Here is a 115343-nt window from a genome sequence, read left to right as displayed (position 1 = left end):
GTAATGCTTCCCTATCCATCTACTCATAAAGCTTCATGCTTAGCTGATAAGTTAATTATAGAGAAATTGCCAAGCGCGAGTAGGTCAAAATCGTGCTTAAAATAGCGGTCATTTTATTGTCATTTTAATTAAATTGTTTATTTTCAGTTTGTTATGGGTTTTTATGTGGTTTTTGCTGTCTGCTTTTACTCAATAGCTGCCATGTAGGTAAGATATCTCTCACAAGTAACTTCCTAAATGGCAGCTAACATGATTGTTTTATGACTATTAACAGGTGCACTTTGCCTTAAGTGTAGGTAAAATATTTTGAGAATTGTTTTTATTTAGGTGTTAAATAATGAAAAAAACAGCGTTAGTCTTATTCACGGCTTTACTAAGCACACCTGCACTTTCAGCGGATGTCGTTAATATATATTCATTCCGACAACCTTTTTTAATTCAACCAATTTTAGATGATTTCACTCAGCAAACGGGCATAAAAACCAATGTTGTTTTTGCTAAAAAGGGCCTGATTGAACGCGTAAAGCGCGAAGGTAAGCATAGCAAGGCTGATCTCGTTTTGACGTCAAATTTTAGTGCGCTTGTACAGTTAGAAGAGCTTGGTTTAACGCAATCAATTAACAGTGATATTGTTAATGCAAATGTCCCCAGTACTTTTCGTGATGAACAAGGGCAGTGGATTGCACTTACTAAACGAGTGCGCAATGTCTACTCAGCAAAAGAGCGAGTTGGCGCGTTACCCACACTGAGTTATGAAGACTTAGCCGATCCAAAATACAAAGGGAAATTATGTACGCGCCCTGGTAAGCACCCTTATAACTTAGGCCTAGTAGCGTCTATGGTGGCGCATCACGGTGAAGTAAAAACAAAAGAATGGCTTGAAGGCGTAAAATCAAATTTAGCTCGTAAACCACAAGGTAACGACCGTGCACAAGTTAAAGCGGTAAAAGAAGGGCTGTGTGATATTGCCTTAGGTAATAGTTATTACTTTGGTAAAATGTTGCAGGATGAGCAGCAAAAGTCATGGGCTGAAGCGGTGCATATTAACTTCCCTAATCAAACAAACCGAGGCTCACATATTAATGTATCGGGGGTGGTGATGACGAAATATGCCAAAAACCCTGAAAATGCCTTGAAACTGATTGAGTATATGACCGACAATAAAGCGCAAAATATGTATGCCTCAGTCAATATGGAGTACCCAGTAAAACAAGGGGTTGCTTTATCTGATATGGTGGCATCATGGGGCAAATTTAAAGAAGATACTTTGTCGCTTGATGAAATTAGCAAATATCGCCCTGTGGCACTTAAGCTAATTGATGAAGTGAAGTTTGATTTATAACGCACAAAGCGTTATTCCAGCTTAAAAATTTGAAAAAGCTGTTTAAGCGGCATTGCTTAAACAGCTTTTGTTTTATATCGCCCTGTTATTAATGAAGGAATAACAGCCTCGTATGCATGTGAAGTTTTCGTTGTCTCGCTGGCAGTTAATAGCTTGGTTTATCGGGTTATTGCTTGTAACACCTCTTGGCTTTTTATTAGTGGAGTCTCTGCAAGGAGGCTCTGATGTGTTTCAGCACTTGTTTGATACTGTGTTGTGGGATTACACCCGCAATACTCTATTCTTGATTGCTGGAGTCGGGCTTTTAAGTTGCCTCATCGCGCTGCCATTAGCGTGGTTGACTGCGTATTGTGAGTTTCCGGGGCGAAAGCAATTTGAGTGGGCGCTCATGCTGCCACTTGCCATGCCGACCTACTTAATTGCTTATGTTTACACGGACTTACTCGATTATGCAGGTCCCGTACAAATTGCGCTACGTGATTGGTTTGGTTGGCAATCGCCGGATGACTATTGGTTTTTCGATATTCGTACCTTAACAGGAGCAATAGTGATGATTGCCCTTGTGTTGTATCCCTACTTGTATTTAATTTTCAAAACAGCACTGAGAGAGCAATCATTTAAACTTGTGCAAGCCAGCCAGTTAATGGGGCTGTCACCTTTGCAAAGCTTCTTACGTGTAAGCTTGCCACTTGGCCGCGGCGCTATTGTGGCGGGTATTACCTTAATTAGCATGGAGGCGATGGCTGACTTTGCAACAGTGAACTATTTTGCTGTGAGTACATTGACGACCGCCGTTTACGATACCTGGTTGGGGTATTACTCTCTCACTGCGGCTGCAAAAATTTCTGGTATTATGCTGCTCATTTTATTCTTAACCCTGATGCTTGAGCGCTACAGCCGAAGAAACCAAGCCGTGTATGAGCGCCAATCAAGTGTTAATAGTGCGACGTTATACAGCTTAAAAGGCAGCGCAGCCTGGGGGGCAACAATAGCCTGTAGCCTTACTTTGGTGCTGGCGTTTTTATTACCCGTGGCAGTGCTTGTGAAGTACGCTATTGTGTATGCGGAAGATGCGTGGAATGGTGCATTTTTTAATTATGCATGGCAAAGCCTCAAGGTTGCTGTCGTCGTGAGTCTGGCGACTATTATACTGAGCTTATGTGTGCTGTTTTATCAACGCATAAGTAAAGACCGTTACCCCCTTATTCCTGGACGTCTAGCGAGTACAGGGTACGCACTACCAGGCACGGTGCTTGCTATCGCCGTTTTACTGCCTTTAACGCAGCTTGATGACTTACTGAATGCATGGTTAGAGCCGCACGGTTTTTCGTTAGGCCTAGTATTAAGTGGTACTCTATTTGCGATGGTTTTTGCTTATATAGTGCGTTTCTATGCAATTGCGCATGGGGCGCTTGAAAGTAGTTTCTTACGTATCAGCCCCTCACTCGATATGGCGAGTCAATCAATGGGCAAAGGGCCTTTTACAACCCTGTATAAAGTTCATTTACCCTTGCTAAAACGCGGTATATTAACCGCAGGATTATTAGTATTTATTGAATGTATGAAAGAGCTACCCGCCGCATTGCTCTTGCGTCCATTTAACTTTGAAACTTTGGCCACGCATGTTTTTCAGTATGTCAGTGATGAACAATTAGAGTTAGCGTCTATTTCGGCCTTGTTTATTGTTTTAGTAGGACTAATTCCTTTGTATTTCGTTAATCGTTCGATGGAGCACAATCACTCATGAGTCATTTGATAATTAAAGACTTAGCCTACCAATATAATGGCACTAAGGTATTGAGTGAGCTTACTCTAAATGTGAAGCAAGACGAAATAGTCTGTTTATTAGGCGCCAGTGGGTGTGGTAAAACCACCACGTTAAAAGCAATTGCAGGTATTTTACAGCCATCGCAAGGATACATGAGTATCGACTCACAGGTGGTCAATGACAATCATCACTTTATTGCGCCAGAAAAACGAAATATCGGCATGATGTTTCAAGATTACGCTTTGTTTCCGCATCTAACAGTAAGCGATAACATTGCCTTTGGTTTGAGCAATATGAGTAAAGCACAAAAACGTGAGCGCGTGAGTGAAATGCTCAGGTTGGTTAAACTAGATGGCTGTGCAAAACGATATCCACATCAACTCTCCGGTGGGCAGCAACAACGTGTCGCAATAGCGAGAGCTTTGGCATATAAACCCAGTTTATTACTACTTGATGAGCCATTTTCGAACATTGATACCCAAGTGCGTTTTGAACTAATTGCTGATATTCGCCGGATTATAAAAGACCAACAAGTTTCCGCTGTTTTTGTGACGCACTCAAAAGAAGAAGCGTTTGCCTTTGCTGATACGCTTGCGGTGATGCACGGTGGAAAAATAGCGCAACAAGGCACTCCCGAGCAGTTATTTAGCCAACCTAACTCAAAGGAGGTTGCAGAGTTTCTTGGTACGGGCATATACTTAACGGCAAAAGTCTTAACGCCAACTGAATATGAAACGACGTATGGTGTCATACATTCGCTAACCGAAAGCAAGCATCAAGGTCAACACGGTGTGGTGTATGTACGACCTCATCATATTAAGTTATGTGAGGCAGAGCACGGCGATGTAAGTAGTCAAGCCATACTCAACAGACGTTTTATCGGTACGCGTTATGTGTATAAGGTACGTATTGCTGGGCAGGAGCTAGAAGTTGCTGCCGAAAATGATCGTGTACTAGCGGTCGAGCAACCAGTAAAAATAAAAATAATGCCACATACGGTCAATTTTTTCGAAGATTAAACAGAACGTTATAATCCTGAATTCCTTGTCTGTATGTTTGATAACGAGTAGCTAAGGATTCATTATGGCGCAAGCGCAATCTGGGATTTGTGCTGAAGCAAACTTACACGGTTTGCACCTGTTTTTTAATGTTTATGATGGTCACGATGAGTCATTACGCAAAAAACTTAAACGCGTAAGCGTCATTCAAGACGAGTTTGCAGACCAATTCTCTGAAGCCATGTTGTCATGTGTGGTTGCGCTTGGTGCGCAGTACTGGCCGCATATACTGCCAGAGTTTATTCCAAGCCAATTACAAAGCTTTCCAAATGTGACGCACAGTGAGCACGTCATGAGTGCGCAGCCATTCGATTTGTTTGTGCAAATTCGCTCTGATCGTGAAGATGTAAATCACCTTTTTGCTCTACAAATCATTAAATTATTTACACCTGATGTTGAGTTGGTGGAACAAGTTCGTAACTTTCGCTTTTTAGATGGCCGTGATTTTAATGGCTTTATTTATGCGGGAGACACTCCGCATGGGCGACAAAAGCGAAGCACCGCACTGATTGATAAGCCGGGTCATTTTGAAGATCAGGGAAGTTATATTCATGTGCAGCGTTTTGTGCATGACCTAAGCGTGTGGCAACATTTGTCGTTATCTGAGCAAGAGCAAATCATGGGGCGTACACGTCTTGATAACACGTTAATAATGCCAGCTGTTGAAACGAGTCATGCAGTACGAAATGAATTAAAAGATGAAAAGGGTCAGCCTCTCATACTCAATCAAAGCATGCCGTTTGGTGACGTTCATAAACAGGGCATTTTAATGGTGTCGTGTGCAGCGCAAGGTGATGCGTTTGAACAGGTACTCAAAAGCCGATTAGGGCAGGGCGAATGTTATGACCATTGGCTCGATTTTACACAAGCCGACATGGGGTCTGCATTTTTCGCCCCGTCAGTAAACTTTTTGAAGCAGCTTTAACGTTAAACTGTATCGAATAATGTTCTAACGCGGTCTAGCGTGACATCGATTTCAGAAATTTTTGCAGGGGCGATAAAAATAGTGTCGTCGCCTGCAATTGTACCCAGTACACCGTCTGCCTTACCTAATGAATCCAGTAATCGGGCAATCAACTGTGCAGCCCCTGGGCTGGTACGAATAATAATCATCATTTCGTTGTGCATGATGTCGATAACAAGCTGACGAAGAGGGCTCTTTGCGGTTGGCACACCCATTTCGGCAGGTAAACAATACACCATCTCTTGTTTTGCATTGCGTGTGCGTACAGCACCAAATTTACTCAACATGCGTGAGACTTTACTTTGGCTAATATTATCAAAGCCTTGGTCTTTTAATGCTTCGACAATCTCACCTTGTGAGCCAAAGTTTTCTTCTTTTAATAACGATTTAAACGCTTTGATCAGTGCTTCTTGTTTGTCTTGTGGTTGCATGTTGTCGTTTCTTTTATTCATCAAATATGAAGTAATTCTACACAATTCTGCATAGTTATGCAGTATTTGTTTGCATTTGTCGTCCAAATACCGTCACGTTACAGCTAAGTTTACAACTATGGTCGAAATTATACGCGAAATAAGCAGGATAAATTTGTTTTTAGTCGCTAATTTCATTATCTTTAGGGCCACAAATATTTCCTACCTCAAATTACGGAGAATTCCAATGAAAGTTGCTGTTTTAGGCGCAGCTGGCGGTATCGGCCAAGCATTGTCTTTATTATTAAAAACAAGTTTACCTGCAGGTTCTGAATTATCGTTATACGATGTTGCCCCTGTTGTTCCTGGTGTAGCGGTTGATCTTTCTCACATCCCAACTGACGTTAAAGTTGAAGGCTTTGGTGCAGACAGCTTGGACGCTGCATTAGTAGGTTGTGATATCGTTCTTATTCCAGCGGGTATGCCACGTAAGCCGGGCATGGACCGTGCGGACCTTTTCAACGTAAACGCAGGTATCATCAAAACATTAGCTGAAGGCATCGTTAAAAACTGCCCTAAAGCGTTAGTAGGTATCATCACTAACCCAGTAAATGGCACTGTGCCAATCGTTGCTGAGGTATTCAAAAAAGCGGGTACTTACGATGCTAACCGTGTATTCGGTATTACGACTCTTGACGTGATCCGTTCTGAAGCGTTTGTAGCTGAGCTTAAAGGCTTAAGCGCAACTGACGTTAAAGTCCCTGTTATTGGTGGTCACTCTGGTACAACAATTCTGCCACTTCTTTCACAAGTTGAAGGCGTTACTTTCACTGATGAAGAAGTTGCAGCACTTACTCCACGTATCCAAAATGCAGGTACTGAAGTTGTTAACGCTAAAGCTGGTGGCGGTTCAGCAACACTTTCAATGGGTGCCGCAGCGGCTCGTTTTTGTATGTCTTTAGTGAAAGGCTTACAAGGTGAAGACGTGGTAGATTACGCATACGTTGCTGTTGAAAATGGTGATGCTGCTTACTTCGCACACCCAGTACGTTTAGGTAAGAACGGTGTTGAAGAAATTCTTTCTTACGGTGAGTTAAGTGCATTCGAAGAGCAAGCTAAGAACGACATGCTAGCGACACTTAACAAAGACATCCAAGAAGGTGTTGATTTCATCAACGGTTAATCTCGATTGATGCTAAGCGCTTCACATGCATGTTGAAGCGCTTAAAACAAAAAAGCCTGCAATTGCAGGCTTTTTTAATGGCTCGAATAAAGTTTCGCTTAGTGATCGCGGGCGACCGCAATCCGCGCTAAGCTTTCTAACGCTTGTTTGTATGGCGTGTCGGGTAAAAAAGCAATGCATGCAATGGCTTTATCAGCTTCTTGCTCTGCTTTTTGCATTGTAAACTCAAGGGCTTTGGTATCAGCGAGCGTCGCTAGAATGCTGTCTAAGTGATCCATACCATTGCCTAGCTCAATGGCTTCACGAACTAGTTTTACTTGCGCTGGTGTGCCTTTTTGTATCGCGTAAATAAGCGGTAAAGTAGGTTTACCTTCAGCTAAGTCATCACCAATATTTTTGCCAAGTTGCTGTGCATCAGCATTGTAATCAAGTACATCATCTACTAGTTGAAAAGCAGTCCCTAAATGCATGCCGTATAGGTTTAATGCGTCGAGGACTTTTTCGTCTTGCTCGGTAATGATAGCGGCAAGACCCGTTGCGGCTTCGAAAAGCTTGGCGGTTTTGCTGTAAATAACCTGCATATAGCTTTGTTCGGTGGTGTTAGGGTCATTACAGTTCATAAGCTGCAACACTTCACCTTCAGCAATGACATTGGTCGCATCAGCTAAAATTTGCATGATCGGCATTTTGCCAAGCCCAACCATAAGCTGGAATGAGCGAGTGTAAATAAAATCACCCACGAGCACACTGGCTGCATTGCCAAACTCTGCGTTTGCGGTAGGTGTACCTCGACGCAAATTAGACTCATCAACCACGTCATCATGCAGCAAAGTTGCTGTGTGAATAAACTCAATGATGGTTGCTAGGGTAATGTGATCTTTACCCTCATAGCCTAAAGCTTTAGCTGCTAAAATAGCCAACATGGGGCGAACACGCTTGCCACCACTGTTAACTATGTATAAACCAAGTTGATTAACCAACGCGACATCTGAGCGCATTTGGGCATGTATAAGTTGATTGACGTCATCCATTTCATTTTCGATTAACGCCTGGATAGCTTTTATATCCATTGATCTCCGAGCCAATTTTTATGGGTATACGAGGCTGATTGTACATCAAAAATTGCGCTTGCTCGATATTTTGTGATGATTCAATAAAAAAACACGTTAAAGTTTCTGTTTTCGGCTCAATTATAGCGACTTAATTTTATCTACTTGTTTAATAAGTGAACATTCTAGACTGATTTATTAGCTATATTTGCCTCGGTCATTTAATTGTCACAAGATCGCAAAAACCGCTTGGCAAGCGGTGTTTTTAGGATAAAATAAGGGAAAATATTGAATTGCCCTTAATGCAGCTATTTTTTATTCATTTTATCTAAAAAGAGGCTTGCTAGTTTTTGCGCATTAGCGTAAACTTCGCGCCCTATTGAAGAATATTTTAGTTGCGTCGATTTGAGGGCGCACAGACGGAGTTAATTATGTACGCGGTTTTCCAAAGTGGTGGTAAACAGCACCGTGTGACTGAAGGTCAAACAATTCGTCTTGAGAAATTAGACGTTGAAACTGGTGCAGCAGTTGAATTTGATTCAGTACTTTTAGTTGCTGATGGTGAGAAAATCGAGATCGGTGTACCGTTCGTAAACGGTGGTAAAGTGACAGCTGAGGTTGTTTCACACGGTCGCGGTGAGAAAGTGAAGATTGTTAAATTTAGACGTCGTAAGCATTCTCGTAAGCAAATGGGCCATCGTCAATGGTTCACTGAAGTTAAAATCACTGGCATTAGCGCTTAATTAGAGGTACTTAGAAATGGCACATAAAAAAGCAGCTGGTAGTACTCGTAACGGTCGCGATTCAGAAAGCAAACGCCTAGGTGTTAAGCGTTTTGGTGGCGAATCAGTTCTAGCGGGTAGCATCATTGTTCGTCAACGTGGTACTAAGTTCCACGCTGGTGCAAACGTAGGTATCGGTAAAGACCACACTATCTTCGCAAAAGCAGATGGTAAAGTTCAATTCGAACAGAAAGGTCCTTTAAACCGTAAATACGTAAATATCGTAGCTGAGTAATCATCTCGATATTTGAAAAACCCCGCCTTTGCGGGGTTTTTTGTTTTAAGGCACTCGATTATATAGCTAAGCATCTTCGGCACTGTACGAAGATGCTTAGCTATATAATTAGGTGTATAATACAGTTATTAACAAGCCAATCTTAAAGTGAGTAATCATGAAGTTTGTAGATGAAGTGGAAATTCGTTGTGACGCGGGTGATGGCGGCAGCGGTGTCGTATCTTTCCGACGTGAAAAATATGTGCCGGATGGCGGTCCTGATGGCGGCGATGGCGGCGATGGTGGCAGTGTCTATCTACAGGCCGATGAAAACTTAAATACCTTAATTGATTATCAGTTTGAGCGTTTTCATAAAGCAGAGCGTGGCACCAATGGTCACGGTCGCAATATGACCGGTAAGAAGGGCAATGATTTAGTCCTTAAAGTACCTGTTGGAACCCGTATTACAGATGTTGATACTGAAGAGTCATTAGGTGATTTAACGATGCATGGCCAGAAACTGGTTGTTGCAAAAGGAGGCTTCCATGGCTTGGGGAATGCACGCTTTAAATCAAGTACGAACCGTGCTCCGCGCCAAAAAACATTAGGTACGCCTGGCGAAGTAAGAAATTTACGTTTAGAACTGATGTTGCTTGCTGATGTTGGCTTACTGGGGTTACCTAATGCGGGCAAATCAACATTTATTCGCAGTGTATCTGCGGCTAAACCTAAAGTTGCTGACTATCCATTTACAACGCTTATTCCTAATTTAGGGGTTGTGCGTCCTGATGCTAATAAGTCATTTGTCATAGCCGATATTCCAGGATTAATCGAAGGTGCCTCTGATGGAGCGGGTCTTGGTATTCGCTTCTTAAAACACTTAGAGCGTTGTCGTGTGCTGTTACATATCATCGATATTATGCCTGTCGATGGCACTAACCCAGTGGACAATGCGTTTGCGATTGTTAATGAGCTTCATCAGTACAGCCCTAAACTTGCTGATAAGCCGCGTTGGTTAGTGTTTAATAAAATAGATTTGCTGCCAGAAGACGAAGCTGAAGCACTTTGCCAACAAATAGCTGAAGAGCTGGGTGAAGAAACCAATGTTTACCGAATTTCTGCCGCAAACAAGCAAAATACCCAAGCACTTTGCCACGATATCATGGCGTTGCTTGATAGTATGCCGAAAGAAAAATTCGCTGAAGAAGAGAAAGAAGAAGTTGAATTTAAATGGGATACATACCATCAAAAAGCAACGTCGAAAGATGACGACGACGATTGGGATGATTGGGACGATGATGACTACGATGTTGAAGTTATCTACCAACGTTAAAGTTTAAAACGGAAAAGGAGCCTCGTGCTCCTTTTTTATTAATAAGAAAAAAGTATTAAAGGTGTAGTGTGAAAATTTCAATGATTGCTGCAATGGCAAATAATCGTATTATTGGTCAAGACAATCAAATGCCTTGGCATTTGCCTGCCGACTTACAGCACTTTAAACAGGTTACTATGGCTAAACCTGTGATTATGGGACGTAAAACCTTTGAGTCTATAGGTCGACCATTACCAGGGCGTCAAAACATAATTATTAGCCGTAATGCTGATTATAAAGCGGAAGGGATTGAGGTTGTAACGTCGCCAGATGCGGCGCTAGCCCTAGTAAAAGAGGCAGATGAAGTGATGATCATCGGTGGAGGAAATATTTATCAGCAGTTTCTTCCTCACGCAGAGCGACTTTATTTAACCTTCATTGATCTTGATGTAGAGGGAGATACGCAGTTCCCAGATTACGAAAGTGTTGCTAACTGGACAGTTGTCGAGCAGGAAGAGAAACTGCCAGATAACAACAATCCACACCCGTATACTTTTGTTACTTTGTATAAAAAACCTTAACAATATTGCGATAAAATGGTTTGATTGGTACAATAATAGTCAAGCTTGGTAAGCTAAAAGTATTACATAAGGGCAAAATATGATGAAGTTACCAAATATGTTATTAGCCGCAGCAGTTGTTACGGCTTCAGTTGCGTACACAGCACCTGTTAAAGCCGACGATCAACAGTTGGCGCTTTCACTTTGTGAGTACATTGCTGCAGATGATAAGAATCGTTTACGTGATAAACTAAAAAGTTCACGCGTAAAGATCCGTAATATCATCGACGCTTTTAAGTGCAATGACAACAACATGCTTCGTCATGCAATTGTGAGTGGTGCAAACGATACGGGTGAGTATATTGTTAAGCGTTTACCATCTTCTTCATTTGAAGACGGTGCAGACATCGCATGGGCTGAAGCCAATGGCTTTGGTGGCTCGCCAGTTGTTGCTGCTATTAAAGAGCGCGCAGGTCTTTAATAGTAAAGCCAAACAGATTTATAAAAACCGCACTCGTTGCGGTTTTTTTATGTCTGTGAATAATACCAATTCAAAATCATACTAATACCTATCTGCAATAATTCTTACTTATTTTGAGTGATTAAACCAGTCGCTAGCTGCGTTAAAAATGTCTGATTTACGACTGCATGGATGCCGGAGGGAGAGTAATACCATTTTGCAAAAATACTTAATCATTTTGAGTGATTAAACCAGTCGCTACCTGCGTTAAAAATTTCTGATTTAGAACAACTAAATAACTAAATTTTTGCCTTGTTATCAACGCGGTTTTATTGCCTCAAAATAGACCACTTAATTAAGCGTAATGGTATAATGCAGGAGCAATTGCCGAGCACAACTCAATAACGAAATTTTTGTCTTGTTATCAACACGGTTTTATTGCCTCAAAATAGACCTCTTAATTAAGCGCAGTGGTATGAATGGGGATCATTGAATGAGCTGAAGGGGGAATAAAAAAACCGTGTTTGCGATGCTAAACACGGTTTTTGTATTTAGGTATAGCGAAGGCTATTTAAACTTTAAAGGCATCCACCGACAGTCGTAACTCTTCAGCTAATTTGGCGACTTCTGAGCTTGAAATGTTCGTCTGGTTAGCCCCTTCAGCTGTTTGTTCAGCAATAGCAACGATTGACTCTAAGCGCTCGCTGATCTCTTGCGAGACTTGTTGTTGTTCGTGCGCAGCTGTCGATATTTCTTCACTTACGTTATGTGCTTGGGCAACGGCTGCGGTGATTGAGTCAAGTGCAGTGTTGGCTTGGTCTGATTGCTCAACACATGATTCAGCTTGTTGCTTACCTTTAGACATTGCGGCAACAGCGGCTTCAGCACCAATTTGCAGTGATTCAATCATTGCTTGGATTTCCTGCGTAGACTCTTGAGTTTTGCTCGCAAGAGAGCGTACTTCGTCTGCTACAACAGCAAAGCCACGGCCTTGTTCACCTGCGCGTGCTGCCTCAATAGCGGCATTAAGTGCAAGAAGGTTTGTTTGCTCTGCAATGCCACGTATCACATCTAAGATACCGCCAATTGATGCACTGTCTTTATGCAGCTTATTAATGACTTGAGACGCGTCATCGACTTCACGAGCAAGCTGTTCAATCGTCGCTTTGTTTTGCGATGAGATACCTTTAACACGCTCGGCTTCTTTATCTGCGTTTTTAATTTCACTCAGCGCTTGTTGAGCACTGCTGCTAACCGCTTGAGAGGTACTGCTCATTTCTGTCGTCGCCGTTGCTGCTTGTTCTACTTGTGCTTGCTGGTTACGAATGGCTTGGCTTGACTCTTCGGTAATCGCCGATGTTTCCTCAGACGCAGCGGCAAGTTGCGTAGAACGAGAAATAATACCTTGGATTAGCGTACGTAAGCTTTCTATTAATGTATTACAGCTACGTGAAAGCTCACCAAATTCATCTTTTGCAGTGTCATCTAAACGTTGCGTCATATCACCACTGGCAACGATATCTAGAATACGGTTTACTTCAGAAAGTGGCTTAGTGATACGGTTTACAGTCATGGCTGCAACAACGATTGCAATGAGCGTTGCAATAATCATAGCGACCCAAGTCCAAAGTGTCGCTGTCGTCACGTTACCACTGACGTCTTGCTGTAAATCAAAGGCAAGCACTGTGGCATGATCAACGAGTTCACGCAGTTGTGTTAATGCTTCTGTTGTCGAGTTTTCGGCATTAGCAAGCTCCGCTTCAGTTTGAGCAATGGCATCAATTAAACGTTTTTTGTTGGCCGACAAGCTATTTGAACCTTTTACATTGTTGGCAAGTGTTTCAAAGTAGCCGTTTAAATCATTGTATAGGCTTGCATTCGACTCAATAACAGCGGGGCGAATTAAGCTTAAGCTGCGCTCAATTTCTTCAAGGTAATATATTTGCTCTTTTTTAATGATTTCTAGCGTATTCAGTGTTTTCACTGTGAGCATATCAGTGCTGTTAGTCACTAATGATTGAAAATGATTTTCTAAGTTATTTGCCGCTTGATAAGCACGTGAGTGATTCTCTTCTAAGCCATCAATATCAATAATATCGAGTACCACAGAGTTTGCATCTTCAGCGCTAAGCTCAATACTTTCAAGTTGAGTACTGAGAGTTTTGTTAAGTTCAAGCTGCGTTTTTTTATCTTTAAACAGGTTATCAACCGATTTAGCAAAACGTTTATAGGTTTGTTCTACTTGTTGACTACTTTGTTTTAGTTTTGGGTCATCACTAACCACGTTTTGTAAATCTTGATAAGAATTATCATAACGTTTTTTCTGTTCATTAAAGCTGCTACGTGTCGCTGCTAGCTCATCTTGTGATGCTGTGTAAAAGCTCGCTTGTGCGGATTTACTCATTAGGATGAATTCGACCTGTAGCTCATAGCTTTTATCGAGAGCAGGGAGTGACAGCTGATTAACTCGCTGTGTAGATTGATCAATATTGGTAATTCTGATCAATGAGTTACCACCAATAAATAGCAAGAGTAGGGTAATGACAATAAAGCCGCCCCAAATACGCTGTCTAACGGTCAAGTTCATATGTAATTCCACTAATAGTACTAATCAGTATTTATCGGCAGGGTTGCTGATAAGTTAAGTATTTAAATTAAATTGGCTTTTATTTAAATTTACTTTAATTGATATAAATCTAACAGATGTTCAGTTATTTTTCAGTTAATTTAGATAAAAGAGTGAGAACTTTCGACAAAACGCTCTTTTTTACTGAGTTCCATGAGAGTCATTTCTCCTCCCCACACACAGCCTGTATCAAGGCCATGTATATTTGCTCGTTGGGTTTTTCCTTCAATTGCCGCCCAGTGACCAAAAACAATCTGCTGCGTTAATTGCGTTATATTCGGGTGTTCAAACCACGGTATTGTTGAGCTATTTGCACTGGTACTGGTTTTGTTTGTGAGGTCTAAATGGGCCTCTTTGTCTACAAAACGCATGCGTGTGAAGTAATTTACAATGTAGCGAAACTTAGCTTCATTACTGAGTGTTGACTGCCATTTAGGCGGATGAGTATCGTACATATGGCTAAAAAAATGTCGAGCATCAGCACCTTGATAGCAATTCTTTGCAAAGCGAGCGCGTTTCAATGCTTTCTTAATCGACCAATTGGGGTTTAAACCGGCATGACTTATGAACATGTCATACTTTTCAAGCCATAGAGCAAGTGGTTGTTGCTGTAAAAATTGAATATAGTCAGTGAGTTTAGAGCTGCTAAAAACAGCACTGAGCTTATCTTTTGGGTTGTGTGGTTTATTTAAATGATAACACGCGATCATGTGCAGGTCATGATTGCCAAGCGTAATGCTGACACTGCCTTGCATTGCATAGAGTCGCTCAAGGCACCCAAGGGAATCTGGGCCTCGAGCAACTATGTCACCAACTAGGTATAGGTGGTCTTTGCTAGGATTAAAATTAACGCGCTTGAGTAGTGCGTCAAATTCACTGTAGCACCCTTGCAAATCCCCTATCGCGTAGTCAGCCATCGATACTTAATGCAGTATGTTAGGGCGTGCTAGACGAAACACGTCAATCGGGGCTTCAAATTCAGTGCCGAATTCGTTACGCATGGTGTAATAACCTTGCATTGTCCCTACAGGGGTGTCGAGCACTGCGCCACTGGTGTATTTATAACTTTCACCAGGGGCAATTGTGGGGGTTTCACCAACGACACCTTCGCCTTGAACTTCGACTTCCTTGCCATTGGCATCGGTAATTAACCAGTAGCGACTTAATAGCTTAGCACTGCACAAACTATGATTTTTAATCGTGATAGAGTAAGCAAAAACGTATTTATCTTGTTCAGGCTCCGATTGACCTTCAACGTAGAAGGTCTCAACAGAGACCTTAATTGGCGAACCTAAATTACTGCTTGTTGTCATAAATCCAATTAGCTATATCAATAAATTGTTGTAAAGACAGACTTTCTGCACGAAGTGTAATATCAATACCAATGCCTGTAAGCTCTTCAGCAGTCAGTAGGTTTGATAAACTGTTGCGCAGTGTTTTACGACGTTGGTTAAACGCTTCTAAGCACACAGTGTTTAAAAGCTTGGTACATTTAGCTGTACGTTGCTCAGGCTTCTTAGGGATCAAACGAATGACCGCTGAATCAACTTTAGGTGCAGGTTTAAAGCACTCTGGGGGCACATCAATCACTGGCATTGCATGGCAGTAATACTGTGTCATGACAGTTAAGCGGCCAAAAGCTTTGCTACCAGGGCTTGCTACCATGCGCTTAACAACCTCTTTTTGAAGCATAAAGTGCATATGCTCAACGTTGTCAGCAAATTCAAATAAATGAAACAGCAGAGGAGTCGAAACATTGTATGGCAAGTTACCAAAAATCTTTAGTTTTTCGTCTTCTTTAATCAGGGTGCTAAAATCAAACTTCATTGCATCACCTTGATGCACTGTTAGTTTTGGCCCTAAAAAAGGATGACTTACTAAACGCTCTGCTAAGTCTTTATCTAGCTCAACAACGGTTAGATGGCCACTTAAGTCTGCAACGGGTTCGGTGATAGCACCAAGACCTGGGCCGATTTCTACTAAATTGTCTTCGGGTTTAGGATCGATAGCCGTCACAATTTTATCGATGATCATGTCATCATTTAAAAAGTTTTGGCCAAAACGCTTTCTGGCGCGGTGTCCTAAATGTACTTTATCAGTCATTAATTTTGTGCTTTTTCATGGGCGAGCTTAATTGCTTCGCGGATCGCTAATTCAAAACTACCCACATCGGCGGTCCCTGTGCCGGCTAAATCAAGCGCCGTACCGTGATCCACTGATGTGCGAATAAATGGCAAGCCAAGGGTGATGTTCACCGAGTTGCCGAAACCTTTGTATTTTAGCACAGGTAATCCCTGATCGTGATACATAGCAAGCACGGCGTCGGCCTGTGACAGGTATTTATCTTGAAATAATGTATCAGCGGGCAGCGGACCAATTAAATTCATACCCTGATTATTTAATAATTCGAGGGTGGGGGCTATCGTATCTATTTCTTCGCGGCCTAGATGACCATCTTCACCAGCATGTGGGTTTAAACCACACACCAAAATACGGGGTTTTTCGATACCAAATTTAGTCTGTAGATCGTGGTTTAAAATCGTTGCCACCTTGCTTAGGCGCTCAACGGTGATAGCACGTGACACATAAGCTAATGGAATATGTGTAGTGACAAGGGCAACACGTAATCCCTCGGTTGCAAGCAGCATCACTACATCTGCTGTATTAGATTGCTGCGCAAAGTACTCGGTATGACCGCTAAACGAAATACCCGCTTTGTTGATAATGCCTTTGTGCACTGGGCCTGTGACTACTGCCGCAAAGGTACCATCCATATTTTTTTCACTGGCGATACGAAGCGTATCTAAGACATATTGACCGTTTGCATCATTTAAGACACCTACTTCAACTTCTTCAGCTAGGTCAACCTGATGCAAATAGACACTGCCTGCCGGTGCAATTGCTGGAGCTTGGTCTTCATCAAGTTTGATCAGGTCGATGTTTAAACCAAGCTGTTTGGCGCGTTGTTTTAATAACGCACCATCAGCAATTACGACAAGTTGGGCATCCCACGCGTGTTGCGCTAACTTAATTAATAAATCAGGGCCTATACCTGCGGGTTCACCTGGGGTGATTGCTACTCTTATTGTCATAATGATTATTCTACAGGGAAGATATCAACATGAGCTTGCTCACGCATTTCTTGCTGCCAGTTGAAGCTTTCTTCTTTAAACTTACGATTAAACAGCAGTTGATGCGCACGGTTACGTTTAGCAAGTTCAGTCTTATCTGCGACGCGTTTATCAAGCAACTGCACAATATGCCAGCCAAATTGCGTTCTGAATGGCTCACTGATCTCGTTTTTATCAAGTGACAACAAGGTGTTTTTGAACTCAGGCACATAGGTGCTTGGGTCTGTCCAATCGTATTCGCCGCCTTTTAGCGCAGAACCTGGATCTTCAGAGTACTCTTTTGCAAGTTCAGCAAAGTCGGCGTTACCTTCACGCAAGTCTTTCGCAAAGCCTTTAAGCATCTCGCGCGCTTTTTCTTCGCTTAAAATGATAGACGGTTTAATAAGGATGTGACGAGAGCGAACTTCTGTGGTTTCAACTACTTGGCGACCACGTACATCTTGTACTTTAATAATGTGGAAACCTGCGCCTGAGCGAAGTGGACCAACGATATCGTCTTTTTTCTGACCTTTTACAGCCTCTGCAAAGAGTGAAGGCATTTCATTAATACCCATCCAGCCTAACTGACCACCTTCAAGCGCTTTTGAGCCACTTGATGATGAAATTGCAATGCGCTTGAACTCTTTACCTTCTTTTAAAAATTCAATGACTTTGTCAGCACGTGTTTTAGCGCTGGCAATTTCATCGGGTGTTGCATCACTTGGAATATCAATCAAGATGTGGCCGATATTGTACTCTTCGGCATTTTTACCTTGTGTTTCCATTATTTTTAAAAGGTTATCAATTTCTTGTGGGCTGATGTAAATACGGCGATCGACGTTAGCACGTGTAACTTGCTGGGTGGTGATCTCTTTACGTATTTCTTCGCGGTAAGCGGGAAAACTTTCACCAGCCGCTTCAATCGTGCGACGCAAATCAGCAATCGTGCCACCTTGCTCGCGCGCCATGTTTTCTAGCGTTTGGTCAAGCTGTGAATCCGAAATCTCAAGGCCCATACGCTCTGCAAGTTGCATCATAAGAGTTTGGCTTACAAGTCGTTCAATCGCTTGAATGCGCAACGTATCATCCGATGGGAGCTCTTGGCCTTGCTCGGCTGCTTGTGCTTTTACGCGATTAATAATTGTGTCGACTTCGCTTTGTAAGATAACACCTTGGTTAACGATGCCGACGACTTTGTCTATTTCGACAGGTTTTGCGAAAACGCTTTGGCATAAGCCAACTGTTAATAATGCTGATGCAAATAATTTTTTTAAATTCATACTTTTTCTAATACTCTTGCTAATAGTACTGCGGTACTAGTTATTAAGAAAATACGGTCTACGATAGCCAAAAATACCTTGTTGTAATAATTTTTGTGCATCATAACGGCTTTTACTACCAAGTCCTTTTAACACGATATTGAAGCCAATACTGGTATCAAAAGTGGCTTGCTCTTGGCCAATCGCTTGATTCAAATCGGTTTCGATTTGACGACGGCCAGTGATTTGAAACGCCCAGCAGCACGATTCATACTGCAGGCCGCTGAAAACCTCAATGCTACGACCACTTTCTAAATCGCGGTGATAGCTGCCAACAAACTGCCAATCATGTGTTAGCGGAATGCTGGTAAATAGACCAACTTGCTCGATTGTATTGCCTGAGACATCATTTGCATAGCGATGGTTCAATTGTACGAGCTGTTTATCGTCACCTTTATAATCTAAAGTGATATTTGACTGGATTATTTCTTTACCATCGGTGTCATATTGAATCCCCCCAGATAAATACCAGCGACGGTGCCAATGTAACATGGTTTGCGCGGCAAACAAGGCATTGTAGTTTGTATCAGACTGAATCCCTTGCGAAGTCGGTTTGGCATCATCGCTTAAATAAAAGATTTGCCCAGCACTGAAATTAAACACTTCTTCATTGTCGCTGCTAAATAAGCGCGTTGTTGCACCTAAAGTAAATTGGTTTGCGGTTGCTATGCGGTCGATGCTCGAAAAGCGACGATCTCTAAACAAACCAAAAAAGTCATCTTGTAACTTGGTGGTATCGTAAAGGCCAATATTCGACTGGTCTTTATTGGGTGTATACAAATACTGAATTTGAGGTTCTAACGTTTGAATGCCTTCTTTGAAGAAAAAAGCGGTTTCACGTTCAAAGTTTAGTTGGCTGTATAAACGTACTTTTGGCAGTGTACGTGTGACTTTTTCTTCAAAGTCAGTGCCTGTTAGATCACCGTGTTGATTATAAGTGGTGTGTAATAGGCTTACTTCAGATAAAAAAGACCACGCATACTCTTGATACCCCAAACTGGCTTTTGGTTCAATGTGAAGGCGGCTTGCTTCATCAATCACTGCATTGTTATTGGTAAAGTAGCTAAGTTCACCGTCGAGTGTTAAATCGACACCATAAAAGTCGTATGGGTTAGTTTGTGAAAAACTAATTTGTGGTAATGCTGCATAAGATTCACGGTGATCACCGAGCACTTCAAAGCTTTGAAGTTTGATGTCGGTACGCCACGTATCACCTAAATGCGTTAGTGAGCCTGTACGATATAACTGGGTATCTGTGCGAGTGGCATAACTCGAGTTTAAATCGGTTAAGTAGTTATCATCACTCACATTGGTAATATCAATGTTGCCGCGCCAGTTCTCACCAAAATAACTTTGCTGTTGCCAGTGAAATAAATAGCGCGAGTCAACACTTGGCTCTTCGTCGTCTTTATCAAGGTACTCTACAGCGATTAAACCGTTATTTTGCTCTGTTAAATAACGAAACTCACCAATCATTTGTAAGCCACGCTTAGACATATAGCGTGGCGTAATTGTTGCGTCGTAATTTGGCGCTATATTCCAATAATACGGCGTGATAGTTTCAAGACCGTAGCGACCAGAGCTTGAGAAATTAGGTGTTAATAATCCTGACTTACGGCGGTCATCTAATGGAAAAGTGAAATAAGGGATATACAACACGGGCGTATCGAATACGCGTAATACGGTATTGTGAGTTTCACCCCAGCCATCTTCACTCGATAAATCAATTTCATCTGCTTCAATTGCCCATACCGGTGTTTCGCCCGGACAGGTAGTAAAGCTTGCGTTCATAAGGTTTAGGCCAGACTCATTGACTGTCAGTTTTTCTGCGCCACCATGACCGAGTTGGTCGGTGAGCTTATAGTCAGCGCCAAGTAGGCTTAATTCAGAGTTATTTAAATCTGCGTTGAGCCCAGAGCTATTAATTTGGCTAACTTTATCGCGATAAACGATAGGGCCGGTTGCATTAAGTAGACCACGTTGTTTGTCAATCAGTGCACTTTGTGCGGACAAATTCATCGTTAGGGTGTTAATATCTACATTACCGGTAAATTCTGCGCTTTGGGTACCCAATAGTTCAATATCATCGGATTTGATATCGATCATATTAAGTTCAAGGCCAGGGAGCGGTTGCCAAGCTCTGGTTTGCATTGAAGTGCCACAAAAGTTGTGTGCCAGTTCAGTTTCGGCGAACGATGGTGCGCTAAGTACGCTTAGCATCATTATGCCCCAGGTTTTGCTCATTTAATGACCTTAATGCTCTTTGGTTGGATATAAGCTAGACATAATAAAGGAAAACAATGGCAAATACAGTAATTGACTTAGTGAAAAATAGATATCTTACTAAATGAATCGTTATAAAAGTTTACAGCAGTTTTTAAATCCTCATTTTAAGGAGGATGAATATCAATTAGCAGCCATCACTGGCGATGCGAGTTTTCGTCGGTATTTTCGTATTAATACCGCAGAACAAAGCTTCATTGTGATGGATTCTGATCCTGATAAATTAGATAACACGCCCTATATTGAACTAAACAAAGTGTTCTCTAAACATGGTTTTAAATTACCAAAAATTCTTCAGGCTGATGAAAAGCAAGGCTTCTTTTTACTGAGTGATTTAGGCAATACACATTTAGCTGACTTACTTGGCGATGAAGACCGCACGCTACATTATAAGCATCTCATAAAGCTCAGTGCACAATGGGCGCAAACACCGCCTGCTCAATATATGAAAGTGTTTGATGATGACTTTTTGCAATTTGAATTGAGCATTTTTAGCGAATGGCTTGTCGATGCGTTTATTGATTGTTCGTTGTCGGATGAGCAAACACAGATGTGGCAAGATGCCTGTCAACTGCTGGTCAATAATGCGCTGGCGCAACCTATAGTGACCGTACACCGTGATTTTCATAGTAGAAATATTATGCGTACAGGACAGCAGTGGGCGATTATTGACTACCAAGATGCAGTGCAGGGGCCTGTGTGTTATGACTTAGTGTCGTTACTTCGAGATTGCTACTTTCAACTTCCCGAACATGAACTCGACTATTTACTGCATTTTGCCTATGACGAATTTACCAAGCAGCAGTTAATTCACGGAATTACGTTTGAGGTGTTCAAACGGTGGTTTGATTTAACAGGAATACAGCGTCACTTGAAAGCGGCCGGTATTTTTTGTCGTTTAAAATTACGCGATGGAAAATCTGGCTATTTAAATAATGTGCTGCCAACGCTTCAGTATATTAGTAATGTAAGTAAAGATTACCCAGAGTTAAGTGCACTCAGTGAGTGGATTGAACACACTATCATTGTGCAGACTAAAAAGCGGTTAGACAAAGAGATTAAATGAAAGCAATGATTTTAGCGGCAGGCCGTGGAAAACGCATGATGCCGTTGACTAGTACGCTGCCTAAACCGATGTTAAAAGTGGCAGGTAAACCATTATTAGCACACCACATTATTAACTTACGCCAAGCAGGCATTGTTGATATTGTCATAAACCTTGCATGGCAAGGAGATAAAATAAAGCAGTATTTTGGCAATGGCGAAGCGTTTGGCGTCACCATACAGTACAGCCAAGAGTGCGAAGGTGGGCTTGAAACAGCCGGTGGCATACTTCACGCTTTGCCCTTGCTTGGCGAGCACTTTGTGGTGATTAACGGGGATGTATTTACTGATTACGATATGACGTCACTCACACAACTGCATTTAGAACCCGGCGAAGCGCACCTTGTTTTGGTTGAAAACCCGGCCCACAATCCTGACGGTGATTTTGCGTTACGCCATTTAGGTCCCGATAGTCAAAAGTACACGTTTTCAGGTATCAGCCGTTTTCATGCTGACTTTTTTAAAGGCCTAACACCGGGTGTGCTTGCACTAGGGCCTATCCTGCGTGAGAAGCTGGCAGAGTATCAAGTATCCACTGAGCTGTACCTTGGTCAGTGGGACGACATAGGCACACCAGCCAGACTCGACGAACTAAACCAGCGCTTAGCTGTAAAATAACAACGAGGGTTTATCATTATGTGGGGAAAAGTACTGGGATTCTGTTTTGGCTTTATGTTTGGCCGGTTTGTTGGCGCTTTGCTGGGGTTGTACCTTGGTCACATGTTTGATCGCAGCTTAAAACAAGACTTTGATAAAGCGGGCGGTTTCTCCGGCCTGTTTAAAGGTGATGATATTAATGAACGTCAAGCGCTGTTTTTTTCAAGCTGCTTTGCGGTTATGGGTCATATTGCCAAATCAAATGGTCGAGTCAGTGAAACACACATTAAAGCTGCGAGTGTCTTTATGAATGAAATGGGCTTGTCGGGTGATGAGCGCCGTGAAGCACAAGATGCATTTCGAAGCGGTAAAGAAGCCGATTTTTCACTAAAAGAAACGGTTCATGATTTTAAAGAACGTTTTGCCCGTCGTCATGACTTGCTGCAATTGTTTCTAGAAATTCAAATTCAAATGGCATTCTCTGATGGTCATCTCGCAGAACAAGAAAAACAATTATTGCACGAGGTGAGTAAACAGTTAGGAATTTCGCGCACACAATTTTCATTCTTACTAAAACGTTACCAAGCTGAATTTGCATTTCGTCAGCAGCAACAGCGCTTTTATGAGCAACAAAACCAACAACACAGTACTCATAATGAGCAACATGGTCATCGAGTCCCGCCAAATAATAGCATGAACCGTGCTCAGGCACTTGCGTTACTGGGCTTAAGTAAGGATGCGTCTGCGCGTGATATTAAAGTAGCTTATCGTAAGCTCATGGCACAGCATCACCCTGATAAGCTGGTATCGCAAGGGCTACCTAAGCACATGATGGAAGTCGCGGTGAAGAAAAGCCAAGATATTCAAGCCGCTTATGAATATTTAAAGAAGGCGGCGTAAAAAGCCGTCGACTTCTTTGAGCAACCGCTCGTGTTGCTCAGGTTCTGTGGGGGTTCCGAACAATTCTCGTTGTCGATAATCATATTTAGCGTTGCGCCTAACCCAGCGTTTTCTATCGTTGACGCTTTGAAGTGTGTCTGGGTTACCTTCACTGTAGAAAATATCTAACAGTGGTGGGCTAATGGTCGACAACGTGGCATTGAGATGCTGGTTTCGAATACTGTTTGGAAGGTAGCTTCCTAAACTAATAAAGGCATTCAACTCGTTATTGGGAAAGCTTGCATAGTGCTCAATAAGTAGCCCAGCACTGGCACCCTGCGCCAGTACTATAATGTTGCCACCTTCATCCATCGCGCTGTTATACAAAGCATTGAATCTAGCAATTAACTTTAGTTTGTAATCATCAAGCACTGCTTCACTAATATTTGGTTTACCAGTTACAAAGTGAGGCGCTTGTTGTGTTTGGGCTGGTGGAGCTGAGTCAGCTTGCTGGTTATTTTGCGTTGTTGACTCAGTTTCAGAGTTATCACTGGGCTCAGGCATCGCCATATCGGCAGGGTGCCAGTCAATATCAGGCATTGTCATAGCGAGTGTCGCATAGCCAATATCATTTAATTGCTTACGTAAAAAGTTGATCCCCGCATTATTGGTAGGCACGTCTTGCCAGTCTGGAATAATTAACACGATGCCACGTTGTGTTGGCGCCATAGATTGACGATATAGGCTTATAAACTCATCGTCACCGGCTAGTAAAGTACGGACTTCATCGCTGGGTAAAAAGTGTTGAATATCGTTAGTGACCAAACTTGACCAAGGGGTGGGTTTAATAAAATCAGCCCCATTCACTGTGCTAACTAGCGCAAAACTGGCTGCGAAAAGTAACGTCTGTAAAGGGGATAAAGTCATGCCGATATCACTTAATTAAGGTCTAGGTATGTATCGGCAAGTCGGCGTAAATATTTAGTTTAAAATTCTGGAGCAGCTTCAAACACCATTTTTTCATCACTGGCAGGGTGAGTTAAACTCAGCATTTCTGCATGAAGTTGCAAACGAGGAGCCAGCGCTAATGCTTCTGAGTGGGCATACAGTCTATCCCCTAAAATTGGGTGACCTAAAGACAGCATGTGCACACGTAGTTGGTGAGAGCGCCCTGTAATTGGGGTCAGCTCAACGCGCGTTGCCTGAGCTTCATGCTCAAGTACTTTAAAGTGTGTTAATGAAGGCTTGCCTTTGTCGTGATCAACCATTTGTTTAGGGCGGTTAGGCCAATCACAAATAAGCGGTAAATCGACGGAACCTGTTTGCTGTTCAAGCTTACCAAATACACGCGCAACATAGCGTTTGGCGGTTTTTCTATCTTGAAACTGAATACTTAGATTGCGATGTGCTTCTTTATGCATCGCTAAACAAATAATCCCTGAGGTTGCCATATCTAAGCGATGAACAATTTTAGCGTTAGGAAATACGCGGTTAACGCGTGCAATGAGGCAATCGGCATGTTTTGGGTCCTTACCCGGCACCGTAAGTAAACCACTTGGTTTATTGACGATCAGTAAATCATCATCTTGATAAACAATGCTCAAATAGGGGGTCATTGGGGGATTATAATTGAGTAACACAGCCAGCCTCGATGATATGCAAGGGCGTTATTTTAAAGGAGTATCAATGCTTACACAATGCTAGGAGTGGTTTTGAATTGTTATCCGATATACAGTTGCTTACTTAGCGAATTTGCAAAACAGGAGTCATTGAATGTTTTTTTTGGGCCGTATTCGCAGTAAGCCTTGCACACGATGCGGATTACACGTTAACGACCGCGAGCCTGAGTGTTGGCACTGCAAAGACCTTACTGACTTACAAGCTGTGTATTTAAAAAAAGCTTACACAGAAGATGTTATTAAGAAAAATAAAGGCTTAGCTGCTCTATTTTGCAAATTAGCCGCCGTCGCGTTGGTGATAAGCCTCGCTGCGTTTTTAATATAAAAAACGCGATGTGGGATGACATCGCGTTGCTTATTTAAACGTTTTACGTCACTCGCTCTAGTGCGACACAACAATCAAACGAATCGCATCTAATTTAACTTGGGCTTTTTCAATATAGGTCGTCAGGTCACTGCGTTGTTTATCAAAGAAGCTAAGCTCTTCATCACGAATATTCGGATTAATTTGTTTAAGCGCGGTTAAACGGGCTTGCTCTTCACCTAATGCGGTATGCATTTTTTCTAATGACTCAACACGCAATGCGTCGAGTTTTGTTTGGGCTAACCCCTGAGCGCTGGTGATCATTGGGTGAATGGCACTTTGTAGCGCACTGGCTAACTTACTTGCCGTTTGACGACCAACCGCAGAAAGCTGTTGGTTAAAGGCATCAAAGGCAACATTATCGGCTAAGTTATTGCTGCTTTTATCAAGTAAAACTCGAATAGGAGTCGGCGGTAAGAAACGACCTACCTGTAATGACTTCGGTGCCATGGCTTCTGCAATGAAGATAAGCTCAACAAAAAATGTACCCGCAGGGAGTTTTTTGTTTTTCAGCAGGGCAACCGATGCTGTGCCAAAGTCATCATCGCAAATCATGTCTAAACTGCCTTGCACCATCGGGTGATCCCAGCTGATAAAATGCGCATCTTCTTGCGATAGTGCAGTTGCACGGTCAAAGGTCACGGTAATACCGTCATCTTTTAAGCAAGGGAAAGAGGGATTCAACATATGCTCGGTTGGTTTTAAGATAATGGTATTTTCACCTTTATCTTCTTGGCTTACACCAAAAGTGTCGAACACATTGATCATGTAACTTGGCAATGTAAACTGGTCATCTAGCTCTTCGATATCAGCGACTAAGCTTTCAGCACGGCCTTGACCACTTGAGTGCAGCTCTAATAAACGGTCACGACCACTTTCCATTTGTTTGCGCAGTTTTGCATTTTGGCTAGCAACTTGTTCTAGTAGTGGGTCTAGCTCTTCTTCATCACAATTATGTGTACCAATGAATTCAAGCAGCTCTTCACCGAATTCTTTATACAACATTTGCCCTGTGGTTGATGTTGTTTCAAACGCATCTAGGCCTTCGTTATACCAGCGTAGCAAGACTTCTTGTGCTGTATTTTCAAAGTAAGGCACATGAATGTTTACATCTTGCGTTTGACCAATGCGGTCAAGGCGACCAATACGTTGCTCTAACAAATCAGGGTTCAAAGGTAAATCAAAGAGCACTAAATGATGTGAGAACTGGAAGTTACGGCCTTCTGAACCAATCTCTGAACACAGAAGGATTTGTGCGCTGTCGTATTCATCAGCAAAAAATGCCGCAGCACGGTCACGCTCAACAATCGACATACCTTCATGGAACACAGATGCTTTAATGGCTTCGCGCTCTCGTAAAATTTGTTCAAGGCTAATCGCTGTTTCAGCTTTAGCACAAATTAGCAGGACTTTTTCGTGTTTTAGTGTTTTTAATGTTTCAATTAACCAGTCAACACGTGGGTCGAAGGCGCCCCAACTGGCGTTTTCACCTTCAAATTCTTGAAATATTTTTTCTGGGAATAACGCGCGCAGGGCGCTTAGTTCAGCACTTTGAATGCCGCCTATATTCCCTAAGACCGACATTGCGGTTTTATATTGCTTTGGCATCGCCATTGGGTAAGCGTGGAGTTTACGGCTTGGGTAACCATCAATACCGCTGCGGCTATTTCTGAACAAAATACGGCCGGTACCATGGCGGTCCAGTAGCATTGATAAAATTTCGTTGCGCGCGGTTTCATCACCTTGCTCAGCTTTAGCAAGCACCTCAGTGATATCGGTTTCTTTTAATAAGGCTTTTAATGTCTCGCGAGCCGTGTCATCTAAGCGTTGCTCACTGAGTAGTTGATTAGCAGCTTCTGCGACATCTTTGTAGTTACTTTCTTCTTCAACAAAAGCATCGTAATCATAAAAACGATCAGGGTCGAGTAATTGCAAACGCGCAAAGTGGCTGCGGTGGCCTAATTGATCGGGTGTAGCTGTTAGTAAAATAAGGCCTGGAATATCTTGGCTAAGTTCAGCCATGCGTTGATATTCTGTGCTTGGTTTACCATTTGTAATACTCAAATGGTGCGCTTCATCAACCACGAGTAAATCCCAATCGGCTAATGTTGCTTGTTCAAACCAGCGTTTTTTCTTGCTTAAAAATTCAAGGCTAGTAAGTACTAACTGTTCTGTTTCGAATACATTCGGTGAGTCTGCGAATGCTTCATCACAACGTTCCTCATCAAAAATAGAGAAACGTAAATTAAAGCGACGAAGCATCTCAACGAGCCATTGGTGTTGCAGGTTTTCAGGCACCACAATTAATACGCGGCTAGCTCGGCCACTAATGATTTGTTGATGTAAAATCATCCCCGCTTCAATGGTTTTACCAAGGCCCACTTCATCTGACAATAAAACACGCGGCGCGAAACGTTTACCCACTTCTTGTGCAATATAAAGCTGGTGAGGTATTAGGTTGGCACGTTGACCAATTAAGCCTTTTAAAGGTGATTGCTGACGCTCGAACTGGTGCTGCCAAGTTTGATAGCGAAGGGTGTAACGATCAAAACGGTCTACTTGGCCTGCAAATAAGCGGTCTTGCGGTTTATTAAATTTAATAAAGTGATCTAAAAAGGTCTCTTTTAACTGAACTTTTTCACCGTTATCAACGCGTGTACCGTGGTAGCATAAAAGCTCACCTTGTTCTTCAACTGACTCTACTTCAAGTTCCCACTCTTCAACGCTGCGAATAACATCGCCTGGATTAAATGCGACACGAGTAACAGGTGCTTCTGTTAAAGAATAAACTCTGTTTTCACCACTGGCTGGAAATAAAATGCTGACCTGACGGCCTTCAAGGGCAACTACGGTGCCTAATCCTAAATCTGACTCAGTATCACTGATCCAACGCTGACCTAAGGAAAAATTCATGTATGTCTCGTCTATGAAGAAAAAGGCGGCTATGTTACCTGTAACATCAGGCTACTTCAAGGCAGTAAACTCGCCGCACACAATTAAATTTAGTCAACCTTTTTAAGTCAATATTACAGGTAAATTTTGTATGTATTTTAACCACTTAAATAATTGTAATTTTGGCTGTCATAAAAAGGACTTTTGCTGCAAATAGACTAAACTGAGTATATACCTAACAAATAAATAACCGCTTTAATCGCTGCTTGTTTAGTTAATTGGGTATAGCATAAAAATCATAAAACGTAAGGAAAGTGCTATGGAAAAAGCTTCGAACCTTGATAGTAAAATGTATGTGCTCGATACCAATGTCTTACTCCACGAACCCCTCGCTTATTTATCTTTTCAAGAACACGATGTTGTTGTCCCGATGACCGTATTAGAAGAGCTCGATCATATAAAGGATAGAAAACATGATGTTAGCCGTGATGCTCGTGTTGCAATTCGTGGTTTGGATGAAATACTCAAAGACGCCTCACCAGAGCAAATGTTGCAAGGTGTCGCGTTGCCAAGTAATAAAAAGGCGAAAACAGAGTCTCGCGGTCGTTTAATTATTGTCAATGACCATTTATTTGCCGATAGCATTTCAGGGTTACCAGGCAACGAAAATGATCACCGCATAATTAACTGCGCGGTACATTTACAAAAACAGCACAGTGATAGCAAAGTTGTGCTAGTTACCAAAGACATCAACATGCGCCTTAAAGCGAAAGGAGCAGGGCTGAAGTTTGTTGAAGACTATCGCACAGACCAATTAATTGATGATATTGCGCTATTAACCAGCGGCTACAAAAAAATAGAAGGTGATTTTTGGCAACATGTCGGTGAGTGTGAAACTGAGCAACAAGGACGCGACACTTACCATCATATAGCAAAGAGTACCATAAGTGATGTGTTTTATAACGAGTATATACTTGATAGCAGCGACCATTTTGCGGCACGAGTAAAAAGCTACGACGATAAAACCATTACTTTAAAAGACATTAGTGTCGAACGTCTAATGAACCAAACTGCGTGGGGCGTTAAGCCAAAAAATGTGTACCAAGGCATGGCGCTTGATGCTTTACTAGACCCAACTATTGAACTGGTTATTTTAACCGGCCCTGCAGGCTGTGGTAAAACTCTACTTGCCCTTGCCAGCGCACTTGAAATGATTATTGAAAAAGGCATTTACGATAAAGTTATCGTAACCCGAAATACCCCCGAAATAGCTGAATCAATAGGCTTTTTACCTGGTACCGAAGAAGAGAAAATGGCCCCTTGGCTTGCTGCCATAACCGATACCCTAGAAGTGTTACACAAAGGCGATGAAAACCCGGTATCTAGTCGCAACTACATTATGGAAAAAGCCAACATGCAGTTTAAGTCGGTTAACTTTATGCGAGGAAGAAGTATTCAAAATGCCGTGGTGATTTTACAACCCCGAATTGGGGGTATTTTAAAGTTTTTACCCCCTTGTTTTTATTGGCCTGTAGAAAAAGTAAAAAGAATTTCCAAAAAAATTGATTACCTTAGCTACTCTGAGCAGTCTCTCAACAATAAACCTTTACTCAAAATTTGTAATTTACAAGAAAAGTACAACACAAAGCCTAGCAACGATTCAATCTTTTGGGAGGCTGCGTAATGAAAAGCTCTATTGATAATCGAAATCCTCGTGTACTAGACACATCTGCATTAGTACATGATCCAAAATCTATTTTTAGCTACAAAGATGATATTTACATCTGTCTAACTGTCCTTGAAGAGCTTGATAACCTGAAAGAAAGAACTAATAAATCGGTAAGTGCCGATGCCCGTATGTGCATTAGAATGCTTGAAGACATTATAAATGGACATACAGCCGAGGAAATGGAAATAGGTATTCCTTTACCATCTACCGAAACAGCCCAGAGAGGAAAGCTTTTCATTGGAATTGACACTCAATTGGATCTGGCTAAGGAGTTAAAGCACGGGATAGGAAGTGATGCTGATAACAGAATAATTAATTATGCTTTATATCTTCAAAAAGAACTCAATAAAGACGTAACAATTGTTAGCCGTGATATTAATATGCGATTGAAAGCTCGAACAGTTGGGGTTAGGGCTGAGGACGTTGCCGTAGATAATCAAATATCAGATATTGATCTTTTATACACAGGAGTACAGGCTTTTGAAGGCGATCTTTTTGATCGAATTGAATCAGATAAAGATTTCAAAGTCTCAGGAGAGGTTTATACATTCCCAATAAGCTTGTTCAACGATGAAGTTCAGCCAAACATGTATTGGTACGATGAAGCCGGACACATTGGCCGGATTTCAGAAGTAACAGATACTGAGGTATACACAAAATTATTGCCGCGTAAGCAAGAAAAGATATGGGGCATATTGCCTAAAAACCAGCGTCAGGCGGTAGCTTTAAGCCAATTAACAGACACTTACTATGATTTAAATATCATCCTTGGTCCTGCTGGCTCCGGAAAAACTTTTTTGGCAGTTGCTTCGGCGCTGCATCAAGTATTGGAGTTGAAAAAGTACAAAAAAATCGTTGTGGTGCGCTCCAGAGACTTTATGGACGACGATCCGGGATTCTTACCGGGGGATTTAACTGAAAAATCAATGCCTCTTCTGGCAGGTATTACTGACGCATTAATTTCGATGCACTCGGATGATAATCATGAAGGAAATATTCACGCTACAGTTGAACATGTGATCGAAAGAGCTAATATAGAATTTACCAGTATGGCTTATTTTCGTGGCCGTTCAATAGACGATGCTGTTTTAATAATTGATGAAGCACAAAATATGACCCGTGCTCAAATTAAAGGAATGCTTAGTCGCGGTGGCAAAAATTGTCGGACAATCGTATTGGGCAACCTAGCCCAGATTGACGATAAGTTTGTAACACCTGCTTCTTCTGGTGCAAGTGCGGCTGTTAATGTGTTTCGTCATTATGAAAAAGGATCAGTGCTGATTTTTGATGAAGTAGAGCGTAGTAGCTTGGCTGAATTCACTGAAAAGAATATGTAGGCATCAAACTACCATTCACATTTCCTTATAATATTGCGACAATGGCCACTGCTTTTTGCAGTGGCTTTTCAGAGAAGCCCGTTCCCACGAAAACAGGACGAAATGGATTTACTCTGAACTAAAAGATTAAATATTCACATAAAAACTGAGTGACATAGGTGCGTGGCCTAGCGTTGCCGTTTTTTGGTGTATTGATGTCTTTTAAAAAAGAAGACCTGCTAGTAAATATAAAAAGGCAGGCAAAACGATTATCTAAATTATTAACTATTCCCCTTGGACAAGCCCAAGAAGGGGCAGCTATTTGTCTATATGGCTGTGACAGTTACAGCGATTTACTAGTAAAAATAAAAGCTGAATCCTTTGACAACCCATTGATAGCACTGTCTGCACTCTCACCAAACTCGGAAATATTTTTAGTAAAAATATTAGCTAGCCACCTAGATAGCATTATTGGAAATTTTGAAAAAAAATTTCCCGGCTCCAATATAAATGAAGAGATGGTCGTATCCTTGTTTGGGCTTAGCTTTTCAGAGTTCAAACTCAAAATATCTACCTAAAGTTGTACAAATACGTAAGTTGTCATTTTGTTTTTTGGCGATATTATAATAAGAAGGCTGAACGGACAGCCTACGCCTACACATGTTTTTCGCCTTGAAAAACGTGAACAGTGAAGCGGAGCATCCGTAAAAATTTGGTTATTTGAACAATAAATAAAGCAATGTGTTGGTAGGCCATTGTTTATTAGAAAGTTGTTTGGAGAACTAAATGATCTCACTTTATCAATTAAAGAATAAACTCAATAAACAAGCAAAAGAGTTTGCTGAGTTATTAGAGTTTCCTGATCTTTACGCCCAAGGCCTGTGGGCTAGAGGTGTTTATAACTGCCCTCATTTTTCTGATACCCATAATAGCCTCACTGAAGCATTTGAACAGAAAAAACTGGATTCAATTCTAAAGCACGATTCCCTGAAATACTTAATGATCAATGAATACGATGATCAAGAAATTATTGAATCGCTTCATAAAGAAATTGAGTCAATGGCAAACCGTATTGAAAGCCTGATGCTGGTAGATATCGAAACATTAGAGTTAGTTTCAGTGATATACCAAGTATTAGGGTTGCCAGAAGATGCCAAGTTTATTGTAAACACTGGTGCTGACTTTAGGCTGGAGTGGCGACCATATTTCGATGCTTTTGATGATCCGTTGATAGTTCAATATGCAGATTTAAAAGTTCATGGTTGTTATTTCAGGCTCATAGCTTCAAAGTTTCCGGTTGAAAAGCTTTCCTTGAATGACATTAAAAAATACATGTACATCAATCATGTAAACCATGATAGTGAGTTCGAAGGCTGTATTTCTGAAGGAAATACATTTTCTAAGCATGAGCACTGGCTGGTGTTGACACTTGAATTATTCCGTAGCGGCAAAGTAAATAAGGCTCAGTTCAATCCAACAACCTTCAAAATCGAAGGTATGCGCTATTTGGTATATGGCTTCCCACTGATTCCTTCCTTTGTATCTGATTGGCACAAACCTGATTTATGTCTACAGGTTAAAAATCTAGATGGTGATCAAAAGTTCATTGTTCGTATCGATCAGCAAGCTCTTGTTTTCCATGCACGACGTGTCGATACCAATTTTTTTAACACCATCGATTATGAAAAATATATTTCGTTGTATCAGTCTAGCGTTCTGTCACATTTTGATGCTGACAACAATTTACTAAAAGTTAATGGAGTTAAGTACCTTAGTTTTTTCCGCCCGTTTTGCCTAGAAGATAAGAAGGAAGCAAAAGCATGAGACCAAGAGTAAAACTAACTAACGCAACACTTATCTCAATTAAATCTGACTTAGAAGATAAGGTTGAACAGGTGCTTTACGCTACTTTTGCTGAGGATAGTAAGAACGGTAAAAAAGGTGAGGCTTTGTTTTCCACGAAAGTCATGGAAGTAAACGGTCCTGAATATAGAACTTTTGGTGCTGACTTTTATATCTTAGATGCAGAACCCCAAAAGTTTGATGTAGATGTATTTGAGTTCAATTTAATGCATGAGTGTATGTACTCTCCAAATGAGCTATTAGAGTTGCGAGAAATGCTCCCTGCTGGCTATTAGTAGGGAGTAACAAATGGACAAAACATATTTAAAGGATGCTTACATACTCTCGGTCTATGACTATAAAGACTTTGAAAAATCATTTCTTGGGGAGTTTTTGTCAGGGGTTGTTATTGACGATGAAACATTCAGATTTCGGCCATTTGAGCAAATGGTAACTTCAAAGATTGTTAGCAAATCTGCTGATGAGGATAAGTTAGAAATATACACACATAGTGAGAGTTGTTATGTGATTGATGCTGACCATAAGTTAATTGATATTTCGTTTGTTGAACTGGTTGTTATGAGGGCGGGAGCTTATTCGGTAGATCGAGTTTTAGAAATGAGAGAGCAACTTAAGTCTCAAAATAAAAGCCATTGAATAACGAAGATAAGAAGTCTGATGAGATTATTATTTGTCACTTACCTCTTTGAAAAAGTTGACGTTAGTCAAATATTCATAAATGTTTACATGACATCAATTTACTTATTCGAAAATTTGTATTAGCATAGACATGTATATTTTTATGAGAATTTTATGTCTAAAGCATTTTCAAAAGTCTTAGTGATAACGCTTATGCTGTTTGCCTTTGTAGGGCAAGCATTTGCGTATTCTGCTATGCCTTGCGAAATGTCATCAGGTTCTCATGAATCACACATGAACATGAACATGGATCATGGTGATATGAATAAAAGCAGTAATGGTCAATCAGAAGATTGTTGTGACGTTGAATGTATTTGTCCTGCAAATGCTTGCTCATCTACGACAGTCCTAAATTCCAGTGTTGACTCGACAGATATTCAAATATTGAGTGAATCTGTAGCTGCTATGCAATCTAAACAACCTCATTCAATTTCCACTTCCCTTTATCGTCCACCAATTTTTGCCTAATACAGGATTAGTGCGTCCAAATTTCGCACACATGTAATTAATTTTTCTGTTAGTCAATATAGCGTCGTAGCGCTATAGCTATTTTCCAGCGACGTCTGGGGGCAAAAATGATCAATAAGTATTTAAAAATAGCAGTTGTAATGCTGCTTTCACCTGCGTTTGCAAACGCTAATGAACATAAGCATGCACACAATAACGACGTAACACCTTTGGAGTTAATCGTTTATAAAACCCCAACTTGTGGGTGTTGTAAAAAATGGATAACTCATATTGAAGACAAAGGGATCGTTGCGCATTCCAAAGATTTCCGAAACATCGGCAACATCAAAACTAAGTATGGTATCAAACCTAATTACCGTTCATGCCACACGGCAGTGAGTAGAAATGGGTTTGCCTTTGAAGGTCATGTACCGGCTAAGTTTATTCAGCAGTTCTTGTCAGAAGAGCACCCCAATGCGATTGGATTATCTGTCCCAGCAATGCCTGTTGGCTCTCCGGGTATGGAAGTCGGCGACCGCTTTATGTCATATAACGTATTAATTTTATTTAAAGATGGAACGAGTAAAGTATATGCAGAAGTTAAGGCTTATGAGGAGCAATTCTAATGAGATTAAATGTTTCAAGCCTTACTCTACTTTCAACTTCGCTAATGCTCGGCTTGTCTGTATTCTCAGCTCAAGCTGAGAAAGTAGTGTCACTTGAACAAGCTATCACCTTGGCTCAGCAAAATGATCCTTGGCTTCATGGGAGTCGGTTAAAACAAAGCGCGGTTGAAAATAGAAGTATCGCTTCAGGTACTTTGCCTGACCCCAAAGTATCACTAGGGATAATGAATTTACCAACAGATACTTGGGACTTAGATCAGGAAGGAATGACTCAACTAAAGGTTGGTGTTTCTCAAATGTTTCCTAGAGGTGATAGTTTAAAGATTAAACAAGAGCAATTAAAAATTGAGTCAACGAAATTTCCACTGCTACGAGAGGATCGTAAGGCTAAACTGATAAGCCAAGTATCACAGTTATGGTTAGATGCTTACTTAGCCCAACAAACCATTAAATTGATTGAAGCGGATTGGGCGCTCTTTGAGCAGATGGCGGAAGTTACTAAAGCTAGCTACTCAAATGTTGTTGGTAAAACCAGACAACAAGATGTTATTCGTGCTCAATTGGAAATCGTGCAGTTAGATGACCGATTAACTTCGCAAAAGCAGAAACTAGAAACAACAATCGCTCGCCTTAATGAGTGGCTTCATATCTACGATGCTGCTGGCTTGAATGAATCATTCAACTTTGATACGCAACCATTAGAGTTTAGGGTTTCTAAAAAGTTGCCTACAATTCATTTGAACAATTCAACAGTCCTAAAAGCATCTAATTACTCAAGAAATCTATTGGCTCAGGAGCTTTCGAATCACCCAGCCATACTTGCAATTGATATAAAACGCAAAGCTTCAGAAAAAGCAGTTGAGTTAGCTAAACAGCAATATGAGCCGCAATGGGGTGTTAATGCTAGTTATGCCTATCGTGACAATATGCCCTCTGGTGATAGCCGAGCTGATTTATTTTCTGTTGGAGTAACGTTTGATTTACCCTTGTTCACCGAGAACAGACAAGATAAGCAAGTTGCAGCTTCTATTGCAGATTCAGAGACTATTAAAACCGAGAAACTATTACTGACAAAGCAAATGATCAGTATGGTGGAAAAGGAGCTTAGACAGCTTAAGCGTTTATCTGATAGGCAATCTATCTATCAAGAACAACTCCTTAAACAAACTCATGACCAAGCAGAAGCGTCATTGACAGCTTACACAAATGATGATGGCGATTTTGCCGAAGTTGTTCGAGCAAGAATCGCAGAATTAAATGCCAGAATATCAGCCTTAAGAATTGATGTTGACGCACTTAAAACAGTTGCTCGTATCAACTATTTCTTTGCGCATTCTCAATCTAATTCAAATGCTGAACATAAGTCGATGCAAACTTCACACAAAACTAATCAGCACTTATCCAATCAGCAATTTGGAGAAAAATAATGTCAACGAATACTAAAACAATTATTGCCATCATCATTGGTGCTGCACTAGGTGCTGGAGCATTAAGTTTATATCAAGGTACAGGTTCAAGCGGTAATGGCAATGAAGCTACATCAGGAGAGAAAAAACCGCTGTATTGGGTTGCACCGATGGATTCTAATTACCGTCGTGACAAGCCCGGTAAGTCGCCTATGGGTATGGATTTAATTCCTGTGTATGAAGAAGGATCATCTGGTGATGACTTTGGCCCCGGAGCCGTAAAAATCGCGCCTCATGTAGTGAATAATCTTGGGGTTCGCACTGCTCCTGTTGAGCTTAAAAATATGCATACTGAAATATCAACCGTAGGTTACGTTCAATATGATGAAGATAAGCTAATTCACATCCATCCACGTGTAGATGGTTGGATAGAAAAGCTCTACGTCAAAGCCGCAGGTAATCCTGTTGAGAAAGGGCAGCCTCTATATACACTATATTCTCCTCAGCTAGTTAACGCGCAAGAAGAACTATTAATAGCTATAAAGCGCAATAATAGTTCCTTAATTGCGGCGGCCAAAGATCGGCTTAAAGCGTTACAGCTTTCAGCAGACTTTATTCAAAAGCTAGAAAAGACACGAAAGGTTCAGCAAAACATCACCTTTTACTCCCCTCAGGCAGGTGTTGTTGATGGTTTGAAGATTAGAGAGGGTTTTTATGTAAAGCCGGGAAACACCATATTAAGCATTGGTCAGCTAGATCAAGTTTGGGTTGAAGCAGAAGTGTTTGAACGTGACGCAGCCTTAATTAAAGAGGGACTTCCTGTATCAATGACACTTGACTATTTACCCGGTGAGGACTGGGCTGGTGTCGTTGATTATGTCTATCCAACCTTGAACAGTAAAACACGCACACTCAGAGTGAGGTTGAAGTTTGACAACCCTGACTATCAATTAAAACCAAACATGTTCGCACAAGTCTCTATTCACGCTAATCAAGCTGATAGCACCATACTTGTGCCTAAAGAAGCTGTTATTCGAACAGGTAAACAAGACAGAGTTGTACTTGCGTTAGGGGATGGCCAGTTTAAATCTATTGAAGTGACTATTGGCCGTGTTGATATCGATAGTATCGAAATCTTAGAGGGCCTTAATGAAGATGATGTTGTGGTGACATCAGCTCAATTCTTGATTGATTCTGAATCAAGTAAAAGCTCTGACTTTAAACGAATGACTCACGATGAAGTGCCCAACTCTGTTTGGATGCAAGGAGATGTTAATAGTGTTATGACTGGGCATCGCATGGTTAATATCAGTCACGGCCCCGCTGAAGCTTGGGATTGGCCTGAGATGGTTATGGATTTTACTGTGGCTGAAAAAGTTGATATTGACTCATTAAAGTCTGGTCAATCTTTGCACTTTGAGGTGAGTAAAACCGAAGATGGTGGATATGAAATTACTGGAATTCATATCATGAGTGAGTCTGCTGATATGAGTGAAGAAGTATCTTTTGCAACAGTATCAGGTCTAATCAATGCGATTAATGTTGATACGCGTATTCTAAATATTAGCCGAGGCCCAATAGAGAAATGGGATAGACCTGCTGCGACGATGGATTTTATAGTCGCGGACAATATAGAAATAGTTGATTTCAATGTTGGTGATAACGTCACTTTCACTTTTGAGGTGAGAAATAATTTGGTTATCACTGAAATCTATCTTGAATCAAATGAGCAACTAAAGCATGAACCTAAAAGTGCTGTTGACCATTCAAATCATTAAGTTAGGAGATAAATAATGATTGAATCAATTATTAGGTGGTCGATAGGTAATCGCTTTTTTGTCATCTTAGCTACCTTAATTTTGATTGGTGGTGGGTTATTCTCAATTAAAAATACACCAGTTGATGCATTACCAGATCTTTCTGATGTTCAAGTGATAATTAAAACGAATTATCCCGGTCAGGCACCACAAGTAGTGCAAGATCAAGTTACTTACCCTTTAACAACAGCAATGCTGTCAGTTCCGGGGGCTATTACAGTTCGGGGGTATTCATTTTTTGGAGACTCCTTTGTTTATGTCATCTTTGATGAAGACACCGATTTATATTGGGCAAGGAGCAGAGTACTTGAATATTTAAGTCAAGTAGCCCCTTCGCTACCTGCTACCGCACGCCCACAACTAGGACCTGACGCCACAGGCGTTGGCTGGGTTTATTTATATTCCCTTGTAGACAAAACGGGCAGCTTAGATATTAGCCAATTGCGTAGTATTCAAGATTGGTTCTTAAAATATGAATTGCAAACTGTACCGGGAGTTTCTGAGGTTGCTGCTGTTGGTGGCATGGTTAAACAATATCAAATACAAGTCGATCCCGATAAATTAAGAGCCTACGGTATACCACTTAGTCACATTCAAATGGCACTTAAACGTGGTAACCAAGAAACAGGTGCCTCAGTTGTTGAAATGGCGGAAGCAGAGTACATGGTTACCGCAACTGGCTATATCAAAAGTATTTCCGACATAGAGTTGATCCCTCTTGGTGTTAACGCACAAGGAACCCCGCTTACCATTGGCGATGTGGCGGAAGTCAACCTAGGTCCACAAATGAGACGAGGCATTGCTGAACTAAATGGTGAAGGAGAAGTCGTTGGTGGTGTTGTTGTTATGCGCTTTGGTGAAAACGCACAAAAAACTATTGATGGAGTAAAAGCCAAATTAGAAGAGTTAAAAAAAGGTTTACCCGAAGGAGTTGAAATAGTTACGGTTTATGATCGCTCTGGCTTAATAGGAGAGGCGGTAGAAAACCTATGGAGTAAATTGCTCGAAGAGCTTGCTGTCGTCGCGATTGTATGTGTTGCATTTCTGTTTCATTTGCGATCTTCGATTGTTGCAGTTGTCACTCTACCTATTGGCATCTTAGCTTCATTTATCATCATGCATATGCAAGGTATCAATGCGAATATTATGTCATTAGGTGGTATCGCTATTGCAATTGGTGCGATGACAGATGGCGCAATAGTGATGATTGAAAATATGCATAAGCATATGGAAAAGACACCGCTAACGGATGAAAATCGTTGGCAAATAGTCTCGAAAGCTGCAAGTGAAGTCGGTCCAGCACTATTTTTTAGTTTGCTCATCATTACAGTCTCATTCTTGCCAGTATTTATTTTGGAAGCGCAAGAAGGAAGAATGTTTTCTCCACTTGCTTACACAAAAACATATGCAATGGCCGCATCAGCAGGCTTAGCGATAACATTAGTTCCTGTTTTAATGGGGTATTTTATTCGAGGAAAAATTGTTTCAGAAAAGAAAAACCCTTTAAACAGACTGCTTATTGCTATCTACATGCCTGTTTTAAAGCAAGTTATGAAGTTTCCTAAATCGACAATAGTAGCAGCAATATTAGTGACGATTGTTGGTTTTTGGCCTGTCGATAAAATTGGTAGTGAATTTATTCCTCCTTTAGACGAAGGCGATCTTATGTATATGCCGACTACCTATCCGGGAATTTCCATTGGTAAGGCAAGAGAAATTCTACAGCAGACAGACAAGCTAATTAAAACAGTGCCAGAAGTTGAAACAGTATTTGGTAAAGTAGGAAGAGCTGAAACTGCAACTGATCCCGCGCCTCTAACTATGATTGAGACCTTCATTCAGTTGAAGCCTCAAGAAGAGTGGCGTGAGGGAGTTACAACAGAATCTCTAAAAGCTGAGTTTGATAAGTTGGTTAAGTTTCCGGGCTTGACGAATGCTTGGGTTATGCCAATCAAAACTCGTATTGATATGTTGGCAACAGGTATTAAAACGCCAGTAGGTATTAAAGTAGCAGGAGCTGATTTAAATACGATTCAAGAGATAGGGCAACAAATAGAGCAATTGTTACCAGAGGTGACAGGAACCGCTTCAGTTTATTCTGAACGAGTTGCAGGTGGACGATATATCAAAGTTGATATTTCTCGTGAGAAAGCAAGTCGTTTTGGATTAAACATCGATGACGTACAACAAGTAGTTTCAACTGCTATTGGTGGGATGAATGTCACTCAAACAGTAGAAGGTCAAGAGCGTTATCCTGTCAACTTGCGATACCCACAAGATTATCGTGACTCTCCAGAGCAGTTGTCGCGCTTGCCTGTTGTCACTCCAAATGGACAACGCATCGCACTAGGTGACGTAGCTGAAATAAAAGTAGAAGTAGGCCCTCCGGGGATCAAGAGTGAAAATGCACGTATTAATGGTTGGACGTTCATTGATATAGAGGGCGTTGACGTAGGTACTTATGTTGAAAGTGCAAAAGAGCATTTAGCTAAAAATCTTATATTACCAGCAGGTTATTCGATTACTTGGGCTGGTCAATACGAATATATGGAAAGAGCCAAAGCCAAGCTTACTTACGTTGTTCCATTGACGCTCGCCATTATTGTTATTTTGCTTTATTTGAACTTCAGAGCGTTTAGCGAAGTTGCGATCATCATTGTGACTTTACCGATGGCAATGATCGGTGGGTTATGGTTGATGTATTTAGAAGGGTTCAACTTCTCTGTAGCAGTTGGTGTAGGCTTTATTGCTCTGGCTGGAGTAGCTGTTGAGATTGGCGTAATAATGTTGGTATATCTCAATCAGGCGCTCGCTGAACTTAAGGAAAAAGCGAAAGAGCGAGCAGAACTCATCTCAGAAGATGAATATCAAGATGCCTTATTGCACGGTGCTGGATTACGTGTTCGTCCTGTAATGATGACAGTAGCGACAATCATTATCGGCCTAATGCCTATTTTATATGGTACAGGAACAGGCTCTGAGGTAATGAGTCGTATTGCTGCACCAATGGTAGGTGGGATGACAAGTGCAGTCCTGCTAACTCTAATTGTTTTACCCGCGATTTATTCAATCGTTAAAAAGCCCGAAGTAAACGCCTTTAACAAGGAACTTTCTAACTCGGAGCTAAAAAACAATGCTTAGAAAAGCTAGGAAGTACCATAAATGGCTAATGGCATTTGTAGGGATACAATTCCTTTTCTGGTCGATTACTGGTGTGTATATGGTGACTATGGATATTCACTATATACACGGCGAAACCTTGGCTAAGAGTGAGGAAGCCAAAATAGATTTAGCAAGTATGGATTACTCCATTGTAAAGCTAGCTGCGGATTATCCTAAAGCTAGCCAAGTTACACTTACTCAAAGTATGGGCCGTCCTTTGTATTCTTTTATTAATGGAGAAAATGGAAAAGTAGCAATAGATGCTAAAACTGGAGCTGTTCAGGCCCTTGTAGATGAAACCAAGGCTAAAGAAATCGCACAATACCATTATGTGCTGAATCATCAAATCGACAGCATAAGGTTGATTAAGTCAGCGACAAACTTGCCTGCTGAGTTGTCCCCAAGGCATTTACCTGTTTGGAGAGTGACGTTTGAGCAATTCTCCACACCGACATTTTATATAAGTCAACAAACAGGATCACTTGTTGCCAAGCGTCATGATTACTGGCGATTGTTTGATTGGATGTGGCGGTTCCACATTATGGATTACTATGATGGAGAAAACGTATCTAACTGGTTTTTGTTCTTGGTCGCAACTCTAGGTCTAATGGGAGCAATTACTGGCGCAGTATTGACTTATTACCGAGTGCTTTCCCCAAATAAAAAGAGAGTCATTTGATGCGACTATTTAAGTTAAATACAACGATACACAAGTGGCTTTCTTTATTTGTTGGTTTACAACTGCTTATTTGGTTGGGAACGGGCCTTTACTTCAATTTGATGGATCACAGTAAAGCCAGTGGTAATGAACTTAGAGTTCATTCTCATCATGAAGGTAGCATTACAGGCTTTGACCTATTCCCTATTAAAGACATTACTAGTAATGCTCCGCAGGAAGTAAACCTTATATGGGTTTTACATCAGCCTTACTATCATTTTGTGTTCGATAAGGGGCAGCATAGCTATCAAGAACGCCACTCAAAGCTATTTGATGCTGTAACAGGAAAGCCATTTAATTTGTCTGAAGAACAAGTACTAACTTTGGCAAAAAACTCCTACTCAGGACAGGGTAAGTTAACTACTCCAGTGTTATCTCAACCTCCGTTTTCTGATCACGTAAGGCAGCAAAATCCTATGTGGCAAGTTGCCGTTGAGGATGAGAACAATACAACTATTTATTTAGATAGTATTACAGGTCAAGTACTTCGCCATGCCAATGATGATTTCAGATTGAAAGATCTGATGATGAAGCTTCACTTTATGGACTATGGCAATTCTGGAGGATTTAACCATTGGTTGATCATTGCATTTGCTTTTGCAACGCTATTCCTTTCAATTACTGGTGTTACTTGGCTGATACAACAGTATCGAAGTGGTTTACTGAAGCTAGGTTGGGGCACTAACAGGCAAAAAGTGGCAGTGACGTTTTCCAATGAAAATACTATTACTGACATCTCAGCAGTTGGTCGCTCAACTGTATTAGAAGGGCTAGCTAGTTCACATGTATACCTTCCTTCAGGTTGCGGTGGTGGCGGTACTTGTGGCAAATGCGTGTTCTTAAGTTCAACTAAATTACCTATCACACTATCTGAACAGGAACATTTATCTCAGGAGCAACTTAAGGAAGGTTATCGGCTTGGATGTCAGCATAGGTTTTCTGAAATTAGTTCGATTGAAGTTAATACTGATCGCAATATTGAAAATCATGAGCTAGTTGTGGTTGCGACTAATTTCATTACTCCTTTTATCAAGGAAGTGAAATTTAAGCTGAAATCAGGCAAACAGTTGGCATTTAAAGCTGGTGCATATATGCAATTTGATGTGCCAGCAGGGATGAATAGCTTACGTCCAGATGATATGCCAGAGTGCTATGAAAAATACTGGGATAGCTACTATCATGGAAAATTTTCTCATAACGGTGTAACTCGCCACTACTCATTAGTTAACTTTGACGAGGAGTCTGATGAGTTAATGTTTAATATCCGTTGGCAGACCGCAAAGAATGGTTTTAAAGCAGGAATAGGTTCAAGTTATTTAGGTTCACTCCAAGTAGGTGAAACGATAACTGCAAGAGGCCCTTTTTCTGATTTTTATGCCACTTCAAATAAAAAAGTTAGTCGCGTGTTTATAGGTGCGGGTTCAGGACTTGCACCACTGAGGTCTATTATTTTTGAACAGTTGAAAAAGCATAAAGATAAAAGTGGTTTGACTCTTATCTATGGTGCGCGAACTGAAGATGACTTGCTATACCATAATGAATTGAAGTCACTGAGTGAGAAGCATAAAAACTTCTCTTATATTCCTACTCTTTCTAATCCTTCAGAAGAATGGCAAGGGCACTCAGGCTATGTTCAAAAAGTACTTCTGCCGTATATGAACCAAAAATCAGAACTACATTTGGCTGAGTTTTACTTATGCGGTCCAGAAGCAATGATGAGTGAAGTGGAAAAAATAATTATAGATGCTGGGATTCCAAGTAATCAAATTTTCAAAGATAAATTTAGTCGTTAATCCATTAAATAAATAGAGGTATATATGAAAACATTAATTAAACTTTTAACCATAATCAGTGTTGTTTTTAGTAGTGCAGTATTTGCACATGTGCATCTTGAAAAAAGCGTGCCTGCTGATAATGCAATGCTAATGAATACTCCAGAAAAATTGACATTGGGATTTAGCAAAGAGGTACGTGTAGTTAAAGTTACGTTGAAAAATAAAAAAGGTGAAAATATTAAATTTGACTTTAAACCATCAAAAGAAGCTTCCAGAGAGTTTTCATGGGAACTACCTAAATTAGCTCCAACAAACTATATCGTTGATGTGACCTATTTAGGTAAAGATGGACATAAAATGAAAGATAGCTTCGGCTTTATGGTTCATTAGTAAGGCTGTGTGATTGATATGGAAATGTATATCTGGAATACAGTCATTGTACTGTCAAAAATTGTATTTTACGTCGGCTTTGCCTGTATTGCCGGCTATACATTTTTCAGACAAATTTTTGAGCATAATGAATCTCATAGTAATGCTGTAATAGCGAATTTAACGTGGACAAGAACTTATATAGTTATGGCTTTGATCGCTAATATTACTTGGTTCTTTGCCAGTACTGGTGCAATGGCAGAAGAGGGAATTCAGGGGGCGATAGACGCTGATATATTGGCTATTATGTGGGACTCCTCTGTCGGCACTGGAGCTTTGCTTCGAGCGCTTGGGCTAGTTACCGCAATAATCGCTTTAGCTTTAAGGTTCAAATTCGCTGTGAACTCGTACTTAAAACAAAGCGCTTTAATGTTGAGTTTATTAATCCTTGCATACTCATTCACGTTACTGGGTCATATTTCTGAGTTAGGCACAATTGAAAAAGGCTTGCTTATTTTGCATGTGCTCGTTATGGCATGGTGGTTTGGGGCGTTATTGCCACTAAAACAGGCTTGCCATCAGCTAAGTTATGCAGAACTTCATTTGCTGATGGAAAGCTTTGGCAAACAAGCAAGTTTTACATTGAGCCTATTGTTGGTAGCAGGCCTCTGGCTCGTGATTCAATTGGTCGGAAGTCTTGATGCACTAATAAGCTCAAGTTACGGACAAACACTGTTGTTTAAATTGGCTCTTGTAGTGTCTATTTTGGCACTTGCTGCTAAACATAAACTAATACTCGTTCCACAACTTAAAAATAGTCAAGGCAGAGAGGCTTTATCTAAATCTATCTCGATAGAAATGGTAGTAGCTTTTGCCATTTTATCTGTAACGGCTGGGCTTACTAGTGTTGTTGGCCCTGCAAATTAAAACCTAAAAGAGAGAATGAAAATGAAAACAATAAATATATTACTCGTTTTATTAATGACGTTTAGTTTCGCAACAAACGCTCATGGTGATAAGAACAAAGACAAAGGTTTGTTTAAAGGTATAGATACCCCTGCCGCAAAAGTTGTTTTGGCATTTCATCAAGCACTTGAAACTGGCAATCAAAAACAGGCTAGAGCGCAGTTAGCGGATGATGTCACCATTTTCGAGGGAGGCCGCGTTGAAAGGAGCGCTGATGAATATGCTCATCATCATATGTTGTCGGATATGAAGTATTTAGCAGCGATGAAGAGCGACACACTTGAACATCAAGTGACGATACTTGGAAATACCGCTATCTCTGCGTCGCGCAGTCAAACTACAGGTACTCATAAAGGTGTTGAACGCGATTATCAAGGCATGGAAACGATGGTGCTGGAAAAACAAAATGGTGAATGGAAGATTAAGCACATTCATTGGTCACATTAATTTATTGGTCAAACAACGGAGAGTAAAATGAGAAACAACAATCCATTACATCAAGTTTCTACGCCACGTAGACGCTTTGTACAAGGATTAGCTGCTGGCGGTGTATTAGCTGCTTTTCCAAGTGTTCTTCATGCAGCTTCATCTTTGATTGCTGGAACTTCAACAGGTACTGCGCCCGAACTAAGTGGAGAAGTAATAGATTTAGTGATAGATGAGTCACCCGTAAACTTCACAGGTGTTGTAAGAATGGCTACAACAATCAATGGCTCAATACCAGCTCCTACCTTGCGCCTCAGAGAAGGTGATGACGTTACTATCAGGGTAACTAATAAATTATCAGTGCCGAGTTCAATTCATTGGCATGGGATCATTCTTCCGTATCAAATGGATGGCGTACCGGGTATTAGCTTTAAAGGTATAATGCCGGGTGAAACCTTTGTTTATAAATTTAAGCTGCAACAAAGCGGCACATATTGGTATCACTCACACAGTGGCTTTCAAGAAATGACAGGTATGTACGGCGCATTAATTATTGAGCCAAGAGAAAAGGATATTATTAGTGCTGACAATGAGCATGTCATTCAATTGTCTGATTGGACTGATGATGACCCAATGGATTTGTTTCGCAAGTTAAAAGTACAGAGCGATGTATTTAACTTTAATCAACCTACTGTTCCAGAGTTTTTTGATGACATTTCAAATAGCAGCGTTTCAAATGCGCTACAACGCCGGGAAATGTGGAATAAAATGAGAATGAACCCTACAGATCTTGCAGACTTATCAGCATCTGCAATGACTTTTTTAATGAATGGTTGTGCGCCTTTGACAAATTGGCGTGGAATGTTTAAAGCTGGCGAAAAGGTTAGGCTTAGATTTATTAACGGTTCTAGCAATACGTTTTTTGATGTAAGAATACCTGAGCTGAAGTTAACAGTTGTACAAGCTGATGGACAAAATGTTGAACCTGTGACAGTAGATGAATTTAGATTTGGTCCCGGTGAAACTTATGATGTACTTGTCGAGCCAAAAAATGATGCATATACGATTTTTGCACAAAGCATGGATCGCTCAGGTTATGCTAAAGGTACTTTATCAATGGCACCTAACGTTGATGCACCAGTACCTTCTTTAGACCCCGTTGAGTGGTTAACGATGACAGATATGATGGGCAATATGACCCATGATAGTGTGCATTCTACAATGGCTGATACGGCAGGTATGTCGGGCATGAATTCTAATAAAATGGATCATAGTGCAATGGGTCATGGAGCGATGGCAATGGATCATAGTAAACATGGAATGACTAAAAACCCATTAGCTGTTGCTAGCACTAAAGTGCGTCATGCAAAAACAGAGTATGGAGCTTCTGTTGATATGCGTGTTGATATGCCTAGAACAAACCTTGATGATCCCGGTATAGGTTTACGTAAAAATGGACGCCGTGTTTTAACACTTGCAGATTTACATTCTCTTGAGGGAATTACAAACCAGCAAGAGCCAGAGGCTGAAATTGAATTACATTTAACTGGAAACATGGAGCGTTATAGCTGGTCATTTGATGGTTTGGAATTTGGAAAAAGCACGCCAGTTCACATGAAGCATAATCAACGTTTAAGAGTTATTTTACAAAACGATACAATGATGACACATCCAATGCACCTGCATGGTATGTGGAGCGATTTGGAGAATGAAAAAGGTGATGTACAGGTTCGTCGCCATACTATCCCTGTACAACCAGCGCAAAGAATTAGTTTTTTAACAACACCTCATGACGTAGGTCGCTGGGCATGGCATTGCCATTTATTATTCCACATGGATGCAGGTATGTTTAGAGAGGTAGTTGTATCATGAGAAAATTAATACTAACCAATACGTTAAAACTATTATTAATAGGTTTGCCCCTTATAAGTGTATCTGTATCTGCAAAAGATGAGATGACTGAGATGGGTGATTCTAAAATGCAAGCACAAGGTGGAGATGCACCTAAAGATGCTAGAGACCCTCATGCTTATGCCGCAGGTACAACATTGACTGAAGGTCCTTATGCACTCAATAGCGACAAACGACTGACTTTGGCAGATGAGCATTCATTTTACGCGCTACTAGGGGATCGTCTTGAATATAATGAGCAAACAAACGCAGGTGTTTTTGACTTTCAGGCATGGTATGGCACTACTTTTGATAGATTAGTCATCAAAACTGAGGGAGATTTTAGCGAAGGTAATTTAGAGGAGAACCAAACAGATTTTCTATGGGGCCACGCAATATCTGCTTATTGGGATACACAAGTCGGTATTCGACTTGATTACAATAACGAAGGTGAAAACCGCAAATGGCTAGCTTTTGGTTTACAAGGTCTAGCCCCCTACTGGTTTGAAATTGATATGACTGCGTATTTAGGAGAGCAAGGTAATAGTGCATTTTCGATCGAAGCTGAGTATGAGCTATTACTTACTCAAAAGTTAATTGTTCAACCACGAGCAGAGTTGACGCTTTACGGTAAGGATGACGTCCAAAATAACCTTGGTAGTGGCTTATCTAGCAGTGCTATTGGTTTTCGGGTTCGTTATGAGTTTACCCGCCAGTTTGCTCCCTATGTTGGCGTTGAGTGGACAAATAAATTTGGTAATACAGCCGACTTTGCGAAGTTAAATGGGCAAAGTACGCGTGATACTGCTTTTGTTGCAGGTATCAAGTTCTGGCTCTGATGTGAAGAAATACTATATTGACTTGATGAGAGCTACCGCAACTATATTGATGGTAGCTTTCGTTTTTTGGGATTTAAACCATTTTAGTTATGTTAGAAAAGGCCTAGCTAATAGTTTTTTTGGAAAGAACTAAGAGCAGTAATAGTAAGCTACTTCTTGTTTTCAGTCGGTGCCAGTCTGGTGTATACCTATCAAGGTGGAATATCAGCTAAGAAGTAAAGTTGGCGAATGTTTAAGGTTAAAGAGTCAAGCCAAAAAACATCGCCATTGAAAGACGTACAATAGGCCATTTTATCACTTTTGATGAACGGGAATTGGGTGTGCTCGGGATAGAACCGATTGTTGCAAAGTACTGTGCTTAAAGCTGAACAATTGGAAAAATGATCCCTTACTCAATACCTAGTTATGAGCGTAGGGTTTTTATTTTTTTAATGGTGCTCATGCTTGGCTTCAATCTCATGAGTCTAAATTAGACACCCCTTTTATACTTGTTAAGTTTAAGCTGTTTAAAAAAGTAAAAAGTTTAGGTTTTAGTTCAAAGGTTGATCAAGATCATAAAATTATTTTTATAAAGTGGCTAATATTGTAGGAGCTAAAGAAGGAATGATAATGTTTGGACTTTTCAGGTGGTTTAAAATAGTGATAATAACTGTGTTGCTTACGCAGCATAGTTTTGCTACAGCTAAGCCAATGAATTGTGAAGAACATCAAAATGGATCTTCCGACACGCATATTATGCAACGAAGCAAAAATATTCACCATCAATCAATGAATGACAATAGTCACTATCACACTGTAAACTCGCAAGACTCTAAACACCGTCATGGTGATGAAGTCTGTGAAAAATGCAAAGCTAGTGATTGTGTTTGTTGTGAGGGGGGATTTTGTTCAAGCTTTCATTTAAATGCCTATCTTGTGCAAGCGCAAGAGGAAGGTATTTGCAATATTTACTCTGAGCTATTTCTACAGCGTACACCTCTACCAAAATCTGGTATCCATCTCTTACTTTATCGTCCACCAATTATTGGCTAATCACGGGATCAGTGCGTCTTTTTTTCGCCACTCCCATCAAAAATAGAATGACTTATTCATTGATTTAAATAATCAATTGTTTTGAACGATTAGTACGATATTTTGAAGGCACTATGAAAATTCTCAAACTATTGCCATTTACAGTACTTAATGCTGTCGATTTTGGCCGAGATTTCTCTTTTACCAAAAAATTAGTTTTTAGCTTATTCACTAGAATTAGTACTTGACCTGTGTCTTAGACACAGGTCTAAGCTGAAGATGAGAGTACAAACTTAGCTAAAAACTGAGGAGTGAATATGAAAGTTGCGGAGCTGGCAAAAAGCCTTGGAACGACTGCTGATACGGTGCGCTATTACACCAGATTAGGATTGTTAAAACCTGCTAAGTCAGTGAACGGCTACAAGTCATACTCGAATAAAGAAGTATCGAGACTTAAATTCATTTTAAGTGCCAGAAACCTTGGTTTTTCCGTTGCAGATATCAAGGAAATTATTAATGAATCTGAAGATGGTAAAAGTGCGTGCCCATTAGTCAGAAGCCTGATCAAAGAGCGGCTTGAAGAAACAGAAAAGCAGTTTCAAGCAATGTTGGCACTTCGAGGAAAAATGTCTTCTGCGCTTTCTCAGTGGGAAGAAATGGAAGACAAGGCACCGACTGCAAACATGGTTTGTCATCTCATCGAAAACTTTGAGCAAATTAAAAAAGCATAGGAGGAAAAAGGGTGGCTACTAACACAAATATAAAAACTGAATCAGGCTGTTGCTGTCAGGCAAAAGCTCAATCCTCTTCGTGTAAAACTAAGGAGAATACGTTGGAGAAAGTATCACATAACCAACAGCTTATCATTGAAGGCGCTGGGTGTGCTAGCTGTGTAGGCAAAATTGAAGGGGCGTTGAAGGCAACTCTTGGAGTCGTCAGTGCGGAAATGAATTTTGCTGATAGGACAGTAACAGTTTATGGGACAGCTAAAACAGAAGAATTGATCAAAGCTGTTGAGTCAGTGGGGTATAACGCGAAGCCAATTGATGATAGCTCAGCAACAGATGCGCTTGATGAGAAAGAGGCGGCGGATTGGGCATATTACAAAAAGCTAATGCGCGATACGTTTATTGCCCTTTCACTCGGCGTTCCTTTGATGATCTACAGCATTGTGGTTGGAGAAATGACGGTTGAAACAAACCTTGAACGCATGTCTTGGCTAGTTGTAGGCATTTTAACTTTTGGCGTTATGTATTTTTCAGGTAAGCATTTCTATGTAGGAGCATGGAAAAGCTTTAAAAACCACTCCGCTAATATGGACACTCTAATAGCTTTAGGAACAGGTACAGCTTGGGTGTATTCGATGGTTGTCGTGTTTGCACCTGACGCCGTTCCATTGATGGCACGACATGTCTATTTTGAAGCTACCGCCATGATCATTGGCTTAATTGATTTAGGTCTAGCATTAGAAATAAAAGCCAGAGGTAAAACCTCTGAGGCCATTAAACGTCTTATCGGCTTGCAGGCCAAAACGGCAACTGTAGTTCGTGATAATAAAGAGGTTCAGATAGGTATCGAACAGGTTTTGCTTCATGATGTTGTGAAAGTAAAGCCGGGTGAAAAAATTCCCGTGGATGGCGTTGTATTGGAAGGACACACCTCTATTGATGAGTCCATGCTGACAGGCGAACCTATGCCTGTTGAAAAAGCCGAAGAAGATGAGGTTGTCGCTGGTACTTTGAACAAATCAGGCATGATTTTATTTAGAGCGACACGCGTTGGTAAAGACACGGCGCTTGCACAGATCATCAATATGGTGAAACGAGCGCAAAATTCAAAACCGCCGATTGGCCGCTTGGCCGATGTTATTTCCGCCTATTTCGTTCCTGTAGTCATGATCATCTCGGTGTTAAGTGCGTTAGCATGGCTTAACTTTGGCCCTGAGCCAGCAATTGCTTTTGCTATCGTATCAGCAACTACTGTGCTTATTATTGCCTGCCCGTGTGCTTTAGGCTTGGCAACACCCATGTCTGTCATGGTCGGAGTAGGAAAAGCAGCAGAAGCCGGAGTACTTATTCGCAACGGTGAGGCACTGCAAACCGCCTCTAAAATCACTGCCATGATTTTAGATAAAACGGGCACTATTACTGAAGGGGCACCTAAGGTAACCGATATTGTTTTAGCAAAAGCTACTGACGAAAAAGACGTACTACAGCTTGCAGCAAGTTTAGAAAGCGGCTCAGAGCACCCTTTAGCGCAAGCGATTGTTGAAAGTGCTTTAGATAAGGATATTGAGTTACTAAAAATTGAATCGTTTAATGCTATTACGGGTTTTGGTGTAGAAGCAAACTGTAACAATAAAGTCCTGCTTTTTGGTAACGATAAACTAATGAAGTTAAAAGGCATAGACCTCACAGGCTTTGTTGGAAAAGCCCAGTCTTTAGCCAAAGAAGCCAAAACACCTATGTACTTTGCTGTAGATGGTGAACTTGCCGCAATCATTGCTGTCGCAGATCCCATTAAGTCAGACTCAATCTCTGCTATCAAACGGCTTCAGGCTAATGGTATACGCGTCATCATGTTAACAGGTGATAACAAGGAAACCGCTGCCGCTGTTGCCAAAAAAGCAGGTATTAGCGAATTTCTTGCTGAGGTGCTGCCAGAAGATAAAGCCAACAAGGTGAAAGAGCTACAAGGCAGTGGCGAAATTGTTGGTATGACAGGAGATGGCATCAACGATGCTCCTGCGCTAGCGTTAGCCGATGTTGGATTCGCCATAGGCACAGGGACTGATGTAGCTATCGAAAGTGCTGACATTACCCTAATGCGTGGTTCACTTCATGGCCTTGCCGATGCCATAGCGGTAAGCAAAGCTACTTTACGAAATATCAAACAAAACTTGTTTGGCGCGTTTGTCTATAACGTAGCCGGGATTCCTTTTGCTGCGGGGGTTCTATATCCCTTCTTTGGCATTCTGCTTAGCCCTGTAATTGCAGGTGCTGCAATGGCGTTTTCGTCATTGACTGTGGTGTCAAATGCAAATCGACTTCGCTTTTTTAAAGCAAAAGAGCATTAAGGAGAAGAGCGATGATGTTAATTAACTTATTAGGCTTAATGTTAATCGCGCTGATTGTTTGGTGGTTTTGGCTATATAAACCCAATAAAACAATCGTTCAAGGTAATGAAGTACTCATTGAAGTGAGGGATGGCGTGTATTCCCCATCCTCAATTCAGGTGTCTGCTAGCCAACCTGTTACCTTGAAGTTTATACGCAAAGATCAATCCCCCTGCGCTGAAACAATGCTTATTCCTTCATTGGATATAAGCGAACAGCTTAAGTTAAATGAAATTACTCAAATTACCTTATTAAACTTGTCACCGGGAGAGCATGAGTTTCACTGTCAGATGCAAATGTATCGCGGTGTCTTAAAAGTCGTTTAGGAGGGCAATATGAAAAATCAACACCCTAATTTTTGGTCAACACCTACAGGCTGGGCTGCACTGGCACTTATTGCCGCAGTGACCTACTTCTTAGTGCTTGAGCATGGTCAACATACGCTGCAATTTCTTCCCTACTTGATTTTATTGCTATGCCCCTTGATGCACGTATTTATGCATGGCAGTCATGGTAAACATGGTCACGATCATTCACATGCGCCTGATGAAAAAAAGGAAGAGAGCTTTCAAGAACTCACGGATAAAAATGCAGCCTATCGCGATGGCTACATACAAGGCTTAGAAAAGGCACGTAAGGAATCACATAAAAAGGAGAGCAGTGATGAATGAAACATATGATTATGGCTTATGGTCAATGGTGATACTGAACTCAGCAATTTTTATCTTTTTTGCCTTTAGTTTTGTCAAACCAAAAACATCAACTGATTGGAGAAGTCTAAGCGCGTTCTCTGCCTTTATTGTTGCCCTATTTACTGAAATGTATGGCTTTCCTTTAACTATCTATTTTCTGTCGGGGTGGCTGACGGAGACCTATCCAGAAGTAAATTTCTTTGCGCATGAAAATGGGCATTTATTACATACTTTCTTTGGATTTCAAGGTGATGCCCATTGGGACCCATTTCATATAGTGAGTATGGTGTTTATTGTTGCAGGTTTCTTTATGTTGTCTTCAGCATGGAATGTATTGCATCACGCGCAAAAACATCATCAATTGGCTACAACTGGATGGTATGCAAGATGTCGCCACCCACAGTATGTAGCTTTCATTCTAATCATGTTCGGCTTTTTATTGCAGTGGCCGACAATCCCAACACTTGCGATGTTTCCGATCTTAGTCGTTGTTTACGTCAAGCTAGCGAAACGCGAAGAAGCACAGGCGATTGCTGAATTTGGTTCGGAGTACCACAGGTATATGGAATCGACACCAAGTTGGATCCCAAGTTTTAATAAAAGTGTAGAAGGTAAAAATCATGAAAACGTTAATTAAATCAATTTTATTTATTGGTTCACTACTGATAACCACTAGCTTATTTGCCCAAAACAATGAGCATAAACATGAAGGTGCGAACAAAGCTGGTATGCATCAAGGCATGACAATACCACATGAGAACATGGGAGAAATGCATAAAAAGATGATGGAAATGAAAAAGGAAGTCCATGCCATTAAAACTGAAAAAGATCCTGACAAGCAACAGCAGATGATGGTTGAACATCACCGTTCAATGATGAAGATGATGCAATCCATGCACAAAAACATGGAAGAAATGCCAATGCATCAACAAATCAAGATGACTGAACATCATTTAGAAATGATGGAGAACATGATGCCGCAGATGAACCGGAAAATGGAAGAAATGAAAGATAGCAATCAACAGCATTCACACAAACATTAGGAGAAAAATTATGAGCGATTTAGATCATAGAGTTGGCGTTAGAGAGCAAAATTTAGTTGTTCGAAATCTAAAGCTTAGCCATGTCACAGAAGAAAGCTGTGACGAGTTAGTAAAAGAAATAGATCAGCTTTTTGGTATAGATGAAGTTAGTTACAACATCAAAGAAGGTGAAATACACCTTGCCTATGATGCCGCAAACGTAAGCCTTGATGGGATTGAGGAGGTAATCCGTAAGTATGGCGCAGATGTTCATGATGATTGGTGGACACATACTAAAGAAAGTTACTATAAATTTGTTGATCAGAACATCAAAGATAACTCTGTTCATAAGCCTTGGAGTTGTCATCAAGCACCTTCGGGGGCTGGCCGGAAAAACAAATGAATTCATAAAAAAGTGTATAGATAATTAGTTAGTCAAATGAGGTAACAGTGATGAAAACACCCTATATAAAAGCTCTTTTATTGCTTACATTCGGTTTATATTTAGTGGGTTGTTCCAATACCACTTTTTATCATAAATACATGATGAGAGGTCAGGTAGTAGAAAGTTCTGATAATCGAACTCTAATCTGTATTGGTGCTAAGCATGGCGCAGAGGTTGGGCAAAAATACAGTGTTATTAGATTCCATGAAAGAATAGTATTGAGTGAAGGTGAAGATCCCTACACTATCGAAAAGGTAGGAACGGTACAAATTACTAAAATTGTGAATGATCATTTCGCAACTGTAAAGCTAGTGTCTGGTGACATTGCAGCGAAAGATATGGTGGAACTTGAAAACTAATAAAGTGGTGGCGAAAGCCACCACAAGAGCATAACAATAAAACTTAATGAAAAAGCTTTAGTGTTATTTTGTACAACCTTTGAGATTGTTTGCTCAGTTCTGGTTATCTTGATGCCAGTACGACAGAAAAAAATGTTACATATGGATTAGAAAGGTGTGGGCTGGCATCCTAGGTCTAATCTTAACAGTTAAGGGGCCGCCGAATAGAGCTATACCTTTACATCAGCAGCATAATCAATGCTCCCGCGATCATAAATAAGTTTTCAGATAGCGATACAAATCCAAGTGGCACACTGCTATCGCCGCCTACACAGGCACACTTTAACTGGCGTTTGTCAATGTAAACGGCTTTGAAAACTGAAATTGCTCCAACTGTGCCGATAAACAATGAAAATGGTGCCACTGCGAGAGGCTGTAGTTGGGCAACCATACCAATACCTGCATATGCTTCAATGAAGGGATAAATATAACCATATCTTATCCATCTCATCGCTAGTAAATCATAAGTAATAAACGAATTTGTGAAACTGTATAGGTCTTTCAGTTTTTGCACCGCTAAGAGCGTCATTGAAAAAGCTATAAATAGCATCAGTGTTCTGATGGAGATAAATGAGCCGGAAGCAAAATGTTGAGATGCGACAGCAAGAAGTGCAGCTATCGAGAAAATGGCTACAACTGGCGTGTAGGTTGTGCCAGTTTGACCTGCTTCATCTTTACCAAAATACTCTCTTAAGTCATCGTATCCTCCGACACGCTTTCCTTCAATAAAGGTTTGTGGCGTAGTTTTGACATCATGCTTATCTTTGAAGTCATCAGCTTGTTGTCTTGACGTGAGCTTATGATCTTCTACATCATACCCTTGCCTCTCCAGCAAATCTTTCGACCTTAAACCATAGGGGCAGATATGTTCGTCAGTGACCATTCTGTACAGGGTAGCTGTCTTAGTCATCTTAGCCTCCTTTGTTCAGTGTGCCTTCAAACTTTGGGAGCGGTCGTTGCTCAGCCTGAGCTTGTGAGCTGACCTTTCCATTTTCAGAAATATCCTTAATCAGCCATTCCATTTCTTTTATTTCTTTTCGTTGGGCTTTAATAATACCATTTGCCAATTCACGCACGCGTACATCCTCCAAAGTTGAATGCTCACTAGTAAGAATAGCAATGGAGTGATGAGGAATCATCGCTTTCATGTAGGCAGTGTCAGAAATTGTGCTTTGAGAGCGAACAAGATAAAGACATATGGCGAACAGTATTGTCGCCAATAGAAAAATAGCCATGTTGAGCTTCTTGTTACTGTACATGCCAAGCATAAAGGCCAGCATGATCATTGCCATACCTGCTCCCATATACAACGACATATAGATACGCGTTTCACTAAACCATATATGTGATACTGCGTAAGTGTTGAGATACATCATGACAAACATAGCAATGGTTGAGGTGATGATCATTGCAGCAAATCTTGAGTATTTCATAAGTAATCCTTACATTGATAGTGTAAATATTTCCCACTGTTAGCCTATTATTCTCTACATGTGGTCATGTTCTCGAAAAATTGCAAGTAATGAGCCAGTATCAATAAGAGTATTTGTAATACGATTGACTCAATTTCAGCGCAATTATTGTGAATCAGTACTAATCTACACATTTCGGTGTAAGAGTTTATGGGCAAAAAATCTTCTTTGAAGGAGATCAAATCAGCTTATATTTAGAGTTTGAGTTTTGAACTTGTGATAGACACAGGCGGAATTGGCTTTAGTTAACAATCTAATGTGGGAACTCAAAGTACTACAAGCTGAGCTTCAACAAATGTAAGCTCGTGTACAAGTGAAGACACAGTTAAAGCATGTGGAAGAATTAATCTTGATAGTTAGAGTTGTCATTTATTTCACTTTTTAAATGAACGAATATTGATCTTTTATCTCGTTCATGTTCGAAAGCTAAAAGTTTCCTACACATGAAAGTGGTTTTGCAAGAGTATCTACTAGAGAACAAGATTTGAATGCTCAACTGTTCAGTTGGGCTATTATGGTTGTAAAAAAATATTATAAGGCAATGTGTCTGGTACTTCGGTTAGAAATGAAAAAAGTTAAAGAAGCTAATCGATTTCATCAGGTAGGGTGATGAGGTAATAGTTACTCGCCTTGATCGGCTAGGCCGATCATTAAAGTCTATTCTTGAGGACATTGAAAGTACTCACAAACGGGGCGATTGTTCAAAGATTATTAATGGTTCTGTCAGTACAAAAAATGATAATCCGTTTACCAGTTTCATTCATAATCTGCGCAATTAGCAATAATGACGTGCGTTCATAACGGTCATAAAGAGCAATCCCCCTGCGCTGAAATAATGCTTATTCCTTCATTGGATATAAGCGAACAGCTTAAGTTAAATGAAATTACTCAAATTACCTTATTAAACTTGTCACAGGGAGAGCATGAGTTTCATTGTCAGATACAAATGTATCGCGGCGTCTTAAAAGTAATTTAGTTTTAAATAGGTCTTTTTACACACCTGAACGAGCAAAAGTAACTTAACAAAAGGCTTCTCGAAAACATTACGAGAAGCCTCTAAATTAAAGTTAAGATTTGTATTTACTGTAAACAATTCTATATAGAACAGGCAAAACAACTAAAGTAAGTAAAGTAGAGGAAATAATCCCTCCAATTACCACCGTTGCTAATGGCCTCTGAACTTCAGCCCCAGTTCCGACGTTTAATGCCATAGGAATGAAACCTAAGCTAGCAACCAAAGCGGTCATTAATACAGGGCGAAGCCTGATAGTTGCACCTTCGATAATTGAGTTTATTAGCTCTCCTGTTTCAAGTAATCGCTGTTTAATGAATGACAGCATCACCAGTCCATTTAATACAGCTATCCCTGAAAGAGCGATAAATCCAACAGCAGCAGAAATTGAAAGAGGCATGTCTCTTAACCACAAAGCCAATACGCCGCCTGTAAGTGCTAAAGGCACACCACTAAATATGATCAGGGCATCTTTTATTGAACTAAATGCTATGACAAGCAGTGTCAAAATTACAAACAATGTGGCAGGTACTACGATGGATAATCTTTGCGTTGCACTCTCAAGTTGCTCAAATGTTCCGCCGTACTCAAGCCAATAACCAGCAGGCAATTCAACATTTTGTTGAATTTTTTGCTGTGCCTCTTGTACGAATGAGCCTAGATCTCGGTTTCTAACATTTGCTGTAATTACAATTCGTCGCTTACCATTTTCTCGGCTTATTTGACTTGGAACTGTCGTATAATTTAACTCTGCAACTTCGCTTACAGGTACAAACTCACCACTTTCTGTCGCGATTGGCAAATTACCTAGCTGATCAAGGTTGGCTCTCAACAGCTCAGGATATCTAACTACAATTTCAAATCGACGATCACCTTCGAATATTAACCCTGCGCCTTCACCTGACACGACTGTTTTTAACCAAGACTGTAAGTCGCTTGCATCCAACCCGTATAGCGCTAATGCTTCAGGCTTGGGGTTAACGGTAAAGATAGGCACGTCATCAACTTGTTCGAGCCGCGCATCAGCAACACCTGAAATTGTATTGAGTGTAGCCAAAACTTCTTGTGCAGAAATGACAAGTTGGGATAGATCATCACCGTAGAGCTTAATCCCTAAATCAGCTCTTACTCCGCTAATTAATTCGTTAAATCGCATCTGAATTGGTTGAGTAAACTCATAATTATTGCCGGGAATAGAGCTGAGATCTTTTTCCAGCCTTTCAACAAAATCCTCTTTCGTTAAATTAGGGTCGGGCCATTGCTCTCTCGGCTTTAATATCAGAAAAGTATCAGTCACATTTGGCGGCATCGCGTCTGTCGCAACTTCTGCTGTGCCCGTTTTTGAAAACACCGTAACAACTTCATCATATTTCATAATTTGTTGTTCAAGTACCTTCTGCATTTCTACAGCTTGGTCAATACCCGTGCCCGGAATACGCATCGCGTGCAGTGCAATGTCACCTTCATTAAGTTGAGGAACAAATTCAGATCCTAATTTACTACCAAGTAATATGCTAAATGTCACAAGTAAAGCAGCGCCGCAAACAACTAGCCAACGTAGTTTTAAAGCCCACTTCAAAACAGGACTATAAACTGACTTAGCGCCGACAATTACTGGACTTTCTTTTTCGCTGATTTTGCCTTTCAAGAATAAAGCAACCGCAGCGGGGACTAGCGTGAAGGTAAATACCATTGCAGACAATAGAGCGATTATCACCGTTGCGGCCATCGGATGAAACATTTTGCCCTCGACACCCGATAAGGTAAACAAAGGTAAATAGACAATCGTTATGATCAATACGCCAAAAACACTAGGTCGTATAACCTCATTGGTAGCAGAATAAACAATGTCTAGGCGTTCTTTCAGGGAAATGACAGAACTATTTCGTTTTTGGCTTTCTGCTAACCGCCTAATGCAGTTCTCAACGATTATTACCGCGCCATCGACAATCAATCCAAAATCTAAGGCTCCCAGACTCATTAAATTCGCAGAGACTTTGCTTTGAACCATGCCCGTGATTGTTGCCAACATTGCCAAAGGAATTACTGCGGCGGTAATCAAAGCGGCGCGTATGTTACCCAGTAATAGGAACAATACGAAGATAACCAGTAATGCACCTTCAATAAGATTTTTCTGTACGGTGCTAATTGCTTTATCAACCAGAGTTGTCCTGTCATATAAGGGAACTATGGACACGCCTTGAGGTAAACTGTTTTGGATTTCACTAAGCTTGTCACCAACAGCCAATGCCACCGAGCGTGAATTTTCTCCTACCAGCATCATTGCGGTGCCAATCACACTTTCCTTGCCTTCCAGTGATGCAGCTCCTGTCCTTAGCTCTTTTCCTATCGCAACTTCGGCGACATCTTTAACTTTTACAAGTGTGCCGTCGTCGCTTTTTATAATGACGTTTTGGATGTCTTGAATAGATTGCAACTGAGCTTGTGAACGAACAAGAATTTGCTGTCCGCTTCTTTCGATGAATCCAGCCCCTTGATTTGCATTATTTCGCATTATTGCATTTGATAGTGCTTCACTGGTAATACCGAAGTGCAACATCCTTAACGGATCGGGATTGATATGGTATTGCTTTTTATAGCCACCAATTGCATTGATTTCCGTAATCCCTTTAACCAATGCAAGTTGTGGTTTCACTACCCAGTCATGGATCTCCCTTAACGCCATCGCATCATAGGGTAAGCCATTATTCTGCTTTGCACTTTCGTCGGCAGTTATACTGTACATGTATATTTCACCGAGGCCCGTAGCAATTGGTCCCATTTCTGGTTCAATGCCAAACGGTAGTTGCTCCTTAATTGCGCTAAGTCGCTCATTGATTAGGTTTCTGGCAAAATACAAATCTGTGCCTTCTTCAAACACAACAGTCACTTGCGACAGGCCATATCGAGAAAGTGAACGGGTATAATCCAGCTTAGGTAAACCCGCCAAGCCCGTTTCGACGATAAACGTAATCCGTTGCTCTGTTTCCAAAGGTGAATAACCTTGAGCCTGCGTGTTTATTTGTACCTGTACATTGGTTATATCTGGCACAGCGTCAATAGGTAGCTTCTGATAGTTCCATATTCCTAAAGCGATGATAAACAAGGCCATAAGCAACATAGTACCACGTCTACGGATAGATAATTCTAGTATCCAAGCGATCATATTTTCACCTCGATAATACTGAAGCCAATATGTAGAGGACAAAAAGGTCGGAGATTAGTGTTCATGTCCAGCCTCCGATTTTTTTAGATCAGCAACTAGCAGATAACTGTTCTTTACAACCACACTTTCGCCGACGTTCAAACCGTCGATGATAGCAATATTGATAGCGTCTGAAGCGCCAGTTTTTACGGCGCTAGGGTGGTATTCATTGCCTTCTTTAATAAAAACAACATCTTTGCCTTCAAACTCTTGAATGGCTCCTTTTGGCACAACAACTGGAGCAGAGTGTTGACTGGTCGTAACCGCACCTTTAATTACAGTGCCAAGCGGCCACTTGTTGGTTTTGTTATCCAATTTTACAAATGCCAATGAGTATGGCTTGTCGTTTAGTGATGGTGTTAAATAGCTAATTTGCGCACTTTGATTAAATTCAGTGCTATGAATTAGCACCTGCTGGTTAGCGTTAACCTTACTTAGCTGAGTAGGAAACACTGATAGTTGTGCCCAAACCACGTCAAAATTGGCTATTGTCAGCAAGTTTTCACCATTTGTAAGCTCGCCAATATTGGCTTGCCTAGCGACTATACGCCCAGACATTGGTGCTTTTATCGAATATTGATTTAAGCTCTCATTGGATTCAATCACTACCAACGTTTCACCTTTTTTGACCTCTTCGCCGAGATTGACTTTTACTTCCTTAATAACACCATCGAATCTAGCGTTAACGTGCGCAAGTGAGGCAGGATCGGCAACGATTTTTCCATATACAACTTCTTCGTTATGAATAACACCGCTAGTTGCTGCTACTGTTTCAATGCTGTTTTGTTTAGCCATCTCAACAGACATAGAGACTATTTCATCTTTGTGTTCTTCACTGGCTGAGGTCGTGATGGAGGTGAAACCAATTACAGCAACAAGCATTAATTTGAAAAGGCTGATTGGTGAATTTAATATATTTTTCTTTTTCATGATTAATTCTCAATAAAGCTTGAAAGTTGGCTTTCTGTATTGCCGGAAGAAATTAATGGAATGCCTGATAAGGACTCAATGGAGGCGCTTTGTTTGTGAACCTCACTTGCGGCAAAAATAAGCGCATATTGCATCTCAATAAGCTCTTTTTGAACTGAAACTAGCTCTAAATAACTAAAGCGCCCGTCCGAATAGGCTTTTTGCACTAATGACAAAGCACTTTCTTGAGGCGGAATAATACTGGTTTGTAAGGTTTCAACCGTAAGGCGAGCCTCTTCCTGAGCCGCATAAAATGTCGCTAATTGGCTGTAAATTGCTCGCTCACTGGCTTTCCGTTGCTGCTCAACTTCATCGAGTTTTGCTTTTTGAGATTGATAGCTGCCTCTATTTCTATCACTCGTAAACAGAGGGACGCTAATTCCTGCAACCAACGCAGTCTCATTGCTACCTTCAAGTCTTTTCACACCTGCGCTCCACGTTATATTAGCGTGGCTTTGTGCGTTGATTGATTGTAATTGAGCTTGCTGAATTCTCGATTGCTCTGCATAAGCTAATATATGAGGACTTTGAGAAAGTTGAGCCATGATGTATTCGAGTGATATTGTTTTGGGAAGTGCAAATAAATCGCCTGATACACGAGAGAATTGCGGTGATTGTTCTCCCCACATAATAGCTAACTTACGAACACTGGCCTCTAACTGCTTGGAAATGGTTAGCGTCTTTAGTCGAGCTGTTGCTAAAGCTGCATCAGCTCGTTTTTGCTCTGATGACGGTGCCGAACCAACACGAACTTTTTTGGAGACAGTTTGATAGGTTTCTCGTGCTAGCTTTTCTGCATTTTCATTGACGAGCATGATTTGCTGTAACGTCAAAACATCGATATAGCGAGCTGCTACTTCACCCAAAATATCGAGTGTTTGTATTCTTTTTTCAACAGCTATTGCTTGCTGTTGGGCATTAACATAAAGCTTTCTGCTATTTACCTTATCTCCCAATTCCACCACGGAAGATATTGATAAGGTAAGTTCAGCGTCGCTGAATCCAGATACATCACCTGTACCTGCAAAGTTTTCCAATTCAGCGCTGACGTTATATTCAGGTTTTAACCCTGCGGTAGCTAACTCGCCGTCTAAACGCTTTTGTTTGTATTTAAAAGCTGTTAGCTGTGGGTTGTTTGCAAGTGTTCGTTGTATTGCCTCTGACAATGAAACTGAATCAACAGTTAAGTCATTTGCAAATACATTATTAGTTGTCACTAAAAACGACAACAGAAGCAACCGTTTTACTTTCTTCCAAGCAAGTACGGGGGCCTTAAAATAAGACATATTCATATTTTGTCCTGTTTATTTTATGAAACGAGCGTTGGCTTCACCGCCTAACGCGCCAATTAAATAAAAGGACTAACTTTTGGGAGGTCGAAGTAATCTGGAAGGGGGAGCTTCAATGACTACTTTTAAATAATCAAATACCTGACTTGATTTGAAATCAATGTCTCTACTGATGTAAACATGCGTAGCAAACTGTACATGCGAGCCATTGCAGTGTCCGCAATGATGACAATCAGCGGGGTTGTGTTGGTCATTATCTGCTGATGATTGTATTAATTTTTCAGAAGAAATGTGGTCATCTAAAGCATGAACATGCTCGGTTTTTATATGCTCGGAATCAACAATATGAACATCAGCAACTTTTGCCACAGCAGAAAATGACTGAAGTAATATCAGCACTATCATGATGTATGCAGGGAATTGTTTAATATTCATTTCGTTTCAACTATCTCTTAGTTATGCCAATGTTAACACTATCGTTTAGCTTGCGTCACGACATTGCTCGTCTATGAACTCTATTTCAATTGTTGTATGAGCAAAATCAAACTCTTTAAGCTCCTGTCGCAACTCTAGCTTGTACGATTTCAGCTCTTCGTTAGATATTTCAGTGTTTAAAACAATATGGGCGGTTAAAACGTTGTGTTCACCATCAAGTGACCAGATGTGTAAGTGATGTACTTCACCCACAATGGCTTTAGAAACTATTTTCGATTTAATATTTTCAATAAGATCAATATCTGGTGTCGCTTGCAAGAAGAGCATAAGTGTCGTTTTCAGTGTTCTTACAACATTAAATAAAATAAAAAGGGTAAACCCAATTGATAAAATAGGATCGAGTATGGGCCATTCAACAAACATCAATACGATTGATACAATAAATATAGCTATCCAACCTAAAACGTCTTCAAGCAAGTGCCAGTTTAAAACTCGTTCATTTAAGGTCTTTCCATGACTTAGCTTATAGGCAGCGTAACCGTTTACCACCATGCCAAAAATAGCTAATAAAAGCATTCCTTCGACTTGAGGCATTTCGGGGTTAGCTAATCTTGGTATGGCCTCAATTAGTATAAAAACAGAACCAACAGTTAATACCAAACCGTTAATCAATGCGCCAAGCAATGAAAAGCGCTTGTAACCATATGAAAACTGGCTAGAGGCAGGCTTGTTACTGAGCTTATTTAATCCCCATGCGGTGCCTATGGAGATGCTATCTCCTAAATCATGGATAGCATCTGCCATGATTGCCGTACTATTGGTTAACCAACCTCCGATAAATTCGATGATGGTAAACGTGAGGTTTAGAAAAAAAGCCCAGCCAATGCGTCTCGAAGCGTCCTCATCATTGTGAGGGTGATCATGACCGTGAGAGTGGTTATGCATGTTGAGCCTCGGCGGTTACATTTTTTCTTCTAAGCCTTTGTACATTCCAATTAATGATATGACGGATAAAGTTTTGGTACGCCCAACGTTTAATACCCGTTAGATTGGTTCCCTGCTCAGCATAGAATTCATCGGGTGAGTCATAAAAGCCAAAGTCGTCGTGTATGCCTTCTTTTTGAATATAAGTATCTTTACCAACCCAGTTCGTCTCTGGGTTACTTATGCAGGTAGTAGCTATTCCATAACCACAAAAATTATCTTTAGCTTGACTGAATTTGGATTGAATTGAACTTAGGTAAGCTTCGTCGAGAATGAAGCCTTCTAAATTGATCCACTTACCTTCATAGAGCACTTCTACCCAGCTATGGATAATGGATTTTGGGGCAAGCCAAAATACATAAGAAGGAATAGCGCCTTTCTGAAGCTGTTGGTCAATCGTGAAACCATGAAATCGGCACTGAATACCAAGCGCTCGGAATAGAGCCATTAACAAGTTTCCCTTGGTATTGCACTGTCCATAGCCATCCGCTAAAACTTCACTCGCAGATATATCATCGCTGCGGTTGTAACCAAACTGAATCTCATCTTTAACAAAGGTGTAAGCAGCTCCTATTGTGTTGTATTCATCCATTGTATTCCAATTCCGATCTGCTATTAGAGATTGGATGCTGTGATCATCTAAGTCTAATATTTGTGTTTTCTCTAAATAATTAGCACTCATTATCCATCTCCTTTAAGAACATGATTTTGATTTACTTCCACTACAGCTATTGTTTTCGCTTGTTAACTCTGCGTTGCTCAGCTCTTTCTTCGCATCAGTAATAATCAGGTAAGCCCCTCTTAAAATTAGGGTTGCAATCACACTACCAATCACAATGTCAGGCCAGCGAGAATCAAGTAGCATCACTAAAACACCAGCAGCAATGACCCCCAAGTTTGCGATCACATCGTTGGCTGAAAATATCCAGCTTGCACGCATATGGACTTCACCATTGCTTTGCATTCTGATTAAAACTAAACAAATGACGTTTGCTATTAATGCTACAAAACCAAAGCCGATCATGAACCAAGAGTGAGGCTCACCTTCTCCGAGTCTTCTTACTATGTCAAAGATTACCAGTATTCCGAGTGTCAGCTGAAAGTAACCGCTGATAAGGGCTGCATTGGCTTTATGCTTTAAAGATCGGCTCACGGCATATAGAGCAATACCATAGACAATTGCGTCAGCCAGCATATCCATTGAATCTGCTATCAAAGCCGTTGAGTTTGCATATAGGCCCACAGTAATCTCAACGCAGAACATAACCGCATTAATACCTAGCAACCAATACAGCACATGTTTTTGTTTCGCATCTTTTAGTTCGACTTCGCAACCACAACCACTCATTGCACGGCCTTAGTTATTTGCTTGATAACTTAACTATAAAGTCTATAGTGACTATAGAGTCAAGATTTAGGACTAAAGTTTTATGAAGATAGGTGAACTTTCAAAAACGACAGGGTGTTCGATACAAACAATTCGGTATTACGAGAAAGAAGGGTTGCTTTCAACTCCTGAACGTACTGAAGGGAATTACAGGTTATACGGTGAACGGGCTTTAAAAGAATTAGAGTTTATAAAGCATTGCCGAAGTTTGGATATCCCTCTAACAGATGTTAAACGCCTTATGGAACTGAAAAATAAGCCAGAAGAAAGCTGTGCAAGTGTTAATAAGCTCATTGCTCAACAATTGGCCTTAGTTAACAATCGAATGAGAGAACTCAAAGCACTAAAAGCTGAGCTTCAACAAATGGCAAGTTTGTGTACAACTGAAAACACCATTGAAGCGTGTGGAATAATTAAGTCACTTGATAGTTAGAATTGTCATTCATTTTCTATCCTTGTTGTGTACGAATAACTATATTTTATTACGTTCATGTACGAAATTTATTTAATGTACTTTCGTTCACTTGATTGTTAAGATGTACGAAAGTTACAGGTTTCGTACATATGAAAGTTGGTTTTGCAAGAGTCTCAACTAAAGAGCAAGATTTAAATATTCAACTGTCCAAGTTGGACGCTCATGGCTGTGAAAAAATATTTCAAGGAAAACAGTCAGGTGCTTCCATTAGAAATGAAGAAAAGCTAAAGGAACTCATCGATTTTATCAGGGAGGGTGATGAGGTAATTGTTACTCGCCTTGATCGGCTAGGCCGATCATTAAAGTCTATTCTTGAGGCTATTGAAAGTATCCACAAAAAGGGGGCTTGTTTAAATATTATCGACGGCTCTCTCAATACTAAAAATGATAATCCGTTTGCCACCGCCATGATCAACCTATGTGGAGTATTCGCTCAACTTGAGCGGGATCTTATAAAAGCCAGAACCGCAGAAGGTCGCGAAGAAGCGAAGGCTAAAGGCAAACATATGGGTAGGTTGCCTGCTTTATCAGACAAACAAGCGAAAGAATTATATAAAGATAAATTAAATGGTGAATCGATCTCTGCATTAGCGAAGAAATATTCTGTTAGCCGCCCGACGGTTCATCGAACTATTGAAAGAATGGAACAAAAAAATAATAAACAAAAGGAGATGTTATGTGGTCTGATAAAGAGTCAAAAATTGACTTCTTAAACTTTAATGAAACGGCTGAGTCGATTAAAGATCTTATCACTGAAAAGGAATTAATGCCTATTAGTATAGGTGTCTTTGGTGATTGGGGCGCTGGAAAATCCACGATTCTTGAACTTACCAAAGCATCTTTGGAAACTGATGAACAAGAATATATCCAAGTGCATTTCGATGCATGGACTTTCCAAGGATACGATGACGCTAAAGCAGCGCTATTAGAAACAATTGCATCTACTTTAGTAAAAAAAGCAGCAGACGATAAAAATCTAAGTGCAAAAGCAATAGAGTTTGCTGGACGAATAGATAAGATCAGACTGATGGGACTGCTAATGAATGGTGGTGCAGCATTAGCTGGTATACCGACTATGGGTGGTATACAGAAGATCATGGGACTATTCAGTGGTGGTGACGATGGTGAACTTGATGTTGATGATGTAAAAGGTGCTGTCGATGGCGCTAAGGATGTTGCGAAGAAAAACAAAGGTTTGATCAAAGATAAGAAATCATTCTCACCTCCTAAAGAAATTAAAGAATTCCGAAAAGCATATTCTGATCTGTTAAAGGAGTTTGATAAGCCACTTATTGTCTATGTCGATAATTTAGATCGCTGCTCTCCATTTAATGCCATTTCAACACTTGAGGCGATCAGATTATTTCTATTTTTACCAAATACCGCATTTGTCATTGCCGCCGATGAAGACATGATCCGTTTGGCAGTACCTGAATATCACAAAGGTGCATCTCAACGACATCAAACTGATTATTTAGACAAGCTTATTCAAATTCCTGTGCATGTACCAAGGCCCGGTGTTCTTGAGATAAGGGCATATTTAATGATGCTCACCGCTCAAGACCACGGAGTGACAGATGCTCAGTTAGAAGCGATAAGATGTGCCCTTGAAGAATCATTAAGGCTTTCTTGGAAACAACCACAAATTACCGTTGATGAGCTTCTTCAGGATCACGATATCGAAAAGCATTCAGGACTCAGAAGCAAATTTGTAGTTGCTGAACAGTTAGCTCCACTATTAGCTGAATCCACAAACATTAACGGTAACCCTCGCATAGTTAAGCGATTACTCAATCAAGTTAAGATGAGAAAGAAAACGGCTCACCGTCGAGGAATGCAGCTTGACGAGAAAACTATCACTAAGCTGGTAATTTTTGAGAGGTGCTTAGGCACTCAGGCTACTAACAAGCTTTATGAATTAATTGATAAGGAAAACGGATATCCAAAAGTTTTAGCGGATCTCGAAAATTCAGAAGTTGAATTTGATGAAATAAAGTTACCTGAAGAGTGGAAACTCGACCTAGCTTTTATTGATAAATGGTCAAAATTACCTCCAATGTTTACTGAGATGGATTTGACCCCAGCGGCATACCTTAGCCGAGAAAGCATTCCAATGGGTGCTGTTAATGCGGTAATGTCGGGAGCTGCTCAAAAACTTGTAGAAGAATTAATGAAGCAAAAGGTAAGGGTCAGTGGCGTTAACTCTACTGCGATTACCACAACTCCGAAGGAAGAGTACATGTCAGTCATGGATGGTTTGATTGAAAACTTTAAGTTGATTGGTGATTGGACCGAAAAACCAACAGGCATCTATGGAGCCGTGTTACTTGCCAAGCAGGATGATAAATGTTGCTTAAGTCTTCTTACATTCTTAAAAAGCTTGCCTCGTCAAAGGTGGCTCAATCCAATCTTAAAAGAACTAGAGGGAATTAAGTAATATGGGTACGTCCGCATCGTCTACAGGACCGAATAACAAGAGTCCGCTAATTCCATCTTGGGCAGAGCAAGGAGATCCCGTCACAATAGAGCCTGCATCAGGTACTGATGGGGATGATCAAACTGGTTCTGATAACAATCAATCTGATGATCAGAATGACCATACCAACGATATTGACAATGACAAGGTTCAACAAGAAATCGGTGGTTCGCCAACAGCAACGCCACCTCCAAATAGGTTTGCCAGCGCCAGAAGAGCATTTGGTAAATATGCACAAACAGGTGGCTCAACCTCAGATCTAAGGCGTTCATTAAAAAGTTACTCTAGAAAAGGCTCTGGCGGAGGTAAAAGCACAAGCCGGAGACTAGCAAGCGGTATAACGGCTGGTTCTGGATTGCTTGGTGTCATGCGTGGCGACACCGTAACGGTTAATAATCAAAGCTTATCATTAGGTGATCTAACTGGGTTATCGACTGACCAAGCAATTGACAAAATTGCTAGTCATTTGGCACCTGATAATGCCGATTCGGATGCTGTAAGAGTTGCGTTGGATTACGCACTAGAAGAAGCACTCCCCGATACAGAAGAATTTGACCCAAACAGTTTTACTGACGAAGTTATTCAAGAAGCCATAGGCTGTTATTTAACAGATCTTATTTTTCAGGATGTGGTTGAAGGCATGGGCAGAGCTTGGTTTCATGTTGAGCCTGCAAGTAAGCATCATCAAATGGAAGTAGAATTAAGGGAATTAATAAAAGTGATCACACAAGAGCAGTTAGACAAAGTAACTAATGGCAACCCTAGTACTATTAGCAAGGAAAATATTACTAAAATTCAAGCTGATGCAATTGCAATGACAGTGGATGAATGGGAGAGTTTTGATGACTAATTTTTATTTTAACCATGACCCAGCTAACTTGCCTGATTTTTCTGAAGACTGTCATCCTGTCCAAATGTTTCACACGCATCAAAATGACATCACTAAGCACAGCTTGGTGTCAAAACAACTACTACAAACAGTTCGTGATTTAGGATTGCATGTAGATGCTGATGCAATAGATCTGATAACAATTGCAACCGCCGTTACCGCCGCTGATACATTTGAATTGAGGGATAATGCAGAAAATGCATGGGCTAGAAAAATGCATTTACATGTTCCTGTTACCGATGAGGATATGTGGAATACTGTTGAGCCTGAACTAAGTTCTTTGCTCAACTTTCTAACGGGCGATCAATGGCAGTTTACTTTTGAAAAAACAACTATGCCGATGCCGACTCCTAAAACAAGTGAGCAAGCGAAAGCAAAAGCAAAATCATTAATTGGACTCAACTCAGTCTGCCTTTTTTCAGGAGGTCTTGACAGCGCAGTTGGTGCAATTGACATTTTAAACGGAGAGTCAGCCTTAAAACCGCTTTTGGTTAGTCACGCTTATCGTGGTGATGGCGCAAAACAGGAAGATATTAAGCATTTATTATCCCCGCCATTCGGCGAATTGTCCTATTCAATGTCTCCTCATATTATCAAGCATTTAGAAGGTAAAACTGACATTAGCATGAGGGGAAGAAGCTTCAACTTCCTAGCTATGGCGGTACTTGGTATATCAGCCTTAAGAAATGCTAATTGCGATAGCAGTATTGAAACTATTGTCGTCCCTGAGAATGGCTATATTTCTATAAATCCACCGCTTACCAGAAGACGGATTGGTAGCCATAGTACTAGAACTACTCATCCTAATTTTCTAAGCAGGCTTGAATCTTTGCTTAGAGACACTGGGTTTCATGTCAAATTTGTAAACCCCTATCAATTCAAAACTAAAGGTGAAATGTTAGCGGAATGTGTTGATCAAGACGCAATTAGAAAAGCAGTTCCTCTGAGTGTTTCTTGTAGTCATTGGCACAGAGAGCATAAACAGTGTGGGCATTGTGTACCTTGCCTTATTCGAAGAGCGTCAGTTTTTCATGCTGGTTTTACACAAGATGCGCCATACAAGACAAAGCGGTTGAGAGGTCTTATTAAAGAAAAAGATACTCGCGATGATCTCCAAGCGGTTCAAACTGCCATTATCCGGTTGAAACAGACTGACAATTATCGTTCTTGGCTTCGAAAGTCAGGACCAATACCACAAGATAAAGATATACGAGAAAAACTAGAATCAACTATTAAGCGAGGATTAGCAGAGGTTGAATTATTTCTCCAAGCGGATAAATCATCATGATGGATCTTCATTGCCATGTTGATTTATATCCAGATCATAAAGAGGTATTGAACGACATAAAAAGCAGTAATTATTACGTGCTATCAGTAACTACGGTGCCTTCAGCTTTTGAAGGTACTGTTCAGTTAACAAGTGGCATAAAACACTGTAAAACGGCTTTGGGGCTTCACCCTCAACTTGCTCATTTAAGGAAAAATGAACTACCTCTATTCGATAAGCTAGTTGATAGAACTAGATATATTGGAGAAATTGGGCTGGATGGCTCAAAAGGTTATGCTGATTACTTTGATGATCAATTAGAGGTTTTCACGCATATTTTGAAAAAATGTGAAGACTTTGATAACAAAATACTAACTATCCATAGTCTTAATGCGACAGGTGAAGTACTTGAACAACTTAAGTTATACCCCAATGCTGGTACTTCTATTCTTCATTGGTTTTTAGGTACTAAGAAGCAAGTTCTAGAAGCCGTCGAGCTAGGCTGTTTCTTTTCTATTGGGCCAGCCATGCTTACTTCAGCCAGAGCTAAAAAAGTAATATCGTGGATACCTCAAGATAGGATTTTACTCGAAACTGATGGCCCTTTCGCCAAAGTGGCGGGGAATATTCTGTTTCCTTCAAGTGTTGGCACTGTTACTGAATATCTGGCTGAAATTTGGTGTAAAAATAAGGCTTCGATAATTGAGCAACTGTCAGCAAACCTTAGGTGTTTAACATCAGTCAAGTAACTAATTATACGTCACGTAATCTTATAACAATTTTATTCAGGTTTAATCGATTTGTTTGAAGTATTTGTATTAGCTATAGCACTCAGTATGGACGTGTTTGCAGTATCCATAGGCTTAGGTTCTAAAAAAGTAGCAAATGCTGAAAAACTCTTTATTAAAGCCGTTGCTTATTTTGGATTTTTCCAAGGCTTTATACCTCTTTTAGGCTATTACAGCGGTAAAGGATGATCATCTTGGATTGAAGATTATGCACCTTGGATAGCTTTTATTTTGCTATTATTTATCGGTGGCAAAAATGATTTATGAGTCCCAATCTGAAGGAATTGAAGAAGATATTGCTAATGTTACTCATCGTGTGCTATTTGTTCTTGCTATTGCCGCCAGTATTGATGCAATGGCGGCAGGTTATGCAATCACATTGCTTGAGGTAGACATAGCCGTAGCTTGCTTGATAATAGGCGTCACGACGTTTGCCTTTAGCTAGATTGGTGTGAATATCGGCGAAAGAAGTGGCGTATGGCTGGAGTCTAAAGCTGAACTATTTGGTGGTTTAGTGTTAATCGCAATCGCATTTAAGATATTACTTGGTTGGCACAGAACCACCGAATACTAGGCTACTTACCTGAGCAACATGCATTGCCTTCTTGAATAGGAGGACACTTAACTGTTCCATAAGAGCAGTAAACGCAACAATCACCTTTGAACGGTTTAAGTAGTGCTTTACAGCTTTCGCATTCGTAATACCATTGGCAAGCGTTTGTAGGCATGGTTTCAACTTTGCTAAATCCACATTCAGGGCAAGTTATCTTAGATTTTAATTCTATACCTTGCATACTGGTTCCTTAATGGGCTTAACAATATCTAAAATAGACATTACGACCATCCAAATGATCCCAAAGTAAAATAAGTAAGTGCTCCAGTCGTATTGCCATAAAGGATAAAGGGTCAGCAATACTGCAATTGGGCCAATGACACTTAAAATGCCTCTTAATGACTCTCGATGTTGATACCAATTATAGAAATTAACTAACAACGCTAGTGAAGCAAATAATGGCAATAAGGTGTTCACCGCTATCCCTTCAAAATGTGAAAGAAAACCTAACCCAAGCGCAGATGCCAATGAGCCGAGCGCAGGAAAACATGCTGTGCAACTAAGGGCGGCTAGCCAAACGCCACCAGAACCTACTTTATCTAGAATTTTATTGATCATAACTATCTACCTCAATTTTTAAGGTAGTATAAACTCCGTACATAAGTACGGGGTCAATAGCTATTTAAGTGAATTTATTACCGGGCAGGATTGAGGGTCTTGATTGGCCTTGCAAGAATCTGTCATATCTTGAATTACTTTCTCTAACCGCTGTAAATCAGCAATTTTATTACGGATGAGATTAAGTTTTTGCAATCCCATCGATTCTATATCAGCGCAACTGCTACTTAGTGACATCAGTGATTCAATTTCTTTCAGCGTAAACCCTAATGCTTTAGCTTTCAGAATAAATTTGAGTTGATTAGCGTGTGTCTCGTCATACTTTCGATAACCTGATTCGGGTTTTGGAGGCTGCTCTATTAAACCTTGGCGCTCATAAAAGCGGATCGTTTCAACATTGATATCTAAATCTTTTGCCAGTTTTCCAATGGTTCTCATAAACATACTCTTTAGAAGCAGAGACATCATTATACAATTAATGCGGATTGCCTAAACTCAATTTTATTGCATGAACGGGGTCGCTAAGCGTCCGCTTTGTAGAATTAAGTTCACATATCCAGATCACTCTGACCGTCTCTTGTTCGCTCTTGCTGCCTGTCAGGTGAAGTCTAAACCTAATCAACAAAACTGTAAGATGAGATATGAGCTACTACATCTAATCTATTGTTTCGTTGAAACTAATTCAATAATTTCACCAGTAGACGTATCCACTCTTATTTCTGTATGTTGCCCTGAGTGCTGAAGTTGATTTTTTAAATCAGCATTAATCAGTTTGAGCTTATCTATTTCAGCGTACATTTCTTGTAATCGCACCAGTAGCTTTTCAAAATCCTTATCGATTTCCTTAGGGTCAATCTCGTTTTTTTGCTTTTCTTTAGCAAGCTTGCTTTTTAGTTCGGCTACCTTTGTTCTGAGTTGTTTTATTAAATTATCTTTATTTTTTTCTTCCCAAGTTAATTGAGCTTTTTCAATATTTTCTCGTAACTTTACCCATTTTTCTTCTTCTTTAGATAGATTTGCAATATTTCTTTTAGCTCTCGTTGCTACTGCATTTTTGGTTATCTTGCTGCCATCAGATTTCATCTCTTCAAAAGCACGTTTTATATCATCGTATGCGCTACTCATGCTTGTTCTCCTTGGTTTGTATGCGCTTTGCCTTCATCTAATACATAGTCAGCTGCTGCTATATTATTTTTCCAGTGAATAGCAAATAGCTCGTAATCTTCTTGCTCTTCTTTGGTTAATGCCGCATATGCCTCTAGTTTCTGCGTTGCTTCTTTTTTTATTATTTGCCAATTGACCTTGTGGCGTTTGGTAATGATTTTACTACCACAATACACACAGCCACTAGGGATTCCTGCTCCTTTTATCTTGCAAGCTTCTCCCGCAGTGCAGTACCCCGTAGGTAAGCCACGTATGTTTTTAATATTTTTGACGAGAAATTTTTTCAGTTCTTCAATTGAACTGAAATGGATCTGCTTAATCACAGTCGAATCTTTACTTTGACTATCAGTAATACCTATTATCAGATCTTTAGATGTTTTATTAATTTGCTCACCAGCACCACCTTTAAGTGATTGTGACTCGGCTTCATCTATTAACTCTTCTGCAACACGGTCAATTAAAATCTCATTAAACTCTTCAGTAGTTTTAATTAAAGTTGTTGAGGCCAAAAATGCTCTTCGAGTATAAACAAACGTCATTAGGCTAGTTAAATGTTTAAATTGATATCTAATATCATCAAGCTCACCTAATTTATTGGCAATGACAAAGTAGGCCAACGTATGTCGAAACATGTGAGCGGTTAATCTAAACGTATCGCCTTCTTCGTATGGGACACCTCTATTCTCTCCTCTAACTTCTTTGTAGTTAGATTCAAGGCGTTCAAGCTCTGCTATATCATCATCGTCTAGAGTTAAGTCAAAAAGCTCAATGTTTTCACTGTTTTTAACCTCAAATTTTGTGAATCGCCCAGTATCGCTAAAACTAACACTACAGCTACTATGTGAAACCCCGAAAAGACGGTTTCTTTCTAACCCTTCTTTCAAATTGTGTGCTTGACTACTTGTTATATTGGCTCTGCATGAAGAAAGTACAGCTTTTGCCCTTTCTTGCATACCGATCACATATTTTTCGTAAATACCAACACACTCATGTACTTCAGCGTTTGAAAACCATTCCATCTCAACCTTACTGTTGTCGGTTTTGGTCATAATTGCCGTAATGTAATAAATATCATCTTTGTAATTGGCACAGCCAACCTTGCATGTAAGTACTTCGTTATATCTCATACCTGTATAGGCCAAGATATTAATGTATGTGGCTAATTTTAAATCTTCTAATTCTTCGGATAATTGAATGAATTCCTCTTCATTGGGTAAGTTTCTTACATGTTTTGCTATTAGCTCACCTGTATTCATTTTGGGCGGTGGTTCAATGGAGCCTTCATGTAAACTATCTATTAAGCGTGCATTTAATTCTAGCCATCGTTCTATCTTATCCTTAGAGTTTTCAACTATTTTTTCTGCAAACTTCAGAATTTTTTTCATTACTTTAGTAGGAATGACAGGGTGCGAATAAGTGACTGGTCTCGGATGGTGTAACTCGTTTAGTTGGTTAAGCACATCAATAAAAACACTACACACCTTAGGGCCAAAAAGACGAAAGCTTCGTTGCACGTCAAATAGTTTAGTAAATGAGTGTGATTGTCTGTAAATAGCTATTTTCCCGACTTCATATAAATAGTCTTTTATGAGATTCCTAATAACTAAGTCAGATTTGAACTCCAACTCATGAAATGAGTGATAACCTCTTTGTCTTAAGAAGGCTGCAATTAAATTTAGATACGTTACATCATTTTGAAGTGTAGAGATTTTTAGAGGTTTACCGCCTACAACATCACCATGTGTGAGTTTAATTAGTGAATAAATTCGAATTTGATATGCTAATTCATCAACACCTTTAAAATTCACATTTCTTTGCGTTTCTTCATAGCTTATCCAAGTGTCATCGCCAAAGTGAATAGTGCCATGTTTAGCAATATTCAATGCTCTGTTTTCCCACAAAGCAATCGAATTAAAAGCGCTAGTATCATCAACTTTAAAATCTTCTAACACCTGAACCAAAGGTTTTATAGTGATTTGACCTGTATGTGTTTTTACAACAGCGATATCAAGTAGTTTTGTTTTAGTTATCTCTTTGGTCATAGCAAACCTGTGTTTTTCCAATGAGGATGAATACCCTCTGTTCTCAATAATTCTTTTCCATCAATCACAGCTTGAGCATTAAGCTTGGCAATATCAGTTAATATTTCGTTAACTCTATTTTTCAACTGCTCTATGTTTTCCAGTTGCTCTGTTACAGAGTCAAATGTTGCGGCTGAGTTTTCCATATCAGCAACAACAAAATCCCGGTATGACAAAAGTTTCCAAACATGCAATGCGTCAGCAACACAGCGATAGAACGGACACCACAAGCATGCGTTAAAGTCGGCACATGCATGCTCGTTTGTATCTCGCTGGTCTAATAATTTCCTGTTTTGAGATTCGAATGCCACTACTGCGGATTTATCTTTTGAGTTAATGCATGTGCCATTCGGGACTTTTTTACCGTCTTCTGGTGGAGTCTGCAAAATGATTACTTTGTCGGTAACATCGCGAACAAAATAGTCTGCCATTGTTTTTGTCGCTCTGTTGATTGTCATTGCAACATCTTTGTTATCTTGCATTAAATAATGACGCAAGAACGTTTCATAAGAGTGCTTGCCAGCTTTTTGATACCACTTAAATTCTTTGGCAACTTTTCGGTAAATGTAGTTAAGCCCTGATTTTCTGATCTTTTGCGAATTAAATACGATATCACACCCAAGCTCAGTCAATATCCTATCTATAGAGGTCTTGAAACGTGATGCTGTTAATAATTGAATCTTTACTTCTCCAATACTATTTACTTTGGGAAAAACAAAAATTCTTTTTGATAGGTTCTCAATAGAAGGGCGGTAAATAGACGTAAGTCTAGTCGCAGCCTTAATATCAAATATTACTGGTTCGACAACGTCGCCGTATAAGACGCCTTCTTTTTCTAGATCTTCGGCTTTAATTTCAAATTTATGCCATTGAGTTTGATAATTAGCTCGGCGTTTAAATAAACGAAGAGCAGGAGTTTTACTTGAATGTAATGGCGTGTTAAAGAAAAATAAGTCGTCAGTATCAAGCTCTAGCGTAGGAGTTGAATTCCAACCAGTTTTCAATATGACTTTTGCTGCATAAAGTGTAACTTTGTCTTTAATTGTGAGTAAGGTCTCAGAAAGCCCTTTTTCTATGTAATATGCTAATTCTACTACTTCTCTATATGAGTAGAGTTTATCTTGATTCTGAGATAGTTGCTCTTGATGTTGTGCAGTTAATTCGGTGTTGACCGGAAAGCTTTTAATAGTATCTAGACCATAAAACGATAGTAATTTGTCGATAGCGCTCTGATATTGATTACCAACAAAAACCGACAAATCGCCTTGTTTTGATTTTAGTTGAATTGCCTCTCTTATAGCCTTTAGTATCTCACAGTTATTTTCAACAAAAGCATGAACCCCATGACTGGCAATAAGCTTCATTTGTTCATCTGTTAATGATGATGCATTTTCTTTCAATGCTCTAGCCATACTACCTATGTAACCTTTGAGAGTGACGATACCTATGCTCTCGCCATCAATTCGCTTTGTAAAAACTTTATGGTATTCGACTAGGTTTTGATAAAATTTATAGGCATTGTCATATACCCACTCATGCTTCTGCCATTCGGTAGTGTCACTTTCTTTAAGGTAATAGCCCAATGAGTAGGGTAATAAACTTTCCTTTGCGATTTTTTCACCCGTAACAAAGTGGTAAAGGTCCAATGCAGCGTTTAGTAGCAGTAAAAACTGCTGGTTATTTTGAGTTTCTTCTTGGTAATGCTTATAAAGGTATTTAAATCCCTGAAGGCCATTTTCTGCAAACCCTTGAATTCCACGCTCACTAAGCAGCTTAATTATTGGTGATGCTACGCTACCAGCACTATTCAACCACCTTGGAAATGATAAAGTTGAGGATCTAACTCTTGTTGTATTAGCTTCCGAAGCGCTTGCTATCTGATTTTTCAAAAAAGCATCAACTTCATTGCCAAATTTGGATGATATGCTTTGTGCATACCCTATTACTTCGGCTTCAGTTTTAAATTGATTGACTCTAGCTTTACCCCACACATCGGGTAGTATAAATTTTAAAAAAGTACGGAAGTTGTGATTGCATATAAATGATGAAACGAATTCCCTATCCTGTAATGTTGCCAATAATGGCAGTTTGACGCGTTCAGTATTCTTAAAAGTATCATGTAGACAAAGATTTATAATAGCTGTCGCAGTTTTGAGGATATTGTCCCTAATAGAAGAATCTTTGAGGCTTAATTCTGGAAGGACGAGATAGTCCAGATATTTATTTAGTAATTTACGAATCTCTTTTACTTGATGGAATTCAAGTTCGAATAATTTAGTTATGTCGATTGAAGTAGCCCCATTTACTAGCCTAAAAGGAGCGTTGATAGCGTTATCATAAAAATGAAACTTAGCTAAGTTTTCTAAGGCTTCTTCTATACGAGTAGCATAACTAGGTAGCTTGACATCATTTATTTCATTAATGCAAAAGTATTCCAGTTCTTGCCAAATTTCAAAGTCTGATAGAGCATTTAATCCCGAAGTTTGAATTGATGTCGCAGTATCTGTACTAACCTTATTAAGGGCTAGAGGAAGAGTATGTTGTAAACTGACACAAGCATTCCGCAAGCGACTCATTGAAATAGCAGTGTCGTCATCTGCGCTAATATTGTTTTCTTTGTCATATGCCCTGTTAAATAAAACGTCTAACTGTTTGGCTAGAACAATTGAATGAGGTTTAAATCTAGCAGGAATACGATTGGACTTCCGCGTTTTAACTTGCTGCTGCATCTTCAGCCTCACGCATCAGTAATTCGTCAACATCACCGTAGATATCTTTCACCCACTCTGACATTGCTCCGTATGCATCCACTGCTACACTTTTGGCAAAGTCGATGTAACGTTTGGTTGTTTTAAAACTTTCGTGACTCATCAAGGTCATTAGTGTCTGTCTGATGGAACTCTCCGATTCACCTTTGTCAATTAGGTATTTAGCGACATAAGTAGCAAAGGTAGCGCGTAAGTCATGGAATGTGCGTAATAGTATTTCTAATCCCTGCTTCCTTTGTTCTTTTCTAACTATGGAAATAGTATTCCCCGGTGTATCTTCGCTTATCCGCGATCCTGAACTATTCATAAACAAAGGAAGCGGATGTTCACTATTGTCCATACCATGATTAGTCTCATGTTTGGTACGTCGCTTCATATTTTGAATTGTCAAAGTGTGATTGTACAAAAGCTTCATTAGAACTCGCGCTATTGTTAATCTCACTGGCTTATGTCCTTTTCGTACAATGTTCAATTTTGGAATACGTTTCTCGTTTTCTTTTTCATCAGGATCAAAAAGGTCTTTCTGGTCGATGGCTGAAATCTCAAAAGAACGAAGTCCACCTAGCAAAGCACATTGCAAATAAAGCTTATAAGTCTCTTTTTGAGCCGTATCCGTCTCCAGCAACTGTTTAAGTTCTTTTGGAGAATATGGTTGTAGATCTTTTTCGGGTGAGTCTTCCTTTTGTTTCAATGTATTTGGAATGCTCAAATTACTAACCCACTTCCATAAGCCTCCAGAACGTGTGTTGCTAGTAGGTAATTGAAACAATGAACTTACACTTGATTTAGCTTTCGATTTAATACGTACCTGTTTGTATTCAAGTGAGAAGGGGAGGCTATCTATAGCCCCGCGCTTATGGCTCCATATATAGAATGCTTTAACAGCTCTAATTCGTTCTTGAGCGCTGTTAAAGCTTATGCGTTTAGACTTATCTTTGGTTTCGACTCTTTCACATAAATGTTTGTGATATCTCCACACAGGTAACCTAGAAATATCATCATCTACAGATTGTTTTGAAAGTGGTGCAGCTATTACTTCAAAATAGGATGCATCATCTTTATCCAACCAATCTAAGAAAGCTTTTAAGTGCTTAGCTATACTGCAAACAGACTTAACATCTAATGGCTTTCCCGGTTGGCTGGCATGATAAGCGTCACTAAAAGCCTCATTGTCTATTTGATTCTTTTTGAGACTGAAATGACCTTCAAAGCGGTGCATTAAAAATAAGTTCATTTCTTGGCATTCGGTGAAGCGAGTCGGGTGATATAGCACTGGAAAATTAGGTTCTATTTTATCGTGCCTATATGAGTGAGTTCTGATGCCTTTTTCAGTCTTAATAGGTTGCCCTGATTTATCGAGATGAAAAGACATTCCTTTTCCAAAGTTGACTGATGTTTTAATTATTTTAGTTTTTGTTGTATTTCGAAGTATCATTTTCGTTCACCTTTGATTCTTAGCTAGAGTATGTGTGTAAAAGCTTTTTTGTTCAAGTTTATTAAGGGTATGATAGTATTATATCAATTCGGGGGTGATATTAGATGAAAGTCAAAATTTAACCGCCTCTCAATTGAAGACCATAATCACCCGCTGCGGTGAGGGCACGAAGTTAATTTGCTCAGGAAACTTAGCGCAAATCGATAGTAACTATTTAACCCCTGTTACCTCAGGTTTAACCTATATTGTTGAACGATTTAAAAATTTTGAAGGAAGTGCAACCGTTAACTTGAATGGTGTTGTTCGTAGTCGCTTGGCAAGCTTCGCTGAAGAAAATTTATAACTTGCCAGTGAATCTTTGCCTCGTTAATCTAGGTGTTACCGAGGCAAGGTACTTAAAATCGAGTGAATTTTTTACCACTAAAGCATTATTATCGTTCTCTGGCCGTGGCGCTTATTGTGCCATTGCTGGTGGCGTTTATTCTGTGTTTACACTTATATAATCTAAAGCTAGAACGCTCACAAGAAAGCCGACAAAGTAGTTTTAATAATATCTCTGCTCAGCTTGGTCATGCAATGCATGCGGCTGATGGATTGATTGATACGATGTTTAAGTTGTATGAGCAACCACTATCATATGACTTCGACCCCAACTGGGCCCGCAATGTAAATCAGTTTGATCACTACTATTATCAACCCATAAAGGGAGGAGTGGGTGAAATTGTGGGGCAAGGTAAATTTGCATCCACTGCCTTTGCTCTTACTCAGTGGCGTCAAGTGCTTGCATTAGGGCCCTCGTTCAACACAACGCTGGCATTGATTCAATCGTTGCAAGGTGTTGCCTATGTTAACGAACAGGGTTTTGTTTATATAAAGCGCCGTTCAACAGCTGAAAGTGAATTGCTGACGAGTGTGTTGGATAATAAATTTAGACCGTCGCGTTTAAATGATAAAGCGCTGGCCTCAAGTGCTGTTATTACTGTTAATGGCCACGCGTACTTTGCAATAGGAAAAAGACGAGCGTTACAAAGCGACGACTACATCATTTTAATTTATGACTTAGAGGCAATCTCTAAGTGGTTAATGAAAATTGCCCCGAGTAACGGCGAATATATTTTCATTAATCAAGATAACCAAGTAATAGCCAGCTCAAGTAAAATATTAAAAACAGCGATTAATGCCGATGATTATTGGCCCGAAAGTGAGATAAACAAAAACACAAAAAGTCACAGTCACTTAGTGCAACCATCGTCTGATTTACCAATTTATACCCGTTACTTTGAATCTCAAAAAGCACTCAGTGGGCCTGTCCGCTACGACATGTTTATAGAATTTGTGTTCTTAAGTGTTTTTTTAGTCATGATGTTCAGCGCGGTATTTTGGTTGAGTCAGCGCATATTTGTAAAGCCAATGACTCACTTGATGAATTACCTAGAAAAACATGATGAAGGCCAACATACACTGGTAAATTATCGTATTCCTGCTGATTGGCAACCTTGGTTTAGCCGAGTTAAGCGGGTTTTTACCCGTAATGAAGAGCTTGTTCAATCATTGCAAGAGGCGAACAAAGCGCTTGATTCACAAGTGCAAGTTAAATCAAAACAATTGCGCCGCAGTATTGATGCCAAAGAACGTCATTTAGCCTTACTGAACACCATGCTTAATAATGTGCCAGATCTTATTTATTTTAAAAATATTGATGGTTCATTTTTAGGCTGTAACAAGGCGTATGAGAGTTATATCGGTTTACCGCAAGAAAAACTCGTTGGCCAGCAGTTATGTGATATCAGTGACGATAACGGCGAGCTAAGTGAACTTGAGCGACAAGTATTACAAGACCGCCAAGTGTATCAAAAACGTTTAGTAACCAATGATAAAACCTATCATTTGAGTATTGCGCCTTTTTATAACGAGCATCAACAATTATTGGGAACTATGGCGATAGGCCGTGATATTACTGAGCAGCACGCGGCATTAAACGCATTACAAAGCTCTGAAGCCAAATTACGCAGTGCAATGGAGTACGCTGCTAATGGGGTTATATTACTGTCTCTTGATTACCGCGTACTGCAAATGAATAAAGCGGCGCGTAAAATATTTTCACTAGAACGCAGTGATACCTTGAGCAGCCAATATAGGTTGGATGATTTGTTTGGCGAGCAATCACTAGACACGTTAAAAGGTACCTTACTTGAATTGCTCAGCGAAAAGAAAAAAGTGTATCACTTTAGTTTGCCCCAGCAAGAACAAAAATGTTGGCTACAAATTAGTGTTTCATTGGTATGGAATGGTGAAAAAAATCCAGATTACTTTGTTGTCCATGTCCAAGATATCACTGACTTAATACAAGCTAAAAATGACGCCGAGCGTGCCACATTAGCTAAAAGCCGCTTTATTGCCAATTTAAGTCATGAGATACGCACCCCACTTAATGCCGTACTGGGGCTAATAGATGTGATTGCGTTGCAAGGCTTGTCGTTGGAGCAGCGCACACATGCTGAGCAAGCGAAGTCAGCAGCCAACAGCTTATTGTCTTTATTAAACCGTATGCTCGATTTTGCCCGAGCCGAAAGTTCGCAAGTTAAATTAACTAAAGCCCCCTTTAGCCTGTCTGATTTAATTAATTATTGCGAAGGAATCGTCGCGCCACTGTGTAAAACGAAGGGGTTGGAATTCAGCGTTGAGTGCGATGAAAAGATCAATTCTAACCTAAGGGGCGATCAAATCTGTTTACAACAGGTGTTAGGTAATTTACTGACTAATGCCGCTAAATTCACAGAGCAAGGAAGCGTTAAATTAAGTTTAAACTTAGTCGAACAAACCTCTGAACAACAACTAATTTGCTTTGCTGTAAAAGACACCGGTATTGGGATTAGCGATGCGGATCAAAGTCGCTTATTTGATGCCTTTACACAAGGTGATGAGTCACTAACGCGTTCACATCAAGGCGTTGGGCTTGGGCTTGGGCTTGCAATTGTAAAGTACGAAGTGGCGTTAATGGGTGGCGAAATAAAACTAGCAAGTCAACGAGGCAAAGGCAGTGAATTTAGTTTCTGCTTACAGCTAGATAAAACCAGCGAACCGGCGAAAAAGGCGGTTGTATCCCTCCCTTCTAGTGCCGATTTATCGGGTCTATTAGTGTTAGCCGTAGATGACAACCCACTTAATCTAAGCATTATTAAAAGTATTTTAGAGCAAGCCGATATCACCGTTGTGTGTGCAGACAGTGGTGAAAAGGGCATTGAGCTTGCTAATTGTCTCAGACCCGACCTGATCTTCATGGATATTCAGATGCCCCAGATGGATGGCTGCCAAGCTACGCGTATAATTCGCCAGTCATTCACGAAAGAGCAAATGCCGATTTATGCATTAACAGCGCACAGCGAAGCGGCTGACATAGAGCAATCCGTTGCGGCGGGCATGAATAAACACCTCACTAAACCCATTGTTGCCAGTACACTGTTTTTGGCGATGAGTGAGCTTGAAGTACAGAAACAGGCTTTTTTTGACCGTACGTTTGTTCTCACTCAGTTTTCAAATAATACAGAATTAGTATTAACTATGCTGTCAAAGTTTGCGACCATGGCAGCACAACAGCTATTACAAATTTCAACATTAAAGACCACCGATGAGTTGATCAGAGTTGTCCATAATGTGAAAGGGTCGGCCGGTAATCTAGGCTTTAAACGTTTGTCAGCCTGCGCTCAGCAATGTGAGGCTAAGCTTAAAGCACAAGGCGAACTCCCTGAGTTATTAAACGATGAGTTGCAGTGGCAGATTAAACAAGTCATTGCATTTATCATCGAACAAGGATCTACAGATGCTAAAAAGAGCCAAGGTACTGATTGTTGATGACGATCCGTTGAACCGTTTGGTATTAGAAAAAACATTACAGCAAGATTATGATGTTTTTTGTGTTGAAAGTGGTGAAAAGGCACTGACGTTTTTAAAAACACAGTCCGTTGATTTATTGATTCTGGATATTGTTATGCCCGGTATTGATGGGTATGAGGTACTGAGCAAAATAAAAGAAAATACCGTCACAAATATGCTGCCTGTTATTTTTATTTCTGCTAACTCGAGTCATGACGACGAAGCAAAAGGCCTCGAGCTGGGGGCGATGGATTATATAACTAAACCCTTTAGTGCTGCGATTGTTCGTGCGCGTGTGCGTAATCAGTTATTAATCAAACAAAAAAATGACTTGCTCGAAATGCTAGCGTCAATCGATGGCCTGACTGAAATTCCTAATAGACGTTATCTAGATGAAAATCTTGCCCGAGAATGGCGTCGCTGTCGTCGCGATCAAACCCCTTTGTCTGTATTACTCATGGATGTGGATCATTTTAAACGGTTTAATGATTGCTATGGCCATCGAGCGGGTGATGATTGCTTAAAACGAATTGCTCATGCGCTTGTTGGGGCCTGCGAGCGAGGCAGTGACTTTGTGGCGCGCTATGGGGGGGAAGAGTTTGCGGCTGTTTTGCCTAATACAACGGCAACACAAGCAGTCGCATTTGCTAATAAATTACGACATGCAGTGAGTAATTTAGGTATTCCCCATACCGCTTCGTTAAATTCGGATCATGTGACAATTAGTATCGGCATTGCGACCACAGAAACAGGCCAAGTATACGCTGAACAAACGCTGCTTGAAGAAGCTGACTTAGGGTTATATCAGGCTAAAGATGGCGGACGTGACCAAGTTGTGTCGAGATTAGTGAATGTGAGTGGGTAAAGAGTAGGCAAGGCCTACTCTGCCATTTTCGGCTAATTAGCCATTGCTCAGTGATTTATAAATGGTATCACCAACGCCAATTAGCTTATCGTTTTTAAATACCAGTGGTGTGCACTCATCTTTTGTCATTTTACCATCAGAGTGAATGCTATGAGTGGCATAAAACAATACTTGGTAAACATCGTCACCTTGTTTTAGTAATTCAGTGAAGTTAGGGGTGTGAAGTTTATTAAGTACCACTTGGTAGTTAGTATCAAGTGCAAGAGTCGAAATGATTTCGCGGTTATTTTTGTGCTGTTTTTGCCAGCTCGTCGATGAATCACCTGCCCAATGTGTTTCAGCTTCACCATCGGATACTGCAATGACACAGCCAGTTAAAAATGGTGCAGTAAGCGCTGCAATTAAAAGTGCTTTTTTCATTATTTTTTTCCCTAGAATTTAATGTTTACGTTGCTCTTAATTAGCAATCAGCTTGCCACATTTTAAAAAGTAAATTAAATCAAGTGATTAGCTTTTAATTGGTCAATTGGCTAGGAGCTTTTTTGCAAACCAGTTCGCTCAATTGACCAAAAAATTGCAATTTAGACCAACCTATTGCGCTCATTTCCTTGGTTAAATGCTTTGATATTTAACGCGATTTCTTTCACTAAGCGAATAATAGACTCTTTACTTGCCCAGGCAATGTGCGGCGTAAGTAATAAATTGTCGCCAGTGTATCGGGCAAGTGGGTTATCTGCCTCGGCGGGTTCTTTACTGAGTACATCAACACCCGCGCCAGCAATCACATTATTAGCAAGCGCAGATGCTAAATCAGCCTCATTAATAATCCCTCCACGGGCAGTATTAATAAGGATGGCAGAGGGTTTCATCATGTTCAGCTCATGAGCCGCAATTTGATCGCGAGTTTCTTCTGTTAACGGGCAGTGAACACTGATTATATCAGCCGTTTTTAATGCTTGCTCAAAACTAACGCGACCTTCACGCGGTGTATGTCCTTTACGTTCACTGATAATTACATGGGCACCAAATGCGGTTGCAACTTCAGCAACCGCTTTGCCCAACGAGCCGTAGCCAATAATTGCTAAGGTTTTCCCCGCTATTTCATTAAAGCTGTAATCTAAGCGACAAAACATCGGACTCTGCTGCCATAAACCTTGCTGGCAATCACGAATGTACTTGTGTGTGTTACCAAGCAGATTGGTGATCAATGTAAACGTGTGTTGAACCACTGAAGGTGTTGAATATCCGGCCACATTGGTCACGGCGATGTTATGGGCTTTTGCTGCTGGTAAATCAATATTATTGGTGCCTGTTGCAGCAACGCAAATTAATTTTAATTGAGGTAACTGCGCCATTGCTTGTTGATTTATAACTACTTTATTCGTTACTACTACATCAGCGTCTTGGCAGCGTTCAATTAATTCGTGCTGATTAGTTAGGTTATAGCAAGTGAGTGAACCTAATTGTGCCAGCTCATCTAACGAAGTGTCTGCTAATGTGGCGGCATCAAGGACGACGATATTCATATACTTTCCTTATTAATTTTTGCTTGACCTTAGGGTGTACTCCAAGGTTTATAGTGAGCATAATAAATAAACGCTTCACAATGGAGACAGTGATGAAAATAGGTGAGTTTGCCCGTCAATTAGGCGTCTCAACAGATACGTTAAGGTACTACGAAAAACATGGTTTGTTAACGCCAAGTTCGCGTTCTGAGGTGGGATATCGGTTTTACTCTGATGCAGATTACAAGCAAATGTCGTTCATTTTGCGGGCAAAAAACGTTGGTTTTAGTCTGTCTGAAATAAAAGAGTTATTGCAAATTAAGTTTCATAAAAATCAGCATTCATGCCATGAGGTTAAAGCAATGACATTACAAAAACGTGATTTAGTGGCCGCACGCATTGCTGAACTCACGCGTTTTTATGACTCTCTTTCATTATTAGCAGATAAATGTTGTGGTGGTGAAGAGCCCGCTGAGAACTGCTCGATACTGACGACACTGGAGGATATTGATGGACTTACTCAATAATTTTTGGCAGTTATTCTTATTATCTGCCCCATGGCTAATGTTAGGTTTATTGATTGCTGGTTTATTAAATGTGTATTTACCGGCCAATTTTCTCAATCGTCACTTAGGAAAAGAGGGGCTTTGGACAACCATTAAGGCTGCTTTTATTGGTGCGCCTATGCCATTGTGTTCGTGTGGTGTTATTCCAGCAGCAATAGGGCTTAGAAGAGCGGGAGCATCGAAAAGTGCGACGACGGCATTTTTAGTTTCAACACCCGAAACAGGCGTTGATTCAGTGTCAGTCTCGTATGTTTTATTGGGACCATTTATGGCCATTATACGCCCAATCGCAGCGGTGTGCAGCGCGATAGCTGCGGGTGTCTTGGTTGGGAAAGACCATGAAATTCATTCACAGCATAAGCATCAAGCCGCCACTGCAGATGATAATAGTGCAGGCTGTTGCAGCAGTAATACCGCAGCTGAAGTTAAAAAAGAGCCGAGCTGTTGCAGCAGCAATACTTCGGCTGAAGTTAAAAAAGAGTCGAGCGGCTTTAGCACTGAAGATTCTGCATCGATAAAAGCAGACCGTTGCTGTAAAAGCGAAAAGCCCAGTCTTTCGATAGAGAGCCGTGTTGCTAAATTTAAACGCGCTATTCGTTTTAGCTGCAATAAACTGTTAGAAGACACTATGGTGTGGCTGGTGATTGGTCTCTTTTTCGCGGCGCTAGTGCAAACGTATGTTCCTGAGTCTTATTTAAGTCAATGGGGAAGCGGTATTTTTGCGATGCTGGTGGTGATACTGATTAGTATACCAATGTACATTTGTGCGACTGCCTCGACCCCGATAGCAGCAGGGTTACTGTTAAGTGGCGTATCCCCTGGTGCGGTCTTGGTGTTTATGCTTGCAGGTCCTGCGACGAATATTGCCACCTTGGGAGTGGTGGGAAAGGAGTTAGGTAAACGCGCGGTGTTTGCTTATTTAACTGGGGTAATCGGAATGGCTTTACTGTTTGGCTTTTTAACGGATTATTTAGTGGATGAATTTGGCTTTGTAGTGGCTCCCATGATGGGCACTGAACATGAGGTTCTACCGCATTGGTTAAGCCTTGCTTCGGGTATCATTTTGGCTATTTTAATGCTGAGATTAGTGTTCAAAATGGCATTAAAAAAGTTCGTTGATACTGGTAGGAGCATTGCCTAATTAATTGTTGTAAAAATAAAAATTTTATCAGTATAAGGAAATATTTAGGTTAACTATCGCGTCTCGGTTCGCATTTAAAATTGCCTGAGTTATAATCCGCCAACTATTTAAACGGTACGCCATGCGTGCCGTTTTTTAACTTAAGCAGTTTTTATGAGTGAATGTGTGGATAAATACGCCGATATTAGACCTTACAATGATGACGAAGTCGCTGATTCAGTCGCCCGATTAATTGCTGATAATGCCTTTGTGGATGTTATCGCCAAGTATAATCTGCCGCGCTTTTTATCTTATTTTCCATTTATAACTCGCCCATTAGTGCGCCAGCAATTAAGAAAAAAGTGGGGAAATACGCAATCTGTTGAGCAAGTTCAACAAGAGGTGGCCAGCTATTTAAATAAACTGATCACCCGTACCACATCTGAAGTGACATTTTCGGGTCTTGATAAACTGGATCCCAAACAAGCGTATTTGTTCATTTCAAATCACCGCGATATTGTCTTGGATCCTGCGTTAGTTAACTGGGGTTTGTTTAAACACAACATGCCGACAGTGCGCATCGCCATTGGTGATAATTTGCTGCAAATTCCGTATATCACTGAGTTAATGCGCTTAAATAAAAGCTTTATAGTGAAACGTTCAGCAAAAGCACCCAAAGAAATGCTCAAAGCGTTATCACAACTCTCAGCCTATATTTATGATTCATTGTCAGAGGGTCATTCAATTTGGATTGCACAAAAAGAAGGGCGTGCAAAAGATGGTTTTGATCAAACGGATCCTGCACTGCTTAAAATGTTGCAGCTACAAGGTCGTAAACAGAAAAAAGAATTTGCTGATTACGTTCGCGAATTAAAAATAGTGCCAGTCTCTATCTCGTATCAATATGAACCATGTGCGATTGCGAAAGCGAAAGAGCTTTATCATAAACAGCATCACGGCCAATATGTAAAGCAACAAGGTGAAGACATTGCCAGCATTGTTGAGGGCTTTAGCACAGCAAAAGGGCATGTACATTTAGCGTTTGGTGAGCCCATTGAATCTGGCTGCGAGTCACCAGAAGAGCTTGCAAAAACGATTGACCAGCAAATTGTTGATTCGTTTTTCTTACACCCAGGTAACTATATTGCGGGGGGGTGTAAGCAGGCCGTGATTGATAAAAAAGATGCTGAAGCGTTTAATGCGCGTTTAGCTAAAGTACCTGAAGAGTTAAAGCCACTGGTTTTAGCAATGTACGCGAAACCTTTTCATCGCAAAGCAGAACTTTCTACGAGCGAATCAGATTAAATAATCTAAAGTTGATAGAATGCGTTCGCATTTAAATTAATGTGCTAATTACTTTTTTAAGCAATGTTTTGATTCGTTAAATGAGCCACTTTTTGAAGTGGCTTTTTTTATGATTAATTTTCGGGCTATACTTCTAAGATGATTAATTAACTGGCAATTGTGATGCAACAAATTGAAATATTTGAGATCCCAAGCCCTTGCAAAGGGATTTGTCAGGTTAATAATCGGGGCTATTGTAAAGGCTGTTATCGCAGTCGCGATGAACGGTTTTACTGGAATCAGCTGAGTAATGCTGAAAAACGCAAAGTAATCAGCTTATGTCAGCAGCGTTATAAGCGTTATTTACAGAAAAAACAGTTGGCAGAAAATAACCAACCGACACCTGAGCAAGGCGGATTTGATTTTTAAAACTCGGTGAGATTGTATTTCGTTTTTAGCGTGCGCACCGTGCCATCGGCTTCAAGCTTTTTAAGAATATTTGTCAGTTGCGGAATAAGTGCTGCGTGGCGTTTATGCACAAAGTGAAAGCTTTGCATCGACATTAAAATCTCTTTATTAAAAGCCGCTTGGTTAAAGTCAGGGTGTTTTGTAGAGAGTAAAAAGTCTAATAAAATGGTGCCTTCAACGCGTTTTTGAGTCAATAAATTCAATTGAGCCGTGACGTTTCTTACCTTTATCACATCACCTTTAATGGGATTTTCTTCTATGTAGCTCTGTGCAGCGGGATAACTTGACTGAATAGCGAGTGACTTAATATCACGATAATTGCATTGCTTGCAGTTTTTTAATAACACAAGGTTAAATTCGAACAGGGGAAAGTCGACCTTTAATAAATTTGGATAATCGCGGGTAACAAAATCAATACGCCCTAACTGTCCATCAAGCACACCTTGGTTTGCAGCTGCTAACGAACCTTGATGATTAAAATCAATAACGTGAAGCTCATAACCTATCTCTTTATAAGCGGTGCTCAATAAGTCAACCACATAACGTGCTTGCGGTGTGTCGGCTGGGCGATTAAAAATTAAAATATGAGAATTTGCGCTGCTAGGAAAGCAAAAAAACAGCAGAATAATGGTCAAACTAGGTATCAGAAATTTTGGCAACGTGCGTTCCTTGCGAGCATGTATTCGGCGTTAATTTACTGTTATGTGTTTCCAAAATCAAGGTTTAAAATAGGCGATTAATTTGAAGCAACTTTGTTATACTTCATAAATCAATACACTGTTGCTGAGAAAGTATGAGCTTTAATTTATGTAAATTGCCTCGAGAGCAAAAATATCAAATTCAATTAGACTACGAAGCCTCTTTTTGGGCCTACCAGATTAAGCGTGGAAAAAATACCCGCGAAGGGGTGTATACAGCAATTAATAATCGTCCTATGTCAGAGCAAGCCTTTTTAAAACAACAGTTTGAGCATTATTTATCCTTAATGAGTTAATCATGACGGAGCTGAAATTTTGTTTACTTGACGCAATCAAAACCCCGTTGGTAAATAAGTTTTACGATAAACACAATGCGCGGGGGCGTGCCACTAAAGCTGATCAAGTGTGGGTGGCGTACCATGGTTTGAATATCGTTGCGGCATGTCGGGTTCAAAATAAAGCGGGCTTTTTATTTTTATCAACTCTGTATGTTGATGCTGCATGGCGAGGTAAAAAAGTAGCCTCACAGTTACTCACCACGCTTATTGCTGAACAAAAAGGGACAGTTTTTACCTTTGCCTATGAAAATCTGATTGATTTCTATCTAGTAAATGGGTTTAACTATACATTAACATTACCCAATTCTTTGCAATCGTTGTTTGAGGTATATGCGCATCGCAATATCGTCGCGATGCACTTTACGTGTGACACCGCGCCAAGTTAGTAATTTGGAACGTCAATGACTAAGTTCTTTTCTTTATCAGCTCTACTCATTATTGTGATTTGTGGTTTGTTTAGTCATTCCAGTTTTGCGCAAGTGAAACGCTTGTCAACCAGCGAAGGGTTGTCGCAAAGTTATGTCAATACGATGCTTATCGATAACAGTGGCTATTTATGGTTATCCACTGAGGGCGGTTTAAATCGTTATGATGGCTATGAGGTTGTGCATATCAAAGGCCCTAATGGAGAGCTTGAAGACGCCATCATTGACCGCATTTATCAAGACCCCCAAGGTTATATTTGGATAGCATCTTTGCAAGCAGGGCTATTCCGTTATGATCCGAGTACTGACAGCTACCAACAATTTATTGCAAAGCCCACCACCGAAGAGCAAATTTTTATAGAATCTGTGTTTAGTATGGTTGCGGTTGATGACAAAACGCTCTGGCTAGGCCGAGGCTGGGATTTTGCAAAACTCGACTTAGAAACGCAGCAAGTCACGTCTATTTTTGAAATACCCGATCGTGTAAAAAGCAGCGTTATTCGTGAGTTGTATCCTTATCAAGGTTACATATTTATGGGCACGAGTAATGGGGCATTTGTTTATGAAATCGCATCGGGCCAGGTAAGAAAGCTTGAACATCTAAGCCAAGCGCCAACACACATGTATCAAAACTATGTGAAGTCGTTTGCCGTAATAGATGAGCATACTTTGTTGGTCGGGGCTGTTCGGGGTTTATACGAAGTCGATATTAGCAACTTACCAGAGATGTTTAACACGCCTGAGGTTCAGTTTAAAAATAAGACCCTAATTAGCGACTTAAATATTTGGGAAATTATTCCACAAAATTCAACGATTACCTTGGGAACCGATAAAGGCTTATTTAACTTTACCCGGGCAACCGGCGACTTGGTTAAAAGTACACGCTTAAAAGACAACGGTTACACCCTTGCTGATACAAGTATCATTGATATCGTAAAAGATCGCTCCGGAGGCATGTGGTTAGCCACCAAGAACGATGGCGCTTTTTATCTCTCGTATGATAATTATAACTTTGTAAATGTGGTGGCCAATTCGATTAAGGGTGACGGCTTATCGCATCATTCAATTTGGGGTATTGCAGAGTTTCAGGGCAGGCTGTGGCTTGCGACCCACAATGGTCTAACGGCCGTTGACTTAGACACGTATGAAAGCGAAGTCTTTTTAAAAGACTACCAAATAGATTTAATCACGACCGAATTCACTGTTTACCAAATAATGCCTTATAAAGCGCAACTTTGGTTGCACACGAATCGGGGAATTTTTAGCTTTAATCCAAAGACGGGTGAAGTAACTCCCGTTAAAACGGCAGACCCTAAGCAGCAAGAACTCATTAACGATTGGGTGCATGGGGTTCTATTAATGCCGTCGGGCGATTTGTATTACGTTCACCCCGATTTCGGTATGTTTGTTTACAATATTGATAGCCAAGAGGTGACACGTTTAGGCGGTAAATTTGATGAATTTGAGCCTTTCTTAGCCTATGGGTTCTTGCCGGCCTTATCAAGCAAGCCCGATGCACCGTTATTTTATAATGCGGGGATCTTATATCAGGTTGATCCTCACAGTTATGAACTGACCACCATTTATACGGTGCCTGAGCAGCATGAAAATGTTGCTGTGAATGTGATGTCTTACATTATTGATAACAATAATGTCTTGTGGTTATCGTTATCGAATTTTGGCTTGATTGGTCTAGATGCCACAACGTACGAGCATATCTACACCATTGATCTTGAAAAAAATAAGCTAGGCACTTTATTGTACGATATGGTGCTTGATGAAGCCGGAATGATTTGGATGAGTAGTCATAAAGGGCTGTGGCGACTCAACCCCGATAATATGCACTTTCAACAGTTTACTGGTTCAGAGGGGCTTTTTTCTACCGAGTTTAATAGTGGCGCATTTACCAAATTAAAGTCTGGGCAAATTGTTTATGGCACCCTTAAAGGCTTTACCTATTTTTACCCGATGGATAACCACTATCAGCAAGCTTTGATTGATCACGTTAATATCACCAACTTGGATTTAATGTCTCGTGACTTACCTGCTGAGCTTAAACAGCCAATAGACAGTGTGGTACTTGAGCATGATGACATCGGTCTCGAGGTTGCTTTCTCAGCCATGGCGTTCAATTACCAAGAGCGTGTTATTTATGAGTATCAACTTGGCGATGGGCAAAAAACCTACACGCGAAATAATAACCGTGTTCTTTTTCCAAAATTAAGTGCAGGCAAGTACCACCTTAAAGTGTGGGCAAAAGACCCCTTAACGGGAGATTTAACCCCGCCGGCAACATTAAACATCGAAGTAAAATACCCACCATGGCGTGCGCCACATTTTATTTTGCTTTACCTTATATTAGCGGCGCTACTTGTAGCTGCTTGGCTCTTTAGACGTAATCGTATGCAGCAAATTTTGCTTGCCGCACACAAAGAAAGTAAAGAAAGTGAGGCGCGACTAAAACTTGCATTAGAGGGAAGTCATTCTGGTGTTTGGGATTGGTCGTCGCAAAGCCCGATTATTTATCAGCCTAGGCTGAAAAATGAACTGGGCTATGACAGTGACAGTGTTAATCTAGATGACTATTTGGCAAAGATTCACCCACATGATAAACAAACCTTTCGCTTAGAGTGGCTGGAGTTTTTATCTACTCAAAAAGGCTATTTTAACTGCACGTATCGTTTACGACACGCCGATGGTCAATGGCGTTGGTATAAAGATTTCGGCAAGGTGGTTGAATGGCAAGACAACACGCCTGAGAAAGTGGCTGGCACCTACACGAATATGACCCGAGAACTGGTATTTGAAGAAAACGCCCGTTTATTTGGTGCGGCGTTTGAACAAACCCGAGACTGGGTGTTTATTATGGATAAAAACTTGCGTATTCGTGCTACCAATCAGTCGTTCCAAAGTGCCTTTGGCTTTCCTGCTGATCCGCGTTCGAGTCGTTCTTTAACTCTCGGGTTGTCTATTCCGGCACGTATTCACTATTTACGAGTAATGCAAAAACTGCAATCAGGTGAACACTTTTCAGCAGAAGATGTTGTTGAAGTTGCCAACGGCGAAAAGCGTCAAGTGCTCATTAAAATAAGTGCTGTTGCAGGGAGTAATCGTCAACTCGACAGTTATGTGATTATTGTCACTGATATCAGCGCGCAAAAGCTGGCTGAGAATGAACTGCACTTATTAGCCAATTACGACACGCTCACCGGATTGCCGAACAAAACATTATTCAGTGACCGTGTAAGCCATGCTATCGAGCAAGCTGATTACCATCAAACGAAAGCAGCCTTGTTAAATGTAAATATTAAGCGATTTAAATACTTTAATGATTCATTGGGTCACGAAGAGTCTGATGAGCTTATCAAGCGAGTTGCAAAGCGATTGAAACAAGTGCTGCGCCCGCAAGATAGTTTGGCAAGGTTTGAAGGTGATGAGTTTGTGATCCTCGCTGAAGATCTCAAACAGGTCGATGAGCTATTATCGCTGTGCGCGAAAGTTATGGACTGTGTTGAAAGCCATATTGAGCTTAATCAACAAGCGGTAAAAGTGAACTTAAGTGTTGGGGTTGCTGTGTATCCCGACGACGCCCTCGATACAAAAGCGCTGTTAAAAGCGGCGAATGTTGCCCTCTACCATGCTAAGCGGTCTGTGGAGGGACGTTATCAGTTCTATAAGCAAGAGATGAATTTACAAGTGCAGCGGACTCTGCATTTAGAGTCACAATTGAGCAAAGCGTATCAAGAACATGAATTTTGTAATTACTACCAACCCATTGTTAGTTCAAAAACACGTCAAGTTGTAGGGTTAGAGGTGTTATTACGCTGGCCTAGTAATGACGATTATCAGCCTGAAGACTTTGCCAATGCTGCTGAAAGCTCAGGGCTTATCACCAAAATTATGCTGCAAACTTTATCGCGTGCATTAATCGAGTTACGACAATGGCGCGTGTCACACCCCGATTTATATATCTCTATTAACTTATCGGCATTTGATTTTGAAAGTACCCATTTAGTCGAAAATATTCATCAAGCTTTAACACTCAGCCATGTACCTGCCAGTGCTGTTGTATTCGAAATTACTGAATCAGTGATGATGCGAGATTCAGAGAAAGCCCAATTAAGCATGAATAAATTAAAAGCATTAGGCTGTAAAATTTATATGGATGACTTTGGCACGGGCTACGCTTCTCTAACGTATTTAAAACGGTTCCCGGTTGATGTTTTAAAAATAGATAAAAGCTTTGTGCACGATATCGGGATTGATAAAGATGACGAAGCTATTATTAATTCAACACTCACATTGGCGAAAAGCCTAGGCAAGGAGTGTGTTGCTGAAGGGGTTGAAAATACCACCCAGCTTCGCTTCTTACACGCTCGTGGTTGTGAATACTTACAAGGTTATTTGTTTAGTAAAGCTGTTCCGGGGGATGAAGTAAGCCCCTTGTTAAATGCGCAGTGGCATGCAGAATTTGATGACTAAACCAGATAAAGCCGCGGGCTTTATCTGTTTTACTGTTAATCTTGGCGCTTACCGCAGTGACGGCAATAAAGATTACTGTGGCGATTTTTAAGTTCGTTATGAATCGCCTTGTTTGCTTCTTGCTTACTTAAACCGAGCTTGTAACGCAGATTCTCAAGGTGTTCTTCTTGAATCGCTGATAAATGACCATCTTCCATTGCTTCATGCACCGCATCAGTAAACAACAAACGGCGCTTACGAAGTTGCTCAGAAAAGCTGGATGCTAATAAACCGGTAGGAATTGCCACCATTCCCATACTGACTAAGGTAATGGCACCCCCAAATAATCGTCCTAGCGGAGTAACAGGCACCACATCCCCATAACCTACAGTCGTCAGAGTGACCATGGCCCACCACATAGCCGATGGAATAGAGCCAAACTTGTCGGGTTGCACATCGTGCTCAATTAAATAAATTCCGCATGATGCAATGATCAGCACAACCGCCATAATGAAAAAAGCGGCAAGCAAAGAGCTACTTTCATCGCGAAATGACTGTAACAACAGCTGCATAGCTCGAGAATAGCGGGTGAGTTTAAAGATACGCATTAAACGTAGTACCCGCAAAAAGCGCAAATCAACACTGACGAAAACCATTAGCAAGGTCGGTAAAATGGCAATAAGGTCGATGAGTGCTAAGGGAGAAAAAAAGTATTTAATACGAATTTTTGAGTTGGTTAGCGGGCTCTCTTTATGGGCACTTTTATCGACACATGACCAAAGGCGCAAAATGTATTCGAGCGTAAAAATACCGACAGAAATAAGCTCGAGCATTAAAAATTCATGCTTATACTGTTTAGCGAGGTGACTTACAGACTCTAAAACAATGGCCACCACATTGATCATGATAAGTGACATTAAGAACACATCGAGTGCTCGTCCTAGGCGTCGGTACTTGCCGTTTCCTTCAAAAACACGGGCGGTATAAGTTCTTAAGCGATGCAACGTTCTAATCCGTTTTTAAGTTAAATTTAACAGCATATTGATGCTGCCTTCTTCAAAGTCGCGGGTAATTTTAAAGCCCAGTTTACGCGCAAGTTCGATCATGCCGGTGTTTTCGGGTAATGTTATTCCGGCAATGCGTTTAACCCCTTGGCTTTTGCAATGTTCAATAGCGGCATTCATGAGTATAGTGCCAAGCCCTAAACCTTGACAGTCAGAGCGTACCACAATTGCAAATTCGGCTTCTTGTTTATCAGGATCCATTAATACGCGAGACACGCCTAGCGTGCATGCAGAGCCATTTTGCTCTTGGCTAACAATGAACGCCATTTCACGGTCGTAATCAATTTGTGTCATTTTTGCCAGTTGGTCGTGATTAAACTGTGGCAGTTCGCCAAAAAAGCGTTTGTAGCGATCTTCTTTTGTTAACGATTGATCAAACTCAAGGTGCGCCTGTTCATCTTCGGGTTTTATTGGTCTAAGTTGAGCTTGAGTATTGTTTTTTAAAGTTACTTCTTTGACCAACTCAATGGGATAAGGGCGTATACACAAGCGCTTGCGGTTTGCTTTTGCTTTGTAGCGGCTTAAGCTTATTGTGGCATCAAGAACTAAAAATTGCCCGTTGCTAGCAAGGATAGGGTTGAGCTCTACGCTGGTAATATCAGGCTGGTCTATTACCAATTGTGAGATACGAGTGAGTAGGGCACATAAACGGTATTTATCGACTTTTTCCGGTAATACGCGGTCTTTTAACACGCCTTTGTCGTGGGCTGCTGCAATTAAATATTTCGCAAGATTCATATTAAGAGGAGGAAGCGCGACCGCCGCTTGCCCAAACTCAAGGCCTGTGCCTGCCTCGCCAAGTAAAATAACAGGGCCAAAGTTTGGTTCTGTTTTAATGGCAATACGCAGTTCATTTGCGCCGGCACGGGGGGCCATTTTTTGCAGTGAAAATCCTTCTATATGCGCATCAGGATAGGTGTTTTTAATCCTAAGCAGCATCGCAAAGGCGGTTTGCTCTACTTCTTGTGCATCGTTTAAGTTAAGTACCACACCGCCTACTTCTGATTTAGACGGAATACTGGGGCTAATTAGTTTTAACGCCACTGGAAAACCAAGCTCAATGGCTTGTTCTTTCGCCTCTGTAGGCGTGTAAGCAACTTCGGTTTGAATACAGTCAATACCATAGTGGGTTAAAATTTGGCTTGCCTGATGTGTTGATAAGTAGCTTTGCTCATCGAGCAGAAACTCATTGACCAACGCCTTGGCAGCTTCTTTATTTATTTTCGCATCATCTGTATTTGATTCGGGTGTCTGTGTTAAATGTTTTTGATTTCGACGATAACTTACTAAGTGCATAAATGCCCCCACCGCGCCCTCAGGAGTGCGGTACGTGGGAATCGCATTATTGGCACACACTCGACGCGCAGCGTAAGCAGCATCTTCTCCCATAAAATTGGTCATCACATAAGGGCGCGCCATTTTGGGAATTTTTTGCAGTGTTTCAACAATAATTTCAGCGTAATCTTCGCTAGGGGCAAGGGCCGAAGGAGTATGAATAATCAAAAGATTTTTAACTTCTTTTGCTTGCAGCAATATCTCTAGAGCTTGTTGATAACGTTTTGGTGCTGAATCGCCAAAAATATCCACTGGGTTTGAGGTCATCTCTGATTGTGGAATAACTTTATTAAGCGCTGCGCGTGTTTCATCGCTAAGCTCTGCTAACTTACCTGAACTTTGTAATAAGGTATCAACGGCCATCACACCAGGCCCACCGCCATTGGTGAGAATAGTGAGTTGCTCAACTTTTAGAAGTTTTGGGTGCATTGCCAGCGTTTGTGTGGCTGCAAATAGCTCCCGCAAATCGTTAACGCGAAGCATCCCCGCACGTTGAAAGAGTGCATCATACACAGCATCTGAACTTTGTGTTCCACCGGTGTGGATTTCGGCGGCCAGTGCCCCTGCGCTAGTTTTACCTGTTTTTATGGCTATAACAGGTTTGCTGAATGCTGCTGCACGGGCTGCTGAAATAAAATTGCGAATATCTTCAATGTTATCAATATATAAAAGAATGGCTTTGGTTTTAGCATCACGGCCTAAAAAGTCGAGCAGCTCATCAAAGTCAATATCCAGACAGTCACCAACAGAGACAAAATACGAAAAGCCAATTTCTTTGTTTTTAGCCCAATCAAGTATGGTTGAACACACCGCGGCTGATTGCGAAACAAAAGCGAGCTTACCTGGGCTTGCAATTGTGTGCGAAAAGCTTGCATTTAAGCCAATATGCGGAATTAATAAGCCAAGGCAATTAGGCCCAAGTAAAGATACATTTGCCGTTAAAGCGGCTTCTTTTAGAGCCAGCTTTTGCTCAGGGTTAAGCCCCGCAGCAATCACCACCGCGTGTTTACAGCCTATTTCACCCAGCTCATTAATAATATTTATTAAGGTATTTTTGTTAGTACAAATAACAGCAAGGTCTGGTATTTTTGGTAACTCGGCAATACTTGGGTAGGCAAGTACACCATGCACCGCCGTGTGATTTAGACTCACGGGCATGATTGGACCTTTAAAGCCTCCTTGCAAAAGGTTACGCATTACCACAAAACCGGCTCGGTTAGGGGAATTAGAGGCGCCAATAACAGCGACTGACGTTGGATTAAAGAATTGGCTAATGCGTTTAACGCTCATGCTGTGTCCTTTGCTTGCGCATTGTTGTAAACATTTCAGGGTCTGTTAAGTTTATATACATAAGATAACCCTTTTATACATATAAGATAACCTGTTTACTGTGACTTTTCGAGTCGAAAACAGTGACCTATATCAAGGAGAAAGGCATGAGTAAAGCACAGCCATTTAATATTGTTATTGCTGCTGTGGCATTGGCAATAGGTTTACTGGGACTTGGCTTTATATTGAAAAGTGCGGCACTTGATGTCAAAGCAATGGAGCGCACCGTCAATGTTAAAGGGCTTGCTGAAATGGAAGTGGCTGCAGACACCGTAATTTGGCCATTACAATTTTCAGATGCCGATAATAACCTAGAGAAGCTTGTTGCACGCATTGAGAATAAAAATGATGCGGTGGTGGCATTTTTAAAATTACACGGCTTTAATGACGAAGAAATTAGCAATGGCAGCCAATCAATTATTGATAAACAAGCCCGAGAGTATGGGGGAGAAAATCAGCAATTTCGCTACATTGCTCGCTCAAATGTGATTGTATATTCTAGCGATATTGAAAAAGTTCAGCATGCTTTGGGTCAAGTTAGTCAATTAGCCAAGCAGGGCATTGCCGTGGTACAAGATAATTACGAAACACGCATTCAATATTTGTTTAATGGTTTAAACGAAATTAAACCAAAAATGGTCCAAGAAGCGACCGAGAAAGCACGTGAAGTCGCCATGAAATTTGCCAAAGACTCACAGTCTAAATTGGGCAAAATAAAAACGGCGCATCAAGGCCAGTTTTCGATTAATGATAGAGATTCAAACACACCACAACTTAAAAAAGTACGCGTGGTGACCAGTGTTGAATATTATTTATCTGACTAAGCCAAATACAACAGCAAGAGGCAGTCGCATGTGAGTGCACACAATCACCATGCGACTCAGAGCACCTAATATAAACCCACCACTAAATGCGATGGCAACTCCCAGCAAACCCCACTGATCTTTTAAAATGAATGCCATTAAAATTGTCACGCTGGTCGCCGCTAATAATACGTATAAATTAATCAGCGGATTGCCTTTTAATTTTATAAGACTGCTTGCGAGTATGCGTGCAGGCAGAAAAAGTTGCCCGAGTAACATGAGCATAAGCACCCAAAAACCTTGTTGTAATTGTGTTTCGCCATACAGGCTCAGCAGTGGCTTTGCTAATAGTGCTAGGATAATGATTGCGCCAAAATTAAATCGCCACAGTACACTCATTAATTCACTAACGGCTTTTGAATTATCGTTTTCGGCCATTAATATCGGTTTTAAATACTGGTTGGCGGCATTGCCTAAAATAGTCAGCAAGCCTGCAATCACAACCGCAGGAAAAAACACACTTACGCCCTGCGCGCCAAACCAATGATGAACAAGAAGTACATCGAGCTTGGCAACCAGCACTGTGCCAGCACCGCTTGCTAACATGATTAAGGAATCTTTACACCACTGTTTCGTTTGATAGCGTGCGATACGTGGTTCAATTATGCCTTTGATGAGCCAGTATTGATAACACACTACGCAGAGCATACTGCAAAACAACAACACACAAATACTGACTAGTGATAATTCGCCATAGCTAAAATAAAGCAAAAGACATAAAAGTGCGCTGAGCAGTTCAAAAATGCATTGCTGGGTGATAAGGCCGATTTTAGGTTTATTTAAAGCCACTAAAAAAGCAGACTGACTTTGCATAATGGCACCAATCGGGACTAGTAGCAGTAAATAAATAACGTGTTCTTTGGCACTTTGATGCGGTGAAATTGCTTGAAAGCTAATAACGATAGAGGCCACAAAAAGCACCCCAAAAATAGCCGACGCTGCTAAATAAACATGCCTTAAACCACGTAATAAGTCATGTTGTTGGTGTGTGTATAGCGGGTAGCTAATGCGCATTAATGATGAGGAAAAACCCATACTGGCTGGCAGTAGAAGAATTTCACACAGCGCTAATAAAGCAGCAAAAGTACCAAATTCATCAGTGGTAAGTAACCGTGCCAAGCACAAGGTAAGAATGATACGGCTGCCATGGTTAAGGGCCGTAAAACTACTTAAAGACAAAAAGCCTTTGACGACATCTTTGTTCATATTACGACTGTTTAAGTGCCGTGATTAATTGACTCGTAGATACTTGTAAATAGGCTGCACACAGCAAAACTTTACAGTCGGCATTTGTTGGCAAATGCGACGCGTAAAACGCTTTTAGTTGAGAGATTAATGCATTTACGGCGGAAGGACTGTGGCGTTGGTCAACTTCCATCATGGCCAGCAGAGCTGAAAACTCATGCTTTGCCAGCATTTGGGTATTTTTATTACACGCGATAAAGCAGCCAATTGGCGTTAACTGATCATGGTTTAGGGTTGTTAGAGCATCAGCTAAACTTTCGTTACTTTCAAAGAGCATGAGTGAGCGTAGGTAGTTAAATGGTAGCGCGTCTGCTCTACATTGACTAAAAAGGTGATGTAACAGGGTATTGCCTTGCTGATCGGTGATACTAAACGCGTTTTGAAATTTCAGACCGGGCGTGAAAAAGCTAAGCTTATCAATATCATCTATAAAGCTCACCGCTTCGCGAGGCAAAGGGCTTGCCTCAAGTAAGTGCGCTGCAACATTTTGTAAAAACAGGTATTTTACTTCACTACTGCACGCTAGTTGATAGAGGTGTTGTAATTGCACTGCCTGCAAAACCCCCGATAAACGTTGGTAATCGCTAAGCAGTTCTTTTAATTGATGATGCTGAAGTCGGCTGTTCAATTGATCAATAGCGCTTTGCATGAAAATACTCGTTTTTTATTATTTATACATTTATAGCTCAACGACTTGTTTAAATAAATAAAAAAGGCCGCTGAGCGGCCTTTTTAAAGTCTATTTAGTTTAAGCAGCTTGTTTTTTTGCAACCCACTGGTCAACAAATTTCTCAAGTACATTTAATGGTACTGCACCATTTTTAAGTACAACATCGTGGAACTCACGAATATCGAATTTATCACCCAGCTGTTCTTTTGCAGCTTCACGCAGCTCTAATATCTTTAACATACCCACTTTGTAAGCGGTTGCTTGAGACGGCATTACAATGTGACGCTCAACCATTTTAACGCCATCAGACGTTGCGTTTGGTGTGTTATTAACGTAATAGTCAATACCCTGTTGGCGTGTCCATTTCATCGCATGGATACCGGTATCAACAACTAAGCGACACGCACGCCATAATTCCATTGCAAGGCGACCGAAGTCTGAATATGGGTCTTCATATAAGCCCATTTCTTTTGGTACTAGCTCAGAGTATAAGCCCCAGCCTTCAACATACGCAGTGTAACCACCAAACTTACGGAACTTAGGCACGCCTTCAAGTTCTTGTGCGATGGCGATTTGCATGTGGTGGCCCGGAATACCTTCGTGATAAGCAAGTGCTTCCATTTGGTAAGTTGGCATTGCTTCCATATCGTAAAGGTTTGCGTAGTAAATACCTGGGCGAGAGCCGTCTGGCGCAGGTTGTTGATAGAACGCTTTACCTGCTGCTTTTTCGCGGAATGCTTCAACAGCTTTTACTTTTAAATCGGCTTTTGGTTTAACAATGAAAAGCTCATCTAAGCGAGATTTCATGTTATCAATGAGGGCTGTCGCTTCATCAAGGTAGCGCTGTTTACCTTCCGCTGTATTTGGGTAGTAGAACTGCTTATCAGTTTTCATGAATTGCATGAATGCTTTTAAGTCACCGTCAAAGCCTACTTTTTCTTTAATCGCGCGCATTTCGTCGTGAATACGTGCAACCTCAGCTAAACCAATTGAGTGGATTTCTTTTGCCGTTAAGTCGGTTGTTGTTGTGCGTGCAAGGGCATTGTTGTAGAACGTTTCACCGTCTGGGAATTTCCACGCACCATCACGCTCGTCAGCGCGTTTTTCTAACTGCGCTAAATAGTTAATTAGCTTCGTGTAAGAAGGCTTAACAGCCGCTTTTAGTGCTTTTTCTGCATCGTTGATAAGCGCTGATTTTTCGCTTTCACTAATCTCTAATGCGGCAACTTTACGTTTAAAGTCAGCTAAAAGAGTTGAGTCTTCACCTGTATCAAATGGTGCACCATGTAGAATGTTCTTGCTTGAATCAATGACATGTGGGAATACAAATTTAGGTGCGATGATACCTTTATCAGCACGCACGTCGAGGTCTTTGATTAGCTGATCAATAACCATCGTTACGCCGTTTAAGCGAGAGATATACGCTTTCGCATCTGAGACATCAGCAATTTGATGTTGGTTAATTAAAAATGCAGGGATCATCGAATGAACACCAAACATTTGATTTACAGGGTAGTTGTAATGACGCCATTTAAAATCTGCAATTTCATTTTCAAGTGCTTGTTTTTTTAGGTCGTAGCTTACTTTTGTCGCGTCATCTAATAGTTCGCGGTTAATTGCTTTTAAAGCGACAAGATCAGCTTTGGTTTGCTCAAAGTCTGCAAGAACGCGTTCTTCGCTACCATCATCCCATTTATCGTAATCTTTTTTGATACCCATGTATGTTTGATAAACAGGGCTTTTCATTACATCACGGTTAAACGTGTCTTCAAAAAACGCATTCGCTTTATCGATTTCACTTTGTACAGGTTGGGTTTGTACAGTGGGCGCTGGGGTTGGTTGTTCTTGCATTTGTTGGCAACCGCCAAGTAATGCAACACTTACCGCTGCTGCGATGAAGGTCAGTTTACGCATTATCGTTCCTTTCTTGTTAGAAATTTAATTATTAATAGAATTCTTAAACGAACAATTCTAGCAGGTCATTTAAAAAGCGCTGGCCTTTTGCACTGACTTGCCAATTGTTTTTATTATCTGTTAGTAAGCCTTTTTTAATTGCTTCGTTCAAGGCTTGTTCTTGGCTTTGCAGTGACAAATTTGTAAGCAAAGATAAATCACCTTTTGGGCAAGGCTCAACTAAACGAAAACGATTCATAAAAAATTCAAACGCTAAATCATCGTCAGCAACCTGCCATTGTTCGTACAAATAAGGCTTTGCGAGATCCATATAACCACGCGGATGTTTAACTTTTACTGTACGCGTGATGATCTTCGTATTTGCGTCAGTCACCTTACCATGGGCCCCACAGCCAATACCGAGATAATCGCCAAATCGCCAATAATTTAAGTTATGTTGACATTGGTAGCCGGGTTTCGCATAGCCAGAAATCTCGTATTGCTGATAACCTGCATCTGCAAGGAGTGCTTGTCCCTGTTCTTGAATATCCCACAATATATCGTCGTGCGGTAACGTGGGGGGTTTTGATGCAAACTGAGTATTAGGTTCAATTGTTAATTGATACCACGAAATATGCGGGGGATTTAATGCGATGATTTTTTCAAGGTCACTAAGTGCATCTTCAAGAGATTGCCCTGGTAAACCATGCATTAAATCTAAATTAAAACTGTTGAGCCCAGCTTGGTGTGCTTGTTTTGCTGCATAGCTTGCTTCATCCGCGCCATGTATACGACCGAGGGCTTTCAGCTTGTCGTTCTGCATGCTTTGCACACCAATCGAAATTCGGTTTATGCCAGCCGCGACATACTCTTTAAAGCGGCCTGTTTCTACAGTGCCTGGGTTGGCCTCTAAAGTGATTTCGCAGTTTTCACTCAGGCCAATTAATCTATCGACCTCGCCAAGTAAGCGGGTGTATGCCTCACCTGTGAGTAAACTTGGCGTGCCGCCACCTATAAAAATACTGTGGATTTTACGCCCTTGTACTAAATGTAAATCCGCTTTTAAGTCATCAATTAGGTGTTGAACATACTCTTTCTCGGGGATCGTACCTTTTTGACCATGGCTGTTAAAGTCGCAGTACGGACACTTTTGCACGCACCACGGTACGTGCACATATAAACTTAACGGGGGTAAACTCACAGGCCGCCTTTTTGCTGCAATTGCGCAAGTAGTTGCTTAAGTGCTTGGCCGCGGTGGCTCAGGGCATTTTTTTGCTCTTTTGTCAGCTGTGCGCTGGTGCATTGTTCTGAAGGCACATAAAAGATGGGGTCATAACCAAAACCGCCTTGGCCATCTTGGCTGTGCGTGATTTCACCTTCCCAGCTCGCACTGCAAATAAGCGGTGTCGGGTCATCAGCATGGCGCATTAAAACCAGAACACACCAAAAACGAGCGCTACGTACAGGGTTATCAGCCAGCTCGCTTAAAAGTTTATCAATGTTGTCTTGGTCACTGGCATTTTCGCCAGCAAAACGTGCAGAATAAACACCTGGTGCGCCATGTAAGCCATCGACTTCGAGGCCAGAATCATCTGCAATTGCAGGCAGCCCAGTAATCTTTGCTGCATGACGCGCTTTTATTATCGCGTTTTCAACAAATGTAGTGCCTGTTTCTGGCACGTCAGGAACCTGAAAATCGCTTTGTGGAACCACATTAATGTTAAGCGGGCTAAGCATGCTCGCCAGCTCTTTTACTTTGCCAGGGTTACCCGTGGCTAAAACTAAAGTGTTGTTCATAGGGGCATTAATCTACGTAAAATTTTTGCTGAAATGTCAGTGTTTGTACTTTGCCGTTTTTATTAATCTCGATATTAAAACGGTAAATTTCTTCATTGCTGTAGTCGATTTGTGCAAGGTAATAAATCGCATCGCCTTCAACAACTTCTTTAAATTCAAGTTGTTTACTATTGCCGAGTAGGTTACGTGCCGTGCCTGTTAGTGTGGCAGTTTGCGCCGTTTTATCGCTGTTTTTTAGCACCGAAATATTAATAATTCCTTTGCTTGGGCTGCGCACTAAATCGTAGTTTTTGGCAATGTCGGGTTGTATAAAGGTTGAAGGAAAAGCGATGTAATGTACTTCAAATGGACCAAGTATTTTATATTGTGCGCCGGCTTGTTGTTCAGCCTTCGCTGCTGTTGTGAATAAACTGAGGGCAAGTAAGGTAAAAAGAATAATCTGTTTCATGGTATTTCTCACTTAATAAAAGAGGCCTTACGGCCTCTAAATTAGATACTCAATGTTTAGCCAATCAAATCAATTAATAAAAATTGTAAGAACTGCAAGGCAATGATCAGTACTAAAATTGACAAGTCTAAACCACCCAGTGGTGGAATAACTTTACGAATAGGGCGTAACATAGGTTCAGTTAGCTGGTGGAAAACCGCTTCAATAGGGTTGTAGCCTTGGCTTACCCAGCTTAATAAAGCACGAATAATTAACACCCAAAATAGTAAGTTTAACCCTTCTTTTATGACCGTGATTAACGCAGTCACAAAGACAGGCGCGGCAGCCCAACCACCATAAAACAGTAAAAAGACGGCACTAAGCTTTGCCACTGCGACTAAATACGCAAGGACTAACGACGCGATGTCAAAGCCACCCAACCCTGGAATGATTTTACGTAATGGGTTTACTGCAAACGATGTGGCTTTTACCACAAACTGGCTAATTGGATTATAAAAGTCAGCTTTTGCCGCTTGTAACCAAAAGCGTAAAAGGACCACCATTAAAAAGAGATCAAAAATAATCTCAACGAGGAATTGCATGGCTTGCATAGTTTTACCTTCAACAAAGTAAGCTTAAAGTTCTTTTTCCATTTCTTCTGCGCGGGCAATACAGGCATCCATTGCATCGGCAACGGTACCAACAAGGCCTTGTGCTTTCAGGTGCTCAACGGCTGCGTGAGTTGTACCGCCTTTTGATGTGACGTTTGCACGCAGCTGTGAAATACTAATGTCTTGCTGAGAAAGCGCCATTTCAGCTGCACCTAGCGCCGTTTGTTGTACTAAGCGGCGTGCATCTTCATCACTAAAGCCAAGTGCTTTTGCCTTTTCTTCGATGGCTTCCATAAATAAGAAAAAGTAAGCGGGCGAAGAGCCGGTAACGGCGATGATATCGTTTATTTGCGACTCTTGCTCGACCCATACAACAATACCTGTACATTCAAATACTTGCTGTACAAACTCATGCTCTTCTGTGGTTTCGTCAGCGCCAAATAGACCCGACACGCCACGACCAAGTAATGACGGTGTATTTGGCATACAACGAACCATTTTTACCTTTTGGCCCAGCATTTCACGTAAACGATTTACGGTTAAACCTGCCGCGACAGAGATAAATAGCTTGTCGCTAAAATCAACGCCTGAATCTTGGAATGATTGGCATAAATCGCCCATCATTTGTGGTTTAACAGACAATACAATCACATCTGCATCACGAAGTGCCGCGTTGTTATCCGCGGTGGTTTGCACCCCGAAATCAGCAGCAACCTTAGCTAATTTCTCTTGGTTGCGATTGGTTGCAATGATGTTTTTTGCTGCAAAACCGTTCTTTACCATGCCGCCAATAATGGCGTAGCTCATGTTACCCGTGCCTATAAATGCGATTTTTTTATCTGACATATGTCTGTTATCACCTTTTAATTTCGTTGGCCAAATATATCCGTGCCAATGCGTACCATGGTTGAACCAGCTGCAATTGCTGCTTCAACATCGTTACTCATACCCATCGACAAGGTGTCTACTTGGGGATATTGGGCCTTTAGTTTATCAAAGCAAGCGCTTAATTGCTCAAAATATTGTAATTGTTGCTGTGCATCGTCGGTTTTGGCTGGGATAGCCATCACGCCACGCAAACATAAATTATCGCAGCCACTAATAAATTCTGCCAGTGACATTAGCTCATCAGGGTGGCAGCCTGACTTAGCCTCTTCTAAACTGATATTAACTTGGATTAATACGTTCAGTGGTGTTTTGTCTTTTGGTCTTTGCTCGTTAAGACGTTTGGCTATTTTTGTACGGTCGACACTTTGTACCCAGTCAAAATGTGTGGCCACTTGGGCGCTTTTATTGGACTGAATGGGGCCAATAAAGTGCCAAACTATGTCTGTTAAGTGGGCAAGTTCAGTGACTTTTGTCACGGCTTCTTGCACGTAAGACTCACCAAATTGGCGTTGGCCGTGCTGGTAGGCAGCCACAATATCTTCGACTGGTTTAGTCTTTGAAACTGCTAACAAGCTAATAGCGTGTTCATCGCGTTGATTATTTTTTGCAGCTAGGGCAATTCTTGCGTAGGCGGATTTGAGTCGTTCTGCTATTGTAACCATATAATTATCAGTTGGTTGTGGAGTCATAAATGGATATTACCGAATTATTGGCCTTTAGTGTGCAACACAAAGCCTCGGATTTACACTTATCATCGGGTGTGTCACCTATGATACGCGTTGATGGCGATGTGCGTCGTATTAATATTCCAGCATTAGAACAAAAAGATGTAAATAGTCTGGTTTACGATATTATGAACGATAATCAGCGTAAGGACTATGAACAAAACCTAGAAGTGGATTTTTCATTTGAAGTCCCTAATCTTGCGCGTTTTCGTGTTAATGCTTTTAATTCAAACCGTGGTCCTGCGGCGGTATTCCGTACTATCCCCAGCGAAGTATTAACGCTTGATGATTTAGGTGCGCCAGATATTTTTAAAACCATTTCCGATAACCCGCGTGGTTTAGTGTTGGTTACTGGGCCCACGGGTTCGGGTAAATCAACTACCTTAGCGGCAATGGTTGATTACATTAATCAAACTAAGCATCATCATATTCTCACGATTGAAGATCCTATCGAATTTGTTCACGATAACAAACTGAGTCTGATTAACCAACGTGAAGTGCACCGTGATACTCACAGTTTCTCGAATGCGCTGCGCAGTGCGTTGCGTGAAGACCCAGATGTTATCTTGGTTGGTGAGCTACGTGACTTAGAAACTATCCGTCTTGCTATGACCGCGGCCGAAACGGGTCACTTGGTTTTTGGCACCTTGCATACGACCTCGGCACCAAAAACAATCGACCGTATTATTGACGTTTTCCCAGGTGAAGAAAAAGACATGGTGCGCTCAATGTTGTCTGAATCATTACGGGCTGTTATCTCGCAAACACTGCTTAAAAAAGTAGGGGGTGGGCGAGTGGCTGCACATGAAATCATGATTGGTGTGCCTGCAATACGAAACCTGATCCGTGAAGATAAAATTGCACAGATGTACTCATCGATTCAAACGGGGGCATCTCATGGCATGCAAACCATGGATCAATGTTTAGCAAATCTAGTGAACTATGGGATTGTTACAAACGCGGATGCGCGTGCGAAGGCGCAAGATAAAACCCAATTTGGTGGCTAACGGAGAAAGTTGACATGTCTTTACCTTTAAATCATTACTTAAAAGTGATGATTACTAAAAACGGCTCTGACTTATTTGTTTCAAGTGAGCTGCCAGTAAGTGCGAAAATTAATGGTGAACTCATCCCGTTAAGTGACGAGAAACTTTCTGATGAAAGCGCACTTGCTATGGTTGAGTCAGCGATGAACGAGAAGCAGCGCAAAGAGTTTCACGACACCAAAGAGTGTAACTTTGCGATTGCTAACGATGAAGGCCGTTTCCGTGTTTCGGCATTTTGGCAGCGCGATCGGGCTGGCATGGTTATTCGTCGAATCGTGACCACCATCCCTGATGTTACTGATTTAGGCTTACCCTCTATTCTTACCGATGTGATCATGGCGAAACGGGGTTTAGTTCTGTTTGTAGGTGGCACGGGAACGGGTAAGTCAACCTCGCTTGCGGCACTGCTTGGTTATCGTAATCGAAACCAGCGCGGGCACATTTTAACTATTGAAGACCCGATTGAATTTGTCCATGAACATCGTAAAAGTATCATTACTCAACGTGAAGTGGGCCTTGATACCGAGAGTTTCGAATCGGCGTTGAAAAGCTCACTGCGTCAGGCGCCTGATGTCATTTTGATTGGTGAGATTCGCTCGCAAGAAACCATGGAGTACGCATTAAGCTTTGCTGAAACAGGGCATTTATGTGTGGCAACACTGCATGCTAATAATGCTAACCAAGCCATTGACCGTATCATGCACTTAGTGCCAAAAGAAAAGCACGATAAGCTTAAGTATGACTTAGCACTTAACTTACGTGCCATCGTCGCGCAGCAATTAGTGCCGACCTCTGATGGGGAAGGGCGCGTTGCTGCCATTGAAATTTTACTTAATTCTCCTATGGTTGCGGAGCTTATTAAGCGCGGCGATATTGGCTCAATAAAAGAGACCATGGCAAAATCGAAAGAAATGGGAATGCAGACCTTCGACCAAGCTTTGTTCGAACTTTACAAGCAACATCGCATCAATTATGCCGATGCCTTGCATCATGCTGATTCACCAAACGACTTACGCTTGATGATTAAGCTGCAAAATAATGAACAAAAGGGCGCTGGATTCTTACAGGGCGTCACCATTGATGGCCTTGATGGTAAGAGTGAGGACTGATGTTGTTGCGAATAAATTTAATCGCTGTGTTATTGCTGTTGAGTTGTGCGCTGCCCGCGCACAGTATTGATGCAAATGAAGTGGTTATATTTATTCGCGATGATGTGTTTGATGATTACAGCCGGTTTTTAAAAGGGCGAGAGCCTATTGAAGTAAAAGACTTTAGCGGCGCGTATATTCGTCGTGATGTGGTTGATATGATCATTGCCCAGCAAGCTTTGATATTGGGGGGATTTACCAAGCCTTTTCGATATCACAAAGGCAATATCAATTACCGAAACACCAAACTGTTAGAAAATGGTAAGTTGCTTATTAGTTTTGACAGTGTGTGGTCACTCGATGCAAATAAGTTGACACGGGATGTGTATGTGTCAGCCCCGGTGATCCGCGAAGGGGAGTATTTTGCGGGGGTATATACTTCGCCTCGTAATGAAAAAGTATTTAAGATAAACCAGCTGTCTGACTTTTCTCAGTTAACGGCGGTTTCTACACCACGCTGGCAAACCGATTGGCAGACACTGTCTGCGTTACCGCTAAAAGAATTACTGCGCGAAGATGAGTGGCTGAGCCAAGTCCGAATGGTATCAATGCAATGGGTTGATTTTGTGATGATGCCCTTAATGCCAAGTTTAAATAATCGCTATATTCTGGAAGATATTAACCTTGTCGCGGTGCCTGATGTGCTACTGCAGCTAAATGATAGTCGTCATTTTATTATTTCGAAGAAACACCCCGATGGCAATGCAGCGTATACGGCTTTGCAAAAAGGCTTGCAGCAATTACGCGAGGCGGGTGCAATAGAAAAAGCCTACCGCGAGGCAGGCTTTATTCCTGATTTAACACACTATACGGTTATTAATAAACAACCTTAGTCGCCATAAAACTGTTCAAAGAAACTTTCAAGAATAATCACCGCAGACATATTATCCACGTTACCCTTACCTAGATTTCTGTAACCGCCTTGTTCAAATAAGCGCGCTTTGGCATCTGCCGTGGTGAGCCTTTCATCCTGGGTTTCAACCGGAATCGCAAAGTGATTGTGTAGTCGGTTCGCAAACTTTTTGGCTTTGAATGTGACATCTTGCGTGGTGCCATCCATATTGAGTGGCAAGCCAACAACCATCAAATCAGGTTGCCACTCATCGACCTGTTTTTTAATAAGTTGCCAGTCTGGGATACCGTCTTTTGCTTTCACTGCTTGTAAGCTAGAGGCTGTCCCTGTTAACTCTTGACCTATGGCGATACCAATGCTTTTGGTACCAAAGTCAAAGCCCATTACAGTGCGTTCACCGATGGGCTTAAAAGTGCGTTTTGTCATAGTTGCCGTTTAATTAGTGCGTTTAGGTTAAGCGTGACCGGCTTCAGAGCTTAGTTGACTGACATCAAAACCCAGCATAGAAACCGCTTTTTCCCAGCGTTTTTCTACGGGGGTATTAAAAATAATCTCAGGGTCAGCTTTAATGATTAGCCACGCATTTTCAAGTAGTTCTTGTTCAAGTTGTCCTTGATCCCACCCGGCATAACCTAAGGTGATAATAAACTGCTCGGGTGCTTGCGCTGTGGTGAGAGTTGCGAGCACATCTTTTGAGGTGGTGATCATAATATCACTACTGAGCTTTTGACTCGCCGTGTAGCCCGGCTTAGGCGAGTGCAGTACAAAGCCGCGATCCGTTTTCACGGGGCCGCCGGCGAACACTGCGCGGCCTGCGGCTTGTTGCGTCTTGTCGTTATCAATCTCGATTTTATCGAGTAACTCACCCACCGTGATATTGATAGGCTGGTTAATCACCAAGCCCATCGCACCATCTTGATTATGCTCACAAATATAAGTAACAGCACGCTTGAAAAAAGGGTCTTGCATGCTTGGCATCGCGATTAAGAAATGGTTCTCTAATGACTGCATAGGTCGCCCCTTTTGTTAGGTTTAATTAAGTATGGCTCAGTTTTCTCTCAATGGCATCAAATAAGTGACCAGTAATTGAAATGTCGTAAGCGGCTTCAATTTCTTTGACACAGGTTGGTGCCGTCACATTGATTTCTGTTAGGCGGTCGCCAATAATATCTAAACCAACAAAAATAAGCCCTTTCGCTTTTAGTGTCGGTGCGACAGCTTCAGCAATTTTACGGTCTGAATCACTAATAGGACGTGCTTCGCCACGCCCGCCAGCCGCAAGATTGCCGCGCGTTTCGCCATTTTGAGGAATGCGAGCAAGGCAGTATGGTATGACTTCACCATCAACGACTAATACGCGTTTATCGCCTTGTTTTATTTCTGGAATATAGTTTTGTGCCATGGCAAAACGGCTACCATGTTCAGTCAACGTTTCGCAAATAACACCAATATTCGCGTCGTCTTCTTTAACGCGGAAAATTGACGCTCCCCCCATACCGTCCAATGGCTTTAAGATAATGTCTTTATGCTCAGCTAAAAATGCACGAATATCGGCTTGGCTTCGTGTTACGAGCGTATCTGGAGTGTGCTCACTAAACCAAGCGGTGAACAGTTTTTCATTGGCATCACGTAAACTCTGTGGTTTGTTGATAACCAACGTGCCTGCTTGTTCTGCACGCTCTAAAATATAAGTTGCGTAAATATATTCGGTATCGAAAGGAGGATCTTTACGCATTAAAATTACGTCTAAATCAGCAAGGGCAATGGAGGCTTTTTCTTCAAGATCATACCAATGATTTACATCATCAAATACACGGGCTTTTGCTGCTGTGGCATAGCCTTGACCTTGGCGCAGTGACAGGTCGTCCATTTCCATGTAGTAAAGTTCGTAACCGCGTTTTTGTGCTTCCATCATCATTGCGAAGCCAGTGTCTTTTTTAATATTAAAGCCACTAATAGGATCAGAGATTATGCCTAACTTAATTGCCATGTTTTTGCCTTTCAATGGTATTGCCATATTGTGGTTAGTGATCTTGATATATGGGTGTTTTTACGATTTTCAATTCGCTAAATCACCAAACTGTAATTGCAATGCACTCAGTACCGTTAATGCCGCGGTTTCGGTGCGCAGTACACGTGGGCCTAAACGAATATCAACGAACGCTTGTTGTTTCGCAATCTCAAGCTCTTCATCGGTAAATCCTCCTTCAGGGCCCACTAAGAACCGCACGCCTGACGAAGGAACTTGAATGGTCTTAATGCTGTGCTCTGCACGTGGGTGCAAGGTTAACTTTATGGCATCGCTGCTTTGTTCTAACCACTCTTTGATATCAATTGGAGGGTGCACCACAGGGACAAAATTTCGTCCAGACTGCTCAGCAGCTGCGATGGCTATTTTTTGCCATTGTTGGTGTTTTTTAGCTAAACGTTCACCGCTGAGTTTGACACCGCATCGTTGACTAAAAATAGGGGTGATTTCAGTGATCCCCAGCTCCACTGATTTTTGAATAGTAAAGTCCATTTTGTCACCTCGTGAAACCCCCTGACCTAGGTGGATTTTAAGTGGAGACTCTACGTCATGATCAATAAACTCGAGTGGTTGTACAACGACGTTCTTTTTACTTACTTCAATGATTTCACTGAGGTATTCGCCACCTTCACCATTAAATATTGACACCTGCTCACCGACTTTCATACGAAGTACGCGACCAATATGGCCAGCAGCATCTTCATCAAGGGTGACGGGGTTATCTAATGTGATAACAGAAGGTTGATAAATATGAGGAACTCGCATGGGCTGTCACTTATAAAATAATTTAGCGATATGGTAAGTAAGCAGCGGCTTAGGCGCAATTATTTATTTAAATCTTCGCTTAAAGTGAGGATTTCAGCGCGTGTTTCGGCAATATCTGTTTGGCAAGATAGGTGGTTAATATGTGCGGGATCAGGGCAGGGAATGAAATCAAAGCCTTGCTCGTCTTGGTTTACTAAAAAGCGTACTTTATGCAGTGAGTTATAAATAAATTTTTGCGCGTCGTCTGCTAATTGGTAATCGGTTTGATTAATTAAAACACCTTGAATGTTATGGTGTTCATGTAAATAGCTGGCAAGCTCAGAGACACTTATTTCATTACTAAAATCACAGTAGCAATAATCTTTAATGAGTTGTTCAAACATCAGTTTGACCATATGACGGCTATTCGCACCTGCTACCACAAGGGTAGACCCTTGTGCGTTGGCAAAGTAATGTTGCGTAAATGCGCGACTAAAGTCACTGTCTACATCAACAAGTAAGTAATTGTTTACTTTAAATGGCATGGTGCCTCACGATGTACGTACTTCCGTATCAAATTGAAAACATACTAATTAGTAAATAGCCTATCGCGCCGAAAACGGCAAACTCTATGCATGCAATACCTATGTTATCTTGGTGATCCACTTCTAATGATGTATCTATATTGGGTAGTGAAATATATTTAATTATGTAGCTTAGCACATATAACAATACCCACATCGCACCACAGTGAGACACTAAAGTAAATAAGTTTTCAACCATCTTACCACTAATAAATGAAGCACTGGCAAGACCAGCGTAACCCGCCAATGCAAGGCCAATAGACTTACCCGCATAGCGAATACCAATAGAGGTGTTTTCTAAATTAAAGTTACTTTGTAATGAGGCACCTTGATTTGCTTTAGCAAAGCGGTATTCACGAATTTTACTGTCCAGCGCAAACATCCCTTGTAATACAAAGAAACTGACCGTTGCGATTAATAAACTACTGTATCCTTGAGTATGGCACCAGTTGTAAAGTCCTAAACTGATAATACAGTTTGCGATTAACATACCGGAGTCAACAAGCGCGGCACACACATTTTGCTTGAGAATGGCGGCCTCTTCGTTAAAGCGATGT

Annotated in this window: 110 protein-coding genes and 2 pseudogenes (1 of these 112 cut by a window edge); 64 read left to right on the top strand and 48 right to left on the bottom strand. The window is 40.9% G+C overall.

All coding sequences use genetic code 11. The features are described from left to right. The first annotated feature begins 337 nt into the window (after nt 1–337). The 4 genes from BM378_RS08260 to BM378_RS08245 all read left to right on the top strand — a co-directional run bounded on the left by BM378_RS08260 (nt 338) and on the right by BM378_RS08245 (nt 5093). Nucleotides 338–1342 (top strand): Fe(3+) ABC transporter substrate-binding protein, encoded by a 1005-nt coding sequence (locus BM378_RS08260; protein WP_036965938.1) that lies wholly within the window; start codon nt 338–340, stop codon nt 1340–1342. Between the two features lie 112 nt (nt 1343–1454). Next, entirely contained in the window at nt 1455–3089 is a 1635-nt protein-coding gene (locus BM378_RS08255) for an ABC transporter permease (protein WP_074988946.1), read from the top strand. After that, nucleotides 3086–4129, top strand: coding sequence for an ABC transporter ATP-binding protein (locus BM378_RS08250; protein ID WP_065979650.1), 1044 nt, complete (start codon nt 3086–3088; stop codon nt 4127–4129). Before BM378_RS08255 ends, BM378_RS08250 begins: the two co-directional genes overlap by 4 nt. 64 nt (nt 4130–4193) lie before the next feature. Continuing rightward, a complete protein-coding gene (locus BM378_RS08245; protein ID WP_065979651.1) occupies nt 4194–5093 on the top strand; it encodes a Dyp-type peroxidase in 900 nt (299 codons plus the stop codon). Between the two features lie 2 nt (nt 5094–5095). On the opposite strand, the gene argR is transcribed toward BM378_RS08245, so the two are convergent. Then, nucleotides 5096–5563, bottom strand: a complete 468-nt coding sequence (gene argR, locus BM378_RS08240; protein WP_036965948.1) for a transcriptional regulator ArgR — start codon at nt 5561–5563, stop codon at nt 5096–5098. 226 nt (nt 5564–5789) lie between these two features. Between argR and mdh the strand changes: the two genes are divergently transcribed. Further along, nucleotides 5790–6725 carry a malate dehydrogenase gene (gene mdh / locus BM378_RS08235; protein ID WP_036965950.1) on the top strand — a complete coding sequence of 312 codons (936 nt, stop codon included), beginning with the start codon at nt 5790–5792 and terminating at the stop codon, nt 6723–6725. Nucleotides 6726–6823: 98 nt separating this feature from the next. On the opposite strand, the gene ispB is transcribed toward mdh, so the two are convergent. After that, a complete protein-coding gene (ispB, locus tag BM378_RS08230; protein WP_036965954.1) occupies nt 6824–7795 on the bottom strand; it encodes an octaprenyl diphosphate synthase in 972 nt (323 codons plus the stop codon). A gap of 410 nt (nt 7796–8205) precedes the next feature. On the opposite strand from ispB, the gene rplU reads away from it, so the two are divergent. From rplU to BM378_RS08205, 5 genes are all read left to right on the top strand, one after another. Then, nucleotides 8206–8517, top strand: a complete 312-nt coding sequence (gene rplU / locus BM378_RS08225; RefSeq protein WP_036965957.1) for a 50S ribosomal protein L21 — start codon at nt 8206–8208, stop codon at nt 8515–8517. Between the two features lie 16 nt (nt 8518–8533). Then, entirely contained in the window at nt 8534–8791 is a 258-nt protein-coding gene (rpmA, locus tag BM378_RS08220) for a 50S ribosomal protein L27 (protein WP_036965960.1), read from the top strand. Nucleotides 8792–8948: 157 nt separating this feature from the next. After that, complete coding sequence (gene cgtA / locus BM378_RS08215) at nt 8949–10103, top strand: Obg family GTPase CgtA (protein ID WP_036965963.1); 1155 nt, start codon at nt 8949–8951, stop codon at nt 10101–10103. A gap of 80 nt (nt 10104–10183) precedes the next feature. Continuing rightward, nucleotides 10184–10663, top strand: coding sequence for a type 3 dihydrofolate reductase (gene folA, locus BM378_RS08210; RefSeq protein WP_036969051.1), 480 nt, complete (start codon nt 10184–10186; stop codon nt 10661–10663). Between the two features lie 79 nt (nt 10664–10742). Then, complete coding sequence (locus tag BM378_RS08205; RefSeq protein ID WP_036965965.1) at nt 10743–11123, top strand: DUF3718 domain-containing protein; 381 nt, start codon at nt 10743–10745, stop codon at nt 11121–11123. 550 nt (nt 11124–11673) lie between these two features. Here the strand turns inward: BM378_RS08205 and BM378_RS08200 are convergent. The 7 genes from BM378_RS08200 to lptD all read right to left on the bottom strand — a co-directional run bounded on the left by BM378_RS08200 (nt 11674) and on the right by lptD (nt 20401). Further along, on the bottom strand, nt 11674–13689 hold the full coding sequence (locus tag BM378_RS08200; RefSeq protein ID WP_036965967.1) for a methyl-accepting chemotaxis protein: 2016 nt from the start codon (nt 13687–13689) through the stop codon (nt 11674–11676). Nucleotides 13690–13829: 140 nt separating this feature from the next. Next, entirely contained in the window at nt 13830–14645 is an 816-nt protein-coding gene (locus tag BM378_RS08195) for a symmetrical bis(5'-nucleosyl)-tetraphosphatase (RefSeq protein ID WP_036965970.1), read from the bottom strand. A 6-nt stretch (nt 14646–14651) separates the two neighbouring features. Beyond that, the gene (gene apaG, locus BM378_RS08190) at nt 14652–15041 is read right to left on the bottom strand and encodes a Co2+/Mg2+ efflux facilitator ApaG/CorD (RefSeq protein ID WP_036965974.1); all 390 of its coding nucleotides are present in this window, start codon (nt 15039–15041) and stop codon (nt 14652–14654) included. Then, on the bottom strand, nt 15025–15831 hold the full coding sequence (rsmA, locus tag BM378_RS08185) for a 16S rRNA (adenine(1518)-N(6)/adenine(1519)-N(6))-dimethyltransferase RsmA (RefSeq protein ID WP_065979654.1): 807 nt from the start codon (nt 15829–15831) through the stop codon (nt 15025–15027). Before rsmA ends, apaG begins: the two co-directional genes overlap by 17 nt. Then, nucleotides 15831–16820, bottom strand: a complete 990-nt coding sequence (pdxA, locus tag BM378_RS08180) for a 4-hydroxythreonine-4-phosphate dehydrogenase PdxA (protein WP_074988945.1) — start codon at nt 16818–16820, stop codon at nt 15831–15833. Before pdxA ends, rsmA begins: the two co-directional genes overlap by 1 nt. Before the next feature lie 5 nt (nt 16821–16825). Then, a complete protein-coding gene (gene surA / locus BM378_RS08175; RefSeq protein WP_036965983.1) occupies nt 16826–18118 on the bottom strand; it encodes a peptidylprolyl isomerase SurA in 1293 nt (430 codons plus the stop codon). Nucleotides 18119–18154: 36 nt separating this feature from the next. After that, entirely contained in the window at nt 18155–20401 is a 2247-nt protein-coding gene (lptD, locus tag BM378_RS08170) for an LPS assembly protein LptD (RefSeq protein WP_036965986.1), read from the bottom strand. Nucleotides 20402–20504: 103 nt separating this feature from the next. On the opposite strand from lptD, the gene BM378_RS08165 reads away from it, so the two are divergent. Genes BM378_RS08165 through djlA form a run of 3 tightly spaced genes read left to right on the top strand, consistent with a single transcriptional unit; the run spans nt 20505 to nt 23041 of the window. Further along, nucleotides 20505–21506: an aminoglycoside phosphotransferase family protein gene (locus BM378_RS08165; RefSeq protein WP_036965989.1), complete on the top strand. Its 1002-nt coding sequence runs from the start codon at nt 20505–20507 to the stop codon at nt 21504–21506. Beyond that, nucleotides 21503–22162, top strand: a complete 660-nt coding sequence (gene murU, locus BM378_RS08160; RefSeq protein WP_065979658.1) for an N-acetylmuramate alpha-1-phosphate uridylyltransferase MurU — start codon at nt 21503–21505, stop codon at nt 22160–22162. The genes BM378_RS08165 and murU overlap by 4 nt, the downstream gene beginning before the upstream one ends. Nucleotides 22163–22180: 18 nt before the next feature. Then, entirely contained in the window at nt 22181–23041 is an 861-nt protein-coding gene (djlA, locus tag BM378_RS08155; protein WP_065979659.1) for a co-chaperone DjlA, read from the top strand. On the opposite strand, the gene BM378_RS08150 is transcribed toward djlA, so the two are convergent. Both BM378_RS08150 and rluA read right to left on the bottom strand, forming a co-directional pair. After that, nucleotides 23024–23947 (bottom strand): DUF3530 family protein, encoded by a 924-nt coding sequence (locus tag BM378_RS08150; RefSeq protein WP_074988944.1) that lies wholly within the window; start codon nt 23945–23947, stop codon nt 23024–23026. The two genes, djlA and BM378_RS08150, sit on opposite strands and share 18 nt — an antisense overlap. Before the next feature lie 59 nt (nt 23948–24006). Beyond that, a complete protein-coding gene (gene rluA / locus BM378_RS08145; RefSeq protein ID WP_074988943.1) occupies nt 24007–24660 on the bottom strand; it encodes a bifunctional tRNA pseudouridine(32) synthase/23S rRNA pseudouridine(746) synthase RluA in 654 nt (217 codons plus the stop codon). Nucleotides 24661–24793: 133 nt separating this feature from the next. On the opposite strand from rluA, the gene BM378_RS08140 reads away from it, so the two are divergent. Next, the gene (locus tag BM378_RS08140) at nt 24794–25024 is read left to right on the top strand and encodes a hypothetical protein (RefSeq protein ID WP_036966004.1); all 231 of its coding nucleotides are present in this window, start codon (nt 24794–24796) and stop codon (nt 25022–25024) included. Nucleotides 25025–25081: 57 nt separating this feature from the next. Here BM378_RS08140 and rapA read toward each other — a convergent pair whose 3' ends face one another. Beyond that, complete coding sequence (gene rapA / locus BM378_RS08135) at nt 25082–27976, bottom strand: RNA polymerase-associated protein RapA (protein ID WP_074988942.1); 2895 nt, start codon at nt 27974–27976, stop codon at nt 25082–25084. Nucleotides 27977–28274: 298 nt separating this feature from the next. Between rapA and BM378_RS08130 the strand changes: the two genes are divergently transcribed. From BM378_RS08130 to BM378_RS07995, 27 genes are all read left to right on the top strand, one after another. Then, nucleotides 28275–29639, top strand: coding sequence for a PhoH family protein (locus BM378_RS08130; protein WP_074988941.1), 1365 nt, complete (start codon nt 28275–28277; stop codon nt 29637–29639). After that, nucleotides 29639–31021 (top strand): PhoH family protein, encoded by a 1383-nt coding sequence (locus BM378_RS08125; RefSeq protein WP_016708262.1) that lies wholly within the window; start codon nt 29639–29641, stop codon nt 31019–31021. The genes BM378_RS08130 and BM378_RS08125 overlap by 1 nt, the downstream gene beginning before the upstream one ends. A 194-nt stretch (nt 31022–31215) precedes the next feature. Then, nucleotides 31216–31578 (top strand): hypothetical protein, encoded by a 363-nt coding sequence (locus BM378_RS08120; protein ID WP_016708261.1) that lies wholly within the window; start codon nt 31216–31218, stop codon nt 31576–31578. A 208-nt stretch (nt 31579–31786) separates the two neighbouring features. Beyond that, the gene (locus BM378_RS08115) at nt 31787–32824 is read left to right on the top strand and encodes a hypothetical protein (protein WP_016708260.1); all 1038 of its coding nucleotides are present in this window, start codon (nt 31787–31789) and stop codon (nt 32822–32824) included. Continuing rightward, nucleotides 32821–33138, top strand: a complete 318-nt coding sequence (locus tag BM378_RS08110) for a hypothetical protein (protein ID WP_016708259.1) — start codon at nt 32821–32823, stop codon at nt 33136–33138. The genes BM378_RS08115 and BM378_RS08110 overlap by 4 nt, the downstream gene beginning before the upstream one ends. Before the next feature lie 13 nt (nt 33139–33151). Then, nucleotides 33152–33499: a hypothetical protein gene (locus BM378_RS08105; protein WP_045979609.1), complete on the top strand. Its 348-nt coding sequence runs from the start codon at nt 33152–33154 to the stop codon at nt 33497–33499. Nucleotides 33500–33655: 156 nt separating this feature from the next. Next, a complete protein-coding gene (locus BM378_RS08100) occupies nt 33656–34009 on the top strand; it encodes a hypothetical protein (protein ID WP_074988940.1) in 354 nt (117 codons plus the stop codon). A 107-nt stretch (nt 34010–34116) separates the two neighbouring features. Next, entirely contained in the window at nt 34117–34614 is a 498-nt protein-coding gene (locus tag BM378_RS08095; RefSeq protein WP_016708256.1) for a DUF411 domain-containing protein, read from the top strand. Then, complete coding sequence (locus tag BM378_RS08090) at nt 34614–36041, top strand: TolC family protein (RefSeq protein ID WP_016708255.1); 1428 nt, start codon at nt 34614–34616, stop codon at nt 36039–36041. Before BM378_RS08095 ends, BM378_RS08090 begins: the two co-directional genes overlap by 1 nt. Beyond that, nucleotides 36041–37798, top strand: a complete 1758-nt coding sequence (locus tag BM378_RS08085; protein ID WP_016708254.1) for an efflux RND transporter periplasmic adaptor subunit — start codon at nt 36041–36043, stop codon at nt 37796–37798. The genes BM378_RS08090 and BM378_RS08085 overlap by 1 nt, the downstream gene beginning before the upstream one ends. Before the next feature lie 15 nt (nt 37799–37813). After that, a complete protein-coding gene (locus BM378_RS08080; RefSeq protein WP_074988939.1) occupies nt 37814–40978 on the top strand; it encodes an efflux RND transporter permease subunit in 3165 nt (1054 codons plus the stop codon). Next, a complete protein-coding gene (locus tag BM378_RS08075; protein WP_008109638.1) occupies nt 40971–41678 on the top strand; it encodes a hypothetical protein in 708 nt (235 codons plus the stop codon). Before BM378_RS08080 ends, BM378_RS08075 begins: the two co-directional genes overlap by 8 nt. Then, a complete protein-coding gene (locus tag BM378_RS08070) occupies nt 41678–43510 on the top strand; it encodes a 2Fe-2S iron-sulfur cluster-binding protein (protein WP_016708252.1) in 1833 nt (610 codons plus the stop codon). Before BM378_RS08075 ends, BM378_RS08070 begins: the two co-directional genes overlap by 1 nt. A gap of 24 nt (nt 43511–43534) precedes the next feature. Beyond that, nucleotides 43535–43882, top strand: a complete 348-nt coding sequence (locus tag BM378_RS08065; protein WP_016708251.1) for a copper resistance CopC family protein — start codon at nt 43535–43537, stop codon at nt 43880–43882. Between the two features lie 18 nt (nt 43883–43900). After that, nucleotides 43901–44788, top strand: coding sequence for a CopD family protein (locus tag BM378_RS08060; RefSeq protein ID WP_016708249.1), 888 nt, complete (start codon nt 43901–43903; stop codon nt 44786–44788). 15 nt (nt 44789–44803) lie between these two features. Continuing rightward, nucleotides 44804–45274: a YybH family protein gene (locus BM378_RS08055; protein ID WP_016708248.1), complete on the top strand. Its 471-nt coding sequence runs from the start codon at nt 44804–44806 to the stop codon at nt 45272–45274. A gap of 27 nt (nt 45275–45301) precedes the next feature. Further along, entirely contained in the window at nt 45302–47125 is a 1824-nt protein-coding gene (locus tag BM378_RS08050; protein ID WP_016708247.1) for a copper resistance system multicopper oxidase, read from the top strand. Then, nucleotides 47122–47982 (top strand): copper resistance protein B, encoded by an 861-nt coding sequence (locus BM378_RS08045; RefSeq protein WP_016708246.1) that lies wholly within the window; start codon nt 47122–47124, stop codon nt 47980–47982. The genes BM378_RS08050 and BM378_RS08045 overlap by 4 nt, the downstream gene beginning before the upstream one ends. 609 nt (nt 47983–48591) lie before the next feature. Then, entirely contained in the window at nt 48592–49014 is a 423-nt protein-coding gene (locus tag BM378_RS08035) for a hypothetical protein (protein ID WP_016708245.1), read from the top strand. A gap of 296 nt (nt 49015–49310) precedes the next feature. Continuing rightward, a complete protein-coding gene (locus tag BM378_RS08030) occupies nt 49311–49724 on the top strand; it encodes a MerR family transcriptional regulator (RefSeq protein WP_016708244.1) in 414 nt (137 codons plus the stop codon). A gap of 101 nt (nt 49725–49825) precedes the next feature. Next, nucleotides 49826–52069, top strand: coding sequence for a heavy metal translocating P-type ATPase (locus tag BM378_RS08025; protein ID WP_016708243.1), 2244 nt, complete (start codon nt 49826–49828; stop codon nt 52067–52069). Nucleotides 52070–52080: 11 nt separating this feature from the next. Beyond that, entirely contained in the window at nt 52081–52434 is a 354-nt protein-coding gene (locus BM378_RS08020; protein WP_045979597.1) for a cupredoxin domain-containing protein, read from the top strand. A 9-nt stretch (nt 52435–52443) separates the two neighbouring features. After that, a complete protein-coding gene (locus BM378_RS08015) occupies nt 52444–52779 on the top strand; it encodes a DUF2933 domain-containing protein (protein WP_016708242.1) in 336 nt (111 codons plus the stop codon). Then, a complete protein-coding gene (locus BM378_RS08010; protein WP_016708241.1) occupies nt 52772–53437 on the top strand; it encodes a methyltransferase family protein in 666 nt (221 codons plus the stop codon). The genes BM378_RS08015 and BM378_RS08010 overlap by 8 nt, the downstream gene beginning before the upstream one ends. After that, entirely contained in the window at nt 53421–53843 is a 423-nt protein-coding gene (locus tag BM378_RS08005) for a hypothetical protein (protein ID WP_016708240.1), read from the top strand. Before BM378_RS08010 ends, BM378_RS08005 begins: the two co-directional genes overlap by 17 nt. 10 nt (nt 53844–53853) lie before the next feature. Beyond that, nucleotides 53854–54225 carry a hypothetical protein gene (locus tag BM378_RS08000; RefSeq protein ID WP_016708239.1) on the top strand — a complete coding sequence of 124 codons (372 nt, stop codon included), beginning with the start codon at nt 53854–53856 and terminating at the stop codon, nt 54223–54225. Nucleotides 54226–54275: 50 nt separating this feature from the next. Further along, the gene (locus BM378_RS07995; protein ID WP_004589646.1) at nt 54276–54626 is read left to right on the top strand and encodes a hypothetical protein; all 351 of its coding nucleotides are present in this window, start codon (nt 54276–54278) and stop codon (nt 54624–54626) included. A gap of 217 nt (nt 54627–54843) precedes the next feature. On the opposite strand, the gene BM378_RS07990 is transcribed toward BM378_RS07995, so the two are convergent. Next, on the bottom strand, nt 54844–55575 hold the full coding sequence (locus BM378_RS07990) for a MauE/DoxX family redox-associated membrane protein (RefSeq protein WP_016708238.1): 732 nt from the start codon (nt 55573–55575) through the stop codon (nt 54844–54846). A 1-nt stretch (nt 55576) separates the two neighbouring features. Beyond that, nucleotides 55577–56098: a DUF305 domain-containing protein gene (locus tag BM378_RS07985; protein ID WP_016708237.1), complete on the bottom strand. Its 522-nt coding sequence runs from the start codon at nt 56096–56098 to the stop codon at nt 55577–55579. A 656-nt stretch (nt 56099–56754) separates the two neighbouring features. Here BM378_RS07985 and BM378_RS20730 point away from each other — a divergent pair. Both BM378_RS20730 and BM378_RS07980 read left to right on the top strand, forming a co-directional pair. Next, complete coding sequence (locus BM378_RS20730; protein WP_353956868.1) at nt 56755–56916, top strand: recombinase family protein; 162 nt, start codon at nt 56755–56757, stop codon at nt 56914–56916. Nucleotides 56917–56921: 5 nt separating this feature from the next. Then, entirely contained in the window at nt 56922–57113 is a 192-nt protein-coding gene (locus BM378_RS07980) for a cupredoxin domain-containing protein (protein ID WP_227006812.1), read from the top strand. Between the two features lie 91 nt (nt 57114–57204). On the opposite strand, the gene BM378_RS07975 is transcribed toward BM378_RS07980, so the two are convergent. From BM378_RS07975 to BM378_RS07945, 7 genes are all read right to left on the bottom strand, one after another. Continuing rightward, on the bottom strand, nt 57205–60315 hold the full coding sequence (locus BM378_RS07975; RefSeq protein ID WP_016708236.1) for an efflux RND transporter permease subunit: 3111 nt from the start codon (nt 60313–60315) through the stop codon (nt 57205–57207). Between the two features lie 54 nt (nt 60316–60369). Continuing rightward, nucleotides 60370–61284 carry an efflux RND transporter periplasmic adaptor subunit gene (locus BM378_RS07970; RefSeq protein WP_016708235.1) on the bottom strand — a complete coding sequence of 305 codons (915 nt, stop codon included), beginning with the start codon at nt 61282–61284 and terminating at the stop codon, nt 60370–60372. A gap of 2 nt (nt 61285–61286) precedes the next feature. Continuing rightward, nucleotides 61287–62609, bottom strand: a complete 1323-nt coding sequence (locus BM378_RS07965) for a TolC family protein (RefSeq protein ID WP_231387283.1) — start codon at nt 62607–62609, stop codon at nt 61287–61289. A gap of 75 nt (nt 62610–62684) precedes the next feature. Beyond that, the gene (locus BM378_RS07960; RefSeq protein ID WP_016708233.1) at nt 62685–63047 is read right to left on the bottom strand and encodes a hypothetical protein; all 363 of its coding nucleotides are present in this window, start codon (nt 63045–63047) and stop codon (nt 62685–62687) included. A 45-nt stretch (nt 63048–63092) separates the two neighbouring features. Next, nucleotides 63093–63992, bottom strand: coding sequence for a cation diffusion facilitator family transporter (locus tag BM378_RS07955; RefSeq protein ID WP_016708232.1), 900 nt, complete (start codon nt 63990–63992; stop codon nt 63093–63095). Continuing rightward, complete coding sequence (locus BM378_RS07950) at nt 63985–64713, bottom strand: transglutaminase-like domain-containing protein (protein WP_016708231.1); 729 nt, start codon at nt 64711–64713, stop codon at nt 63985–63987. Before BM378_RS07950 ends, BM378_RS07955 begins: the two co-directional genes overlap by 8 nt. A 12-nt stretch (nt 64714–64725) precedes the next feature. Then, nucleotides 64726–65379 carry a cation efflux transmembrane domain-containing protein gene (locus BM378_RS07945; RefSeq protein WP_016708230.1) on the bottom strand — a complete coding sequence of 218 codons (654 nt, stop codon included), beginning with the start codon at nt 65377–65379 and terminating at the stop codon, nt 64726–64728. 82 nt (nt 65380–65461) lie between these two features. Between BM378_RS07945 and cadR the strand changes: the two genes are divergently transcribed. The 7 genes and pseudogenes from cadR to BM378_RS07910 all read left to right on the top strand — a co-directional run bounded on the left by cadR (nt 65462) and on the right by BM378_RS07910 (nt 71887). Beyond that, nucleotides 65462–65851, top strand: a complete 390-nt coding sequence (cadR, locus tag BM378_RS07940) for a Cd(II)/Pb(II)-responsive transcriptional regulator (protein WP_016708229.1) — start codon at nt 65462–65464, stop codon at nt 65849–65851. 131 nt (nt 65852–65982) lie between these two features. Then, on the top strand, nt 65983–66606 hold the full coding sequence (locus BM378_RS07935; RefSeq protein WP_016708228.1) for a recombinase family protein: 624 nt from the start codon (nt 65983–65985) through the stop codon (nt 66604–66606). Then, complete coding sequence (locus tag BM378_RS07930; RefSeq protein WP_016708227.1) at nt 66570–68330, top strand: KAP family P-loop NTPase fold protein; 1761 nt, start codon at nt 66570–66572, stop codon at nt 68328–68330. The genes BM378_RS07935 and BM378_RS07930 overlap by 37 nt, the downstream gene beginning before the upstream one ends. A 1-nt stretch (nt 68331) precedes the next feature. Beyond that, nucleotides 68332–69219: a Qat anti-phage system associated protein QatB gene (locus tag BM378_RS07925; RefSeq protein ID WP_016708226.1), complete on the top strand. Its 888-nt coding sequence runs from the start codon at nt 68332–68334 to the stop codon at nt 69217–69219. Further along, complete coding sequence (gene qatC, locus BM378_RS07920; RefSeq protein WP_016708225.1) at nt 69212–70546, top strand: Qat anti-phage system QueC-like protein QatC; 1335 nt, start codon at nt 69212–69214, stop codon at nt 70544–70546. The genes BM378_RS07925 and qatC overlap by 8 nt, the downstream gene beginning before the upstream one ends. Further along, nucleotides 70543–71274, top strand: a complete 732-nt coding sequence (qatD, locus tag BM378_RS07915) for a Qat anti-phage system TatD family nuclease QatD (protein WP_016708224.1) — start codon at nt 70543–70545, stop codon at nt 71272–71274. Before qatC ends, qatD begins: the two co-directional genes overlap by 4 nt. 51 nt (nt 71275–71325) lie before the next feature. Then, a pseudogene (locus tag BM378_RS07910) lies at nt 71326–71887 on the top strand (manganese efflux pump MntP). Nucleotide 71888: 1 nt separating this feature from the next. On the opposite strand, the gene BM378_RS20630 reads toward BM378_RS07910, so the two are convergent. From BM378_RS20630 to BM378_RS07875, 7 genes are all read right to left on the bottom strand, one after another. Further along, complete coding sequence (locus BM378_RS20630; protein ID WP_062566147.1) at nt 71889–72107, bottom strand: GDCCVxC domain-containing (seleno)protein; 219 nt, start codon at nt 72105–72107, stop codon at nt 71889–71891. Next, nucleotides 72095–72484, bottom strand: a complete 390-nt coding sequence (gene merC, locus BM378_RS07900; RefSeq protein WP_016708222.1) for an organomercurial transporter MerC — start codon at nt 72482–72484, stop codon at nt 72095–72097. Before merC ends, BM378_RS20630 begins: the two co-directional genes overlap by 13 nt. A 60-nt stretch (nt 72485–72544) precedes the next feature. Next, nucleotides 72545–72922, bottom strand: a complete 378-nt coding sequence (locus BM378_RS07895) for a MerR family transcriptional regulator (protein WP_016708221.1) — start codon at nt 72920–72922, stop codon at nt 72545–72547. Nucleotides 72923–73144: 222 nt separating this feature from the next. Further along, a complete protein-coding gene (locus tag BM378_RS07890; RefSeq protein ID WP_016708220.1) occupies nt 73145–73609 on the bottom strand; it encodes a hypothetical protein in 465 nt (154 codons plus the stop codon). Continuing rightward, entirely contained in the window at nt 73606–75690 is a 2085-nt protein-coding gene (locus BM378_RS07885) for a site-specific integrase (protein ID WP_016708219.1), read from the bottom strand. The genes BM378_RS07890 and BM378_RS07885 overlap by 4 nt, the downstream gene beginning before the upstream one ends. Further along, a complete protein-coding gene (locus BM378_RS07880) occupies nt 75687–78458 on the bottom strand; it encodes a hypothetical protein (RefSeq protein WP_074988938.1) in 2772 nt (923 codons plus the stop codon). The genes BM378_RS07885 and BM378_RS07880 overlap by 4 nt, the downstream gene beginning before the upstream one ends. Then, on the bottom strand, nt 78442–79932 hold the full coding sequence (locus BM378_RS07875) for a tyrosine-type recombinase/integrase (RefSeq protein WP_016708217.1): 1491 nt from the start codon (nt 79930–79932) through the stop codon (nt 78442–78444). The genes BM378_RS07880 and BM378_RS07875 overlap by 17 nt, the downstream gene beginning before the upstream one ends. Nucleotides 79933–80017: 85 nt before the next feature. Here BM378_RS07875 and BM378_RS07870 point away from each other — a divergent pair. The 3 genes and pseudogenes from BM378_RS07870 to BM378_RS07860 all read left to right on the top strand — a co-directional run. Continuing rightward, nucleotides 80018–80275 (top strand): annotated as a pseudogene (locus tag BM378_RS07870) (PhoH family protein); the annotation flags it as partial. Nucleotides 80276–80337: 62 nt separating this feature from the next. Continuing rightward, a complete protein-coding gene (locus tag BM378_RS07865) occupies nt 80338–83784 on the top strand; it encodes a PAS domain-containing hybrid sensor histidine kinase/response regulator (RefSeq protein WP_074988936.1) in 3447 nt (1148 codons plus the stop codon). After that, nucleotides 83753–84670: a GGDEF domain-containing response regulator gene (locus tag BM378_RS07860; protein ID WP_074988935.1), complete on the top strand. Its 918-nt coding sequence runs from the start codon at nt 83753–83755 to the stop codon at nt 84668–84670. The genes BM378_RS07865 and BM378_RS07860 overlap by 32 nt, the downstream gene beginning before the upstream one ends. A gap of 36 nt (nt 84671–84706) precedes the next feature. On the opposite strand, the gene BM378_RS07855 is transcribed toward BM378_RS07860, so the two are convergent. Beyond that, a complete protein-coding gene (locus tag BM378_RS07855; RefSeq protein ID WP_036966020.1) occupies nt 84707–85090 on the bottom strand; it encodes a DUF3192 domain-containing protein in 384 nt (127 codons plus the stop codon). Between the two features lie 161 nt (nt 85091–85251). Continuing rightward, a complete protein-coding gene (locus BM378_RS07850; RefSeq protein WP_065979680.1) occupies nt 85252–86196 on the bottom strand; it encodes a D-2-hydroxyacid dehydrogenase in 945 nt (314 codons plus the stop codon). 92 nt (nt 86197–86288) lie between these two features. Here BM378_RS07850 and zntR point away from each other — a divergent pair, with 92 nt between their 5' ends. The 4 genes from zntR to BM378_RS07830 all read left to right on the top strand — a co-directional run bounded on the left by zntR (nt 86289) and on the right by BM378_RS07830 (nt 89574). Then, entirely contained in the window at nt 86289–86702 is a 414-nt protein-coding gene (gene zntR / locus BM378_RS07845; protein WP_083202809.1) for a Zn(2+)-responsive transcriptional regulator, read from the top strand. Continuing rightward, nucleotides 86686–87882, top strand: a complete 1197-nt coding sequence (locus tag BM378_RS07840) for an SO_0444 family Cu/Zn efflux transporter (protein ID WP_177222579.1) — start codon at nt 86686–86688, stop codon at nt 87880–87882. The genes zntR and BM378_RS07840 overlap by 17 nt, the downstream gene beginning before the upstream one ends. A 153-nt stretch (nt 87883–88035) precedes the next feature. Continuing rightward, nucleotides 88036–89166: a 1-acyl-sn-glycerol-3-phosphate acyltransferase gene (locus tag BM378_RS07835; RefSeq protein ID WP_074988933.1), complete on the top strand. Its 1131-nt coding sequence runs from the start codon at nt 88036–88038 to the stop codon at nt 89164–89166. A gap of 162 nt (nt 89167–89328) precedes the next feature. Continuing rightward, a complete protein-coding gene (locus BM378_RS07830) occupies nt 89329–89574 on the top strand; it encodes a DUF1289 domain-containing protein (protein ID WP_036966031.1) in 246 nt (81 codons plus the stop codon). Here BM378_RS07830 and BM378_RS07825 read toward each other — a convergent pair. Beyond that, nucleotides 89571–90272, bottom strand: coding sequence for a transporter substrate-binding domain-containing protein (locus BM378_RS07825; protein ID WP_227006810.1), 702 nt, complete (start codon nt 90270–90272; stop codon nt 89571–89573). The genes BM378_RS07830 and BM378_RS07825 overlap by 4 nt on opposite strands. 134 nt (nt 90273–90406) lie before the next feature. Here BM378_RS07825 and BM378_RS07820 point away from each other — a divergent pair, with 134 nt between their 5' ends. The 3 genes from BM378_RS07820 to BM378_RS07810 are packed head-to-tail and all read left to right on the top strand — an operon-like array spanning nt 90407 to nt 95556. Then, nucleotides 90407–90607 carry a DUF3283 family protein gene (locus BM378_RS07820; RefSeq protein ID WP_036966037.1) on the top strand — a complete coding sequence of 67 codons (201 nt, stop codon included), beginning with the start codon at nt 90407–90409 and terminating at the stop codon, nt 90605–90607. Between the two features lie 2 nt (nt 90608–90609). Beyond that, nucleotides 90610–91035 carry a GNAT family N-acetyltransferase gene (locus tag BM378_RS07815; protein ID WP_036966040.1) on the top strand — a complete coding sequence of 142 codons (426 nt, stop codon included), beginning with the start codon at nt 90610–90612 and terminating at the stop codon, nt 91033–91035. Between the two features lie 15 nt (nt 91036–91050). Continuing rightward, complete coding sequence (locus BM378_RS07810) at nt 91051–95556, top strand: EAL domain-containing protein (RefSeq protein ID WP_074988932.1); 4506 nt, start codon at nt 91051–91053, stop codon at nt 95554–95556. Nucleotides 95557–95591: 35 nt separating this feature from the next. Here the strand turns inward: BM378_RS07810 and BM378_RS07805 are convergent, their stop codons facing one another. Further along, nucleotides 95592–96539, bottom strand: a complete 948-nt coding sequence (locus BM378_RS07805) for an ion transporter (protein WP_036966045.1) — start codon at nt 96537–96539, stop codon at nt 95592–95594. Nucleotides 96540–96554: 15 nt separating this feature from the next. Continuing rightward, nucleotides 96555–99224, bottom strand: a complete 2670-nt coding sequence (locus tag BM378_RS07800) for a bifunctional acetate--CoA ligase family protein/GNAT family N-acetyltransferase (RefSeq protein ID WP_074988931.1) — start codon at nt 99222–99224, stop codon at nt 96555–96557. Between the two features lie 146 nt (nt 99225–99370). Between BM378_RS07800 and BM378_RS07795 the strand changes: the two genes are divergently transcribed. Further along, nucleotides 99371–100087: an SIMPL domain-containing protein gene (locus BM378_RS07795; protein WP_065979686.1), complete on the top strand. Its 717-nt coding sequence runs from the start codon at nt 99371–99373 to the stop codon at nt 100085–100087. On the opposite strand, the gene BM378_RS07790 is transcribed toward BM378_RS07795, so the two are convergent. The 9 genes from BM378_RS07790 to BM378_RS07750 all read right to left on the bottom strand — a co-directional run bounded on the left by BM378_RS07790 (nt 100076) and on the right by BM378_RS07750 (nt 108346). After that, entirely contained in the window at nt 100076–101332 is a 1257-nt protein-coding gene (locus BM378_RS07790) for a lipopolysaccharide biosynthesis protein (protein WP_036966054.1), read from the bottom strand. The genes BM378_RS07795 and BM378_RS07790 overlap by 12 nt on opposite strands. 1 nt (nt 101333) lies before the next feature. Continuing rightward, nucleotides 101334–102020 (bottom strand): hypothetical protein, encoded by a 687-nt coding sequence (locus tag BM378_RS07785; protein WP_074988930.1) that lies wholly within the window; start codon nt 102018–102020, stop codon nt 101334–101336. A 99-nt stretch (nt 102021–102119) separates the two neighbouring features. Further along, nucleotides 102120–103955 carry a DUF885 domain-containing protein gene (locus BM378_RS07780; protein ID WP_036966060.1) on the bottom strand — a complete coding sequence of 612 codons (1836 nt, stop codon included), beginning with the start codon at nt 103953–103955 and terminating at the stop codon, nt 102120–102122. 43 nt (nt 103956–103998) lie between these two features. After that, the gene (hemW, locus tag BM378_RS07775; protein WP_036966064.1) at nt 103999–105135 is read right to left on the bottom strand and encodes a radical SAM family heme chaperone HemW; all 1137 of its coding nucleotides are present in this window, start codon (nt 105133–105135) and stop codon (nt 103999–104001) included. Continuing rightward, a complete protein-coding gene (locus BM378_RS07770; RefSeq protein WP_065979689.1) occupies nt 105132–105731 on the bottom strand; it encodes an XTP/dITP diphosphatase in 600 nt (199 codons plus the stop codon). The genes hemW and BM378_RS07770 overlap by 4 nt, the downstream gene beginning before the upstream one ends. Nucleotides 105732–105738: 7 nt before the next feature. Further along, a complete protein-coding gene (locus BM378_RS07765) occupies nt 105739–106179 on the bottom strand; it encodes a DUF4426 domain-containing protein (protein ID WP_065979690.1) in 441 nt (146 codons plus the stop codon). Between the two features lie 56 nt (nt 106180–106235). Further along, nucleotides 106236–106769: a YggT family protein gene (locus BM378_RS07760; RefSeq protein WP_036966072.1), complete on the bottom strand. Its 534-nt coding sequence runs from the start codon at nt 106767–106769 to the stop codon at nt 106236–106238. Nucleotides 106770–106793: 24 nt separating this feature from the next. Beyond that, a complete protein-coding gene (proC, locus tag BM378_RS07755) occupies nt 106794–107615 on the bottom strand; it encodes a pyrroline-5-carboxylate reductase (protein WP_074988929.1) in 822 nt (273 codons plus the stop codon). Nucleotides 107616–107632: 17 nt separating this feature from the next. Continuing rightward, nucleotides 107633–108346 carry a YggS family pyridoxal phosphate-dependent enzyme gene (locus BM378_RS07750; protein ID WP_036966078.1) on the bottom strand — a complete coding sequence of 238 codons (714 nt, stop codon included), beginning with the start codon at nt 108344–108346 and terminating at the stop codon, nt 107633–107635. Nucleotides 108347–108348: 2 nt separating this feature from the next. Between BM378_RS07750 and BM378_RS07745 the strand changes: the two genes are divergently transcribed. From BM378_RS07745 to BM378_RS07735, 3 genes are read left to right on the top strand one after another with little or no spacing between them, the layout of a single operon-like run. Continuing rightward, entirely contained in the window at nt 108349–109389 is a 1041-nt protein-coding gene (locus BM378_RS07745; protein WP_036966081.1) for a type IV pilus twitching motility protein PilT, read from the top strand. A gap of 14 nt (nt 109390–109403) precedes the next feature. Next, complete coding sequence (locus BM378_RS07740) at nt 109404–110537, top strand: PilT/PilU family type 4a pilus ATPase (protein WP_036966084.1); 1134 nt, start codon at nt 109404–109406, stop codon at nt 110535–110537. Further along, a complete protein-coding gene (locus tag BM378_RS07735; protein WP_036966087.1) occupies nt 110537–111409 on the top strand; it encodes a hypothetical protein in 873 nt (290 codons plus the stop codon). Before BM378_RS07740 ends, BM378_RS07735 begins: the two co-directional genes overlap by 1 nt. Here the strand turns inward: BM378_RS07735 and ruvX are convergent. The 6 genes from ruvX to BM378_RS07705 form a co-directional block, all read right to left on the bottom strand. Next, entirely contained in the window at nt 111406–111855 is a 450-nt protein-coding gene (ruvX, locus tag BM378_RS07730) for a Holliday junction resolvase RuvX (protein WP_036966089.1), read from the bottom strand. The two genes, BM378_RS07735 and ruvX, sit on opposite strands and share 4 nt — an antisense overlap. Before the next feature lie 27 nt (nt 111856–111882). Continuing rightward, entirely contained in the window at nt 111883–112440 is a 558-nt protein-coding gene (locus BM378_RS07725) for a YqgE/AlgH family protein (RefSeq protein WP_036966093.1), read from the bottom strand. A 25-nt stretch (nt 112441–112465) separates the two neighbouring features. Continuing rightward, complete coding sequence (gshB, locus tag BM378_RS07720; RefSeq protein ID WP_036966096.1) at nt 112466–113419, bottom strand: glutathione synthase; 954 nt, start codon at nt 113417–113419, stop codon at nt 112466–112468. A gap of 69 nt (nt 113420–113488) precedes the next feature. After that, nucleotides 113489–114223, bottom strand: a complete 735-nt coding sequence (rsmE, locus tag BM378_RS07715) for a 16S rRNA (uracil(1498)-N(3))-methyltransferase (RefSeq protein ID WP_036966098.1) — start codon at nt 114221–114223, stop codon at nt 113489–113491. A gap of 59 nt (nt 114224–114282) precedes the next feature. Next, nucleotides 114283–114747, bottom strand: coding sequence for a hypothetical protein (locus BM378_RS07710; protein ID WP_036966101.1), 465 nt, complete (start codon nt 114745–114747; stop codon nt 114283–114285). A gap of 28 nt (nt 114748–114775) precedes the next feature. Then, nucleotides 114776–115343: the 3' portion of a DUF350 domain-containing protein gene (locus BM378_RS07705; protein WP_036966104.1), read on the bottom strand. 326 nt of this gene lie beyond the right edge of the window; 568 of the gene's 894 nt are visible here — the last part of the coding sequence; its start codon lies off the right edge, out of view; the stop codon is at nt 114776–114778.

This window comes from Pseudoalteromonas lipolytica, from assembly GCF_900116435.1.
In the GTDB taxonomy this organism is placed as follows: Bacteria; Pseudomonadota; Gammaproteobacteria; order Enterobacterales; family Alteromonadaceae; genus Pseudoalteromonas; species Pseudoalteromonas lipolytica.
The sequence above is the reverse complement of the archived record's forward strand: the minus strand, read 5'-3'. Positions and strand labels throughout refer to the sequence as shown.

Excerpts from the sequence above, each read along its gene's own strand:
- BM378_RS07930 (WP_016708227.1), top strand. The coding sequence starts at position 66,570 with ATGTGGTCTGATAAAGAGTCAAAAATTGACTTCTTAAACTTTAATGAA.
- djlA (WP_065979659.1), top strand. The coding sequence starts at position 22,181 with ATGTGGGGAAAAGTACTGGGATTCTGTTTTGGCTTTATGTTTGGCCGG.
- BM378_RS07795 (WP_065979686.1), top strand. The coding sequence starts at position 99,371 with ATGAGTAAAGCACAGCCATTTAATATTGTTATTGCTGCTGTGGCATTG.
- murU (WP_065979658.1), top strand. The coding sequence starts at position 21,503 with ATGAAAGCAATGATTTTAGCGGCAGGCCGTGGAAAACGCATGATGCCG.
- BM378_RS07820 (WP_036966037.1), top strand. The coding sequence starts at position 90,407 with ATGAGCTTTAATTTATGTAAATTGCCTCGAGAGCAAAAATATCAAATT.
- rsmE (WP_036966098.1), bottom strand. The coding sequence starts at position 114,223 with ATGCGAGTTCCTCATATTTATCAACCTTCTGTTATCACATTAGATAAC.
- qatC (WP_016708225.1), top strand. The coding sequence starts at position 69,212 with ATGACTAATTTTTATTTTAACCATGACCCAGCTAACTTGCCTGATTTT.
- BM378_RS07740 (WP_036966084.1), top strand. The coding sequence starts at position 109,404 with ATGTCTTTACCTTTAAATCATTACTTAAAAGTGATGATTACTAAAAAC.
- BM378_RS07860 (WP_074988935.1), top strand. The coding sequence starts at position 83,753 with ATGCTAAAAAGAGCCAAGGTACTGATTGTTGATGACGATCCGTTGAAC.
- BM378_RS07890 (WP_016708220.1), bottom strand. The coding sequence starts at position 73,609 with ATGAGTAGCGCATACGATGATATAAAACGTGCTTTTGAAGAGATGAAA.
- BM378_RS07790 (WP_036966054.1), bottom strand. The coding sequence starts at position 101,332 with ATGAACAAAGATGTCGTCAAAGGCTTTTTGTCTTTAAGTAGTTTTACG.
- BM378_RS08205 (WP_036965965.1), top strand. The coding sequence starts at position 10,743 with ATGATGAAGTTACCAAATATGTTATTAGCCGCAGCAGTTGTTACGGCT.
- BM378_RS07770 (WP_065979689.1), bottom strand. The coding sequence starts at position 105,731 with ATGAACAACACTTTAGTTTTAGCCACGGGTAACCCTGGCAAAGTAAAA.
- BM378_RS07950 (WP_016708231.1), bottom strand. The coding sequence starts at position 64,713 with ATGAGTGCTAATTATTTAGAGAAAACACAAATATTAGACTTAGATGAT.
- BM378_RS08150 (WP_074988944.1), bottom strand. The coding sequence starts at position 23,947 with ATGACTTTATCCCCTTTACAGACGTTACTTTTCGCAGCCAGTTTTGCG.
- BM378_RS08010 (WP_016708241.1), top strand. The coding sequence starts at position 52,772 with ATGAATGAAACATATGATTATGGCTTATGGTCAATGGTGATACTGAAC.
- BM378_RS07835 (WP_074988933.1), top strand. The coding sequence starts at position 88,036 with ATGAGTGAATGTGTGGATAAATACGCCGATATTAGACCTTACAATGAT.
- BM378_RS08110 (WP_016708259.1), top strand. The coding sequence starts at position 32,821 with ATGAGACCAAGAGTAAAACTAACTAACGCAACACTTATCTCAATTAAA.
- surA (WP_036965983.1), bottom strand. The coding sequence starts at position 18,118 with ATGAATTTAAAAAAATTATTTGCATCAGCATTATTAACAGTTGGCTTA.
- BM378_RS07880 (WP_074988938.1), bottom strand. The coding sequence starts at position 78,458 with ATGCAGCAGCAAGTTAAAACGCGGAAGTCCAATCGTATTCCTGCTAGA.
- rsmA (WP_065979654.1), bottom strand. The coding sequence starts at position 15,831 with ATGACTGATAAAGTACATTTAGGACACCGCGCCAGAAAGCGTTTTGGC.
- BM378_RS20630 (WP_062566147.1), bottom strand. The coding sequence starts at position 72,107 with ATGCAAGGTATAGAATTAAAATCTAAGATAACTTGCCCTGAATGTGGA.
- ruvX (WP_036966089.1), bottom strand. The coding sequence starts at position 111,855 with ATGACAAAACGCACTTTTAAGCCCATCGGTGAACGCACTGTAATGGGC.
- pdxA (WP_074988945.1), bottom strand. The coding sequence starts at position 16,820 with ATGACAATAAGAGTAGCAATCACCCCAGGTGAACCCGCAGGTATAGGC.
- BM378_RS07725 (WP_036966093.1), bottom strand. The coding sequence starts at position 112,440 with ATGCAGTCATTAGAGAACCATTTCTTAATCGCGATGCCAAGCATGCAA.
- BM378_RS08075 (WP_008109638.1), top strand. The coding sequence starts at position 40,971 with ATGCTTAGAAAAGCTAGGAAGTACCATAAATGGCTAATGGCATTTGTA.
- BM378_RS07895 (WP_016708221.1), bottom strand. The coding sequence starts at position 72,922 with ATGAGAACCATTGGAAAACTGGCAAAAGATTTAGATATCAATGTTGAA.
- lptD (WP_036965986.1), bottom strand. The coding sequence starts at position 20,401 with ATGAGCAAAACCTGGGGCATAATGATGCTAAGCGTACTTAGCGCACCA.
- BM378_RS08000 (WP_016708239.1), top strand. The coding sequence starts at position 53,854 with ATGAGCGATTTAGATCATAGAGTTGGCGTTAGAGAGCAAAATTTAGTT.
- BM378_RS07830 (WP_036966031.1), top strand. The coding sequence starts at position 89,329 with ATGCAACAAATTGAAATATTTGAGATCCCAAGCCCTTGCAAAGGGATT.
- folA (WP_036969051.1), top strand. The coding sequence starts at position 10,184 with ATGATTGCTGCAATGGCAAATAATCGTATTATTGGTCAAGACAATCAA.
- BM378_RS08130 (WP_074988941.1), top strand. The coding sequence starts at position 28,275 with ATGGAAAAAGCTTCGAACCTTGATAGTAAAATGTATGTGCTCGATACC.
- BM378_RS08100 (WP_074988940.1), top strand. The coding sequence starts at position 33,656 with ATGTCTAAAGCATTTTCAAAAGTCTTAGTGATAACGCTTATGCTGTTT.
- BM378_RS07745 (WP_036966081.1), top strand. The coding sequence starts at position 108,349 with ATGGATATTACCGAATTATTGGCCTTTAGTGTGCAACACAAAGCCTCG.
- BM378_RS08260 (WP_036965938.1), top strand. The coding sequence starts at position 338 with ATGAAAAAAACAGCGTTAGTCTTATTCACGGCTTTACTAAGCACACCT.
- apaG (WP_036965974.1), bottom strand. The coding sequence starts at position 15,041 with ATGACAACAAGCAGTAATTTAGGTTCGCCAATTAAGGTCTCTGTTGAG.
- BM378_RS07990 (WP_016708238.1), bottom strand. The coding sequence starts at position 55,575 with ATGACTAAGACAGCTACCCTGTACAGAATGGTCACTGACGAACATATC.
- BM378_RS07785 (WP_074988930.1), bottom strand. The coding sequence starts at position 102,020 with ATGCAAAGCGCTATTGATCAATTGAACAGCCGACTTCAGCATCATCAA.
- BM378_RS07945 (WP_016708230.1), bottom strand. The coding sequence starts at position 65,379 with ATGAGTGGTTGTGGTTGCGAAGTCGAACTAAAAGATGCGAAACAAAAA.
- BM378_RS08115 (WP_016708260.1), top strand. The coding sequence starts at position 31,787 with ATGATCTCACTTTATCAATTAAAGAATAAACTCAATAAACAAGCAAAA.
- BM378_RS07975 (WP_016708236.1), bottom strand. The coding sequence starts at position 60,315 with ATGATCGCTTGGATACTAGAATTATCTATCCGTAGACGTGGTACTATG.
- BM378_RS07885 (WP_016708219.1), bottom strand. The coding sequence starts at position 75,690 with ATGACCAAAGAGATAACTAAAACAAAACTACTTGATATCGCTGTTGTA.
- BM378_RS07810 (WP_074988932.1), top strand. The coding sequence starts at position 91,051 with ATGACTAAGTTCTTTTCTTTATCAGCTCTACTCATTATTGTGATTTGT.
- BM378_RS08140 (WP_036966004.1), top strand. The coding sequence starts at position 24,794 with ATGTTTTTTTTGGGCCGTATTCGCAGTAAGCCTTGCACACGATGCGGA.
- BM378_RS08090 (WP_016708255.1), top strand. The coding sequence starts at position 34,614 with ATGAGATTAAATGTTTCAAGCCTTACTCTACTTTCAACTTCGCTAATG.
- BM378_RS08015 (WP_016708242.1), top strand. The coding sequence starts at position 52,444 with ATGAAAAATCAACACCCTAATTTTTGGTCAACACCTACAGGCTGGGCT.
- BM378_RS07970 (WP_016708235.1), bottom strand. The coding sequence starts at position 61,284 with ATGAAAAAGAAAAATATATTAAATTCACCAATCAGCCTTTTCAAATTA.
- rpmA (WP_036965960.1), top strand. The coding sequence starts at position 8,534 with ATGGCACATAAAAAAGCAGCTGGTAGTACTCGTAACGGTCGCGATTCA.
- BM378_RS08200 (WP_036965967.1), bottom strand. The coding sequence starts at position 13,689 with ATGAACTTGACCGTTAGACAGCGTATTTGGGGCGGCTTTATTGTCATT.
- BM378_RS08255 (WP_074988946.1), top strand. The coding sequence starts at position 1,455 with ATGCATGTGAAGTTTTCGTTGTCTCGCTGGCAGTTAATAGCTTGGTTT.
- BM378_RS07965 (WP_231387283.1), bottom strand. The coding sequence starts at position 62,609 with ATGTCTTATTTTAAGGCCCCCGTACTTGCTTGGAAGAAAGTAAAACGG.
- BM378_RS07800 (WP_074988931.1), bottom strand. The coding sequence starts at position 99,224 with ATGAGCGTTAAACGCATTAGCCAATTCTTTAATCCAACGTCAGTCGCT.
- BM378_RS08055 (WP_016708248.1), top strand. The coding sequence starts at position 44,804 with ATGAAAATGAAAACAATAAATATATTACTCGTTTTATTAATGACGTTT.
- argR (WP_036965948.1), bottom strand. The coding sequence starts at position 5,563 with ATGCAACCACAAGACAAACAAGAAGCACTGATCAAAGCGTTTAAATCG.
- zntR (WP_083202809.1), top strand. The coding sequence starts at position 86,289 with ATGAAAATAGGTGAGTTTGCCCGTCAATTAGGCGTCTCAACAGATACG.
- BM378_RS07960 (WP_016708233.1), bottom strand. The coding sequence starts at position 63,047 with ATGAATATTAAACAATTCCCTGCATACATCATGATAGTGCTGATATTA.
- BM378_RS08245 (WP_065979651.1), top strand. The coding sequence starts at position 4,194 with ATGGCGCAAGCGCAATCTGGGATTTGTGCTGAAGCAAACTTACACGGT.
- cgtA (WP_036965963.1), top strand. The coding sequence starts at position 8,949 with ATGAAGTTTGTAGATGAAGTGGAAATTCGTTGTGACGCGGGTGATGGC.
- BM378_RS07760 (WP_036966072.1), bottom strand. The coding sequence starts at position 106,769 with ATGCAAGCCATGCAATTCCTCGTTGAGATTATTTTTGATCTCTTTTTA.
- BM378_RS08125 (WP_016708262.1), top strand. The coding sequence starts at position 29,639 with ATGAAAAGCTCTATTGATAATCGAAATCCTCGTGTACTAGACACATCT.
- BM378_RS08060 (WP_016708249.1), top strand. The coding sequence starts at position 43,901 with ATGGAAATGTATATCTGGAATACAGTCATTGTACTGTCAAAAATTGTA.
- BM378_RS07875 (WP_016708217.1), bottom strand. The coding sequence starts at position 79,932 with ATGATACTTCGAAATACAACAAAAACTAAAATAATTAAAACATCAGTC.
- BM378_RS07750 (WP_036966078.1), bottom strand. The coding sequence starts at position 108,346 with ATGACTCCACAACCAACTGATAATTATATGGTTACAATAGCAGAACGA.
- BM378_RS08050 (WP_016708247.1), top strand. The coding sequence starts at position 45,302 with ATGAGAAACAACAATCCATTACATCAAGTTTCTACGCCACGTAGACGC.
- BM378_RS08070 (WP_016708252.1), top strand. The coding sequence starts at position 41,678 with ATGCGACTATTTAAGTTAAATACAACGATACACAAGTGGCTTTCTTTA.
- BM378_RS08035 (WP_016708245.1), top strand. The coding sequence starts at position 48,592 with ATGTTTGGACTTTTCAGGTGGTTTAAAATAGTGATAATAACTGTGTTG.
- gshB (WP_036966096.1), bottom strand. The coding sequence starts at position 113,419 with ATGGCAATTAAGTTAGGCATAATCTCTGATCCTATTAGTGGCTTTAAT.
- ispB (WP_036965954.1), bottom strand. The coding sequence starts at position 7,795 with ATGGATATAAAAGCTATCCAGGCGTTAATCGAAAATGAAATGGATGAC.
- BM378_RS08065 (WP_016708251.1), top strand. The coding sequence starts at position 43,535 with ATGAAAACATTAATTAAACTTTTAACCATAATCAGTGTTGTTTTTAGT.
- BM378_RS08020 (WP_045979597.1), top strand. The coding sequence starts at position 52,081 with ATGATGTTAATTAACTTATTAGGCTTAATGTTAATCGCGCTGATTGTT.
- BM378_RS07840 (WP_177222579.1), top strand. The coding sequence starts at position 86,686 with ATGGACTTACTCAATAATTTTTGGCAGTTATTCTTATTATCTGCCCCA.
- rapA (WP_074988942.1), bottom strand. The coding sequence starts at position 27,976 with ATGAATTTTTCCTTAGGTCAGCGTTGGATCAGTGATACTGAGTCAGAT.
- BM378_RS08085 (WP_016708254.1), top strand. The coding sequence starts at position 36,041 with ATGTCAACGAATACTAAAACAATTATTGCCATCATCATTGGTGCTGCA.
- BM378_RS08165 (WP_036965989.1), top strand. The coding sequence starts at position 20,505 with ATGAATCGTTATAAAAGTTTACAGCAGTTTTTAAATCCTCATTTTAAG.
- BM378_RS08105 (WP_045979609.1), top strand. The coding sequence starts at position 33,152 with ATGGACAAAACATATTTAAAGGATGCTTACATACTCTCGGTCTATGAC.
- BM378_RS08030 (WP_016708244.1), top strand. The coding sequence starts at position 49,311 with ATGAAAGTTGCGGAGCTGGCAAAAAGCCTTGGAACGACTGCTGATACG.
- mdh (WP_036965950.1), top strand. The coding sequence starts at position 5,790 with ATGAAAGTTGCTGTTTTAGGCGCAGCTGGCGGTATCGGCCAAGCATTG.
- BM378_RS07995 (WP_004589646.1), top strand. The coding sequence starts at position 54,276 with ATGAAAACACCCTATATAAAAGCTCTTTTATTGCTTACATTCGGTTTA.
- merC (WP_016708222.1), bottom strand. The coding sequence starts at position 72,484 with ATGATCAATAAAATTCTAGATAAAGTAGGTTCTGGTGGCGTTTGGCTA.
- BM378_RS07855 (WP_036966020.1), bottom strand. The coding sequence starts at position 85,090 with ATGAAAAAAGCACTTTTAATTGCAGCGCTTACTGCACCATTTTTAACT.
- BM378_RS08045 (WP_016708246.1), top strand. The coding sequence starts at position 47,122 with ATGAGAAAATTAATACTAACCAATACGTTAAAACTATTATTAATAGGT.
- BM378_RS07815 (WP_036966040.1), top strand. The coding sequence starts at position 90,610 with ATGACGGAGCTGAAATTTTGTTTACTTGACGCAATCAAAACCCCGTTG.
- BM378_RS08095 (WP_016708256.1), top strand. The coding sequence starts at position 34,117 with ATGATCAATAAGTATTTAAAAATAGCAGTTGTAATGCTGCTTTCACCT.
- BM378_RS08195 (WP_036965970.1), bottom strand. The coding sequence starts at position 14,645 with ATGGCTGACTACGCGATAGGGGATTTGCAAGGGTGCTACAGTGAATTT.
- BM378_RS07980 (WP_227006812.1), top strand. The coding sequence starts at position 56,922 with ATGACGTGCGTTCATAACGGTCATAAAGAGCAATCCCCCTGCGCTGAA.
- BM378_RS08250 (WP_065979650.1), top strand. The coding sequence starts at position 3,086 with ATGAGTCATTTGATAATTAAAGACTTAGCCTACCAATATAATGGCACT.
- proC (WP_074988929.1), bottom strand. The coding sequence starts at position 107,615 with ATGTCAGATAAAAAAATCGCATTTATAGGCACGGGTAACATGAGCTAC.
- BM378_RS08080 (WP_074988939.1), top strand. The coding sequence starts at position 37,814 with ATGATTGAATCAATTATTAGGTGGTCGATAGGTAATCGCTTTTTTGTC.
- BM378_RS07985 (WP_016708237.1), bottom strand. The coding sequence starts at position 56,098 with ATGAAATACTCAAGATTTGCTGCAATGATCATCACCTCAACCATTGCT.
- BM378_RS07710 (WP_036966101.1), bottom strand. The coding sequence starts at position 114,747 with ATGCCATTTAAAGTAAACAATTACTTACTTGTTGATGTAGACAGTGAC.
- BM378_RS08120 (WP_016708261.1), top strand. The coding sequence starts at position 31,216 with ATGTCTTTTAAAAAAGAAGACCTGCTAGTAAATATAAAAAGGCAGGCA.
- cadR (WP_016708229.1), top strand. The coding sequence starts at position 65,462 with ATGAAGATAGGTGAACTTTCAAAAACGACAGGGTGTTCGATACAAACA.
- BM378_RS07735 (WP_036966087.1), top strand. The coding sequence starts at position 110,537 with ATGTTGTTGCGAATAAATTTAATCGCTGTGTTATTGCTGTTGAGTTGT.
- BM378_RS07935 (WP_016708228.1), top strand. The coding sequence starts at position 65,983 with ATGAAAGTTGGTTTTGCAAGAGTCTCAACTAAAGAGCAAGATTTAAAT.
- BM378_RS08005 (WP_016708240.1), top strand. The coding sequence starts at position 53,421 with ATGAAAACGTTAATTAAATCAATTTTATTTATTGGTTCACTACTGATA.
- BM378_RS07780 (WP_036966060.1), bottom strand. The coding sequence starts at position 103,955 with ATGCGTAAACTGACCTTCATCGCAGCAGCGGTAAGTGTTGCATTACTT.
- BM378_RS07765 (WP_065979690.1), bottom strand. The coding sequence starts at position 106,179 with ATGAAACAGATTATTCTTTTTACCTTACTTGCCCTCAGTTTATTCACA.
- qatD (WP_016708224.1), top strand. The coding sequence starts at position 70,543 with ATGATGGATCTTCATTGCCATGTTGATTTATATCCAGATCATAAAGAG.
- BM378_RS07850 (WP_065979680.1), bottom strand. The coding sequence starts at position 86,196 with ATGAATATCGTCGTCCTTGATGCCGCCACATTAGCAGACACTTCGTTA.
- rplU (WP_036965957.1), top strand. The coding sequence starts at position 8,206 with ATGTACGCGGTTTTCCAAAGTGGTGGTAAACAGCACCGTGTGACTGAA.
- BM378_RS07925 (WP_016708226.1), top strand. The coding sequence starts at position 68,332 with ATGGGTACGTCCGCATCGTCTACAGGACCGAATAACAAGAGTCCGCTA.
- BM378_RS07955 (WP_016708232.1), bottom strand. The coding sequence starts at position 63,992 with ATGCATAACCACTCTCACGGTCATGATCACCCTCACAATGATGAGGAC.